Source organism: Streptomyces sp. NPDC049687 (assembly GCF_044465285.1).
Classification (GTDB): Bacteria; Actinomycetota; Actinomycetes; order Streptomycetales; family Streptomycetaceae; genus Streptomyces.
The window spans coordinates 858,461-968,780 of sequence record NZ_JBITLN010000002.1; the positions used below are offsets into that span (position 1 = coordinate 858,461).

Genomic DNA, 110,320 nt, shown 5'->3' on the forward strand with positions numbered 1-110,320 from the left:
GGCGGCCTCGACTAGACCTCTTTCACCGTCCCCCTCCCCGTAAGACTCTCAAGGAGCTGCACCCATGCGCATCGGAATCCTCGGCCTCGGCCGCATCGGCGCCTTCCACGCCGAGACCCTCTCCGGACTCGACGCCGTCGAGTCGCTCGTCGTGACGGACCCGTTCGCGGAAGCCGCCAAGTCCGCCGCCGAGCGGTTCGGGGCCGAGGTCGTGGACTCGCCCGAGGCCCTGCTGGCGGCCGGGGTGGACGGCATCGTCGTCGCGGCCGCGACCGACGCCCATCCCGCGCTGATCCTGGCCGGTGTGGAGGCCGGCGTGCCCGTCTTCTGCGAGAAGCCCGTCGCCAAGACCATGCGCGAGGGCGTGCAGGTCCTCGAGGCCGTCCGGGGCAGGGACGTGCCGATCCAGATCGGCTACAACCGCCGCTTCGACGCCGGGTTCGTCGCCGCCCGGGCCGCCGTGCACTCCGGTGAGCTGGGCAAGCTGCACACCGTCCGCTCCACCACCCTGGACCCGGCGCCGCCGCCGGCCGCGTACGTCGCCGCCTCCGGGGGTATCTTCCGCGACTGTTCGGTCCACGACTTCGACATCATCCGCTGGGTGACGGGCCGCGAGGTGACCGAGGTGTACGCGGTCGGCGGCAACCGGGGCGCCGACTACATCAAGGAGGCGGGCGACGCCGACACCACCGGCGCGCTCCTCACCCTCGACGACGGCACCATCGCCGTGATCTCCAACTCACGCCACAACGCGCGTGGTTACGACGTCCGTATGGAGATCCACGGCTTCCAGGACTCCATCGCCGTGGGCCTGGAGGACAAGCTGCCGCTGCGCTCGGTGGAGCCAGGCGTCACCTTCCCCTCCGGCACCCCGCACGACTTCTTCATGGACCGCTTCACGGCCGCCTACCGGGCCGAACTCACCGCGTTCACCGAGGTCGTGGCCGGCACCCGGCCCTCGCCCTGCACGATCGAGGACGCCCTGGAGGCGGGCTGGATCGCGGAGGCCTGCACGCTCTCGCTGCACGAGCACCGGCCGGTGACCATCGCGGAGGTGCGGGCCTCCTGAGGCGGCTCGCGGTCCTGTGAGGGCGGTCCCCGGCGGGGGCCGCCCTCACAGGCAGTAGCGGACCAGCCAGTCGTCCGGGTCGTACGCGTCACGCGCCGGGTCCCGCGGGGTGGCCGGCCGCTCCTCCACCGTGTCCTCCTGGCGCACCCGCTCGGGCAGTGTCCCGAACCTGGCCCGGCGCCGGGCCTCCGCGCTGCCTGCCTGTTCCTGCTCCTGCATCTCACCCTCCCCGTCCACGACTCCACACACCGTGCACCTTCTCCAACGTCCTGACCTCGCCGCGGGTTCCGCCGGCGGGCCGAAGGCACGGCCGGGAGGGACGATCTCGGTGATGGCGTCGCCGAACGGGGTGCCCGGTCCCTGGTTCTTGCGGTGTTGAGGCCGGTGTCCGGCGCCGGGGACGGGGGTCGGCGAAGTGACGAGCCGCTGTTTCCGCGGGGCGGGGCTGGTCATCCCGTGCCCGTCCGGCAGGACGCCCGTGGCCACCGTACGCACCGGCGCGCCGCCGCCTGTTCGGCGACGGCGCGACGGGTCCGGTCGGGGAGCGCGGTCAGGCCCCGCAGGAGCGCAGGAACTTGCGGGTCCGCACCGCGATGGGCAGCGGCTTGTCCGGCTCGCACGGGTACATGTCCTGCTCGACGATCGCGAACAGTTCCACGCCCAGCTTCTGTGCCTCGACCAGCACCGGCTCCAGTTCCGGTACGCCGGACGGCGGTTCGCACATCACCCCGCGCCGGACCGCCGGACCGAAGGGCACCTCGTTCTTCACCACGTCGGCGAGGATCTCCGGGTCGACCTGCTTGAGGTGCAGGTAGCCGATGCGTTCGCCGTAGGTCTCGATCAGCTTGACGCTGTCGCCGCCGCAGTAGGCGTAGTGACCGGTGTCCAGGCAGAGGTTGACCAGCTCGGTGTCGGTGGAGTCCAGGAAGCGCTCGACGTGCTGCTCGGTGTCGATGTGGGTGTCGGCGTGCGGATGGACGACGATGTCGAGGCCGTACGTCTCCTTCACCTCGTGCCCGAGGCGTTCCATGCCCTTGGTGAGGTGGGCCCACTGTTCCGCCGTCAGCTCCGGCGGCTCGAGGATCTCCGCGGTCTTGTCGTCGCGCCAGAAGGACGGGATGACGACCAGGTGCCGGGCACCCATCGCCTGGGTGAGCGCGGCGACCTGGCTCACGTGCTCCCAGGTCGGCTCCCAGACGGACGGGCCGCGGTGCAGACCGGTGAAGACCGTGCCCGCGGAGACCTTCAGGTTCCGCCGGTCCACCTCGTCGGTGAGACGGGCCGGGTCGGTCGGCAGATAGCCGTACGGGCCCAGCTCGATCCAGGAGTAGCCGGCCTCGGCGACCTCGTCCAGGAACCGTTCCCACGGCACCTGCCGGGGGTCGTCGGGGAACCAGACGCCCCAGGAGTCCGGGGCGGAGCCGACCCGGATGCGGTCCAGCGGCGCGGTCATCTCAGGACTTCCCTTCGCCGGCCGCCACGGGGGCGGTGAGGTCCGCCTCCTCGGGGAGTTCCTCGACGTCGACGCCCCGGACCTGGGCCAGTTCGTGCTTGAGCGCGGCGAGTTCGGCACCGCCGGCCATGTGGTTGGTGAGTTCCTCGAGGCTGACCTGCTCGCGGGAGGCGGAGAGTTCGAGGGTGCCCAGGCGCAGGACGCTGAAGTGGTCGCCGACCATGTAGGCGTGGTGGGGGTTGTGGGTGATGAAGATGACGCCGAGGCCGCGGTCGCGGGCGGCGGCGATGTACTTCAGCACGACACCGGACTGCTTGACACCGAGGGCGGCCGTGGGCTCGTCCAGGATCAGCACGCGGGCGCCGAAGTAGACGGCGCGGGCGATGGCCACGCACTGGCGCTGGCCGCCGGAGAGGGTGCCGATGGGCTGTTCCAGGTCGTCGAGGACGATGCCCATGTTGCGCAGTTCCTCGTCGGCGGTCTTCTTCATCCGGTCGATGTCGAGGCGGCGCACGGGCCAGGGGCCCCTGGTCATCTCGGAGCCGAGGAAGAAGTTGCGCCACACCGGCATCAGCGGGACGGTGGCCAGGTCCTGGTAGACGGTGGCGATACCGCGGTCCAGGGCCTCGCGGGGGGTGGAGAAGCGCACCGGGTTGTCGTCGACGAGGAACTCGCCCTCGGTGTGCTGGTGCAGCCCGGAGACGATCTTGATGAGCGTCGACTTGCCGGCGCCGTTGTCGCCGAGGACGCAGGTCACCTTGCCCGGGTGCACCTTCAGGTCCACGCCGTGCAGGGCGCGGATGTTGCCGTAGGACTTGCCCGCGTTGCGGAGTTCGACGATCGCCCCGTCCCCGTTCTCGGGGGCGGTGTCCGCGATGATGGCCCCGTGGGTGCCGGTTCCGTTGGTGGATGTCATGGGGTCACCTCCGGGTCGCCGTACGGCTGACCCACAGATTGATCAGGACGGCGCCGAGGAGCATCACGCCGAGGAAGGCCTTGAACCAGTCGGGGTTCCAGCCGGCGTAGACGATGCCCTGCTGCACCATGCCGAACATGAACGCGCCGAAGACCGGACCGATCGCGGAGCCGGCCCCGCCGGTCAGCAGACAGCCGCCGATGACGGCCGCGGAGATGTAGATCAGCTCCTGGCCGACGCCCTCGCCCGACTGCACGGTGTTGAAGGTGAACAGCTGGTGCATGCCGACGAACCAGGCGCCGAAGCCGACCAGCATGAACAGCGAGATCTTCGTGAAGGTCACGGGCACGCCGACGGCCCGTGCGCTCTCCTTGTTGCCGCCCACGGCGAAGATCCAGTTGCCGTACCTGGTCCGCAGCAGGATCCAGGTGGCCAGGGCCGCGAAGGCCAGCCAGTAGAAGATCGTGATCTTCACCTGGACGCCGCCGATGTCGAAGGACGAGGCGAAGATCTTCTTCGCCTGGCCGAAGCCGTCCATGTCGCTGATGTCGTCCGTGGCCACGTTGGTGGTGACCAGCTTGGTGACCGCGAGGTTGACGCCCTGCAGCATCAGGAAGGTGCCCAGCGTGATCAGGAAGCTGGGCAGCCCGGTTTTGACGACCATCCAGCCGTTGAAGAAGCCGATCCCCAGCGACACCAGGAGCGCGACGACCACACCCACCCAGACGTTCATGGTGAGTTGGTAGCTGAGCATGCTCGCGGTGAGCGCCGAGGTGATCACCGCGACACCGGCGGACAGGTCGAACTCGCCGCCGATCATCAGCAGGGCCACGGGCAGCGCCATGATCCCGATGGTGGACGACTGGTAGAGGATGTTCGCCATCGAACTGGCCTCGCGCACCGGCGGGGCCGCGGCGAGGAAGAACACGTACACGGCGACGGCGCCGAGGAAGACACCCACCTCGGGGCGGGCCAACAGGCGCAGGGCCAGCGGGCGTTGAGCGGTCCGGCCGTCGGTCTGATGGGGGCCGGGGGCCGGCGGTGTCTTCACCGCCGGCTCGGCGTGCTGGGTCATGCTCATCACCGGGTTCCCTTGGCGGCGAACGCGGCGACCGCGTCGACGTTGGTCTTGTCGACGAAGGCCGGTCCGGTCAGCACCGGCTGCTCACCGCCACCCATGTAGTTGCCGTTGTTCTTGTAGAGCCACAGGGAGTCGATCGCCAGGTAGCCCTGGAGGTAGGGCTGCTGGTCGACGGCGAACTGGATCGTGCCCTTGCTGATGGCTCCGGTCAGGTCCTTGTTCAGGTCGAAGGTGGCGATCTTCGCCTTGCTGCCGGCGTCGGACACCGACTGAACGGCGGTCAGGGCGAAGGGCGCTCCGAGCGTGACCACGTAGTCGATGGACTTGTCCTGGCTGAGCTTGGCGGTGATCGTCGACTTCACCGACGGCATGTCCGTGCCGTTGACGTACAGGGTCTCCGTCGTGCCCGAGAAGGTCTTCTTCACACCGGCACAGCGCTGGGTGAGGCCGATGTTGCCCTGCTCCTGGATGACACAGACGGCCTTCTTGGCTCCGGCGTCGTTCAGCCGCTTGCCGAGCGCCTCACCGGCGACGGTCTCGTCCTGACCGAAGAACTCCATCAGGCCGAGGTTCTTCCATTCGCTCACACCGGAGTTGAGGCCGACCACGGGTATGTTCGCGGACTTCGCCTTGGCCACGACGTCCTTGAGGGCGTCCGGCTTGGCGAGGGTGATCGCGATGCCGTCGACCTTCTGGTCGATCGCGTTCTGGACCAGCGTGGCCTGGTTGCCCGCGTTCGGGTCGGCGGAGTAGACGAGCTTGACGTTGTCCTTGGCCGCGGCGGCCTCGGCACCCTTGCGGACGATGTCCCAGAAGGTGTCACCGGGCGACTGGTGGGTCACCAGCGCCACCGTCATCTGCGGGGTGCTCGCCTTGCCCGCGGAGGCGCCGCCGGCGCTCTCCTCGGCCTTCTTGCCGCCGGAGCTGCTGGAGCAGCCTGCGAGGGTCAGGGCCACCGCCGCGGCCATGGCCACGACCGGGGCGATTCTGCGGGAGCGGGGCGAAGAGCTGTCCATCTTTCCTGCACCTCACTGTGCGACGGGGGAAACGACGGGGAAGGGGGGGCGATCTCGAGGATCCGGGGCCCGTTACTGCTCAGGGTGGGGCCATGGGGCCGGGTCCGCGACTGTTCGGTTTGTGCGGACTCGGCTCATGCGCTGCTGGGACGGGATCCAATCCCTTGGCGCGCCCCCTGTCAATACTTTGTTAAGACATCATTTCACGAACAGGTCCGAATGTAAGAACAAACCATTGACAGCGGAGGCCACTGGGACCTACACCTGGGAGACGCCAGGCCCCCCGACCACCGTGAGGAGTGTCGCGCATGGCCGAGTCAGCCCAGCCCCTGGACCTGATCACGATGGGTCGCACCGGGGTCGATCTCTACCCCTCGAACGCGGGTGTACCCCTCGCACGCGTGGATGAGTTGGGGAGGTTCTCCGACGGTGCCGCCGCGGGCGTGGCGGTCGCCGCCGCTCGTCTGGGCCGCTCCGCCGCCGTGGTGACCCGAACGGAGGACCTGGACTTCTTCGCGATCCGCGCGGCCCGGGTCTTCTGGTTCACCGGCAGCGGGCTGAGCGGGGAACCCGACCGCTCGGCCACCCTCGCCGCCCTCAAGGCGCGCGGCCGGGCGGCCGTCACGGTGTTCGGCCTGGACTGGCAGCCCACGCTCTGGCCCCAGCCCGAGGGGGCCCGGCCCTACTACGCCGAGGTGCTGCGCCACGCGACGGTCGCCGTCGGCACCCCGGACGACTGCGCGCTCGCCATGGGCGTACGCGAACCCCGGGCCTGCGCCCAGGAGCTGCTCGCCGCCGGGGCGGAGCTCGCGGTCGTCGCGCCGGGGGACGGGGATGTTCTCGCCGTACACCGCGACGGCACCAGCGCCGTGCTGCCGGGTGGGGCGGGAGAGGCGTTCGGCGGGCGACTCGTGCACGGGCTGCTGTCGGGCTGGGAACTGGAACGGACGATCCGCTACGCGGCCGACACAGGAGGTGCCCCCGATGGCGAAGACCGGTGAGCGCACCCGGACGGCCACCGGTTCGGCGCTGGACGCGCTGCACTTCGCGCTCGACCGTTCGAGCCCGGTGCCGCTCTACTACCAGCTGGCCCAGCAGCTGGAGTCGGCGATCGAGCACGGGTCGCTCGCCCCGGGAAACCTCCTCGGCAACGAGATCGACCTGTCGACCCGCCTCGGGCTGTCCCGCCCCACGGTCCGCCAGGCGATCCAGTCACTGGTCGACAAGGGCCTGCTGGTGCGCCGCCGCGGAGTCGGCACGCAGGTCGTGCACAGCCAGGTGAAGCGGCCGCTGGAGCTCAGCAGCCTCTACGACGACCTGGAGGCGGCCGGACAGGGACCCACCACCCACGTCCTGCGCAACGAACGCGTCCCCGCGACCGCGGACGTGGCGGCCGCCCTGGGGATCGCCGAGGGTGCCGAGGTCACGCTCCTGGAGCGGTTGCGCTCGGCGCACGGCCAACCGGTGGCGTTCCTGAGCAACCACCTGCCCCCGGCCCTGCTGGACCTCGACACCGAGCGGCTGGAGGCGACCGGCCTGTACCACCTGATGCGCACGAGCGGCATCATCCTGCACAGCGCACGCCAGACCATCGGCGCCCGCTCGGCCACCGCCGAGGAGGCCGCGCTCCTCGCGGAGCAGGAGGGCGCGGCCCTGCTGACCATGCAGCGCACGGCGTACGACGACACCGGGCGGCCGGTCGAGTACGGGACGCACATCTACCGCGCGTCCCGGTACGCGTTCGACTTCCAGCTGCTGGTCAGGGCGTAGGCACTAACGGGGGGCCATCCGCAGGGCGCCGTCCATGCGGATGGTCTCGCCGTTGAGGTAGTCGTGGTCGACGATCATCAGGGCGAGCTCGGCGTACTCCTCCGGCCGGGCGAGCCGGTGCGGGAAGGGCACGCCCGCCGCGAGGCCGGCGCGGAACTCCTCGGACACGGTGGCCAGCATCGGCGTCTCCACGATGCCCGGGGCGATGGTGCACACCCGGATGCCGTACTGCGCCAGGTCACGGGCGGCGGGCAGGGTCAGGCCCACGACACCGCCCTTGGAGGAGGAGTAGGCGGCCTGGCCGATCTGGCCGTCGTACGCGGCGATCGACGCGGTGTTGACGATCACGCCCCGCTGGCCGTGCTCGTCGGCCTCGGTCTGGGCGATGGCCTCGGAGGCGAGTGCCAGCACGTTGAAGGTGCCGATCAGGTTGACCTGGATGATCTTCGCGTACAGGCCGAGGTCGTGGACGCCCTTCTTGCCGAGGATCCGCGCGGACGGGCCGATGCCGGCGCAGTTGACGACCGTGCGCAGCGGGACGCCGGAACCCGCGGCGGTGGCGACGGCGGCGCGGACCTGCTCGGGGTCGGTGACATCGGTGGGGACGTAGGTGACGCCGTCGACCTCGGGCGCCTTGTCGACGCCGTCCTTGAGGTCGAGGGCGAAGACCTTCGCGCCGCGGTCGGCGAGGGCCTTCGCGGTGGCCGCGCCGAGGCCGGACGCCCCGCCGGTGACGAGGGCGGCGGTGTGGGCGAGCTGCATCATCACTCCTTGCCGAGGGCGGTGAGCACACCGCCCTCGTTCCGGTCCAGCGCACGCGAGATGATCATGCGCTGGATCTGGTTGGTTCCTTCGAAGATCTGCATGACCTTGGCCTCGCGCATGTAGCGCTCGACGGGGAAGTCGCGGGTGTACCCGTAGCCGCCGAGGACCTGCACGGCGTCCGTGGTCACCTTCATGGCGTTGTCCGTGGCCACCAGTTTGGCGATCGACGCCTCCCGGGTGAAGGGCAGACCAAGGTCCTTCAGCCGCGCGGCGGACAGCGCGGTGGCCCTCGCCGACTCGATCGCGGCGCCCATGTCGGCCAGGACGAACGCCAGCCCCTGGTGCTCGATGATCGGCTTGCCGAAGGTCTCCCGCTCACGGGCGTAGCGCACCGCGTGGTCGAGGGCGCCCTGGGCGAGACCGGTGGCGACGGCGGCGATGCCGAGACGGCCGCAGTCGAGGGAGGCGAGCGCGATCTTCAGCCCCTGCCCCTCCTCCCCGATCCGCCGCTCGACGGGCACCCGCACGTCGTCCAGACGCATGGTGGCCGTGGCCGAGCCGGTCAGCCCCATCTTCCGCTCCGGCGGGTCGGCGCTGAGCCCCGGGGTGTCCGCCGGGACCAGGAAGCAGGAGATGCCGTGACTGCGGTCCTCGGAGGTGCGGGCCATGACCGTGTAGAAGTCGGCGTACCCGCCGTGGGTGGTCCAGGCCTTGGCGCCGTTCAGCACGTACGTGTCGCCGTCGCGGACCGCGCGGGTCAGCATGGCGGCCGGGTCGGAGCCGGCGTGCGGCTCGGACAGGCAGTACGCGCCGAGCAGCTCACCGCCGAGCATGTCCGGCAGCCACCTGCGCCGCTGCTCCTCGGTGCCGAAGCGGGCCAGCGGGAAGCAGGACAGGGCGTGCACGGAGATGCCGACGGCGACGCTCGACCAGACCGCGGCGACCTCCTCCAGCACCTGGAGGTAGACCTCGTACGGCTGCCCCGCCCCGCCGTACTCCTCGGGGAACGGCAGGCCGAGCAGGCCGCTGCGGCCGAGGGTGCGGAAGGCGTCCCGGGGGAACGCCCCGTCCGCCTCCGCCTCGGCGACCCGGGGTGCGAGTTCCTTGGCTGCGAGGGTGCGCGTGAGCTGGATGAGCTCCACGGCCTCCTCGGTCGGCAGGGCGCGAGTGGCAGGCATGGTGACCTCCACGTAGGAGTACTGGGAATGATACTGAGGTGCGTACGAACGTATCATTCACAGTACGGCAAGAAGGTGTGACGTGGCACTCCCAGCGGCCTGGACGTCAGCGAGGAATCAGGACGAGACGGCGTGCACGATCAGCGAGGCGAGCTGCTCGTACGCCTCCGCGTCGGTCAGCCCGGTGCGCGCCTTCAGTTCGCCCTGCTGGATCTGGCGCATGGTCGCGGCGGCGACCTCACCGACGAACGCGGTGTGCACGTCCCGGAAGGCGCCGCCGGAGACCCCCTCGGCGATCAGCTGCCGCACCCGCTCCGCGGCCATCCGCGTGTTGGCCTCGTACACCTCGCGGGCGGGCGGGAAGTCCGCCACGTCGTCGAGGAACCGGCGCGAGAGCGGGCGCAGCTGTTCGGCCACGGTGGTGAGGTACACCCGGACGCGGTCCGAGGGGTCCACGGTCTGCGCCACCCGCTTCTCGACGGCCTCCGTCGCCCCGCGGAAGTAGTGCTTGGCCGCCTCGACGACCAGCCCCTGCTTGCTGCGGGCGAGTTGGTAGAGCGTGGTCTTCGAGCAGCGCAGCCGCTCGGCGAGGTCGTCGAGCGTGAGGTCCGAGAACCCCTCCGCCGTGAGCAGCGCGACGAGTCGTTCCAGCAGGTCCGCCTGTCGGGCGGTACGGCGGGTGGCGGGCATGATCCCAGCGTAGCCTTCCCGGTTACTCCCGGGTCATCAGTGGGTGGAGTCCGGCCGGGCCCGCTGGTCCTCCGTCAGCTCCGCGTCCACGGCCGCCAGGATGTCCTCGTGGCGGGCAGTTCGACCGTGCCCTGGGCGACCGGTTCCCCCGCCGCGACGGTCTCGCGCTTGCGGACAACGGTCCGGAAAACGATCGAGAGCCCTGCCCCACCGAAGTGAAGCAGGGCTCCGACCTGCGACTATGAATGAACTTCCAGTCGGGACGACAGGATTTGAACCTGCGACCCCTTGACCCCCAGTCAAGTGCGCTACCAAGCTGCGCCACGTCCCGGTGCCTGACCGCCGCGGAGTTCCGCGTGATCGCGCGAACAGCACTTTACCCCACGCCGGGCGCCGCACCGAAGGGGACCCCGGCGCGGGACAATCGCCGTATGGAGCGTTTCGACAGCACGGGCAGGCCAGGGAGCGGCGGCGGCGCGGGCGGCGGTGGATCCGTCGGGGCGCGGGACCGGGACCGCGAGGGGCGGGCGCGCAGTGCCCGGCCCCGGGACGGGCTGGGACGGCCGCTGCCCTACGGGGCGGCCGGGGTGGAGCGGCAGCCGGAGGGGGTCGTACGGACTCCGGAGGAGACCGTCGCCGAGGCGCAGGCACTGCTGGCCGCCGGGAAGCCGTTCCATGCGCACGAGGTCTTCGAGGACGCCTGGAAGACCGGTCCCGCAGCGGAGCGCGCCCTGTGGCGCGGGCTCGCCCAGCTGGCGGTGGGCCTCACGCACGCGGCCCGGGGCAACCTGACGGGCGGCCCGCGGCTGCTGCGGCGCGGTGCCGGGGCCGTTCAGGAGTGGGCGGCGCGCGAGGGGCGGGCGCGTCCGTACGGCATGGATCTCGCCGGACTGGCCGACTGGGCGCGCGGGCTGGCGCACGAGGTGGAGCAAAGCGGCACGGCCGTGGACGCGGAAGGGCACGCGCCCCGGCTCCGCTGACACCCGCCCCGGTCACTGTCAGTGGCGTACGGCAGACTCGGGGCGTGCGAAAGATTCATGTCATCGGTATCGGCGCGGGCGACCCCGACCAGCTCACCCTGCAGGCCGTGCGGGCGCTGCGGAGCACGGACGTGTTCTTCGTCCTGGACAAGGGCGAGGTGAAGAGCGACCTGACCCGGTTGCGCCGGGACATGCTGGAGACGCACATACCGCAGGGTGGCTACCGGGTGGTCGAGGCGCGCGATCCGGAGCGCGACCGCCGGGCCGGCGGCGCGGCCTACTCCCCCGCGGTCGGCGACTGGCGCAGCGCCCGCGCGGACATCTACGAGCAACTGATCACCGAGGAGCTCGGCGAGGACGAGAGCGGCGCGTTCCTCGTCTGGGGCGATCCGGCGCTGTACGACAGCACGCTGGGGATTCTGGAGGAGGTGCTGGCGCGGGGCGCCGTGGCCTTCGAGCACGACGTCATTCCCGGGATCAGCAGTGTCTCGGCACTCGTCGCCCGGCACCGCACGGGCCTGAACCGGGTGGCGCGGCCGGTGCAGATCACCACCGGGCGGCGGCTCGCCGAGGGCTTCCCGGAGGGGGTGGACGACGTGGTGGTGATGCTGGACGCCCACCAGACGTTCCGGCGGTACGCCGACGACGACGTCGACATCTACTGGGGCGCCTACATAGGCACCCCGGACGAGATCCTCGTCTCCGGTCCGATCGCCGAGGCCGGCCCCCGCATCGAGCGGCTGCGCGCCGAGGCGCGCGAGCGCAAGGGCTGGATCATGGACACGTACCTGCTCCGCCGCAACCCCGAGGAGCGGTAGCCCCGGGACCGGAGGATTCCACGCCCCGCGGCACCCCGTACCCCAGCTCTCGGTCACGAGCTCACGGTCACGGCAGCCCGAACCCCAACCATCGCAACACCCCCGCCACATCCGCCTCCACCGTGACGTCCGCCGGCAGCGGAGGCCGGCGTACGAGCACGACGGGCAGGCCCAGTTCCCGGGCGGCCGCCAGTTTCGCGGAGGTGGCAACTCCCCCGCTGTCCTTGGTCACCACCAGGTCGAGGCGGTGCTCGCGCAGCAGTGCCAGCTCGTCGGCGAGGGTGAAGGGACCGCGCGCCGGCAGCAGACGGACGTCCGGCGGCATCGGCGGCGCGGGCGGCTCCACGGACCGTACGACGAAGTGGACTCCCTCCACGTGCGCGAAGGCGGCCAGGCCCAGACGGCCTGTCGTCAGGAACACCCGCCGGCCGAGGCCCGGCAGCAGGTCCGCCGCCGCCTCCAGTGACGCGACCGCGTGCCAGCGGTCCCCCGCCCCCGGCAGCCAGCCCGGCCGGCGCAGCACCACCAACGGCAGCCCGGTGGCCGTCGCGGCGTCGGCCGCGTTCGCGGTGATGCCCGCGGCGAACGGATGAGTGGCGTCGACCAGGGCGTCCACGGCCTGCTCGCGCAGCCAGTCGGCGAGCCCCGGCGCCCCGCCGAACCCGCCGATCCGTACGTCTCCTTCGAGCGCCCCCGGCCGCGACACGTGCCCCGCGAGCGAGGAGGTCACCCGGACGCCGGGCCGGGCCGCCAGGGCGGCGGCCAGTTCACGCGCCTCGGTGGTGCCACCGAGCACGAGGACGTGCCGGCTCATACGGACTTCCCCCTGGAACCGTCGTGCCGGCTTCCGCGCACCGCCCTGCCCGCCATGCCCGCCAGTCTAGGCACCCCCATGATCACCCCGGCGGGCGGCCGACGTCGGCGCTATCGTCCCCGTATGGACGCAGTGCGTGCCCTGCTCATCGACATCGACGGGGTCCTCACCGTCTCCTGGAAGCCGCTGCCGGGCACCGTCGAGGCGCTGCGGGCGGTCCGGGAGGCGGGGCTGGGAGTCGCCCTGGTGACCAACACGACCTCGCGGACCCGCGCCTCGATCGCCGGGATCCTGGCCGACGGAGGGTTCCCGGTGACCGCCGACGACATCCTCACCGCTCCCGCCGTGACCGCCGCGCATCTCGCCGAGCACTACCCGGGGGCGAGGTGCGCGCTGCTGAACAGCGGGGACATCGCGGAGGACCTGGCCGGTGTCACGCTCGCCGAGGACGACGTGGAGGTGGTGGTCGTGGGCGGCGCGGGCCCCGAGTTCGGGTACGCCGCGCTGGACCGGGCCTTCGGGCACCTCCAGCGGGGGGCGCGGCTGGTGGCGATGCACCGGAACCTGTACTGGCGTACGGACGACGGGCTGCGGCTGGACTCCGGCGCGTTCGTGACGGGGCTGGAAGCGGCCGCGCGGGTGGAGGCGGAGGTCACCGGGAAGCCGTCGCCGGCGTTCTTCGCGGCGGCCCTCGCGCGGCTCGGCGTCGGCGCGGAGGAGGCGCTGATGGTGGGCGACGACATCGAGTCCGACGTCCTGGCGGCCCAGCGGGCCGGGATCACCGGGGTGCTGGTGAGGACGGGGAAGTACCTGCCGGAGACGCACCGGACGGCGACCGGCACCCCGGACCACGTCATCGACTCCTTCGCCGACCTTCCGAACCTCCTGGGACTCTCCGAGGACTAACGGAACAGCAGTTGCAGGCCGCCCACCACCGTCGCCGCGATGACCAGCTGCTCGAACAGCCGCTGGTTGATGCGGTGCACCGCCCATCTGCCGAGCAGCGCGCCGGGGAGGACGAGCACGGCGAGGGCCGCGTCAAGGAGCAGCGAGCGGCCGTCGATGAGGCCGAGGCCGACGCTGAACGGGATCTTCGAGAGGTTGACGATGAGGAAGAAGAAGGCGGATGTCCCCAGGAAGCCGAGTTTGCGGAAGCCCGCCGAGAGCAGGTACATCGACATCACCGGGCCGCCGGCGTTGGCGACCATCGTGGTGAAGCCGCCGAGGACGCCGTAGGAGCGGGCCTTGACGCGGCCCGCGCGGGTGACGACGGCGTCGGGGTCGTCGGCCGCCTCTCCCGTGCGGCGCCGCCACACCGTGATGCCCGCCATCAGCAGCAGGATCGCGCCGATCGACGTACGCACGGACCCGTCGTCGGCCCACATCAGGAAGACGGTGCCGAGCACCACCCCGGCCGCGACCGCCGGGAACAGCCGCCACAGGGTGGGCCAGTGGGCGTGCCGACGGTAGGTGAGGACGGCGAAGACGTCCCCGACGATCAGCAGCGGCAGCAGCACGCCGGTGGAGGCGCGGGCGGGCAGGACCGCGGCGAAGATCGCGAGGCTGACCGTGTTGGCTCCGCTGACGGCCGTCTTGGAGAAGCCGACCAGGAGGGCCGCCAGGGCGAGGGCGGCGAACTCCCAGCCGGTGAGGTGCCACAGTGTCATCGTGTTCATGCCGGGCACAGATGCTATGCGCACCTACCCGGCGGCGTAAGGAGCGTCTCGCCTGGTGGCCGCTGGCCGGCGAGCGCCCGCGCCGCGGGCGTCGTGGCCGGCGCGGACCGTGGCCGTCCGGGGCGTGCGGGGCGTGCGCCGGTCCGTCCGCCCCCTCGCGCTGAACACGGCGTTGGGTCCGACGGAGAGGAACCACCGGACCCAAGGCCACACCGCCGGACGGCGAGGTCCCGTTCAGCGGGTCACCGGCACTGCCGGACGACACGTCGAGTCGGCATGCGCCGATGCGCCCTCGGTCAGGTGGTGGTGGTCGTGCAGGCGTTGGCCTGGAGTGCGGCAGCGGTGGTGAGCACCGCGTTCAACGCCAGACCGACCTGGGTCTGGTTGATCGGGAAGGTCGTCAGCGCGGTGGTCAGGGCCAGCAGGTTCTGCTTCAGCTGGAGAGCGAGAGTCACACAGATCGGGGGTACCGTGGGCCCGGTCGGGAGACACATCTGAGCCTGGAGCTGCGCGACCGTGGCCTGGGCGGCGGTGATGGACGTCTGGGCCGTGACGACGTCGGGCGTGGTGGCGGCCAGCGCCGTCTGGGCGGCCTGCAGCTGGGTGGAGAGCTGTGCGCTCAGTTCGGCACAGGTCAGCGCCTTGGACTCCCGGACGACGGACTTGGCGATCTGCGGGGTCGTGGCCGCTGCGGCTTCCGGGGCGACGGCCACGGCCAGGGAAGCCAGGACCGCAGCCGACGCGACAGCGGACCCGAGGCTCTTGAGAGATGGCATTCCGCGCCTTTCTTCGTGTGCGAATGAGGAAGGTGGTGGGGATGTCCCCGTGTCCAAAAGGCCCCGAAGGATCATCGGCGGCAACTCCAGCCGTCCTGTGCGCTCCTCGCCGACGGAACTGCCAGGAGGCCATCGCCACAGGAAAGTCCCAGCTCAGAGGCGTATGCGACAGGCGGTGGGAACAGGAGTGCGCACTTACTGTGAACGAGTGGTCCACAGGGGCGGAAGGGGGAGCCGAAGCACTGCTCCGTTCAGGAGGATGGACCTGGGCCCGGCCTCCTGGGGAAGATCCTCGAAACCTTGCATCGACGCAGCTGGAGGAGCCATGGCCGAGCACGTCCTCGCCGGTACGCGAGGCGCGATCGCGGCCCGCGAGTGGTCGAACGGAGCGGCTCGTTACGTCGCCCTCGTGGTGCACGGCTACGGCGAGCACGCGGGCCGCTACGAGGAACTGGCGGGCGTGCTCACCGGGCACGGCGCCGCGGTGTTCGCTCCCGACCACATGGGGCACGGCAGGTCGGCCGGTGAGCGGGTGCGGATCGAGGACTTCGAGGACGTGGTCACCGATGTGCACGCCGTGGCGGAGCTCGCCCGGGCGGCGCACCCGGCCCTCCCGCTGGTCATGATCGGGCACTCGACGGGTGGTCTGATCGCGGCCCGGTACGCCCAGCGGTACGGCCACGCTCTCGCCGCGCTCGTGCTGTCCGGGCCGGTCATCGGCGTCTGGGAGCTGCCGGGACGGCTGCTGGCGTACGACGAGATCCCCGACGTCCCCGTCAGCCCCGCCGCCCTTTCCCGCGACCCGGCGGTCGGGACGGCGTACGCGGCGGATCCCCTGGTCTGGCACGGGCCGATGAAACGGCCGACGCTGGAGGCGTTCGTACGGACCCTGGAGACGGTCGCCCGGGGCGGGAACGTCGGCCCGCTGCCGCTGCTGTGGCTGCACGGCGACGACGACCGGCTGGTCCCGCTGCCCGGCAGCCGGGTCGGAGTCGAGCGGCTCAGCGGGGGTGTGCTGACCGAGCGGCGCTACGCCGGGGCGCGGCACGAGGTGTTCAACGAGACGAACAGGGCGGAGGTCTTCGCGGATGTGACGCACTTCCTGGACCGGGTGCTCAGCCGCTGACAATCGACCGTTTGCACCGGTCGGCCCTGGGCACCCGCGCCGTCATGGAGTGGTTGCGCAGTGCCGCCTGCGTGGGCGAGGACCCCGAACTGTTCTTCCCCGTGGGCACGACCGGACCGGCCCTGCGGGACGTCGCGGACGCGAAGCGCGTCTGCGCCCGCTGCCCGGTGACAACCGACTGCCTGGCCTTCGCGCTCGGCAGCGGCCAGACCTCGGGCGTGTGGGGCGGAACGGGGGAGGGGGAACGCGCGGAACTGCTCCGTACCGCCAGACAGGACCCCACGAGGAGGAGCACGGTATGACCGTCGTGAAGAGCCCGCTTCCGGAACCGGCCCGCCAGGTCACCTTCGACGCGTTGCAGAACACCCTGGTGGATCTTCTCGGGCTCTCCCTGGTCGGGAAGCAGGCGCACTGGAACATCGTGGGCCCGCGGTTCCGTTCCATCCACCTCCAGCTCGACGAGGTGGTCTCGACGGCCCGTTCGTACGCCGACACGGTCGCCGAGCGCGCCGCCGCGCTCGGTCTGCCGCCGGACGGACGGCCGGAGACGATCGCCTCGGCGTTCACGCTGCCCGGTCCGAAGGACGGCTGGCTGAAGGACGAGGAGGTCGTCCAGGTGGTCGCCGAGGCGCTGGGCACGGCGATCGGCCGGCTGCGCGAGCGGATCACGGCGACCGCCGAGCCGGACCCGGTCACCCAGGACCTGCTGATCGGCATCACCGCCGAGCTGGAGAAGCAGCGGTGGATGTTCGAGGCGGAGAACTGGCCGCGCGACAACTGATCTCCGACGACCCGTCAGGAAAGGGGCACACCATGACCGACGCCCTCGAACTCGACGCGCTGTGGGAGGACTTCCACCGCGTGGTGAACATGACATCGCAGGAGCTGGCCGCCTGGCTGCGGGTGCGGGACGCCGACGAGAACGCGGAGCCGCTGCCCGAGGAGGCGGGGACCCCGACCGGGCAGCACGTCCTGGCGATCCTGCAGAAACGGCGCACCGACCTGACCGACGACGACATCCAGGTGATGTACCGGGTCGTCGACACGGTCACCGCGCAGGCCGACCTGGAGAACGAGCCCGAGGCCGAGGACACCGGCCGTCGGCACCGGCTGATGACGATCGGCCACGACCCGCTCAAGCCCTGAGCGCACCGAGCCGCGACAGAGCGGCCGACACCAGCGTCCGCACCCCCGGCACCAGTACCGAAGGGTCCGGCGCGAACAACGGGCTGTGGTTTCCCGGTACGTGGGCGAACTTCTCCGCCGGCTCCTCCCCCGGCGCCGCCTCCCACACGGCGGCCGGGGTCGAGGTCACGTACCAGTAGTCGTACGGCACCCCCGCGGGCGCGAGGAGCGAGAAGTCCTCGCTGCCCATCACCTGCCCGAAGTCGAACACCGTGTGCTCACCGAAGAGTTCGCGGTGCACGGCGGCGATCTCGTCGTCCAGGACAGGGTCGTTGACGGTGCTCGGGCACCCGGCGACGACCGTGACCCCGGGCGGCACCGGGCAGCCCGCGGCGGCGCACTCCCCCTCGACCACACGCCGGATCGCGGTGAGGACGCGCTCGCGCACCCGGGTGTCCCGGGTGCGCACGTTCAGCGAGAGCCGTGCCTCGGCGGGGATGATGTTGGACTGTGTGCCGGCGTGGAACCGCCCCACCGTCAGCACCGCCCACTCGCCCGCCGCGACCTCCCGGGAGACGACTGTCTGCAGCCGGGTGACGATGTACGCGGCCGTGACGACCGGGTCGACCGTCGACTCCGGCCGCGAACCGTGCCCGCCCACGCCGTGCACGACGACGTCGATGTCGTCGGAGGCGGACAGGGTCAGCCCGGGGGTGTGCGGGAAGAACCCGGCGAGCCCCGGCGCGACATGCTGCCCGAACAGCACGTCGGGGCGCGGAAAGCGCTCGTGGACGCCGTCCGCGACCATCGCGGCCGCACCGCCGCCGAACTCCTCGGCGGGCTGCCCGACCACGACGAGCGTCCCGGACCAGGTGTCGCGGGCTGCTGCCAGCATGCCGGCGGCGGCCGCGAGCCAGGTGACGTGCAGGTCGTGGCCGCAGGCGTGCATCACACCGTCGACGGTGGAGGTGTACGGCAGGCCGGTCGCCTCGGGTACGGGCAGCGCGTCCATGTCGCCGCGCAGCCACACCACGGGCCCGTCGCCGTTGGCGAGTACCCCGACCACGCCGGTGCGGGCGACGCCCTCCGTCACCTCGTACCCGGCGGCCCGCAGCCGCCCGGCGAGCTTCGCCGCGGTGCGGTGCTCCCGGAAGGAGAGCTCGGGGTGGCGGTGCAGATCCCGGTAGAAGTCCTCCAGGTCACCCGGCTTCAGGTCCGAGGTGATCTCCCGGGTGAGGCGGGCGACGACGGCCGGTTCGGTCACATACGGAGGGTACGGTGTGGTCGGCCGAACGGTCGAGGAACCGCGGCCCGGCGCTCGCGCCGCACACCGTCACGGGCACACGCAGCCCGGGAACCGAGCCTCAGAGGCCCAGCACGCGGGCGATGGTGCGCAGCACTCCGTTGTCGTTGTTGGAGGGGGCGAGGTGGCGGGCCCGGCGGACGACCTCCGGGTGGGCGTTGGCCATGGCGAACGACCAGTCGGCGGCGTCCAGCATCTCCAGGTCGTTGAGGTAGTCGCCGAACACCATGGTCTGCGCGGGCGTGATGCCCAGCTCCCGCTGGAGCCGGCGCAGGGCGGCGCCCTTGCTGGCGGTGCGGTTCATGACGTCGACCCAGTGCTCGCCGGAGACCACGACCTGATGGGTGTCCGCGAAGGGCGCGAGCGCCGGGATGGTGGTCTTCTCGGCCGAGCCGAAGTCGAAGAGGGCGACCTTGATGACGTCGTCGTCGACGGCGGTGAGGTCCTCGACGACCGCGCACCGCAGGTAGTACCTCTCCACCTCGGCCAGGAAGGCCTCGTCGGCCCGCTCGACGTACGCGGACCGCTTTCCGCAGACGACGGCGCCGAGGTCGACCCCGCCGGCCGCGCACCGCCGTACGGCCTCGACCACCCGCGCGACGACGCCCGGCTCCAGCGGATCGGAACTCAGTTCCCGCCCGTCGCGCACCACATGACTGCCGTTCTCCGCGATGAACACCATCCCGTCGGCGACCTCGGCGAACTCCGCCGCCAGCGTCGCGTACTGACGTCCGCTCGCCGGACTGAACAGCACCCCGCGCTCCCGCAGCCGCGCCAGCGTCTCCCACAGCCCCTCGGGGATCCGCTTGTCGTCGTCGAGCAGCGTGCCGTCCATGTCGGTGACGACCAGCCGGATGTCGGCAGGGCCGGCCGGGAGCTCGGCAGCGGTCAGTTCGGGGGCGTGCGAGTAGGGCATGTCTGCTTCCTGTACGGGGGCGGCCGGAAATTCACCCTACCGGGGGACCTTCCGAATCCCGGGACAGCGTTGATCATCCGGCGGCAGAATGACGGACGGACGGTACGGCGCGAGAAAGGGCGAACGACGTGGGCGGCACACGGCTGGACACCAGCGTGGCGCACAACGCGCGGGTGTGGAACTACTGGATCGGCGGCAAGGACAACTACGAGGTCGACCAGCAGGTCGGCGAGCACGTCGCCGGGATGTTCCCGCTCATCCGGGACATCGCCCGCGCGGACCGCTGGTTCCTGGGGCGGGCGGTACGGTTCCTGGCCGAGGAGCGCGGGGTGCGGCAGTTCCTGGACATCGGCACCGGCCTGCCGACGGCCGACAACACCCACGAGATAGCCCAGCGTGCGGCGCCGGACTCGCGGATCGTGTACGTCGACAACGACCCGATCGTGCTGGCGCACGCCCGCACCCTGCTGACCGGGACCTCCGAGGGCGCCACCGACTACATCGACGCCGATGTCCACGACCCCGCCGCGATCCTCGAACGGGCCGCGGGGACGCTGGACTTCACCCGTCCGGTCGCGGTGATGATGCTGGGCATCCTGAACTTCGTCCTGGACGTGGAGGCGGCCCGGGACATCGTCCGGAACATCATGGCCGAGGTCCCCTCGGGCAGCTACCTGGTCCTGACCCACCCGACCCACGACCCCGAGGTGGGCGGCGAGGGCCAGATCCCGGCGATGAAGTTCTGGAACGAGAACGCCACCCCGCCGATCACCGCCCGCGCCGGCACGGAGATCGCCGCGTTCTTCGACGGCCTCCACCTGCTGGAGCCGGGCCTGGTGTCCTGCTCCCGCTGGCGCGCCGACGACGACGCGGCCGCGGTGGTGCCGCAGTACGGCGCGGTGGCCGTGAAACCCTGAGCGACACAGCCGGACACACCCGCGGAGGACGTATGACCACCCTTGCCGACCCCGTCCCGGGCGGACGTCCCGGAGACGTCGAGCGGGCGTCCGCGCTGAGCGGGGAGCTGTCCGGCAGGGGCGTGCACGGGATCGTCCTGTCCTACGTCGACACCGCGGGCGTCGGCCGGGTGAAGACGATCCCCACGGCCGGGCTGGCGCAGGCCGCGGCCTGGGGCGTCGGGATGTCCCCGGTGTTCGACACGTTCCTGGCGAACGACCACATCGTCACCACCGCCGTCCTGGGCTCCCCGGACGGCGATCTGCGCCTCTACCCCGACCTGGACCGGCTGGTCGTGCTCGCCGGGCAGCCGGGGTGGGCGTGGGCACCGGTCGACCGCGTCACCCAGGACGGCGAACGGCACCCGGGCTGCTCCCGCACCTTCCTGCGCCGGATCCTCACCGACGCGGCCCACGACCACGGCCTCGCCTTCAAGGCGGGCATCGAGATCGAGTGGGCCGTCGGCCTGGACTCCGCGCCCGCCGGGGAGTTCGTCCCGGCGACCACGGGACCGGCGTACGGGGCCACCCGGCAGGTCGAGCTGAGCGAGTACACCGCCGACCTGCTGGCGGCGTGCGCCGCACAGGGCGTGGACGTCGACCAGATCCATCCCGAGTACGCGCCGGGCCAGTTCGAGATCTCGGTGGGCGCCCTCGACCCGGTGGCGGCCGCCGACCGCAGCGTCCTCGTCCGGCAGACCATCCGCGCGGTGGCCCGCCGTCACGGCCTTCGGGTCTCCTTCTCCCCCGCCGTCGCGGCGGAGGGCGTCGGCAACGGCGGGCACGTCCACCTCTCCGCCTGGCGCGACGGAACGAACCTCCACTCCGGCGGCGACCGGCGGCACGGCATGACCGCCGACGCGGAGTCCTTCACCGCGGGTGTCCTGGCCCGGCTGCCGGCCCTGACGGCGGTGACCGCGCCCAGCCCGGCCAGCTATCTGCGGCTCAAACCCTCCCAGTGGGCGGGGGTGTTCACGGCCTGGGGCCTGGAGACCCGCGAGTCGGCGGTCCGTGTGGTGCGGGGCACGGCGGGCCGGCGCGCCGAGCAGGCGAACCTGGAGGTCAAGCCGGTCGACCTGGCCGCCAACCCGTATCTCCTCCTCGGCTGTCTGATCGCCGCCGGACTGGACGGGATCACCCGTTCCGCCGCCCTCCCCGAGGAGATCACCGGCAACCCGGCCCACCTGGACGCCGAGGAGGCGGCGGCGAAAGACGTCCACCGGCTGCCGACCTCCCTCGCCGAGGCCGTCGCGAGGTTCCGCGAGGACGAGGTGCTGCGGACCGCACTGGGGCCGGTCCTCGCCGACGCGGTGACCGCCGTACGGCACGGCGAGAGCGACGCCGTGGACGGGCTGGACGACGCGCAGGTCGCCGCCGCCTACCGCTGGAGGTACTGAGATGGGCGCCGGGCCGGTCCACGAGGCGCTCGACGCGCTGGAGTTGGTGGACCACCACTGCCACGGGGTCGTCACCGGCCCGCTGGACCGGCCGGGCTTCGAGGCGCTGCTCACCGAGGGCGACCGCTGGCCCGGCGTCTCCCCCTTCGACACACCGGTCGGCGTGGCCGTACGGCGTCACTGCGCGCCCCTGCTCGACCTGGACCGGCACGCTCCGGCCGACGTCTATCTGGCCCGGCGTGCCGTTCTGGGCCCGCGGGAGGTGAACCGGCGGTTTCTCGCGGCCGCCCGCACGGGCGTGCTCTGCGTCGACACCGGCTTCGCCCCGCACCGCAGCACCACGCCGGCCGAACTCGCCGAGGCGGCGGGCGCCGTCGCCCACGAGGTCGTACGGCTGGAGGCGGTGGCCGAGTCCGTGGCCGCGCGGGGTGTCGAGGCGGGCGGGTACGCCGACGCGTTCCGGGCGGCCGCCCTGGACGCGGTGCGGCGGCCGGGGGTCGTCGCGGTGAAGTCGGTGGCGGCCTACCGCACCGGCTTCGACCTGGACCCGGCCCGCCCCCCGGACGGGGACGTCACCCGCGCGGCCCGGCGCTGGCTGGCGCGCGGCGGACGGCTCGACGAGCCGGTCCTCGTACGCCACCTGCTGTGGACCGCCGTCGACCTCGGCCTCCCGCTCCAACTGCACACCGGCTTCGGCGACAACGACATCCGGCTGCACCGCGTGGACCCCACCCACCTCACGGACTGGCTGCACCTGGTCTCCGGCACGATCCCGGTGCTGCTCCTGCACTGCTGGCCCTACCAGCGACAGGCCGCCTATCTGGCCGCCGTGTTCGAGCAGGTGTACCTGGACGTGGGGCTCACCCTGCACCACGTCGGGCCGGTCAGGGCGCGGGCGGTCCTGGAGGAAGCGTTGGAGATCACACCGTTCCGCAAACTGCTGTACAGCTCCGACGCCTACGGTGTGTCCGAGTTCCATTGGCTCGGCGCGCTGGCGTTCCGCCGGGGTCTGGGAGACCTGCTCCAGGACCGGGTGGACGCCGACGAACTGAGCCTGCCCGACGCGCTGCGCCTGGCACGCTGGGCCGGAGCGGACAACGCCCGCCGGGTCTACCGGCTTCCCGACGGACACTGAAAGTATGATCAAGCAATGTCAGACTTGACCGATACCACGCCCGGTTGGCTGAGCGCCGACGAGCTCGAGATGGCCCGCGCCCGGATGCCGATCCTGTACGTCGAGGCTGTGCCCGTACGCGTCGACGACAGCGGCGAGGTCACCAGCATCGGCCTGTTGCTGCGCATAGGACCGGACGGCAACGTCAGCCGGACCCTGGTCTCCGGCCGGGTCCTGCACCACGAACGCGTCCGCGACGCCCTGCTGCGCCACCTGGAGAAGGACCTCGGCCCGGTGGCCCTGCCGCGCGTCCCGGCCTCGCTCCAGCCGTTCACGGTGGCCGAGTACTTCCCGACGCAGGGCATCACCCCGTATCACGACCCCCGTCAGCACGCGGTGTCGCTGGCCTACATCGTGCCGGTGACCGGTGACTGCCGTCCCCGGCAGGACGCCCTGGACCTGGTGTGGTTCGACCCGCAGGAGGCGGCCTCGCCGGCGGTGCAGAGCGAGATGCCGGGCGGCCACGGCTTCCTGCTCCGGCAGGCCCTGGCCCACGTCGGCCTCTCGGCCTCCTGACCGGGATGGCTCCCGCGCTCCACGGTCGGCGTGCGCTGGTCGGCGCCGCGCTCAGCCGTCCCTGCACACTCGTGGTGTGCAGGGGCTGCTGCTGCGGCAACCCCCGTAAGCACCCCCGCTACGACCACGCCTGGCAGCTGGACCGCCTACTGGCGGCCGCCGCCGACTCGCGGGGCGCCTTCCAGGTCCGTACGACGGACTGCCTCGGCCCCTGCGACCAGGCGAACGTCGTCGTCGTGCAGCCCTCCACCGCCGGACGCCGGGCCGGCGGCCGGGCCACCTGGGTCGGCTTCGCGACGGACGACGACTGCACCGAGGAGATCCTGGCGTGGGCGACGGCGGGCGGCCCGGGTCTCGCCGCACCGCCGGCGACGCTGGAGATGCAGTTCATCAAGCCTCCGAGGGACGCGCGGGTCCGCAGCCGCCGCTGACAACTGCCCTTCTTCAGCGGCGGATTGGGCCGACGGATCTTGATGACCTAGGTTGGCCCGATGGGGGCGACCACAGAACAGAGGATCGAAGGACGTACCGGTGGCGCGGCCCGGTCCTCGCTGATGATGGCGCTGGGCACGGTGGTGTCCCGGGCGACCGGACTGATCCGGCAGGTGCTCCAGGGCGCGGCGCTGGGCACCGGCCTGCTGGCCACCACGTACAACACGGCGAACACCGTGCCGACCAGCCTGTACACGCTGCTGATCGGCGGCGCGCTGAACTCGGTGCTGGTGCCGCAGCTGGTGCGGGCCCGGGCCACCCATCCGGACGGCGGCCGGGCCTACGAACAGCGGCTGGTCACCCTGGTGGTGTCCGTGCTGGCCGTGGGCACCGCGCTGGCGGTGTGGGCGGCCCCGCAGATCGTCAGCGTCTACCTGCGCGACACCCCCGGGCAGCACGAGGCCTACGAACTCACCGTCGTCTTCGCCCGTTTCCTGCTCCCGCAGATCTTCTTCTACGGCCTGTTCAACATGTACGGCCAAGTCCTCAACGCCCGCGAGAGGTTCGGCGCGATGATGTGGACGCCGGTGCTCAACAACGTCGTCCTGCTGGGCATGTTCGGCGCCTACCTGAGTCTGTTGACCGTGCCCGAGCGGGTGGCGGACATCACCGGCGCCCAGGTGCGGCTGCTCGGCATCGGCACGACGGCGGGGATCGCCGTGCAGGCGCTCGCCCTCATCCCGTTCGCGCGGGCGGCGGGGTTCCGCCTGCGGCCACGCTTCGACTGGCGCGGCTCGGGCCTGGGCTCCGGTGTGCACGCCGCGAAGTGGACCCTGCTGTTCGTGCTGACGAACCTCGTCGCCCTGACCGTCGTCACCAACTACGCCAACGCGGCCGACCAGGCGCTCCCGGACGCCGGCGCGGGCTACACGGCGTACACGTACGCGCAGACGATCTGGATGCTGCCGCAGTCGGTGGTCACGGTCTCCCTGGTGACCGCGTTGCTGCCACGGATGAGCCGGGCGGTGGCGGAGGGCCGGATCGCCGATCTGCGCGCGGATCTGTCCCGGGGACTGCGGGTGAGCGGGGTCGTCATCGTGCCCGCCGCCTTCCTGTTCCTGGCGCTCGGCCCCCGGATCGCCACGCTGCTGTTCGCGCACGGGGCGGCGGACGCGGCCTCCGCTCAGCCGCTCGGACACATGCTGCAGGCCTTCGGCCTCGGCCTGATCCCGTTCTCGGCGCAGTACCTGCTGCTGCGCGGCTTCCACGCCTTCGGGGACACCCGGACGCCGTTCTTCCTGGCGGTGTGGATCGCGGCGGTGAACATCACCCTGGCCACCGCCTGCCATCTGCTGCTCCCCGTCCGCTGGGCGGTCACCGGTATGGCCGGCGCCTACACCGTGTCCTGTCTGGCCGGACTCGCCCTCACCGCCCGGCTCGTGCGCAGGCGGGTCGGCGGCCGTCTCGACGACGGCGCCCTGCGCCGGACGTACACGAGGCTGATGTGCGCGGCGGCCGTGGCGGCGGCCGCCGGCTGGGCGGCCGACCGAGCCTGCGGCGAGGCGCTGGGCGGCGGGACGCTCCCCACCGCGGCAGCGGTCACGGCCGGCACCCTCACCCTGGGGCTGGTCCACCTGGGCGTGGCCCGTCTGCTGAAAGTGGAGGAGCTGCGGGAGCTGCGCCGCCTGCGGTGACCCTCACCGGGCGATCTGTTCCGCCAGGGCGGCGCGGGCCCGGGCCACCCGGGAGCGGACCGTCCCGACCGGGCAGTGACTCACCCGGGCCGCCTCCTCGTAGGGCAGCCCCAGCAGTTGTGTCAGCACGAATGCCTCGCGCCGGTCGGCGGGCAGTGCGGCCAGCAGGTCGAGCAGGACGACGCCGTCGTCGAAGCCGGGCAGCCCGCGCGGCTGCGCGAGTTCGACGGCCGGCCGCCAGTCCGGCAGGTCCGCGAGACGCGGACGGGTCGCGGCGGACCGATGGCTGTCCATCACCGCCCGACGCGCGATCGACAACAGCCACACCCGTGCCGGGCACCGCCCCTCGAACCGGTGCAGACTGCCCAGCGCCCGCAGGAACGTGTCCTGCGCCAGATCGTCCACCGCCTGCGGATCGGCGCACAGATGGGCCACGAACCGCCGCACGTCCCGGTCCAGGGCCCGCACGAACCGCTCGACGGCGTCGGCGTCACCGCCGCGGGCGGCCAGGGCGAGGGCGGTGGTGGTCTCGTCGGCGTGGGCACGCCGGGCGCGCTGGGCGGCGGGGCGGTGCGCCGCGTGTTTGGGTGCCTTGGCGGGTGTCCTGGAGCTCTGGTGCTTGGCGGTCTTCTCGCGCGGGGGCGTCTGGGCAGGGGGCATCGCGGTGGGTCCTTCTCGGGTCGGGTGTGAACAGCCGTACGGTTCCGGCCGTCGTCGGGCGACGGCGGTCCGTGCGGGCGGTCCCCGGGAAGTGATCGCGTGGACGAGCCGGAGCGGGCGTGGTGTCCGCCGCGTGCGGACCCGGAGCCGGGCGCGGGGCGGTGCGGCCGGCGCGGGCCGGTCCCCCGGCCGTCTCAACGGGGCCGTCAGCCACCCGGCCACCGCCCGCAGGACGCGGAACACGGCCCGCTCGCCGTGCGCCAGCCACAGCCCGCACAGCAGCGCGGCCGGCAGATGGGCGGCGATCATGCCGGCGGAGGGCACCCCGGCCGGGGCGGGGCCCATGTGGTCCATGCCGTCCATGCCGTCCATGCCGTCCATGCCGACGGTGGCGGCCGGGACGACGGAGAACGCCGTGTGCAGGGCCGCCTGGGCGGCGACGGCGACGGCCGTCACCAGCGGGGTGCCGCGCTCCCGCCCCGTCAGGCACCAGCCCCCGCCCGCCGTGCCGACGGCTCCGGCGCCCGCCGCCCACCAGGACAGGGGTTCGCCGGACATCATGGCGTGGCCCAGGGCGGCGAGCAGCACACAGACGGCCGCGAACACAGCGGCCCTCAGCATGCGCGCACAGCGCCCCGGGATCATGGCGCCCCATCCTGGCAGCGGGACTGCCGGCACCGGCGGGGGTTGGGCGAACCCACAGCTCCTCGGGGGCTGCTCACAGGCTGCTCGACGCGGTCCCGGGCGCACCGGGCCCCGGCGGCACGGCGGGCCGGGAGAAGACGGGCCGCAGGACGAGAAAAGGGTCTCCGCAGGCTCTCGCCTGCGAAGACCCTTCGCACCGTCGGGACGACAGGATTTGAACCTGCGACCCCTTGACCCCCAGTCAAGTGCGCTACCAAGCTGCGCCACGTCCCGGTGCCTGTCTGACCTGGGGTTTCCCCTGGCCGAACGCGCATGGAAACAATACCGCACTCGGGTCGGTGGTCGCGCACCCGTTTCCGGCCGTCACCCGCCGTGCGGCACTCCCAGCTCGGGATACGCCTCCAGCAGGCGGGTGGGGGCCGCCTGCCGCCAGGAGTCGGCGAGGATGTCGCGCAGCTCGTCCTCGTCCTCGACGGCGGCCAGGCGGGCCCGTACCCAGGCGAACTGTGCCTCGTGCTCGGCGATCCAGAACTTGCCCGGTTCGGCGAGGACCAGTTCGTCGCGCTCCTCCTTGGGGCAGCGCACGGCGATGGACGTCTCGTCCTCGGGCAGCGTGGCGAACATCTTCCCCGCGACCCGGAAGGTGGGCATGCTCCAGGCGATCTTCTCCGTGGTGTCCGGCAGGGAGAGGGCGATACGGCGTACGTCTTCGGCGTCGGGCATGCTTCGCACGGTAGCCGCTGCCACCGACAGTCACCCCGAGGCGACCTGTTTGTAGTACAGGGTGGTCGGGCGCAGGACGCCGGCCGGGTCCGCCGCGTAGCCGGGGATCACGCCGGCCCTGGTCCAGCCGGCGGTGCGGTAGAGGTGCTCCGCGGGGCTGTCGGTCTCGGTGTCGAGGTGGAGCAGGGTGACCCCGGCGGCGACGGCGGCCTGCTCGGCGGTGGTGAGGAGGGTGCGGCCGAGGCCCTTGCCGCGGGTGTCCCGGTGGACCATCAGCTTGACGAGTTCGGCGCGGTGGCGGCTGTTGGGCTTGTCGGGGAAGGCCAGACCGACGGTTCCGACGACGCGGTCGCCGTCCTGGGCCGCCCAGACGGCGAGCTGCCCCGCGGCGACCGCTGCTGCCCGGCCCCGCCACCAGGCGACGGCCTCGGGCCGGTCGAGGGGCGCGAGGAAGCCGACGGAAGCGCCGCCGTCCACGGTGTCGATCAGGAGGTCGGCCAACTGGTCCAGACGGTCGAGGAGTCCGGGCGCGTCGAGTCGGGTCGTCGTCATGGCAGCACCACCGCCAGCACGTACCGCGCCTCCATGCCGCCCAGGCACCGGAACCGGGTCCGCCCCCACACCCGCAGCCTGAGGCAGTCGCCGGTGCCGAGGCGGTGCTCGACCTCCTGGGCCGTCACGCCGAGCGCGCCCTCGAGGACCCAGACGTGCTGCTCCAGACCGGGCACGGGCGGGCGGTCGTAGGCGATGTCGGAACCCACGGCGAGCCTGCCCTCGACCAGTTCGCCGCGCAGTGCGGGGTGCGGCGGGGACACCGAGCGCCGGACGAATCCGGAGGTCCTGTCCTCCCAGACGGGCTGCTCGGCGGCGCGCAGGAGCGGCGCCGGCTCCTCCTCGACCTCGCTGAGCAGGCGGGACATGGTCCGCCCGTAGACATGGCAGAGGCGGTTGAGCAGTGCGGCCGTGGGGCTGATCTCCGCGCGTTCGGCCCGGGAGAGGGTCGAGCGACTGATCCCGCTGCGTTCGGCCAGGTCCCCGAGGGACCAGCCGCGTTCGGCCCGCAGTTCGGCGAGCCTCAGGCCCAGGCGGGTGTCCACCGACTCCGCGGCATGCTCCTGTTTCACATCCGGGAGCTTATCCCACATATGAAACGGCAGTGTGAACGCGAGCTCACATCCGCGCCGCCTCCCGCAGCGCGTCCAGCACCGGCTGGATCAAGGGGTGCTCCTCCGCGCCCCGCCGTACGGCCGCGAAGACCCGGCGGGTCGGGGCCGTGCCGTCCGTCGGGCGGACGACCACGCCGGTGAGGTCCATGCCGCGCAGGGCCGAGCGCGGGACGAGTGCCACGCCCGCGTCGGCGGAGGCGAGGGCGACCACCGCACGGAAGTCGTCCGAGGAGTGCTCGAGCCGGGGCTGGAATCCGGCGTTCTCGCAGGCCAGGACGACCACGTCATGGCAGGGATTGCCGGGATAGGGGCCGATCCACGGGTCCTTGGCCAGCTCCGCGAGGGGTACCTCGGGGGCGTCGGCGAGACGGTGGGTGACCGGGACGACCGCGTCGAAGGGCTCGGCGTACAGCGGGACGTGCGCGAGGCGCGGGTCGTCGGCGGCGGGGGCGCCACGGTACTCGACGGCCACGGCGACATCGACCTGCCGGTCGAGGACCATCGGCAGACTGGCGTCCCCCTCGGCGTCCTGGACGCGGATCCTGATCCCGGGCGCGGTACGGGCGAGCCGGGCCACCGCGGGCGCGACGACCAGGGCGATCCCGGTCGCGAAGGCGGCGACGGTGACCGTGCCGGCCGCCCCGGAGCTGTAGGCGGCCAGTTCGGCCTCCGCCCGCTCCAACTGGGCGAGGACCGCGTGGGTGTGGCTGAGCAGGATCTCACCGGCCGCGGTGAGCCGTACGCCCTTGGCGCCGCGTTCCACCAGGCGGTGGCCGGTCTCCTGCTCCAGGGCGGTCAGCTGCTGGGAGACGGCGGACGGGGTGAGGTACAGCGCGGCGGCCGCCGCCGTCACGGTGCGGTGGTCGGCCACCGCACGGAGAATGTGGAGCCGCCGCGCTTCGATCATGGGATCGATTATCGCAATGTGTCAGGGCCGCTCGGCCCCTCGGTCCTCCTGGCCCCTCAGCCCTGCCCGCCCTCCAGTTCCGCCCGCGCCGCGACGAAGGCGTCGACCGCGCGGTTGACGTCGTCCGTGGAGTGCGCGGCGGACAGCTGGACGCGGATACGGGCCTGGCCCTGCGGGACGACCGGGTAGGAGAAGCCGATCACGTACACGCCCCGTTCCAGGAGCAGCTCGGCCAGGCGGCCGGCCTTCGCCGCGTCGCCGATCATGACGGGCGCGATGGCGTGGTCGCCGGGGAGGACATCGAAGCCCTCCTCGGTCATCCGGCGGCGGAACAGCGCGGTGTTCTCCGCGAGCCGGACGCGCAGGTCGTCGGCCGACTCCAGCAGGTCGAGGACCTTCAGGGAGGCGGCCGCGATCACCGGGGCCAGCGTGTTGGAGAAGAGGTACGGGCGGGAGCGCTGGCGCAGCAGGGCGACGATCTCGGCGCGGGCGGCGACATAGCCGCCGGAGGCCCCGCCGAGCGCCTTGCCCAGCGTGCCGGTGACGATGTCGACGCGGTCCATGACGCCGTGCAGTTCGGGGGTGCCCCGGCCGCCGGGGCCGACGAAGCCGACCGCGTGCGAGTCGTCGACCATGACCATCGCGTCGTAGCGGTCGGCGAGGTCGCAGATCTCGCGCAGGGGGGCCACATAGCCGTCCATGGAGAAGACGCCGTCGGTGACGACCAGGCGGCGGCGCGCGTCGGACGCCTCCTTCAACTGCCGCTCCAGGTCCTCCAGATCGCGGTTGGCGTACCGGAAGCGGCGGGCCTTGGACAGCCGGATGCCGTCGATGATCGAGGCGTGGTTGAGGGCGTCGGAGATCACCGCGTCCTCGGGGCCGAGCAGCGTCTCGAAGACACCGCCGTTGGCGTCGAAGCAGGAGGAGTACAGGATCGTGTCCTCCTGGCCGAGGAACGCCGAAAGCCGCGCCTCCAGTTCCTTGTGCACCTCCTGCGTACCGCAGATGAAGCGCACGGACGCCATGCCGTAGCCCCAGCGGTCCAGGGCGGCGTGGGCGGCGGCGACGACCTCGGGATGGTCGGCGAGGCCGAGGTAGTTGTTGGCGCAGAAGTTGAGGACCTCGCCGGGCCGCCCGCCCGCGGTGACGGCGACGGTCGCGGACTGCGGGGTGCCGATGACCCGCTCGGGCTTGTGCAGACCGGCGGCACGGATCTCGTCGAGGGTGGCGCGCAGGTCGTCGCGCACGGAGTCGAACATCAGGGAACTCCTAAGGAATGCAGGTGACTTACGCGGTCCAGTCGAGGATGACCTTGCCGCCGCGGCCGCTCGCCGCGTCGGCGAACGCCGCCTCGTACTCGCGGTAGCCGTACCGGCCGGTGATCACGGGGGCGAGGTCGAGGCCGCCCTCCAGCAGGACCGACATCGCGTACCAGGTCTCGAACATCTCCCGGCCGTAGATGCCCTTGATCGTGATCATCGAGGTGACGATCCGGGCCCAGTCGACCGGGAACTCCTGGGACGGCAGGCCGAGCATGGCGATCCGGCCGCCGTGGGTCATGTTGGCGATCATGTCGCGCATCGCCTCGGGCCGGCCGGACATCTCCAGACCGATGTCGAAGCCCTCACGCAGCCCCAACTCCCGCTGTCCGTCGGCGATCCGGGTCTCCGACACGTTCAGGGCCAGGCTCGCGCCGATCTTGCGGGCCAGCTCCAGGCGTTCCTCGCTCACGTCGGTGATCACGACGTTGCGGGCGCCGGCGTGCCGGGCGACGGCCGCCGCCATGAGCCCGATCGGACCGGCACCCGTGATCAGCACGTCCTCGCCGACCAGCGGGAAGGACAGCGCGGTGTGCACGGCGTTGCCGAACGGGTCGAAGATCGCGGCCACGTCGAGGTCCACCGGCACCCGGTGCACCCACACGTTGGACGCGGGCAGGACGACGTACTCCGCGAAGGCGCCGTCGCGGCCGACCCCGAGGCCGACCGTGGCCCGGCACAGATGGCGGCGCCCGGCGAGGCAGTTGCGGCACTTCCCGCACACGAGGTGTCCCTCGCCGCTGACCCGGTCACCGATGCCGATGTCGGTGACGTCCCGGCCGGTCCCGACGACCTCGCCGACGAACTCGTGCCCGATCACCAGCGGGGTGTCGATCGTCTGCCGCGCCCAGCCGTCCCAGGCCCGGATGTGCAGATCGGTGCCGCAGATTCCGGTGCGCAGCACCTTGATCAGTACGTCGCCGGGTCCGACGGCGGGCTCCGGGACGTCCGCGAGCCACAGCCCGGGCTCAGCCTTCTCCTTGACCAGCGCCTTCAAGCTGCGGCTCCTGTCCTGAGTTCCCGGGCGCGGGCAGGCCGAAGGGCCCGCCGCCGGGAAGGGTGTGGATTCGTCCAGCAATCTGCCGCATCCCACCCGCCCCGGTCCATCGAGCTTTTCTTAAGCGGAGCAACAGCTTTCCTTCACACCCCGCCCCGGCCGTGCCGACACGCCCGGCGCTACGGCGGTGTCTGCCCCTCCAGCCGTACGACGAGGTCGGCGGCCGTCGCCTTGATGGTCTCCAGGCCGGACCTGCCCCAGGGCCGGGGGACGAGGTCGGCCACGCACACCGTGCCCAGGACCATGCCGGTGCTGTCGATCAGCGGGGCGCCGAGATAGGAGCGGATGCCGAACTCGTCGACGACCGGGTTGCCCGCGAAGCGCGGGTAGTCGCCGACGTCCTCCAGGACCAGCGCCTTGCGCCGGACGACGACGTGCGGGCAGTAGCCGTACTCACGGGGCAGCCACCGGCCCACCTCGGGCTTCCCGCCGCGGGCCGCCCGGCCCCCCTCCGGGGTGTGCAGTCCGGCGAAGAACTGCCGTTCCTCCTCGAGGAAGGTGACCATGGCGTACGGCGCGCCGGCCAGCTCGGCGAGGCGGTCCGCGAAGGCGTCCAGGGCGGGCTCCGGCCGTTCGCCGAGGCCGAGCCGGCGCAGCCTGCGGGTGCGGGCCGGCGCTTCCTTGTCCTCCGGGGTGAGCAGCAGACGACCGGCCGGGCGGGGCGGGTCGTAGCTCATGGCCGTGCTCCGTCACTGGGGACGTCGGGGACCTCGTAGGTCATGTGCGGCTCCGTGGCATGGGGTGCGGGGGTCACATGGTGGCGCCGCGGCTCGGCTCGGGTGCCGCCGGTGCGTGGGCGATGAGGTGCCGGACCAGGGTGAGCAGGGTCTGGACACCGGAGGCGGAGATACGGGCGTCGCAGCGCACGATGGGGATCTCCGGGTTCAGGTCGATGGCGGCGCGCACCTCCTCGGGGTCGTAGCGGTGGGCGCCGTCGAACTCGTTGACGGCGACGATGAACCCCAGTCCGCGCTCCTCGAAGAAGTCGACGGCCGCGAAGCACTCCTCCAGACGGCGGGTGTCGGCGAGGACGACCGCGCCGAGGGCGCCCTCGGACAGCTCGTCCCACATGAACCAGAACCGCTCCTGTCCGGGCGTGCCGAACAGGTACAGCACATGCTGTGCGTCCAGGGAGATCCGGCCGAAGTCCATGGCGACGGTCGTCTCGACCTTGTTCTCGATGCCGTCGAGGTTGTCGGTCGCGGCGCCGGCCGTGGTGAGCAGCTCCTCGGTACTGAGCGGCGCGATCTCGCTCACCGCGCCGACGAAGGTCGTCTTGCCGACCCCGAACCCGCCCGCGACCAGGATCTTCAGCGCGGTCGGAAAGGGGTCGGGACGGTCGTCGTCGTTCGCGTCGGGCGAGTCGTGCTGGTCGTACCCGTCGCTCTCAGAGCTGTCGTCGTAGTCCATCGAGCACTGCCTCCAGTAGGGCCCGGTCGGTGGGGTTGTGGTGGAACTCGGGGGGCTTGGTGGTCAGGGCCCCGCAGTCGACGAGGTCCGAGAGCAGCACCTTGGTGACCACCGCCGGGAGCTTCAGGTGGGCGGCCACCTCGGCGACCGGGACGGGGGCCCGGCACAGGTCGAGGGCCTGCGCGTGCTCGGGCCCGAGGTAACCGAGGGGTGTCGCCCCGGTGGCCATCACCTGCGACATGAGGTCGAGGGCGACGGTGGGCCGGGTGCGCCCGTTGCTGACCGTGAACGGGCGCACCAGCCGTCCGGCCGCGTCGTCGAGCCAGGGCCCGTCGCCGGCCGACGCCACGCTCAAGGCCCCATCACCGACGGTTCGACGGCGTGCTGCCGGGGCGCGGTCGTCAGATACGGCCGCACGCTCTTCACGAGCATCGCCATCTCGTACCCGAGGACGGCGGCGTCGGCCTCGCGGCCGGCGAGCACGGCGAGACAGGTCCCCGAGCCGGCGGTGGTGACGAACAGCAGCGTCGAGGCGAGTTCGACGACGACCTGCCGCACGTCCCCGCCGTCCCCGAAGCGGACCCCCGCGCTGCGGCCGAGGGAGTACAGGCCGGAGGCCAGGGCGGCCATGTGGTCGGCGCTGTCGGGGTCGAGTCCGTGGACCGACTTCACCAGCCCGTCGCAGGAGAGCAGCACGGCGCTCGTGGTGTGCGGTACGCGCTGGACGAGGCCGCTCATCAGCCAGTCGAGATCGGAAACATGGGCTGTCGTCGGCGCTTCGCTCGGCATGGTGGATCGACTCCTTGGGGTACGAAGGTCAGCGGGAGCGCTGGGGGTGGGGATGCCGCTCATCCTGCGGGCGCGCTCCCGTCGTGCCGGGGGGCGGGATGGTCGGGACCGGAACCGTGACCGGACGCCGGGCGGGCCGGGTCGTCCCGCACGCCGTACGCCTGGGGGGAGGCGGAAGCGTGCGCGGACGGCACCTCGGGTATCCGGGACGTGGGCACCGGGGGTGCGGGCGGGGACGCCGGGTCGGGCGAAGAGGGGTCCGGGGAGTCCGACGCCGTACGCCTGGTCGGCTCGAAGGCGTCGGTCGCCGGGTAGGAGCTGCGCTCCAGGGTCTCCCACTCGGGGATCGGGGCGGACTCCGCCAGGACCTCTGCCTCCAGGCTCTGCTGGGCCTCGGCGAGGCCGATGCCCCGCTGGAAGGCGGCCATCAGACCGGGGTCGTGGCCGACGGGCTGCTCGGCGTCCGGGCGCGGGGCGGGGCCGCCGCGCAGCTGGGGCACGATGTGCTCCTGGGCGCGACGGCGGGGCAGCCGGGGTTTGCCCATGGTCCCGCGGACGGCACCCGCACGCGGGACGGGCGCGATGCCCTGGTTCTCCTCCACGACGACCCGGTCGGCCGGCCGGATCCCGGGTACCGCCTCGGCGGGATTGGCCCGATCGTGACGCACCCCCCGGACGGGCAACGGCGCGGGCGCCCGCCCGTTCCCCCGGGCCCCGTCCACCGATGGCGGCCCGGCCGACGCCTCCGACGACGACTGCCCGGCCGACGAGGCGTGCCCGGCCGACGGCTGCCCGGGCGGAGCGCTCGTACCGTTCGTGCCCCGTCCCTGCGACGACGGCGGGCGACCGGTGTCGGCGGGGCTCCGCTCTGGGGAGGGGACCGGTCCGCGGGGGCCGTCGGGGGTGTTCCGGGCCTGGGCCGGATTCGATCGGCGCGCGGGGCTCTGCGACCCGGTCGACGTCGGCGGACGGCCGCTGCGGTCGGTGGCCCGGGCCTGCGGTGGCAGCGGTGGGCGGGTCCCGGCCGTGCCGTCCGGTGGGAGGCCGGTCGGGGGCTGCGGCGGTGGGGGGGTGGGCGGCCGGCCGCTGCCGGCGAGGGGGTCCTGGCGCTGTGCCACGGCCTGGGCGGCGCCGCCCAGCAGGGCCTGCGGGACGACGAGCACGGCCTGGACACCGCCGTAGATGTTGGACTGCAGGCGGACCCGGATGCCGTGTCGGCGGGCGAGCTGGGAGACGACGAACAGGCCGATGCGGCCGTCGGCCAGCAGGCGGCCGACGTTGACCTGGTCGGGGTCGGCGAGCAGCGCGTTCATCCGGGCCTGTTCGTCGACCGGCATGCCGAGACCGCGGTCCTCGACCTCCACGGCCAGCCCGGAGGTGACGAGGTTGGCACGCAGCAGCACCTGGGTGTGCGGGGCCGAGTACACCGTGGCGTTCTCGACCAGTTCGGCCAGCAGGTGGATGACGTCGGCGACGGCGTGGCCGCGCAGTTCGCCGTCGACGGGCGGGACCAGCTTGACCCGGGAGTACTGCTCGACCTCGGCGATGGCGGAACGCAGCACCTCCGTCATGGAGACGGGGTGGCTCCACTGCCGCCGCGAGACGGCCCCGCCGAGCACGGCGAGGTTCTCCGCGTGGCGGCGGATCCGGGTGGCGAGGTGGTCGATGTGGAAGAGGCCCTTGAGTAGTTCGGGGTCCTCGATCTCGTTCTCCAGCTCGTCGAGGATCGAGATCTCGCGGTGCACGAGGGACTGAAGCCGCCGCGCGAGGTTGACGAAGACCTCGAGCTTCTGCTCGCTGCCGACCTGACTGGACAGCCGGGAGGCCTGGACGACGGCGGTGACGGCACCGTCGTGCGCGCGGGCGAGGTCGGCGGCGAGCAGCTCGAAGTCGTCGGCGTCGTCGGGCGGCCCGCCGTGCGACGCGCGCTGGGACGGGACCTCGCCGCGGCGCAGCGACTCGATCAGCGCGCGCAGGTCGGCCTCGCCGCGCGCGCTGTTGCGGCGCAGCGCGGCGATGCGGTCGCTGACCGAGCGGGCGACGCGCTCGGCGGCGACGGCCGCGACGAGGATGCCGACGCCGGTGACCCCCACCGCGCCCGCCAGTACGGCCCACAGGACGGGACCGGGCCGGGTACCGGTGGAGCGCACGGTGAACAGCACGACCGCGCAGGCGCTGAGGGCGACCGCCGTCGGTGGCAGTACGGCGAGCCGCAGCAACTGGGGCCGTATGTGTGTCTCGGCCGAGGCGGGTGCGGTGCGGGCTGCCGGCCGCCCGTGCCGCCCGCCCTCACGGCGGTCTGCGCGTGCGGCCGGTGCGCGGAGGTGAGACATCGGCGTCCTCGTACTGGGGTCCGTGGCCTGGCCTGGTGGTCGGTCGGGAGAGCCGAGGAATTCGACCTCACGCTCGCCCGACGGACACTCACAGTAGTCGCCAACCTGTCAGGTGCGGAGGGCGGTTGACAAACTCCCCCGGCGAGCGTCCCGCTCTGGTATGAGCCTTCGTACGACAGCCCGATAAGCCCGCGACCGACGGGTTACGGGCGGGAAAGAAACCGATCAGACCTGTTCAGAGGTGACCCCACACGAACGGCGAGGGCCGGGAAGCCTTTCGCTCCCCGACCCTCGCCGCGAACGCCGCCGCACCCCGCGTCAGCTCGCCGGGACCGTCTCCGGGGCCTCGCCGTCCTCGACGGCACCCTGCGGGACATCACTCTCCGTATCAGCCTTGGCCTTCGCTACCACCTCGACCAGGGGCCGCCAGCCACCGGCCGGGGCGAGGGCCACGCCGCGCCACCACGGCTCGGCCGGGACGCTCTCCCCGCCGGGCTCGAAGGGCTCGCCCGCACGCGGCAGGGCGATCCGCGCCCCTGCGGCGCGGGAGGCGGCCAGCGTGCCCTCGCCCGGGTCGGTCCAGGCGTGCGTGGCGAGGTTGAAGGTGGCCCAGTGGATCGGCAGCAGCACGCCGCCGGGACCGCCCTGGAGGTCGAGGTGGGCCCGCACGCCCTCCTCGGGGGTCATGTGGATGTCGGGCCAGAACTCCGAGTACGCCCCGATCTGGATCATCGTCACGTCGAACGGGCCGTGGCCGGCCCCGATCTCCTCGAAGCCCTCGAAGTAGCCGGTGTCCCCGCTGTGGAAGACCCGGTGCTCCTCGCCCGCGACGACCCAGGAGGCCCACAGGGTGTGCTGGGTGTTGCGCAGACCGCGTCCGCAGAAGTGGCGGGCGGGGGTGGCGGTGAGGGTGAGTCCGCCGACCCTGGTCGCCTCGTGCCAGTCCAGCTCACGCAGCCGGTCCGCGGACACGCCCCAGTGTTCGAGGTGTGCACCGACGCCGAGCGGCACCGCGAAGAGCGTGTCCGTGCCGGCCAGCGCCTTGATCGTGGGCATGTCCAGGTGGTCGTAGTGGTCGTGCGAGATGACGACGACGTCGACCGGGCCCAGGGCGGCCAGCGGGAGCGGGACCGGATGCAGCCGCTTGGGCCCCGCGAAGGAGAACGGTGAGCAGCGCTCGCCCCAGACCGGGTCGAACAGCACGCGCTGCCCGTCGATCTCGGCGAGCACGCTGGAATGGCCCATCCAGGTCACACGCAGTCCCGTGGCCGGGGGCTTGGCGAGGTCGGCGAGGGTGGTGGCGTGCACCGGGACCGTGCCCGCGGGGGCGCGGCGGGGCCGCTGCTCCTTGTCGAAGAAGACCTTGGCGAAGTCCAGCATCGAACCCGAGGGGCGGGTGCGAGCGGGGCCGCCGGGGTTCTGGAAGACCCCGTCCTCGAAGTGGGGCGATCTGCGGATGCGCGCCAGGCGCTCACCGCTCGGATCCGCGCCGAAGGCCTCGGGCTGCAAGCCACGGAGCCCGGAGCTCAGGGAACGGAAACCGGACACGGTACCTCCAGGTGGAGTCGCTGAGGCATTCCATTATGGTCGCCCCCTACGGCAGCGCGTTGACAGCCCTCGCCCCACCTCCCGATACTGACCCACTGTTCAGTAACACGCCGTTCGAGGAGACCTCATGACCGCCGCCCCTTTGGTGTCCCTCACCTGGACGGACGACATCACCGGCCGTCAGGGCCATCTGGTCGTCGACCGGCTGGTGCGCGGTGTGTGCAGCGGGGGTCTGCGGATGCGGGCGGGCTGCACGCTGGAGGAGGTGACGGGCCTCGCGCGCGGGATGAGCCTCAAGGAGGCCCTGCACTACGACCCCCGGGCGCGCTACGTCCCCCTGGGCGGCGCCAAGGGCGGTATCGACTGCGACCCCCGGGACCCGGAGGCGTACGGCCTGCTGGTCCGCTACCTGCGGGCGGTGCGGCCGTACGTGGAGAGCTGCTGGACCACCGGCGAGGACCTGGGGCTGACCCAGGACCTGGTGGACCGGGCGGCCGCCGAGGCGGGACTCGTCTCGTCCGTGCAGGCCGTCTACCCGCTGCTCGACGACGAGACGGCGGCCCGCGCCCGGCTCGCGGACGCCTTCGAGGTGGAGGTGGACGGCATCGGCCTGGACGAGCTGGTCGGCGGCTGCGGCGTCGCCGAGTCGGTGCTGACGGCCCTGGACCGGGCGGGGGTGCCGTATGCCGGGACACGGGTCGCGCTCCAGGGGCTCGGCACCATGGGCGGCGCCACGGCCCGCTTCCTCGCGCGCGCGGGGCTGACGGTCGTGGCCGTCGCCGACGTCAAGGGCACGATCGCCAACCCCGACGGACTCGACGTGGAGGCGCTGCTCGCCGCGCGGGACGGGCACGGCACCGTGGACCGGGCGGTCCTGCGCCCCGCCGACCGCGAGCTGCCGGGCGACGCCTGGCTGTCGGTGGCGGCGGAGGTGCTGGTGCCGGCCGCCGTGTCCTACGCGATCGGGGTGGAGGAGCAGGAGCGGATCACCGCCCGCTGGATCGCCGAGGCGGCCAACATGCCGGTCCTGCCGGAGGCGGAGGCGCTGCTCCACGCGCGCGGGGTGAGCGTCCTGCCGGACGTGGTCGTCAACTCAGGGACGAACGCCTGGTGGTGGTGGACGCTGTTCGGCGACATCGGCGCGGACGCGGAGGAGGCCTTCACGTACACGCGCCGTTCGATGCGCGCCCTGGTGGAGCTGGTCCTGACGCGTGCGACGAAGGACGGCACGACTGCCCGCTCCGCCGCGCACGCGATCGCGGCGGAGCGCCTGCCGGTGATCGCGGAGCGCTTCGGCCGATACCGCTGAGGACGTCGGCGCAGGTCGAGGGCCCAGGCCCTGTGTAGGGTGAGCGCGTGGCGAGGGTCCGGTTGAACGTGGCCGAGCGGCGCGAGGAGTTGCTGCGGGCCGCCATCGAGCAGATCGAGGCGCGGGGCGTGGCGGCGGTCAGGATCGCCGACGTGGCCGCGGCGCTCGGCGTGAGCAACGCGCTGGTCCTCTACCACTTCTCGACGAAGGAGAAGCTGGTCGCCGCCGCCTTCCAGTACGCCGCCGAGGACGACCTGGCCCATCTGCGCAGGCTGCTCGGCCGCCGTTCGACGGCGCTGCGCCGCCTGCGGTCGGCGGTGCGCTGGTACGCGCCCACCGGCCAGGCCAAGGGGTGGCGGCTGTGGATCGAGGGCTGGGCGGTGTCGCTGCGCGAGCCCGCGCTGCGGGAGGTCGCCCGCGACCTCGACCGGGAGTGGAAGGCGGCCCTGGCCGCGGTGATCGCCGAGGGCGTGGCGGCAGGCGAGTTCACCTGCCCGGACCCGTCCGCCACCGCCCTGCGCCTGACCGCCCTCCTGGACGGCCTGGCCGTCCAACTGACGTCCTACGAGGGCGCGGTCTCCCGGGCCAGGGCGCAGGAGTGGGTGGACGCGGCACTGTCACGAGAACTGGAGCTCTCGACCCGTCCGGCGGCCGAGGACGAGGCCCCTCGAGGCCCGGACGGGAGTCCGGGCGCGGAGCCCCCGGGGGACGGGAACGGGTAGGAGCGGCGGGGGGCGAAGGACCCCGCCGCGCCCGAAGCCTCACGCCACCGCGGCGATCCGCATCCTGATGTCGTCCGGGGACAGCGCGCCCTTCGCCGTCACATGGTCCCCCGACGACTCCCCCCGCAGCCGCCGCCCGATCCACGGCACGAGGTACTCCCGAGCCCACTGCACGTCGTCCCTGCGCACCTCAAGCGTCCCCCGGGGCGGCAGCGGCGGCCACGCCTGCTCCGGATCCGCCGGCACCTCCAGCCCGAGCACCTGCCCGGCCCGCAGCGCCACCCGCGTGTGCCCCTCGGGAGACAGATGCAGCCGGTCGTGGTCCCAAGCCCGCCGGTCCTGCACGGACTTCAGGGACCACAGGTCGAGCACCGGACACCCGTACCGGTCCGCGACCGCCCGCACATGCCCGTTGTACGTGGCGATCTTCCCGCGCAGGTGCTTGAGCACGGGAACACCCCGGGTGTCGAAGCCGGTCGTCACCATGACCGTCCCGGCGACGGCGGTCAGCGCGGCGATCGCGCGCTCGAAGCGCTCGGCCACCTCGTCCGGGTCGGTCCCGGGCCGGATGATGTCGTTGCCGCCCGCGCAGAAGGACACCAGGTCCGGGGCGAGCTCGACGGCGCGCGGAAGCTGGTCCTCCACGATCTGGTCGAGCAGTTTCCCACGCACCGCCAGGTTGGTGTAGGTGAAGTCGCCTTCGGGGCGCCGGTCGGCGAGCAGTACCGCGAACCGGTCGGCCCAGCCGACGAACGCCCCGTCGGGGCCGGGGTCGCCGACGCCCTCGGTGAAGCTGTCCCCCACCGCCACGTACGACCCGATCACTGATCTGTTGTCACTCTTCGAATCGTCTGCCACAGCGGATCATCATTCCCCTCGAAAGTGACCTACGCGATCGTAGGAAAGGGTTGACGGACGGTGAGATAAGCCACTCCTAAAGAATGTGCCCATCAGGGAATAGGGACCAGACCCGGAAGTCACTGATCCGGAAGTGGCTCCAGGTGGTCCGGAAGGCGAAGTGCCCGCCCCGGTACGGCTCCGGGTCGGCGTAGTCGAAGACGAGCCGCCCGTTGTTCCACCACCGCACGGTGGAGCCATCGGAGACGATCCGTACGTGGTTCGGCTCGTTCGCGACGAGCAGCGGCTCGGTGTAGTCGTGGATCAACGGCCGCACGCCCGCCTGGCCGACGTAGCGGCGCAGCCGGGTGGTGGTGTTGGTGTTGGCGCCGTAACCGACGTAATAGGTCTTGAGATAGTCGTACTCGGCGAGCGCGCCGCCGCGCCGGACGGCGAAGAGGTCGTCAGGGGAGCGGACGTCTACGGCGTTCCAGAAGTTGTTGAGGTCGGAGACGCGGTCGTTGACCCCGCCCGCGGAGACGGGCGTGGCGACGTATTCGAGGACGTACGGCCCTTGGAGCGACCGCTTGAACCAGACGGTCGCCCCGGCGGGCACATCGACCTCCAGGATCCCCCGGGAGGCCGTGACGGTCCCGCCGTTCTCCAGCTCCACGACCCACTGGCGCAGGCCGCGGCGGAAGTCGTCGTGGGCGACGAGCCTGCGATGCCGGGGCGAGGCACCGGCCGCCCCGGCGGGGGCGAGGGCGGCCAGGGCGGCGCCTGCGGCGAGGGCTCCGAGTGCTCTGCGCCTGGTCGTCATGTCGATCGACTCCTTCACTCCCGCTCGTGGACAGCCTCTGCAGAAAGCGCTTGCTCCCTGATCGGGAATCACTATGTCGCTCTTCCGTCCCGTCTGTCGACGGGGCGAAGTGGCGGCATCCGGACACACCGAAGGCCGGACCCGGGGATCGGGGTCCGGCCTTCGGCCGCGTGTCAGGCGTGGGGGACGGAGGTCGTCGTCGGCGGGGTCAGCCGACGGCGACGCCGTGGGAGCGGAGGTAGGCGACCGGGTCCACGTCGGAGCCGTAGTTCGGCGTGGTGCGGATCTCGAAGTGGAGGTGCGGACCGGTCACGTTGCCGGTCGCGCCGGAGAGGCCGACCTGCTGGCCCGCGGTCACGGTCTGGCCGGCCGAGACGGAGAGCTGGGACAGGTGCGCGTACTGGGCGTAGTAGCCGTCGTTGAGCTTGATGACGACCTGGTTGCCGTACGCGCCGCCCCACCCGGCGGAGACGACCGTGCCCGCGGCGACGGCCTTGAGGGAAGTGCCGGTCGGGACGACGAAGTCGACACCGGTGTGGTAGCCGCTGGACCACATGCTGCCGGCCACGCGGTAACCGGTTCCGACGGTCGCGCCGGCCACGGGGAGCGTGTAACCGCTGGAGGTACTGGCGCCGCTCTCGGCCGCCCGGGTGGTCGCCTTCGAGGAAGAGGAAGAGGACGAGGACGACGACGCCTTCGAGTCGGAGGTCTTCGAGGACGACGAGGACGAGGACGACGAGGACGAGGTCGAGGAAGAAGAGGGCGAACCGGACGAACCGGACGAGGACTTGGCGCCGGACGCGGCCTTCCTGCCGATCGACAGCTTCAGGCCGGGGTGGATCAGCGAGGGGTCGTCTCCGACGGCCTCACGGTTGTCCGCGTACAGCTTCTGCCAGCCGCCGCCGACGTTCTGCTCGTCGGCGATCTTCGAGAGGTAGTCGCCGGCCCGGACGGTGTAGGTCTTCGCGGCGGCGGTCTTCCGGGTCACCGGAGCGGCCTCGACGGCCTTTTGCGAAACCGACTGGGAAACCGTCTGCGCGACCGGCTGGGAAACGGTCTGTGAAACGGATTCCGTGGTGGCCGCGTGAGCGCCGGTGGCGCCCATGAGGGGAAGGGCGAGAGCTGCGCCACCGGTTCCGGCGACGGCTATGGAACGGGTGAAGCGCTGGGTCTTCGGGCGGCGGTGCTTACCCTTCGCGGGCATGACGAATTCCTCTCCGGCGCCTGCGAGGTGAGCTGTCGGGTGCGGACTGGAGATGCCCGGCCGCGCCGAGGCGCGGCTTTACCCCAAGCCTGTTCCGGGACCGGAACAGGCGGTTCTACCTGTGGGTCCCCCGCTCCTGCCGTGTACGGGTGAGTGTGCGGATTCCGGACGGCGGCAGGATTGGGCGTCCGTCCGGATTGGTGTGGAACGTAAGCGACCACGACGCACGGGAACAAGCAGAGGTTGCCCCGACAACGCCTTTCTCTTGATCCGCTGTGAGAATTCCCGGTGACGCTCCGTGCATCCAGCACACGTTTTTTGGGCTAACGCCCTGGAAAAGCCCAGTGATTACGTGGACATGACGGACGACATAGGGTCACGAATATGACGCTGCTCACGTGACACCTCTCCAGGATCCCTTATTGCAGAGCGAGTTGGAACTAAGGATTCATTTCGGACAGAAACCTCAGATGCGACGCAGTCGGATAACCGTCGCATCAAGGTCGCCGCGCAGCCCGGTCCTCAGCCCATGGTGGAGCAGCACCGCCCCCCGGTGAACTTCGCCCGTTTCACGGCATTCGTACGATGCTGTCGGGTCCAGGCCGCGCAGCCGCAGCGCGGGAACGGGCTCGCCGTAGCGCTGCGCCTGGAGCCAGGCGAGGACGACGGTCTCGTCACCGCGGACGTACTGGACGGCGCTCAGGCCGCCCGTCGGGGGTCGCAGCCGGTACAGGTCGCCGTGCTGCACCAGGGGCCGGATCTCCTTGTAGAGGCCGACCCACTCACGGGCCTCGGCGAGCTCCTCCTCGGTCCACTCGGAGAGATCCCCGCCGACGCCGAGCACACCGGCCATGGCACTGACGAAGCGGAAGCGCAGCGAGCTGATCCGGCCGTTCAGCTGGGTGTTGGGGCTGTCGGTGACCCAGGCGGCCATCACGCGGGCGGGGTGGATCTGGCTGAAGCCGTGCTGGATGTCGAGCCGGTCCAGGGGGTCGGTGTTGTCGGAGGTCCACACCTGGTCGGTGCGGCTCAGGATGCCGAGGTCGATCCGTCCGCCGCCGCCGGAGCAGGACTCGAAGGCGACACCCGGGTGGGCCGCCCGCAGCCGGTCCAGGAGGGCGTACAGGGCTCGCACGTGGTCGACCCAGAGGCGCTGCGGGTAGGGGTCGTCCGGCCAGCCGGCGTCGGTGAAGCAGCGGTTGAAGTCCCACTTCACGTAGTCGATGGGGGCGCTGGAGAGGAGGCCGTCGAGCTGCTGCCAGAGGTACTCCTGGACGTCCTCGCGCGCGAGGTTCAACATCAGCTGATTGCGGAACTCCGTCCGCTTTCGTCCCGGTTGGTACTGAACCCAGTCGGGGTGGGCCCGGTACAGCTCGCTGTCCGGGTTGACCATCTCGGGCTCGACCCAGATGCCGAACTGCATGCCCAGCGCGTGCACGTAGTCCGCGAGGGGCTTCAGGCCCTTCGGGAAGCGGTCCGGGTTGGGCCGCCAGTCGCCGAGCCCGGCGTGGTCTCCGGTGCGGGCCCCGAACCAGCCGTCGTCGACGACGAACAGCTCGACGCCGATCGCGGCGGCACGCCGGGCCAGGGTCGCCTGCTGCTCCTCGGAGATGTCGAAGAAGGTGGCCTCCCAGGAGTTGAAGAGCACCGGCCGGTCCTGCCCGGCGTCCGGGACGATGTGGGCGAGCTGGTAGGAGTGCCAGGTCCGGCTGGCGCCACCGTGGCCGCCGTCGCTCCACAGGCCTGCGAAGAGGGGTGTGGTGAAGGACTCCCCCGCCGCCAGGCGCAACAGGCCCGAGTCGTCGTAGCCGGCGCCGCCGGTGATCTGCACGCGCGCGTCCGGGAGTTGGGCGACGGCGATGCGCCAGGAGCCGGACCAGCCGAGGGCACAGCTGTAGACCTCGCCGCGCTCCTCGGTGGCGTCGGTGTCGAGGGCGACCCAGGGCAGATGCTGGTGGCCGGTGTGGCCGCGGCGGCTGCCGATGACCTTCTCGCCGTAGGTGAGGGGGGCCTGCACCAGCCGCGACTCGGCGGCCCAGCGGCCGTGCAGCTGGGACAGCCGCCAGCCGTCCCGCTCGGGCAGCGTCCAGGTGGCGGAGTCGGCGCGCAGCAGTTCCACCGGCTCCTCGCCCTCGTTGAGGAGCGTCGTCCAGCGTTCTACGACATCGCCCCGCATCCGGTAGTGCAGCGTGATCGCCAGTCCCCCGTCCCGGAAGCGCAGGCGCAGCCCGGCGCCCTCGGGGTCTCCGGCGTCGTCGGTCTCGTACGCCTCGAAGACCCACTCGGTGCCCCGGCGCTCGGGGGTGCGCACGGACAGGGCGGGCCGGACGAAGCGGGGGCCGCCCTCCGCCGGGTACTCCTCGTGGCCGTCCAGCGGGGCCTCGAAGGACGCGCGGCCCTGGCGCGGGAAGGCGGCCAGGGCCTCGGCGTCGGCGAGCGCGATCCTCGGCCCCCAGTGCAGATGGATCAGCTCGTCGGCCTCGGTGAGGTGGAGGGCGTAGCTGCTCGTCGGCCCCGAAAGGAGCCAGGTGCGGTCGCCCGCGGCGATCTCGGGCTTCACGGTCTCGGGCATCAAACCCCCACTGATTCGAACAGGTGCGATCAAGCCCCAACATCATCGGATGCGCGCGCCCTGCCCGGCAACGTCTGTGGAGAAACCGTTCACCTGGGGAGACGAGAGGACTCGTCCCCCTGTGGACAACCAGTTGCCCAAGGAAGCCATGTCGTATCGTCGAGGAGGTCCCGTCGGCCACCACGAGCCGCGCCGGCGGTGCCCGACCCGGGAGGGAGCCCCGTGACGCAGCAGATCCCGTCGACCGAGCCCGAGCTGGCCGGTGTGCGCAATTTCCGTGACGTGGGCGGTCTGCCGACCGTCGACGGGCGGCGGGTGCGGCACGGTGTGCTGTTCCGCAGCGGCCATCTCGCGCACGCGACCGACGAGGACGCCGCGTTCCTGTCCTCCCTGGGTCTGCACACGATCTTCGACTTCCGCAACGCGGCCGACCACAAGCTGGAGGGCCCGGACGTCGAGCTGCCGGGCGTGCGCAATGTGAACATGCCGCTGTCGGACCCGGCGGACGGCGCCGAGTTCTGGCGGATGGTCCGTGACGGCGACATCGAGCAGCTGCGCCGGACACTCGGCGACGGCAAGGCCGTCGGCCGGATGATCGCCTCCTACCGCAAGATCATCACCCAGCGCACGGCCGAGCATTCGCGGGTGCTGCACGCGCTCGCCGAGGACAGCGTCCCGGCCCTGATGCACTGCGCGGCCGGCAAGGACCGCGCCGGCCTGTCCATCGCGGTGACACTGCTCGCCCTCGGCGTGCGGCAGGAGGCGATCCTCGCGGACTACCTGGAGTCCAACGCCAAGCACCGCCGCTACAAGGTCCGCCGGGGCGGCTCGCCGGAGACCGCCTACACCCCCGAGGTGATGGAGTTGCTCAGCCCCCTCTTCGACGCCCGCGAGGAGTACCTCATGACGGCGATGGAGACCATCGAGGAGACCTGGGGCGACGTGGACACCTACCTGGAACGGGGCCTCGGGCTCGCGCCCGAGACCAGGGAGCGGCTGCGGGAGCGGCTGCTCGACTGAGACGGCCCCCGGAGGTTGCTACTGGTTCGCCCCCACCTCGAACAGCAGCCAGATGAACGCCGCGAGGACGTGCCCCACCGCGATGTAGATGATCAGCCGGATCCAGAGGCTGCGCGGGAACCGTTCCTCGATGTCGCTCATGGCATCTCTCCAGGGGTGGGGCCCAGACACAGCGTGGCCGTCGGGCTCTGCAGCAGGGTGTGGACGAAGAGCAGATCGACCCCGTCGGGGTCCTGCGCGGCGAGGCGGTGCGGGGTCAGCGAGTCGAAGTGCGCGCTGTCACCGGGCCCGAGCAGATGGGCGGTGTCCCCGAGGCGCAGCCGGAGCCGCCCCCGCAGGACGTGCAGCCACTCCTCCCCCGGGTGCACCCGCACGATGTCGCCCTGGGAGCCGTAGGGGACATGCACGCGCAGGGCCTGCATGCCGCGCCCGGACGCGCCGGCCTGCCAGTACGTCCAGCCGCCCGCGTGGGTCGGTTCCATGTCGGCGGCGCGGACTACGGCGTCCCGGTCGGCGACCGTCTCGCCCAGCAGCTCGGAGACCGTCGTACCGTAGACACGCGCGAGTGCGAGCAGCATCGGCAGGGAGGGCTGGCGCTGCCCGGTCTCCAGACGGGAGAGGTGGGCGGGCGACAGCCCGGCGGCACGGGCGGCGGCCTCCAGGGTGAGGGCGGCCCGGCGGCGCAGGGACCGCAACTGCGGGGCGACGACCGGAAGGTCCTCGGGCTCGGACTGCGACTGGGGCGAACTCATGCGTTCATTCAGCCGGGCTTTTGCCTCAGGGGCAAATTTCTTGCCTCAGAGGCAAAAGCCCGGCCTCAGACGCTCACCGGTTGGCCACCGCCTGCTTGATCAGCGTCTTGCCGAAGTCCCACATCAGGCCGCCCCCGTTGTGGGCGTCGTCCATCACCTCGGTGAAGGCGTCGACGAACCGGTCCACGTCCTGCTCATCGATGACCAGCGGCGGAATGAGCTTGATCACCTCCAGGTGGTCCCCGGAGACCTGGGTGAGGATCCGGTGCCGTTGGAGGAGCGGGACGACCACCATCTGGGCGAAGAGCCCCTTGCGCGCGGTCTGCAGCATGGCCCACCGGCTGCGCAGCCCCAGTGACTTGGGCCTGCCGAACTCGATGCCGATCATCAGGCCCCGGCCGCGCACGTCGGCCAGCAGTTCGTACGTGTCGACGAGCGCGGCCAGCCGGGACTGCAGGCGGTCGCCCGTGAGGCGCGCGTTGGCGACGATCTGCTCGTTCTCCATCACCGACAGCACCGCCAGACCGGCCGCCATGGCCTGGGCGTTGGAGCCGAAGCTCGCCGAGTGGACCAGGACGCGGTCGATCGACGAGAAGACCTTCTTGAAGATCCAGTCCTTGCCGAGCGTGGCACCCACCGGGACGTATCCGCCGGAGAGCGCCTTGGCCACACAGACCAGGTCCGGCTCCACGCCGTCCTCGTGCTGGTAGGCGTAGAAGTCGCCGGTCCTGCCGAGGCCGGTCTGCACCTCGTCGGCGATGAGCAGCGCCTTGTGCCGGTGCAGCAGCTCCTGAGCGGCGCGCAGGTAGCCGGGCGGGGCCTCGTGCACGCCCTTGCCCTGGATCGGCTCGACGATCAGGGCGGCCACGTCGCCCTTCCTCACCTCCCTTGCCAGTGCGTCGAGATCGCCGAGCGGTACGGCCGTGTCGGGCAGCAGCGGGGCGAAGCCGTCACGGAAGCCGTCCTCGCCGTTGACCGAGAGGGAGCCGGTGGTGAGGCCGTGGAAGGCGTGGTCGCAGTAGAGGATCCGGGGCCTGCCGGTGGCCCGGCGGGCGAACTTCAGCGCGGTCTCGACGGCCTCGGTGCCGCTGTTGCCGAAGAACACCCGGTCCAGGTGCGGGCTGTGGGCGAGCAGCCGCTCGGCCAGCAGTCCGGGCAGCGGCTGGCAGTCGAAGCGGGTGAGGTCGGCGAGGGAGGCGTCGAGGACGTCGTGCAGCGCCTTGCGGACGACGGGGTGGTGGCGGCCCAGGCCCATCACCCCGAACCCGGCGAGCATGTCCAGGTAGTCGTTGCCGTCCGCGTCCCAGAAGTGGGCGCCCTCGGCCCTCTCGTAGACCTTGTCGAAGCCGATGGTGTGCAGCATGCGCGGGAGCTGGTGGTTGAGGTACCTGGTGTGCAGCTCATAGCGCTCGGCTCCGCGCTCGGCCAGGAGGGCGCCGAGGTCGAACTCCTTGGTCATGCGTCCTTCTCCTTGACTGGGCCACCGGCTTCCTTGACGGCCAGGCTCGCACCGATCCGTCCGGCGATCTCCACCGGCGTCAGGCCGATGTCGGCGAGCACCTCGCCGCGCTTGGCGTGCGCGAGGAACTGTTCCGGGATCCCGAACCGCCGTACGGGTACGTCGACTTCGGCGTCGCCCAGGGCCAGGGCCACCGCCGAACCCACCCCGGCGGCACGGCTGTTGTCCTCGACGACGGCCACCAGCCGGTGTTCGGCGGCGAGACCCGGCAGGGCCGGGTCGACGGGTTTGACCCAACGGGGGTCGACGACCGTGCAGTTGATCCCGCGGGCCGTCAGCAGCTCGGCGGCCTGCAGACACACCGGTGCCATGACACCGACGGCCACCAGCAGCACGTCCGCCCCGTCGGTGCGGTGCAGCACGTCCATGCCGCCCACCGTGCCGACCGCCGGGATCTCCGGCCCGACCGACTCCTTCGGGAAACGGACCAGGGTCGGCGCGTCGTCCACCGCGACCGCCTCCCGCAGCTGGGCGCGCAGCTGGTCGGCGTCGCGCGGCGCGGCGATCCTGAGCCCCGGGACCACCTGGAGGACGGACATGTCCCACATGCCGTTGTGGGACGCCCCGTCCACGCCGGTGACACCGGCCCGGTCCAGCACGAACGTCACCCCGCACCGGTGCAGCGCCACGTCCATCAGCAACTGGTCGAAGGCCCGGTTGAGGAAGGTGGCGTAGACGGCGACGACAGGATGCAGCCCTCCGGTCGCCAGGCCCGCCGCGCTGACGGCCGCGTGCTGCTCGGCGATGCCGACGTCCCACACGCGGTCCGGGAAGCGCTCGGCGAACGGGCCGAGCCCCACGGGATGCAGCATGGCCGCCGTGATCGCCACGACGTCGTCGCGTTCCTCGCCGATGCGCGCGATCTCGTCGCCGAAGACGGACGTCCAGGACGGCCCGCTCGAGGGCACCAGCGGGGCGCAGGTGAGCGGGTCCATCACCCCGACGGTGTGGAAGTGGTCCTCCTCGTGCGCGAGGGCCGGCTCGTAGCCGCGCCCCTTCTCGGTCAGACAGTGCACCAGCACCGGGCCGTGGAACCGCTTGGCGCGCCGCAGCGCCGACTCGACGGCCTTGATGTCGTGCCCGTCGATCGGTCCGACGTACTTCAGCCCGAGGTCCTCGAACATGCCCTGCGGGGCGAAGGCGTCCTTGAAGCCCTTCTTCGCGCCGTGCAGCGACTCGTAGACGGTGTGCCCGACGAGGGGGGTCCGCAGCAGTACGTCCTTCCCCCAGGCCAGGACCTTCTCGTAGCCGTCGGTGGTGCGCAGTGTCGCCAGGTGGTTGGCGAGCCCGCCTATGGTCGGCGCGTACGAGCGCTCGTTGTCGTTGACGACGATGATGAGCGGCCGGTCCTTGGCGGCCGCGATGTTGTTCAGCGCCTCCCAGGCCATCCCGCCGGTGAGCGCGCCGTCGCCGATGACCGCGACGACATGGCCCTTCTCGCCCTGCACCTGACGGGCCTTGGCGAGTCCGTCGGCCCAGCCGAGGGCGGTGGAGGCATGGCTGTTCTCGATGACGTCGTGCTCGGACTCCTCACGCGACGGGTAGCCCGACAGGCCGCCCTTGCCGCGCAGCTTGGAGAAGTCCTGACGTCCCGTCAGAAGCTTGTGCACGTAGCTCTGGTGACCGGTGTCCCACAGGATGCGGTCGACCGGTGACTCGAAGACCCGGTGGAGGGCGACGGTGAGTTCCACCACCCCCAGATTGGGCCCGAGGTGTCCGCCGGTTCTGGCGACCGCGTGCACCAGGAAGTCCCTGATCTCCTCGGTCAGTTCGCCGAGTTCGGGCTCGGACAGCGCCTTAAGGTCGCGTGGTTGCCGGATGTTCTCCAGGATCGTCACGATCGGGCCCCCTTCGGTCCGTGCTGTTCAGCTCACGGTGACGGCCGGCTCCCCCGCCGCGACGCCGTCCTGCTCCATCTGCTCGGCGATCTTCATCGCCTCCTCGATGAGCGTCTCCACGATCTTCGACTCGGGGACGGTCTTGATGACCTCGCCCCTGACGAAGATCTGCCCCTTGCCGTTGCCGGAGGCGACGCCGAGGTCGGCCTCCCGCGCCTCACCGGGTCCGTTCACCACGCACCCCATGACGGCGACCCGCAACGGGACCTCCATGCCGGTGAGGCCCGCCGTGACCTCCTCGGCCAGCTTGTAGACGTCGACCTGGGCCCGCCCGCACGACGGGCAGGAGACGATCTCCAGGCCGCGCTGCCTGAGGTTCAGGGACTCCAGGATCTGGTTGCCGACCTTGACCTCTTCGACGGGCGGGGCGCTCAGCGAGACGCGGATGGTGTCGCCGATGCCCTGGGAGAGCAGGGCACCGAAGGCCACCGCGGACTTGATCGTGCCCTGGAACGCCGGGCCCGCCTCCGTGACGCCGAGGTGGAGGGGGTAGTCGCACTGGGCGGCCAGCTGGCGGTAGGCCTCGATCATCACGACCGGGTCGTTGTGCTTGACCGAGATCTTGATGTCGCGGAAGTCGTGCTCCTCGAAGAGCGACGCCTCCCACAGCGCCGACTCGACCAGCGCCTCCGGGGTCGCCCTGCCGTACTTGAGGAGCAGACGGCGGTCCAGCGAACCGGCGTTGACCCCGATGCGGATCGGGGTGCCGTGGTCCTTCGCGGCCTTCGCGATCTCCTTGACCTTGTCGTCGAACTGCTTGATGTTGCCGGGATTGACGCGGACGGCCGCGCAGCCCGCCTCGATCGCGGCGAACACGTACTTCGGCTGGAAGTGGATGTCCGCGATCACCGGGATCTGCGACTTGCGGGCGATCGTCGACAGGGCGTCGGCGTCGTCCTGCGTGGGACAGGCGACCCGGACGATCTGGCAGCCGGACGCGGTCAGTTCGGCGATCTGCTGGAGGGTGGCGCCGATGTCCGACGTACGCGTCGTCGTCATCGACTGCACCGACACCGGGGCCCCGCCCCCGACCGCCACCGGCCCGACGTGGATCTGCCGCGACACACGCCGCTCGGCGATCGGACGGGCCGGCACCTCGGGGACGCCCAAGGGGATGGCGGTCATGACGTCACTCCCGGTTTCCGGAGACCGTCTCGCGCATGGCGCGCAGGGACTCCTTCAGCGAGCCCATGGTGGCGAGGACGGCGGTGGGCTCGTAGCCGCAGTGCGCCATGCAGTTGGCGCAGCGCGGGTCCTTGCCGCGTCCGTACTTGTCCCAGTCGGTCTTCTCGATCAGCTCCCGGTACGTCGGCACGTACCCGTCGCTCATCAGGTAGCAGGGACGCTGCCAGCCGAAGAGCGAGTAGTTCGGGATCGCCCACGCCGTGCACGGGAAGTCGACCTTGCCCTCCAGGAAGTCCAGGAAGAGCGGCGAGTGGTTGAGCCGCCAGCGGCGCCGGTTGCCGCCGGAGAAGGCCTTCTTGAACAGCTCGCGGGTCTGTTCCACGCCCAGGAAGTGCTCCTGGTCGGGCGCCTTCTCGTAGGCGTAGGCGGGCGAGATCATCATCTCGTCGACGTGGAGGTCGTCGTTGAGGAAGTTGAGGACCTCGACGACGGTCTGCGGGGTGTCGGTGTTGAAGAACGTCGAGTTGGTGGTGACCCGGAAGCCGCGCCGCTTGGCCTCCTTGATCGCCGCCACCGCCTCGTCGAACACGCCCTCCTTCGCCACCGACTCGTCGTGCCGCTCCCGCAGCCCGTCGATGTGCACGGCGAAGGCGAAGTAGGGGGACGGCTTGAACATGTCCATCTTCTTGCGCAGCAGCATGGCGTTGGTGCAGAGGAAGACGTACTTCCTCTTCGCCACCAACTGCCGCACGATCTCGTCGATCTGAGGGTGCATCAACGGCTCACCGCCCGCGATGGACACCATCGGCGCACCGGACTCCAGCACCGCGCCCACGGCCTGGGCGACCGGCATGCGCTGCTTGAGCACCCCGGCCGGATGCTGGATCTTTCCGCAGCCCTCGCACTTCAGATTGCAGGCGAAGAGGGGTTCCAGCTCGACGATCAGCGGGAACTTGTCCCGCTTGCGGATCTTCTGTTCGGCCAGGTATGTAGCGACCTTGATGGACTGGCGCAGCGGCATGGCCATTCGGCTCACCTCCGGGGGAGCAGCACATTACGGTGCCATTCGAAGAATGCAGGCAGGACGGAACGAAGGACACGGAAAGCCGATATTCCACCGCGCACCGTGCCGATCCGGACGAGTTCATGTTCTGGAGCGTCCACGACCACCCGGACGGCCGCAACCGGGCGCCCGTCCGCGCGCACGGCGCTCAGGAGCGTCGCCGCCGACTCCATGTCGACGGCGATCGCGCCGGTCGCCAGCAGATCGGCGCGTTCATGACCGCGTACGACGTGGTCGGAGCCGGTGAGGGGTCCGGTGTGGACGGTGCGCCCGGGCAGGGTGCGGCCGAGTTCCTTGACGAGCAGCTCGGTGCCGACACAGGGGACGGTGCCGCGCGGGTCGCGGGTCTCCTCGGCGACGACCAGGTCGCCGGGGTGCATGCCGGGGGCGAGCCCGGCGCAGAAGCCCGTGGCCAGCACGGCGGCACCCCCGAGCACCGGGTCGGCGAGGACCCGGGTGACGGAGCGCTCGGCCGCCTTCGGTCCCATGCCCGTGCGCAGGACGGTGACGGGCCCGTCGGCCCCGCTGCGGTCGCCCATGCGCAGGGCGAGGTGCTCGATGCCCAGCGCGCAGGCGATCAGCAGCGGGGCCCGGACGGGCTGCGTGCTCATTCAGCTCCCCTCGGCCTCTGCGGAAGTCGCCGCACCGGAAACCGGCTGGGGCTTCTTGCTGAACGGCTCCCCGTGGACGTACCGGCCGAGCGCGGTGAGCGGGAAGACCTGCCGGTAGAGGTGGTAGTTGATGGAGAAGTCCCAGGGGAAGCCGGTGCCGGTGAAGTACGGCTCGTCCCAGGAGCCGTCCTCCCGCTGGGTCTCGGCGAGCCAGGCGACGCCCCGTTCGACGGCCTTGGAGTCCTTCTCCCCCGCCGCGAGGAGCGCCATCAGCGCCCAGGCCGTCTGGGAGGCGGTCGAGGCGCCGCGGCCGCTCCAGCGGGCCGCGTCGTGGTAGGAGCGCAGGTCCTCGCCCCAGCCGCCGTCGTCGTTCTGGACCCGCTCCAGCCAGGCGACCGCCCTGCGGACGGCGGGGTGCTGGGTGGGCAGGCCGGCCGCGGTCAGTGCGGGGACCACCGACCCGGTGCCGTAGATGTAGTTGACCCCCCAGCGGCCGAACCACGAGCCGTCCGGCTCCTGTTCGGCGAGCAGCCACTCGATGCCGCGCCGGGTGCGCGGGTCGTGGGAGAGACCCTCGACGGCGAGCATCTCGACGACGTGCGCGGTGACGTCGGCCGACGGCGGGTCGATGACCTCGCCGAAGTCGCAGAACGGGAGCTGGTTGGGGAACGGGCTGGTGTTGTCGACGTCGAAGGCGCCCCAGGCGCCGTTCCTCGACTGCATCCCGAGGTTCCAGCGCACCCCACGCCCGATCGCCTTCTCCACCCGCTGAGGGTCGTGGTGCCGGACCCGGCGCAGCGCGAGGACGACTTCGGCGGTGTCGTCGATGTCGGGATAGTTGTCGTTGTGGAACTCGAACGCCCAGCCGCCCGGGGGCAGCTGGGGCCTGCGCACGGACCAGTCGCCGGGCCGTACGACCTGCTCGCCGAGCATCCAGTCGGCGGCCTTGACGAGTTGGGGATGGTCGGCCGGGAGTCCCGCGTCGGCCAGGGCGATGGTGGCCAGGCAGGTGTCCCACACCGGGGACTGGCAGGCCTCGATCATCCGGGCGCCGTCCTCGCGCCACACGGCGTAACGATCCAGGGACTTCAGTCCCTCGCGCATCACGGGGTGCTCGAGGTCGTAGCCGAGCAGATACAGGGCGATCACCGAGTACACGGCCGGGGGCTGGATGCCGCCCCAGCAGCCGTCGTTCTCCTGGCGCTCGATGATCCAGCGGGCGGCGGAGTTCATGGCGGACCTGCGCAGTCTGCGCACCGCCACCCTGCGGTAGCCGCGGACGACCTTGTCGAGCCGCTGGAAGAGCCCGTCCCAACTGTTCACCGGGGCGAGGGGCCTGGGCGGGTTGGGGTCGGCCGGGTCGGTGTGCAGCTCGTCGAGCGGGAAGGGCGCGGGGCGGACCGGGCGCTTGGCCGAGACGACGGTGAGCGGGACGATCGTCTGCCGGGCCCAGCAGCCGAAGTTGTAGATGCTGAGCGGGAACCACTTGGGGAAGTACAGCAGTTCCGGCGGGAGTTCGGGCAGGTCCTCCCACTTCCACCAGCCGAAGAGAGCCAGCCAGATCCGGGTGAAGACCCGGGCGGCGGCGATGCCTCCGTGGTCTCGGACCCACTCCGAGGCCCTGGCCATGTGGGGCGCGTCGGGGGCGTCGCCGGCCAGGCGGAGGGCGACGTACGCCTCGATGGTGGTGGAGAGTTCGGGCGGGCCGCCGTAGAAGGTGGCCCAGGTGCCGTCGTCGCGCTGTTCGCCGCGGATGAAGAGGGCGGCCGCCTGGGTGGTGGCCTCGTCACGGATGCCCAGGAACTGGCGGAGCAGCAGGTCCTCGGCGTCCATCGTGACGTTCGTCTCGAGGTCGCCCTTCCACCAGCCCTCGACGTCCTGCCGGGCGAGCAGGAAGTCGGTGGCGCGCCGCACCGCGCGCACGGCGGCTTCTTGTACCCCGGCCGCCACGGGGGTGGTGATGTCGGTTTCGCTGGCCGCGGCAGCACGGGGCGGCAGGGCCCCGGGGCTTCCGTCGGTCGTCGCTGTCATGGCTTCCCCTTCGTGCAGTCGTGTGAAGTCGTGCTGCTGTGGGAACGCCGTCGGCCGGTGCCTGTCTCGCCTCGCTGCACCGGCCGGCGACTACGCGAGGACTATTCGACCAATAGTGATCATCTCTTTCGTACGACGACGAAGTCGGCGAGCGCCGTGAACCGGTCCCGCACCTGCTCGGGCATGTCGACGGCGTTCAGGGCTTCGATGGCGACGGTGTGCTGACGACGTGCCTCCTCGGCGGTCCACTCGCGGCCGCCGGCCTCCTCGATGAGGGCCGCGCGGGCCGCGAACTCCTCCTCGGAGAAGGTGGCGAACTCGCTGCTCTTGGCGTCGGCGGCGAGCATCTCGCCGAGCCGCTCGGAGGCCGGGCCGCCCGCCGCGAGCGCGGCCACGACCGGCAGGGACTTCTTGCGCTGGCGCAGGTCGCTCCAGGTCTGCTTGCCGGTGGAGACCGGATCGCCCCAGATGCCGAGAAGGTCGTCGACGGCCTGGAATGCCAGGCCGAGGTGGTAGCCGTACTTCTCCAGGCGATCGGCGCTGCGCTCGTCGGCGCCGCCGAGCACGGCGCCGATGGAGCTGGCGCAGGCCAGCAGGGCGCCGGTCTTGTTGCCCTCCATCTCCAGGCACTCCTCGACGCTGACGCGGTCGCGGTGCTCGTAGGAGATGTCCTGGGCCTGACCGTCGATCAGGGCGCGGGTGGCGGAGGTCAGCCGGCGGGTGGCGCGGCCGGCCTCGGCCGTGCCGAGTTCGAGGAGGATCTCGTTGGCGAGGGCGAACAGGGCGTCGCCGACCAGGATGGCCTGGGCGGGACCGTGCACCTTCCAGACGGTGTCGCGGTGGCGGCGCTGCTCGTCGCCGTCCATCAGGTCGTCGTGCAGGAGGGAGAAGTTGTGGACCAGTTCGACGGCGACCGCGCCGGGCACGCCGGTCTCGGGCGCGGCGCCGGTGACCTCGGCGGAGAGCACCGCGAGCGCGGGGCGCACGGCCTTGCCGCCGTCGCCGTCGGTCGGGTTGCCCTGAGCGTCGATCCAGCCGAAGTGGTAGGCGGCGACCGTGTCCATGGGCGGCGCGAGTCGGTCGACGGCCGCCCGGAGCACCGGTGTGGCCAGGGTGCGGCCGCGCTCCAGGAGCGCGGTCACGTCCACCGCGGTCCTGCGAGCGGCCGGCGAGGCCGGGGGCACAGTGGGCACAGTTTCTCCTCTTGTTGCGGTACCGGAGGGGGTGCGGGGGTGTGCCGAGCCGTGCTGATCGACCTTCACCGGATCCCACCTCGCAGGGAAGCGCCGGCTCCCTCCGGTTTTCGGCCGGGGGTCCGGGGTTTGCCCCCCGGGAAGATGCAGTAGGCCGCCTCCTCGAACGCGAAGAGGTGGGTTGGTCGGGGCCGGCCCAGGGCGCTCAGCGCGGCGTCCGCCGCACTCACGCCGCTGCGGACCGCACTCTCCATGGTCGCGGGCCACCCTGTGGCGGTCCACGCTCCGGCCAGGTACAGGCCGGGGGCTTTGGTGCGGGCGCCGGGACGCAGGCGCCCGACGCCGGGGGAGGGAGCGAACGTCGCCGTGCGCTCCCGGGTCACGAAGAAGTCCCGCACCTCGGCGCCGCGCGTCCCCGGCAGCAGCCTTGCCAGCTCGGGGAGGTAGCGCTCGCGCAGGACGGCGACGGGCTCGTCGATCTCGTCCCGCGCCGCCGACTGCGACAGGGCGAGGTACTGGCCCGTGCGCAGTCCGGAGGCCTCGGTGCGGTCGAAGACCCACTGCACGGGGGTGCCGAGCGCCGCGAAGAACGGCACGCCCAGCACCTTGCGGTCGTAGACGACATGGATGTTGAGGATCGGCGCGGTGCCGATCTCCAGGAGCCGTTCCGGGGCGTCGAGCGCCCCGGCCGGCAACAGGTCGTACGTCTCGCGCTGCGGTACGGCGAGGACGACGGCGTCCGCGGTGAGCGTCTCGCCGGGAACCTGAACGCTCCAGGTCCCGTTCCCGTCCTGAGAGAGGGAGGTGACGCGTGAACGGACCTCGATGCGTACGCCGGCGGAGTCGAGCGCCTTGCGGGCCAGCCGGTCGTGCAGGTCGCCCAGCGGGACGCGCGCCCAGCCGATGTCGGCCGCGCCCGGCTCCGACAGCAGACCGGTCTTGAACACCATCGCGGCGAGGCCCAGCGAGGAGTCGCCCGCGACCGCGTTGAGGGTGGCGACCCCCACCAGATCCCACAGGGCCTCGACGGCGCGTGCCGACTGACCGTGAGCGGTCAGCCAGCTGCCGAAGTCCTCTGCGTCCAGGGCCGGATCGGCGAGGTCGAGTCCTTTGAGCGCGAGCGCGGCCCGGCCCACTCCGGCGCGTTCGGCGAGCGAGAGATGCGGGTATGTGGCGAGGCTGCGCCCCAGGTGCAGGGGTACGGGCAGCGCGTCGCGCCGCAGTCTGCCGAGGCGCCGCCCCTCGGGCCTCGCGGCATCGACGACGGGCACGTCGAGACGCTCCTGCAGCGGTGCCAGCGCCGTGCCGTCGATCCGGTCGAGGAACCATCGGTAGGCGGTGCAGCAGCGCAGGTACACGTGCTGGCCGTTGTCCACGGTGAGGTCGCCGCGCCGGAAGGAGAAGGCCAGGCCGCCCAGGCGGGGCCGGCCCTCCAGCAGCGTCACGCGGACACCCGCGTCGGCGAGCGCGAGCGCGGCGGTGACGCCGGCGAGCCCGCCGCCCACGACGACGGCGTGCCGCCCGGAGATCCCGGAGCCCTCCGAGAGCCGCTCGTCGCTCATGGTGCACCCTCCCCTGCGGACCCGCCGTGGTGCTTGAACTCTGCACGGCGGACCGTCGCAGTCAGGGACGCCGCGCCGCACCGGAGGGTTGCGTGCCGCTTTTCCATGGTTCCCGCGGCTTCTCCGGGGAAATCACCTCTGACCGCTTTGTCGTCGGCCGTCTCCATCAGGTGTGCCTCCTGACGGTCTGCCGCGAGACATGCCGGGCGTCCAGTCCCGACAGACCGCGCACGGCGACGTACGCCTTCTCCCGGCCGGGCAGCGAGACGCGGCCGCGCAGGACGGCCTGCGGATCGCGTTCGATACGGTCGAGGAGACGGCGGTAGATGCCGGCCATGGCGGCGACACAGGCACCGCTGCGCCGGTCGAGCATGGGCAGCAGCCGGTAGCCCTCGGCGAACAGGGCGCGAGCCCGGCGCACCTCGAAGTGCACGAGTCCCGCGAAGTCGGAGCCCTCGGGCGGCGCCGCCCCGTCGAATCCGGCCGAGCAGCCGAACTTGGCGAGGTCGTCGGCGGGCAGATAGGTGCGGCCGCCCGTCGCGTCCTCGCGGACGTCCCGGAGGATGTTCGTCAGCTGGAGCGCGAGCCCGAGCGTGTCGGCGTACTCCGGCGCGCGCTCGGCGCCGCGCGCCCCCGGTTCCGTGCCGAACACGCCGAGCGAGAGGCGTCCGATGGCGCCCGCCACACAGCGGCAGTACGCCTTCAGGTCGTCCCAGGTCTCGTAGGTCTCGCCGCGTACGTCCATCAGGACGCCGTCGATCAGTTCGTCCAGGCCGCCGAGCGGGACCGGGAAGGCGCGGGCGGTATGGGCGAGGGCGACCGCGACGGGGTCGGTGTCGTCCTCGTCGACCTCGCCGGAGCGGACCCGGGTGAGCAGCGCGCGGGTGTCCTCGAGCCGGGCGGTCTTGACGTCGTCGGCCAGGGCGCCGTCCCCGATGTCGTCGACCCGGCGCGAGAACGCGTAGAGCGCCGACATGGCCCGGCGTTTGTGCGTGGGCAGCAGCCGGATGCCGTAGGCGAAGTTACGGGCCTGCTGTCCGGTGACGGCCTCGCAGTAGCTGTAGGCGGCGAGTACCGGTGCGGACACGTGCGGTGACGACTCCACGGTCCGGATCACCCCTCTCCTCGCAGGGTCACGCCCACCTCGCGCAGCAACTGGAGCTTGCCGGGCTTGGGCGGGCCGGGAAGTACGTCGTATTCGGCGGCGGCGATCGCGCGGATCGCCGCCCTTCCCCCCGCCACGAACCCCGCGAGCAGCAGCCTCAGCCTGCCGTGGACGCTACCCACCAGGGGGGCGCCTTCAGTCAGGAGATCGCGGGCGCGCTGCGCTTCGTACGCAACCAGTGCGCGCACGGAGGCGCCGGCGGTTTTCGTGGCGAGATCCGCCTCCTGGACGTGAAAGCGCTTCATGTCCGCGGCGGGCAGATAGACGCGGTCGCGCCCGAGGTCCTCGGTCACGTCCTGGAGGTGTTCGACGATCTGCAGGGCGGTGCAGATCGCGTCGGAGCGGCGGATCCGCTCGGGGGTCGAGGTGCCGGTGACGGCGAGGACGAGGCGGCCGACGGGGTTGGCGGACAGCTCGCAGTAGGCGCGGAGGTCGTCGTAGGTCTCGTAGCGCCCCACGAGCTGGTCCTGGCGGTTGGCGGCGATCAGGTCGAGAAACGGCTCGGCGGTGAGGCCGCGGCGGCGGACGGTGGGCCGGAGCCGGCGCAGCAGGGGGTGACGGGGCTCGCCGTCACCCCCGGCGAAGACGCGGCGGAGGTCGGCTTCGAAGGCCTCGAGGAGGATCAGCCGGTCCTCGGCCTCGGTGGCCGAAACGCCGAGCAGGCGGGCGTCGGCGCCGCCCGGGGCGAGGTCGCCGTCGCCGATGTCGTCGACGAGACGCGCGAAGCCGTAGACGGCCATCAGGTCCTCGCGCCAGGCCCTGGGCAGGAAGAAGGGAGCCACCGGGAAGTTCTCGTCCGCGGCCTTGGCGAGGGTGCCGCGCTGCGGGTCGCCGGTGAGCGGCGCGGTCGGGGCCGTCACCGTTCGCGGCCCGGGGCAGGGACGGCACGTGCTGCGTTGAGCTGGGGAGTTTCCGTAGCCATTGCCGTCACATCTCCCGTTCTACACCGCCGACCCAAGACACACTATTTCGGACACGCCGCCCAGCCGTCCGCGCGGCTGCCCGGCCGAGGGTGTCGCGCATTATCGCCCCACTTGACGCCTTTCGGGATCCGGTACAGCTTACGTTGTACAACGCAGCGTGGATCGCCGGGGTGTCCTGCACATCACAACAACACACCGATTGGTGGCAAGATTCCTAAGACCGGCCGAAGTTGACGTTTCCTTTGCAGACGCGGGGCCCCACCGGACAGTTCCGGCAGGGCCCGAGGCGGGACGCCCTACTTGCCGGTGAACTTCTCGTACTCCTTGAGGACCTCTTCGGTCGGGCCGTCCAGGCGGAGTTCGCCGCGCTCCAGCCACAGGACGCGGTCACAGGTGTCCCGGATCGACTTGTTGCTGTGACTGACCAGGAACACCGTGCCCGCGTGTTCGCGCAGTTCCCGGATGCGTTGCTCGGAGCGCACCCGGAACTTCGCGTCGCCGGTCGCCAGGGCCTCGTCGATCATCAGGACGTCGTGGTCCTTGGCGGCGGCGATGGAGAACCGCAGCCGGGCCTGCATACCGGAGGAGTAGGTGCGCATCGGCAGGGTGATGAAGTCGCCCTTCTCGTTGATGCCGGAGAAGTCGACGATCTCCTGGTAGCGCTCCTTGATCTGCTCCCGGGACATGCCCATGGCCAGACCGCCGAGGATGACGTTGCGCTCGCCGGTGAGGTCGTTCATCAGGGCCGCGTTGACGCCGAGCAGCGAGGGCTGGCCGTCGGTGTAGACCTTGCCGCTCTCCGGCGGCAGCAGACCGGCGATGGCGCGCAGCAGGGTCGACTTGCCGGAGCCGTTGGAGCCGATCAGGCCGATGGCCTCGCCCCGGTAGGCGACGAAGGAGACCCCGCGCACCGCGTGCACCTTGCGCACCCCGCGCTCCTCGCCGCGCTTGAGGATGCGGCTGAGGGCGGCGGTGGCACTGCCCTTGCCGGTCTTGGCGCCGTTGACGCGGTAGACGATGTGGACCTCGTCGGCGATGACGGTGGGGATGCGCTCGCGCTCTCCCGGTACCCGGTCAGCCACGGCCATACCTCTCCTCCGCCTTCCAGAAGTACAGGAAGCCGCCGACCGCGAGCAGCAGGGCCCAGCCGCCGGCGACGGCCCACACGTGGTCGGGGAGGTTCTCGGCGCCGTACTCGTCGATGAGCGCGAAGCGCATCAGGTCCATGTAGATGGCGGCCGGGTTCCACTGCAGGACGTTCGACACCCACTCCGGCTTGTCCGCGAGGAAGACCGGGATGGAGAACATCACGCCGGACGCGTACATCCAGGTCCGCATCACGAACGGCATCAGCTGCGCGAGGTCCGGGGTCTTCGCACCGGCCCGGGCGAAGATCAGCGCCAGGCCGGAGTTGAAGCCGAACTGCAGGATCAGCACCGGCACGATCAGCGCCCAGGAGGCGTCCGGGTAGCTGCCGAAGCCGATCACCACGACGAACATCACGAGCATCGAGTACAGCAGCTGCTGGAGCTGCTGCAGCGCGAAGGAGATCGGCAGCGAGGCCCGCGGGAAGTGCAGGGCGCGCACCAGGCCGAGGTTGCCGGAGATCGCCCGGACGCCGCTCATCACGGAGCTCTGCGTGAAGGTGAACACGAAGACGCCCGTGACCAGGAAGGGGATGTACACGTCCTTGGACATCCCGCGGCTGGCGTTGAGCAGCACGCCGAAGATCATGAAGTACACGAACGCGTTCAGCAGCGGCGTGGCCACCTGCCACAGCTGGCCGAGCTTGGCCTGGCTGTACTGCGCGGTCAGCTTCGCCCGGGAGAACGCCAGGATGAAGTGCCGGCGTCCCCAGAGCTGGCGGACGTACTCCCGCACCGGGGGCCGGGCGCCGCTCACGGCCAGCCCGTACTTGGCGGCCAGCTGTGCGGCCGTGAGGCCCTCGTCGGGCGACGGAGGCGCGCTCACCGCGACTCCGCCGTCATGCGTTGTCTCACTCACAAGTAGGAAACTTTCGTCTTCGCGATGCGCAGCCTTGAGGGGGCTGGCATGAGCCGGGGGGCTCTCGGCAAGACCCGGGAGCCCTCTGGGACGAGCTTGTCAGATGACCGGGGGACGGCCCAGTCGGGTCAGCCGCCACACCGTACGCCACTTCATGGGCCTGCGGGGCCCGCACGGTGTGGTCCAGCCTTCCCGGAAGCCGCCGATCCAGGCCTTCAGCGCGGACCGCGAGGGGCGGCGCGCCAGCGTCAGCAGCAACCAGACCCCGAGGTAGACGGGGACCAGGACGGCGGGCAGGTTGCGGCGGGCCAGCCAGACCCGGTTGCGGGCGACCATCCGGTGGTAGACCGCGTGCCGGGAGGGCGCGGTCGTGGGGTGGTACAGCACCATGTCGGACCGGTAGTCGATCATCCAGCCCGCGTCGAGGGCCCGCCATGCCAGGTCGGTCTCCTCGTGGGCGTAGAAGAACTCGTCCGGCAGTCCGCCCACCTCTGCGAAGACCTTCGTACGGACGGCGTTGGCGCCGCCGAGGAAGGTGGTGACCCGGGAGGAGCGCATCGGGTCGGAGGCCCGCAGCCGGGGGACGTGCCGGCGCTGGGTGACGCCGGTGTCCGGGTCGGCGATGCGGAAGCTGACGATGCCCAGCCTCGGGTCGGCCTCGAAGGCCCGGCGGCACAGCTCGGCGGTGTCGTGGTGGGCCAGCAGGCCGTCGTCGTCGAGGAACAGCAGGATGTCGACGTCGCGGCCGCTGGGGCCGAAGGCCTCGATGCCGACGTTGCGGCCGCCGGGGATGCCGAGGTTCTCGGGCAGCTCGACCGTCCTGACGCCCTCGGGGACGTCCGGGACGGGCGAGCCGTTGCCGACCACGACGACCTCGACGGGGTCGCCGTCCTGCTTGGCGACCGAGTCGATCAGGGCCCTGAGCTCGTCGGGGCGGTTGCCCATGGTGATGACGACCGCGCCGACCTTGGCGGGGGCGCTCACTTCAGCCTGCTCGACGCGAGGATGGACACCAGGTGCAGCAGGGTCTGCAGGAGCGCGATGCCGGCGAGTACGGCGACGCCGAGCCGCGAGAAGAAGAGGTCGCCGCGCACCTGGTCGGCGATCGCGAGGACCAGGATCAGCAGGGACGCCTCGATGCCGAGGATCAGCCGGTGGAACTTCAGCGCCGAGGCGGCCCGCCGGGCGAGCGCCATGCCGGAGGAGCGCGGCTCGGACGCCGCCTCCTTGACCGGCGGCAGCCCGCCCTGGTGACGGGCGACTCCGACGAGGTCGGTCTCGGCCTTGATCAGGATCGCGCCGAGCGCGGCGAGCGTGCCGAGGAACGCCCACAGCCAGTCGATACGGCCGCTGCCCCACGGGTCGGCGGCCCGCAGCCCGAACCCGACGAGCACGGCGGCGTCGGTGAGATACGCGCCGACCCGGTCGAGGTAGACACCGCCGAGCGAGTACTGCTTCTTCCAGCGGGCGATCTCGCCGTCGACGCAGTCCAGCAGCAGGTACATCTGGACGCAGACCACACCGAGCACGGCGCCCGGGATCCCCGGCACCAGGAGTGCCGGGGCCGCGAGGACACCGAAGACTGTCATCAGGTACGTGAGCTGGTTGGGCGTGACCCTGGTGTTGACCAGGTAGCGGTCGACCCGCAGGGACACCTCACGCATGTAGAGGCGTCCCATCCAGTGCTCACCGCTGCGCCGGTCCTTCACCCCCGGGGGGTGGACGACCGGTCTGAGTTCAGCTACCGATGGCCTTGACATAGTCGGCGTAGATGTCCTTGATCTGTTCGGTCTTGAGGTCGAGGTGTTCGAGGATGGTGTAGCGGCCGGGCCGGGTCTCGGGGGCGAACTCCACGGCGCGGACGAACTCGTCGACCGTGAAGCCGATCTCCTCCGGCAGCACCGGCAGCCCGTGTCTGCGCAGTACCTCGGCCATGTAGGCCGACTCCTCGTGGGCACCGCGCAGGTACATCGCGAAGGCGGCACCGAGGCCGCACTGCTCGCCGTGGGCGGCGGCGCGCTTGGGGAAGAGCAGGTCGAAGGCGTGGTTGATCTCGTGGCAGGAGCCCGAGGCGGGGCGCGAGTCACCGGAGATGGACATCGCGATGCCCGTGAGGACCAGCGCCTCGGCGAGCACCTGCAGGAAGGCGTTGTCCCCGATGCCGCCGGGGTGCCGGAGCACCGCCTCGCCGGCCTGGCGGGCCATGGCCGCGGCGAGGCCGTCGATCTTCTCGCCCTTGACGCGGTTGGCCAGTTCCCAGTCCGCGATCGAGTTGATGTTGGAGATCGCGTCGCCGATGCCCGCGCGCACGAAGCGCGCCGGCGCCTCCCGGATCACGTCCAGGTCGATGACGGCCGCGATCGGGTTCGGCACGCCGTAGGAGCCGCGGCCCGCGTCGTTGTCGAGGGTCGCGACCGGCGAGCACAGGCCGTCGTGCGCCAGGTTCGTCGGTACGGCGACCAGGGGCAGGCCCACCCGGGCCGCGGCGAACTTGGCGCAGTCGATGATCTTGCCGCCGCCGAGGCCCACAACCGCGTCGTAGTGGCCGGCCTTTATGTCACCGGCCAGCCGGACCGCGTCGTCGAGAGTGCCGCCGCCGACCTCGTACCAGGTGGCACCGGGCAGCGTCGGGGCGATCCGCTCGCGCAGCCGGGCGCCGGAGCCGCCGCTGACGGCGACGGCGAGACGGCCCGAGGTCGAGATGCGCTCGTCGGCGAGTACACCCGCCAGATCGTCGAGGGCACCCGGGCGGATGTCCACGACCAGCGGCGAGGGGATGAGCCGGGTCAGTACTGGCACGCGATCTCCCGTCCGCGGGCGAGGTCGTCGTGGTTGTCGATCTCCACCCACTCGACGTCGCCGATCGGCGCGACGTCGATCCGGAAGCCGCGGTTGACCAGCTCCTGGTAGCCGTGCTCGTAGAACTGCTGCGGGTCGGTCTCCCAGACGGTCTTCAGCGCGTCGGCCAGGTCGGCGGCGGCGTCGCCCTCGATGAGGGTGACGCCGATGTACTCGCCGGTGGCCTCGGCGGGGTCCATCAGCTTGGTGATCTTCTGGACGCCCTTGTCGGGGTCGACGACGACCTTCATCTCCTCGTCCGCGAGGGACTTCACGGTGTCGAGGGCGAGGATGATCCTCTTGCCCTCGCCGCGGGCGGCGAGCAGCGTCTTCTCCACGGAGACCGGGTGCACGGTGTCGCCGTTGGCGAGGATCACGCCGTCCTTGAGGGCGTCACGGCCGCACCACAGGGAGTAAGCGTTGTTCCACTCCTCGGCCTTGTCGTTGTCGATGAGGGTGAGCCTGAGTCCGTACTTCGCCTCCAGGGCCTCCTTGCGCGCGTACACGGCCTCCTTGCGGTAGCCGACGATGACCGCGACCTCGGTCAGGCCGATCTCGGCGAAGTTGCCGAGCGTCAGGTCCAGGACCGTGGGTTCGCCCTCTATACCCGCGGGCCCCACCGGCACCAGCGCCTTGGGCAGGCTGTCGGTGTAGGGGCGCAGACGCCGTCCGGCGCCGGCCGCCAGCACGAGGCCGATCATGCGGGTTCTCCTTCATCGTGTACGGCGGGCGCCCCTGAGGACACCCAGAAGCGGATGCTCTCGACGAGCCCCACCAGGGCGACGGCCACGGCGAGCACCGTGAGCGCGACCGTGAACTGCGTGCCGGTGAGCAGGGCGGCCAGCACCGCGACGAGCAGCGTCCGCCCCTCCTGCCCCCCGATGGCGCGCACCAGCCAGGCCGGCGGCGCTCCGGCGTTGCCGCGGATGCGGTACACCGTGTCGTAGTGATGGTAGGCGACGGCGGCCACCAGCCCGAAAGCCGCAGGAAGGGCCCCGTTCACCTCGGTTTTCGCCGCGAGGATCAGGACGGTGAGGTATTCGCCGGCGCGGAAGAACGGGGGGACGAGCCAGTCGAGGGCGCCCTTGAGGGGCTTCACGAGGGCTTCGGAGGACAGCAGGACGTAGACCGCGGCGCACAGGACGACCGACCAGCCCGGTCCCTCGAACCAGGCCGCGAGGACCAGGAGGACGCTGCCCGCGAGGGCCCAGGGGAGGGCCGGGACACGGGACTTGGCCGGCAGGACGCGGGCGAGGAGCTCGGCGAGCGGGCCGTTGTCCGCGAGGTCCGCCAGCGCCCGCGCCGCCCGGTCGGTGCGCTGTGCCCTGCGCGTCACCGAGCGCAGCACCCGGCCCGCGGTGGTGTACGTCGCCGCGAAGGCGCAGCCGATGAGCAGCGCGTAGAAGGTGATTCTGGGAGTCGTGGCGGCCGTCAGGACGGCGATCATGGCCCATCGTTCGCCGATGGGCAGGACTATCATCCGCCGCACCCAGACCGTCCAGCCGACGCTGTCCAGCCTGCCGGAGAGGGCGGCGGTGGGGCTGGTGTTGGCGGTGGCGTCGTGGTTGGCCTCGTTGAAGGAGAAGTCGACGACGTGCCGGCAGGTCTGCAGGACCATCGCGCCGAGGGCGAGGGCCCACACGTCGTCGCCGCCCCGGGCCGCCCCGAGGGCGAGGCCGGCGTAGTAGGCGTACTCCTTGGCCCGGTCGAAGGTGGCGTCCAGCCAGGCGCCGAGCGTGGAGTACTGCAGGGAGTAGCGGGCGAGCTGGCCGTCGGTGCAGTCCAGCACGAAGGACGCGATGAGCAGGACACCCGCCGCGATGAAGCCGCCCCGGGTGCCGGTGGCCGCGCAGCCCGCCGCGACGAGCGCGGTGAGGAGGGAGGCGGTGGTGACCTGGTTCGGGGTGAGGCCGCGGCGGGCGCACCAGCGGGCGATGTAGCGCGAGTACGGGCTGATGAAGAACGTGGTGAAGAAGCCGTCGCGGGCCTTCACGGCCGACTTCAGGCGTACGGCCTCGTCGTCGACGGCGGCGAGTGCCTGCCGTGCCTCGTTGCGGGCCTGCGGGTCGGCGGGGACCTCGGCGACCAGGCTGCCCAGCTCGGGGCGGTGGACGTCCTCGCCGTCGTCGTCGAGGGCGGTGACGATGCGGTCGGCGAGGCTGTCGACGTCCTCCACGCTGGACTTCGCTCGCGCGGGGGCACCCCCATGGGCGGGGCCGCCGCTCGCGGAGTTCTCGCGGGCCAGCGCGCGGGTGAGGGCCTGGCGGCCGGCGGGCTGCGCGGTCAGCGCGCCGGGGATCGCGGCGAGCGGGAAGCGCGGGTCGGTGAGGCCGAGGCGCAGGGCGTGCCGGTGTCCCACGAAGCGGGCGTCGACGACGGCGACCCGCTCCTGGCCCGGCACCGCGGCGAGCAGCGCCTCGGTGTCGGCGGCGTCGGCGGCGAGCCGGACGTCGAAGCCGAGGGAGCGCAGGTCGCCCTCGATCGACGATCCGGGGACCGGCTGACCGGTGAGGATGGCGGTCGGCAACCGAACTCACTCCCTGGGTCCCGACGCGTCCGCGCCGGTCGTGTACACAGTGGGGCGCCCTTGGCCTGCCCCGGTCGGGGCCGGGCGGGCGGCATGTCGGCAGAGGCTATCGGATGCCGGGAAGGCCGTGTTCACCGGCCGTTCAGCTCCGGTCAACGCGGTTCGGCGGCACGGTTTGAACCGGCCTCTGCCGAGATCATCATCGGTGATCGGCGGCCCACCCCACAAACCGCGCACCTCCGGAAACGGCATCGGGGACATTGCGGGCGTCGTCGGAGGTCGGCATAGGCTGGGCGGCCATGACGTGGCTGATCACCGGCGGAGCCGGATACATTGGGGCACATGTGGCGCGGGCCATGACCGGGGCCGGGGAGCGCGTCGTCGTGCTGGACGACCTCTCGGCCGGGTTCCCGTCCCGGCTGCCGGCGGACGTCCCGCTCGTCCGCGGCTCGTCGCTGGACGCCGTCCTGCTCAAGCAGGTCCTGGCCGAGCAGGCGGTGACGGGCGTGGTGCACCTGGCCGCCCACAAGCAGGTCGCCGAGTCGGTGGCGCAGCCCACCCGCTACTACCGGGAGAACGTCGGCGGTCTGGCCACACTCCTGGAGGCGGTGGGCGAGGCCGGTGTGCGGCGTTTCGTGTTCTCCTCGTCCGCGGCCGTCTACGGCAACCCGGACGTGGACCTCATCACGGAGGACACCCCGTGCGCCCCGGTGAACCCGTACGGCGAGACCAAGCTGGCCGGGGAGTGGCTGGTGCGGGCGGCCGGGCAGGCGCACGGCATCGCGACGACCTGCCTGCGCTACTTCAACGTGGCCGGGGCGGCGTCGCCCGAACTGGCCGACACCGGGGTCTTCAACATCGTCCCGATGGTCTTCGACCGGCTGACCCGCGACGAGGCACCGCGGATCTTCGGCGACGACTATCCGACTCCGGACGGCACCTGCGTCCGTGACTACATCCATGTCGCCGACCTGGCCGAGGCGCATCTGGCGGCGGCCCGGCGGCTGTCGGCGCCGGAGGTGTCCGGGGACCTGACGGTCAACATCGGGCGCGGCGAGGGCGTCTCGGTGCGGGAACTGGTCACGCTGATCGGCGAGGTGACCGGCGACACCCGCTCCCCGGTGGTCGAGGCGCGACGCCCCGGGGACGCGCCGCGCGCGGTCGCCTCGGCCGAGCTGGCCGAGCGGGAGCTGGGGTGGACGGCCCGGCGCGGGGTGCCCGAGATGGTGGAGTCGGCCTGGCGGGGCTGGCGGCTCCACCACCGCCGGGCATAGGGCAAGGGTGTTCACCGCCCTGTTGCGGGATACCCCGCCCCGAAGGACGTCGACATGGCGGAGGTGCGGGCCCGCATGCTCGTCCTGGACGGGTGGAGAACGTGCGCAATCCGCACGCCTGGACGATCACGCCGGGAGCCGAGCGGCCACGCGCAGCACGAGGCACGGCTCTCCACCGAGCCGGTTCGCACCCCCGTGATGATGCGCACACGCGTTCAGGACGGTTCCCGTTCCGGGACGCCGGGCAAGATCACCCGCGGGGCCGGTCGCCGCGCGAGGGACCTGCGCGGCGTTCACGCGACGCGCCGGGAGGGCCGGGCGCGTACGGCAGACTGGGGACGCGAGGACCGATGCTAAGGATGGGTATGCCGATCACACCTGCCACCGCGACGCACAGCTCGTCGAACGGCACAGCGGACGCGATCTTGCTGGAACTGGTCGACGAGAACGGCGTGACGATCGGCACCGAGGAGAAGCTCGCCGCCCACCGGCCGCCGGGGCGGCTGCACCGCGCGTTCTCCGTGTTCCTCTTCGACGAACGCGGTCGGCTGCTGCTCCAGCAGCGGGCCCTCGGCAAGTACCACTCCCCCGGTGTGTGGTCCAACACCTGCTGCGGTCACCCCTACCCCGGCGAGGCGCCGTTCGCGGCGGCCGCGCGGCGCACCTTCGAGGAGCTGGGGGTGTCCCCGTCGCTGCTCGCCGAGGCCGGCACGGTCCGCTACAACCACCCGGACCCGGCGTCGGGTCTGGTCGAGCAGGAGTACAACCACCTGTTCGTCGGGCTGGTGCAGTCGCCGCTGCGGCCGGACCCCGAGGAGGTCGGCGAGACGGCCTTCGTGACGCCCGCCGACCTGGCCGAGCGGCACGCGAAGGACACCTTCTCCTCCTGGTTCATGACCGTGCTGGACGCGGCCCGGCCCGCCGTGCGGGAACTGACGGGGCCGTCGGCCGGGTGGTGACCCTCAGCCCGTCCGGACGGGCTTGAGCGGCAGGGCGGCCCAGATCACCTTGCCGCCGCCGGCGGTGTGCTCGACGTCGCAGACCCCTCCCGCCTCACGGGTGATCTCCCGTACGAGGAGCAGTCCCCGGCCGTTGGTCTCGTCGTGGTCGGCCACCAGGGCGGTCGGGCGGTAGGGGTGGTTGTCCTCCACGGCCACCCGCAGCCACTCGGCCCCGACCGCCACCTCCACCGCGAGTGTCGGTGACAGCAGCGCCGCGTGCCGGACGGCGTTGGTCACCAGCTCGGAGACGATCAGCAGGAGCCCCTGGACCAGGTCGTCCGAGACGGGCACGCCCTGGCGGTGCAGCAGGTCCCGCACCGCGTGTCGCGCCTGCGGGACCGAGGCGTCCACGGCGGGTGCGGTGAACCGCCAGACGCCTTCGTAGGGCAGCGGTGGCGGCCCCGGGTCCTCCACGGACTCGAGAGGTGCGTCCGTGCCGCCCTCTGGGCGTGGGTCGGGCCCGCGCCCGTGGTTGTCCATCGTCCGGTCGCCACCCTCGCGCTCGATTGTCACCACACGTCGAGTGTTGGTAACGAGACGCTCCCCTCCGGATGACTGAACAGAAGTCAGCGATTATCGAGCGTTTCCGACCTCTTCCGTACGACCTGGCCTTGTGGGGGAAGGTTCCTGTCGCCTCGATGCCGGGTTCGCGCGTTGTTCGGGTTGTCCTGCCCGGGGTTAGCATCCGGGCCATGGAGCCCGAACTGCTGCACGGCGTCACCGACGGGGTCGCCACCGTCGTCCTGCACCACCCGGCGAAGCGCAACGCCATGACGGCCGCGATGTGGGCCGGGCTGCCCCCGCTGCTGGACACGCTGGCCGCCGATCCCGAGGTGGGGGCGCTGGTGCTGACGGGTGCGGGCGGCACCTTCTGCGCAGGCGCCGAGATCTCCACGCTGCGGGGCTCCACCCAAGAGGCGCAGTCTCTCGCGGTGCTGGCCGAGGAGGCCGTCGCGGCGTTCCCGAAACCCACCCTGGCGGCCGTGAAGGGGCACTGCGTGGGCGGGGGCGCGCAGCTGGCGGCGGCCTGCGATCTGCGGTTCGCCGAGAAGGGCGCGCTGTTCGGGGTGACGCCGGCGAAGCTCGGCATCGTCTACCCGGCCTCCGCGACCCGCCGGCTGGTCGCGCTGGTCGGTCCGGCGACCGCCAAGTACCTGCTGTTCTCCGGTGAGTTGATCGACACCGAGCGGGCACTGCGCACGGGTCTGATCGACGAGGTGCTGCCCTCGGACGAACTCGACAAGCGGGTCGCGGAGTTCACGCGGATCCTGGTGTCGCGCTCGCGGCTGACGCAGGCCGCCGCGAAGGAGTTCGCGAACGGCCGCACCGACCGCGACGCCCACTGGGCCGCGCAGGCACGCGGCAGCGGCGACACCGCGGAGGGCGTCACCGCGTTCCTGGAGGGCAGGGAGCCGCGCTTCACCTGGCCTACGTCAGGATGAACCGGCTGCGGGCGCGCAGCGCGTCGACGAGGTGCGCTGGAGCCTTGTGCGGGGCACCGGCGTCGTAGGGCGGCTGCGGGTCGTACTCCGTGCCCAGCTGTACGGCCCGGGCGTGGTCGTCGCCGGCGATGCGGCCGAGCAGGGCGAGCCCCATGTCGATGCCCGAGGAGACGCCGGCCGCGGTGACGTACTTGCCGTCGAAGACGACCCGTTCGCCGGTGGGTTCGGCGCCGAACACCGCGAGCTGCTCCAGGGCCAGCCAGTGCGAGGTGGCACGGCGGCCCTCCAGCAGGCCCGCGGCGGCGAGCAGCAGCGATCCGGAACACACGGACGTCGTCCAGGTGCTGGTGGCGTCAGCGGTGCGCAGCCAGTCCAGGAGAGGCTCGTCGTCCATCAGGGCGCTCTGGCCGGGCCCGCCGGAGACCACCACGACGTCGGGGGCGGGGACTTCGGACAGGGCCCGGTCGGCGGTGACCGCGAGGGAGCCCGTCTCCGTGCGGACCGGTCCTCTCTCCGGGGCCACGAACACGGTCTCCGCGCCCGGCGTGCGGGAGAGGATCTCGTACGGCCCCACGACGTCGAGGGCGGTGAAGCGGTCGTAGACGACGAAGGCGATCTGCATCGGGTTCCTCTCGGGGGACTTCAGCGGACGGGGGCGGGCCGGAACCGGCGGCGGTATTCCGCCGGGGCCGTCCCGAGGGCTTTGACGAAGGCGCGGCGCATGCCCTCGGGGGTTCCGTAGCCGCTGGCGCGGGAGATCTCCTCGACGCCGTCGGCCGTGTCCTCCAGGAGCCGGCGGGCGTGCTCCAGGCGGACCCGGTCGACGTAGCGGCCGGGGGTCGTGCCGGTCTCGGTGTGGAAGGCACGGGCGAAGTGGCGGGGCGAGAGCCGGGCGCGGGCGGCGAGCGCCTCGACGCTCAGATCGGCGGCGGGGTGCTCGGTGATCCACTGCTGGACCTCCCGCAGCGGCTCCCGTCGCGCGGTCTGGACGGCCAGCTGGGCGCTGAACTGGGCCTGGTTCCCCGGCCGGCGCAGGAAGACGACCAGGTGGCGGGCGATGGCCAGCGCCGCGTCCCGCCCGAGGTCCTCCTCGACCAGGGCGAGCGCCAGGTCGATGCCGGAGGTGACGCCGGCCGAGGTGTAGACGTCGCCGTCACGGACGTAGATCGGGTCGGGGTCGACCTCGACGGCCGGATGGTCACGGGCGAGTTTGTCGCAGTACGCCCAGTGGGTCGTCGCCCGGCGGCCCTCCAGCAGGCCCGCCTCGGCGAGCAGGAGCGCCCCGGTGCATACGGAGACTAGGCGCTGCGTGCGCGGGGCGTTGTCGCGCAGCCAGCCGATGAGCGGCGGCGTGTCCGGGCGGCGGGTGCCCCGGCCGCCCGGGACGACGAGGGTGTGCGGGGCGCACGCGCTGGTGAGCGCCTCGTCCGGTACGAGGGTCAGACCGCTGGAGGTGCGCACGGGAGCTCCGTCCAGGGAGGCGGTACGGACGCGGTAGCTGCCCGGCGTGTGCTGCCCGGCGCCCGTGAAGACCTCCAGGGGGCCCGTGACGTCGAGACTCTGGACGCCGTCGAAGAGGACGACGAGGACGGTTCGCTGCGCCATGGGACCGATTCTTCGCGTCGTGCGGCCAGGGCGGCAATGACGAGTTCCCCACCTTTTCTGCCATGGCCCGGGTCGGCATGGCCGGGCCAGGGGGAGGTACTCGGATCTTGCCGGGCCGCGTCGGCCGGGCCAGACCACAGAGGGAAAACAGAGAGAAAGCAGAGAGAAAGGGGAATCTCGTGTTCCGTGCGATCGCAGACGTGCTGCGGCAGATCGGTGGCGCCATCGCCACCGTGGTGACGCTGCCCTTCCGGGCGCTGGCCCGCCTTTTCGGCGGCGCTTCGAGCTCCACCAGGAGCCGCCGGGCCTGATGACCGGCCCGATGACCGCGCCCTGATCCCCGGTTGTCGGTCCCACCTGCCACAATTGCCGCGCAACCTCAGTGGAGAAGGCGGTACGGGATCGTGACGACACCCGGGTCCATCGAAGTAGGGTCCATCGAAGGCAGGATCGCCGAGGAGCTCGGCGTACGGGAGCGGCAGGTGAAGGCCGCCGTGGAGCTGCTCGACGGCGGCTCGACGGTGCCTTTCATCGCCCGCTACCGCAAGGAAGCGACCGAGATGCTCGACGACGCGCAACTGCGCACGATCGAGGAGCGGCTGCGCTATCTGCGGGAGCTGGAGGAGCGGCGGACGGCGATCCTGGAGTCGGTGCGCGAGCAGGGCAAGCTCACCGAGGCCCTGGAGGCGCAGATCCGCGGCGCCGAGACGAAGGCGCGGCTGGAGGACATCTACCTCCCGTACAAGCCCAAGCGGCGCACCAAGGCGCAGATCGCGCGTGAGGCTGGTCTGGAGCCGCTGGCCGAGGGCCTGCTCGGCGACCCGACCGTCGATCCCCTCGCCGCCGCGTCCGCGTTCGTCGACGCCGACAAGGGTGTCGCCGATCCGCAGGCGGCGCTCGACGGCGCGCGGGCGATCCTGACCGAGCGGTTCTCGGAGGACGCCGACCTGATCGGCGAACTGCGTGAGCGGATGTGGAAGCGCGGCCGGCTGGCCGCCAAGGTGCGCGACGGCAAGGAGGAGGCGGGCGCGAAGTTCGCCGACTACTTCGACTTCGCCGAGCCGTTCACCGAACTGCCCTCGCACCGGATCCTGGCGATGCTGCGCGGCGAGAAGGAGGAGGTCCTCGACCTCGTCCTGGAGCCCGAGGAGCCCACGGAGGGGCCGTCGTCGTACGAGGGGATCGTCGCGTCGCGGTTCGGGATCGCCGACCGGGGGCGTCCGGCCGACAAGTGGCTGACGGACACGGTCCGCTGGGCCTGGCGCACCCGCCTCCTCGTCCACCTCGGCCTCGACCTGCGGCTGCGGCTGCGTACCGCCGCCGAGGACGAGGCGGTCGACGTCTTCGCCGCGAACCTGCGCGACCTGCTGCTCGCCGCGCCGGCCGGCACGCGTGCGACGCTGGGCCTGGACCCCGGCTTCCGTACGGGTGTGAAGGTCGCGGTGGTCGACGCGACCGGCAAGGTGGTGGCGACGGACGTCATCTACCCGCACGTCCCGGCCAACAAGTGGGACGAGGCGATCGCCAAGCTCGCGCGGCTCGCCAAAGAGCACGCGGTCGAACTGATCGCGATCGGCAACGGCACGGCGTCCCGCGAGACCGACAAGCTCGCCGGTGAGCTGATCACGAAGCATCCGGAGCTGAAGCTCACCAAGGTGATGGTGTCCGAGGCGGGCGCCTCCGTGTACTCGGCCTCCGCGTTCGCCTCGCAGGAACTGCCCGACATGGACGTGTCCCTGCGCGGCGCGGTGTCCATCGCACGCCGGCTCCAGGACCCGCTGGCCGAGCTCGTGAAGATCGACCCGAAGTCGATCGGCGTCGGTCAGTACCAGCACGACCTGTCCGAGGTGAAGCTGTCGCGTTCGCTGGACGCGGTGGTGGAGGACTGTGTGAACGGCGTGGGCGTGGACGTGAACACGGCCTCGGCGCCGCTGCTCTCCCGGGTCTCCGGCATCACCTCCGGACTCGCGGAGAACATCGTGGCGCACCGGGACGCCAACGGGCCGTTCACCTCCCGTACGGAGCTCAAGAAGGTGCCGCGGCTCGGACCCAAGGCATACGAGCAGTGCGCGGGCTTCCTGCGCATCCGTGGCGGCACGGACCCGCTGGACGCCTCCAGCGTGCACCCGGAGGCGTACCCGGTGGTGCGGCGCATGGTGAAGACCTCCGGCCAGGAGGTGGCCTCCCTCATCGGCAACACGGGCGTCCTGCGCTCGCTGCGGCCCACCGAGTTCGTGGACGAGACGTTCGGTCTGCCGACCGTCACCGACATCCTCAAGGAACTGGAGAAGCCCGGGCGCGACCCGCGTCCCGCCTTCAGGACGGCCACCTTCAAGGAGGGCATCGAGAAGATCTCCGACCTGGCGCCCGGGATGGTTCTGGAAGGCGTCGTGACCAACGTGGCGGCCTTCGGGGCGTTCATCGACGTCGGCGTCCACCAGGACGGCCTGGCGCATGTCTCCGCGCTGTCGAAGACGTTCGTCAAGGACCCTCGGGACGTGGTCAAGCCCGGTGACATCGTCAAGGTGAAGGTCCTCGACGTCGACATCCCGCGCAAGCGGATCTCGCTGACGCTCCGGCTGGACGACGAGGCGGCCCCCAAGGGCGGCCCCTCGGGCGAGGGCCGGCCGCAGCGGGGCGGCGGGCGTCCGCCGCAGCAGCGGCAGCAGGGCGACCGGCGCGGCGGGAACGGCGGCCAGCGCGGGGGCGGTGCCGGCGCACGGCAGGCGTCGGCACCGGCCAACAGCGCGATGGCCGACGCGCTGCGCCGGGCGGGCCTGCTCGACCCGAAGAAGGGCCGCGGCTGAGCGACGCGGGCCGGGCACCGTCGGCCCGGCCCGCTCCTACAGTGACGGTATGAGCACTTCACGTGTCCTCACCTGGAACGTCATGGCGAGCGGCGGTTACGAGACCGCGTGGACCGAGACCGGCGGGGGTGTACTGCGCGCGCGGGGGCGTGCGGTCGGGACGGTCCCGGAGCCGTACTGGGTGTCGTACGACCTCGACACCGGTCCGGGCTTCGTGACGCGGCGACTGCGGGTGACCGTCGAGACGGCCGGGCGGACCAGGACGCTCGATCTGCGGCACGACGGGCACGGCGGCTGGACGGCCGACGGGGAGCGGCTGCCCGGGTTCCGGGAGGCCGTCGACTGCGATCTGGGCCTGTGCCCCCTCACCAACACCATGCCGGTGCTCCGGCACGGGCTGCACCGGGGGCCCGGCGAGCGGCGGTTGCTGATGGCGTGGGTGTCGGTGCCGGCGCTGACCGTGCGGCCGTCGTGGCAGACGTACACGTATCTCGGGGCGGGCGAGCGGGGCGCTCGGGTCCGGTTCGTCTCAGGGACCTTCCGCAGTGAGGTCGAGTTCGACGCGGAGGGGTTCGTCGTCGACTACCCCGGGCTGGCGACCCGCCTCTCCTGAAAACCGGTTGTCGGAGATCTTGAAGTCGACAGACTGATCGTATGACCGACCGCGATCCCAAGACCGATCTCCGGACGTATCTGCGGGATGCCCGCGACGCGCTGCTCTGGAAGCTCGACGGGCTGTCCGAGTACGACGTACGCCGTCCCATGACGCCCACCGGCACCAATCTGCTGGGCCTGGTCAAGCACGTCGCGGGAGCCGAGGCGCTGTACTTCGGGGCGGCCTACGGCCGGCCGTTCGAGGGCCCACCGCTGTGGATCACCGGGGACGCCGAGCCGAACGCCGACCTGTGGGCGAGGTCCGACGAGACACGCGAGGACATCGTCGGACTCTACCGGCGGGCCTGTGCGCACGCGGACGAGACGATCGCGGCGCTGCCCCTGGACGCGGTCGGCCGCATCCCCGGGGGCGGCGAACTGACCCTGCATCACAGCCTCACCCACATGATCGCCGAAACCCAGCGGCACGCCGGGCACGCCGACATCGTGCGGGAGCTGATCGACGGAGCGGTCGGACAGCGGCCCCGCGGGCTCAACACGCCCGACCGGGACGCTTCTTGGTGGGACGCCCACCGGGAGCGTGTGGAGCGGGCCGCGCGGGACGCCGGCCAGGGCCTGTCCGGCGGATCACGCCTGCCGGGACAGGACACCTAGCGTTCCGTCACCTTGCCGTCCGCGACTTCCAGCCGTCGGGTGACCCGGACCGCGTCCAGCATGCGGCGGTCGTGGGTGACCAGGAGGAGGGTGCCCTCGTAGGCGTCGAGGGCCGACTCCAGCTGCTCGATCGCCGGGAGGTCGAGGTGGTTCGTGGGCTCGTCGAGGACGAGGAGGTTGACGCCCCGGCCCTGGAGCAGGGCGAGGGCGGCGCGGGTGCGTTCGCCGGGTGACAGGGTGGCGGCGGGGCGCAGCACATGGTCCGTCTTCAGGCCGAACTTGGCCAGCAGGGTGCGGACCTCGACCGGTTCGGTGTCGGGGACGGCCGCGCGGAACGCGTCCAGCAGCGACTCGGAGCCGTGGAACAGCTTGCGTGCCTGGTCCACCTCGCCGACCAGGACGCCCGAGCCGAGCGCCGCGTGGCCGGCGTCCAGCGGGATCCGGCCGAGGAGCGCGCCGAGCAGCGTCGACTTGCCGGCGCCGTTCGCGCCGGTGACCGCGACCCGGTCCGCCCAGTCGATCTGCAGGGTGACCGGGCCGAAGGTGCAGCCGTCGCGGCGCACCTCCGCGTCGCGAAGGGTGGCGACCACGGCGCCGGAGCGCGGGGCGGCCGCGATCTCCATGTGCAGCTCCCACTCCTTGCGGGGCTCCTCGACGACCTCCAGTCGTTCGATCATGCGCTGGGTCTGCCGGGCCTTCGCGGCCTGCTTCTCGCTGGCCTCGCTGCGGAACTTGCGGCCGATCTTGTCGTTGTCGTTGCCCGCCTTGCGGCGCGCGTTCTTCACGCCCTTGTCCATCCAGGAACGCTGGACCTGTGCACGGTCCTGGAGTGCCGCCTTCTTGTCGGCGTACTCCTCGAAGTCCTCGCGGGCGTGCCGGCGGGCCACGTCCCGCTCCTCCAGGTAGGCGTCGTAGCCACCGCCGTAGAGGTTGATCCGCTGCTGGGCGAGGTCGAGTTCGAGCACCTTGGTGACGGTGCGGGTGAGGAACTCGCGGTCGTGGCTGACGACGACGGTGCCGGCGCGCAGACCGGTCACGAAGCGTTCGAGGCGCTCCAGGCCGTCCAGGTCGAGGTCGTTGGTGGGCTCGTCGAGGAGGAAGACGTCGTAGCGGGAGAGAAGGAGGGAGGCGAGGCCCGCGCGGGCGGCCTGGCCGCCGGACAGGGACGTCATCGGCTGGTCCAGGCCGACGCCGAGACCGAGGGAGTCGGCGATCTCCTCGGCCCGCTCGTCGAGGTCGGCGCCGCCGAGGGCGAGCCAGCGCTCCAGGCTCGTCGCATACGCGTCGTCGGCGCCCGGGGCCCCGTCGACCAGGGCCTGGGTCGCCTCGTCCATGGCGTGCTGCGCCTCGGCGACGCCGGTGCGGCGGGCCAGGAACTCCCGGACGGTCTCGCCGGGGCGGCGCTCCGGCTCCTGGGGCAGGTGGCCGACCGTCGCGGTCGGCGGGGAGAGCCTCAGCTCGCCCTGCTCGGGCGCGGTGAGCCCGGCGAGCAGCTTCAGCAGGGTGGACTTGCCCGCGCCGTTGGCACCGACCAGCCCGATCACGTCACCGGGGGCGACGACGAGGTCGAGCCCGGAGAAGAGGGAGCGGTCGCCGTGCCCGGCGGCGAGGTTCTTGGCGACGAGGGTGGCAGTCATCAGATCGTAGATCTTAGTGCCGCGGTTCGCGCCCCGTCGCCGTCCCGGGTGCGGTCGGTTACCGTCCGGACGTGAACAGTCAGAGGAACGGCGAAGTCGTCGTGGTGGGCGGCGGGGTCATCGGGCTGGCGACGGCCGTCGTCCTCGCCGAGCGCGGCCGGCGGGTGCGGCTGTGGACGCGGGAGCCGGCCGAGCGGACCACCTCGGCCGTCGCGGGCGCGCTGTGGTGGCCTTACCACATCGAGCCGATGGCGTCGGCGCGGGCCTGGGCGCTGCGCTCCCTGGAGGTGTACGAGGAGCTGGCCGGGCGGCCCGAGGCGACCGGGGTGCGCCTGGTCGACGGGGCGATGGGCGGGGCCGACCTGGCGGACGTCGAGGGCTGGGCGGCGGGCCGACTGGGCGTGCTGCGCCGGGCCACCGCGCGGGAGTACGGGGCCGGGACAGCCGTATGGGCGCGGTTGCCGTTGATCGACATGGCGGTGCATCTGCCGTGGCTGCGGGAGCGGTTGCTGCGGGCGGGCGGCACGGTGGAGGAGCGGACCGTGTCCGACCTGGCGGAGGCCGATGCGCCGGTCGTGGTCAACTGCACGGGGCTGGGCGCCCGTGACCTGGTCGCGGACCCCTTGGTGCGGCCCGTGCGCGGGCAGCTGGTGGTCGTGGAGAACCCCGGTGTGCGCACCTGGACCGTCTCCACCACCCGCGAGGGGGAGATGGCCTACCTCTTCCCCCAGCCGGGGCGGCTGCTGCTGGGCGGCACGGCCGACGACGGCGCGTGGTCCCTGGAGCCGGATCCGGCAGTGGCGGAGGCGATCGTACGGCGCTGTGCCGCGCTGCGGCCGGAGGTGGCCGGGGCGCGGGTCCTGGAGCACCGGGTGGGTCTGCGGCCGGCCCGGCCGGCGGTGCGGCTGGAGCGGGAGGTACTGCCGGACGGGCGGGTGAGGGTGCACCACTACGGGCACGGTGGGGCGGGCGTGACGGTGGCCTGGGGATGCGCGGAGGAGGCGGCCCGGCTGGCCGCCCCCTTCTAGAGGGCGTGTTGCGAAAATGGTGTCGGCCTCCCGGCGACCGGACGGGACTTCCGAAACACGCCCCGGAGGACCGTCCCAAGGGATCCGGTACGTCTGGGGCGGTACGCGTACGCCGTCCAGGCGACCGGCATCCGGTGTCGCCGTCGGTGGTGCGGCCGTGGCCGCGGCGAACGCGACGGCGCCGCCGACGAACGGGAGCCGGGCCGAGGTGCGGGCGAGGTCCAGGGTGAGGGTCGGGGTGTCGGCGGGCGGGTCGATGAGGTCCTTGTCGGTACCGGCGACGATCAGCGCCACGGCGAGGCCCAGCGCCACGAAGTCGCCGGTCTGCCCGGCACGGGTGTGGATCCCGCTGTCGATCATGTAACTGTCGGCGTACGGGAGCGGCAGCTCCGGCACCCGGACGATCGTGTCCACACCCGAGCCGCCCAGGACGAGAACGTCGGTCTCACGTCTCAACTCCGGCCCTCCCCGTGGTCGTACACCCGCACCGAGATCCCCCGCCGGACCAGCCGCTCGATGATCAGCGGTTCCACCCGGGACCACTTGCCGCCGGCCAAGCCGCAGCCTATCCGTGGCATGTGCACCGACGCGTCGAGCTCGACGACCCGGTCGGCCAGCCGGCCCAGTGCCGTGTCGATCGCCTCGTAGCGCACGGGGACACCCTTGCTGCCCGTGCGGATGCCGCGCTGGCCCACCATGTTGGCGACCCAGACGTCCGGCTTCACCTGGACCAACTGCACGGCGCCCAGGCCGAAGTCGTTCGAGGCGCGTTCGCGGTGCCAGGCGCGGTACGCCGCCTCCGGCTCCGGCCAGCGGCGCGAGAGTGCCAGGACGAAGCCCTTTCCCCATCCCCCGATGTCGTTGCAGACATGGGCGATCACCTTGGTGCCCTTCACGGAGGGAACGGTGGCGTCGCCCCGGACATAAGTGATCTCCGGCATGACGCCACCGTAGGCGATGCCACTGACAGCGGCCGTGAGCTGCTACTTCGTCAGGCCGACGAGGGCCTGGTCGCCTTGGACACATGCCCTCCCAGACCGGGAGGGTGGTGGGTCAGCGGGCGTCGGTGAAGATCTCCCCCCGCTCCGCCTTCTCCACCAGCAGCGCGGGCGGGGTGAAGCGGTCGCCGTAGCGCTCGGCGAGTGCACGCGCGCGTGCCACGAATCCGGGGAGTCCGCCGTCGTAGCCGTTGATGTACTGCAGCACCCCGCCGGTCCAGCCGGGGAAGCCGATGCCGAACAGGGAGCCGATGTTGGCGTCGGCGACGGAGGTCAGGACGCCCTCCTCCAGGAGCCTGACGGTGTCGAGGGCCTCGGCGAAGAGCATGCGTTCCTGCATGTCCTCGAAGGGGATCTCGGCGCCCGCGCGCGTGAAGTGCTCGCGCAGCCCCGGCCACAGTCCGGCGCGCCGGCCGTCCTCGCCGTACTCGTAGAAGCCGGCTCCCCCGCTGCGGCCGGTGCGGCCGAACTCTTCGACCATGCGGTCGATGACGGCCTCGGCGGGGTGTCCGGGCCAGGTGCCGCCGGCCTCTTCCACGGCCCGCTTGGTCTCGTTGCGGATCTTGCGCGCGAGGGTGAGGGTCAGCTCGTCCATCAGGGACAGCACCTTGGCCGGATAGCCCGCCTGGGCGGCCGCCTGCTCCACCGAGGCGGGCTCGATGCCCTCGCCGACCATGGCGACGCCCTCGTTGATGAAGTGGCCGATCACCCGGGAGGTGAAGAAGCCGCGCGAGTCGTTGACGACGATCGGGGTCTTGTTGATCTGGCGGACCAGGTCGAAGGCGCGCGCGAGCGCCTCGTCGCCGGTGCGCTCGCCCCTGATGATCTCGACGAGCGGCATCTTGTCGACGGGCGAGAAGAAGTGCAGGCCGATGAAGTCGTCCTGTCGCTCGACGCCCTCGGCGAGGGCCGTGATGGGGAGGGTGGAGGTGTTGGAGCACAGCAGGGCGTCGGGAGCGACGATGTGCTCGATCTCCTGGAAGACCTTGTGCTTGAGGGCGGTGTCCTCGAAGACGGCCTCGATGACGGCGTCGCAGCCGGCCAGGTCCTGCGGGTCCGCGGTGGGTGTGATGCGGGCGAGCAGCGCGTCCGCCTTCTCCTGGGTCGTACGGCCGCGGGAGACCGCCTTGGCGCACAGCTTCTCGGAGTAGTCCTTGCCCTTGACGGCGGCCTCCAGGGAGACGTCCTTCAGGACGACCTCGATGCCCGCGCGGGCGCACGAGTAGGCGATGCCGGCGCCCATCATCCCGGCGCCCAGCACGGCCGCCCTGCGGACCCGGCGGGACTCGACGCCCTTGGGGCGGTTGACGCCGGAGTTGACGGCCTGGAGGTCGAAGAAGAAGGCCTGGATCATGTTCTTCGACGTCTGCCCGGCGGCCAACTCGACGAAATAGCGCGCCTCGATGACCTGGGCGGTCTCGAAGTCGACCTGGGCGCCCTCGACGGCCGCGGCGAGGATGTTGCGCGGGGCCGGGTAGGGGGCGCCGTTGGTCTGCTTGCGCAGGGTGGCCGGGAAGGCGGGCAGGTTGGCGGCGAACTTGGGGTGGGCGGGCGTGCCGCCGGGGATGCGGTAGCCCGGCCGGTCCCAGGGCTGCTGCGACTCGGGGTGGGCCTCGATGAAGGCGCGGGCCTTGGCCAGGAGTTCGTCCGGGGTGGTGGCCACCTCGTCGATCAGACCGTTCTCCAGGGCGCGCCGGGTGCTGTACTGGGTGCCCTGGAGGAGGACCTTCAGCAGGGCGTCGGCGATGCCCAGCAGGCGTACGCTGCGCACGACGCCGCCGCCTCCGGGGAGCAGCCCGAGGGTGACCTCGGGGCAGCCGAACTTCGCGCCGGGGGCGTCGAGGGCGACGCGGTGGTGGCAGGCGAGGGCGAGTTCGTAGCCGCCGCCCAGGGCCGCGCCGTTGAGGGCGGCGACGACGGGTTTGCCGAGGGTCTCGATGCGGCGGAGGTTGCGCTTCACCTCCAGGCCGCCGTCGAACAGCTCCTGGGCGCTCTCGGGGGTGACACGGATGAGTTCGCGCAGGTCGCCGCCGGCGAAGAAGGTCTTCTTGGCCGAGGTGAGGATGATGCCGCGGATGGTGTCCTTCTCGGCCTCCAGGCGGTCGGTGACCGCGGCGAGGGAGGCGCGGAAGGCCGCGTTCATGGTGTTCGCGGACTGGTCCGGGTCGTCGAGGACGAGGGTGACGAGGCCGGTGCGGTCCTGTTCCCAGCGGATGGTGGTGCTCTCGGTCATGACGGGGTCTCCGTAGAAGTCTCTGAGGTTCCGCTGGGGTGGTCAGACGCGCTCGACGACGGTGGCGATGCCCATGCCGCCGCCGACGCAGAGGGTCGCGAGGCCGTAGCGCTTGTCCTGGCGTTCGAGTTCGTCGACGAGCGAGCCGAGGATCATGGCGCCGGTTGCGCCGAGGGGGTGGCCCAGGGCGATGGCGCCGCCGTTGACGTTGACCTTGTCCAGGGACAGGCCCATGTCCTTCACGAAGCGCAGGACGACCGCCGCGAACGCCTCGTTGATCTCGACGAGGTCGATGTCGTCGATGGTCAGACCGGCCCTCCTCAGGGCCTTGCGGGTGGCGGGCGCGGGGCCGGTGAGCATGATGGTCGGCTCGGAGCCGGAGACGGCGGCGGAGACGATCCGCGCGCGGGGGGTGAGTCCGTGGCGCTCGCCGATCTCCTTGGAGCCGATCGCCACCAGGGAGGCGCCGTCGACGATGCCGGAGGAGTTGCCCGCGTGGTGCACGTGGTCGATCTTCTCCACCCAGTGGTACGTCTGCAGCGCCACCGCGTCGAAGCCGCCCAGCTCGCCGATGTCCGCGAAGGAGGGCTTCAGCCTGGCGAGGGAGTCGGCGGTGGTGCCCGGGCGCAGGTGCTCGTCGTGGTCGAGGACGACCAGACCGCTGCGGTCCTTCACCGGGACGACGGAGCGGTCGAAGCGGCCCTCCTTCCACGCCGTCGCCGCCCGTTCCTGCGACAGGGCCGCGTACTCGTCGACGTCCCGCCGCGAGAAGCCCTCGATGGTGGCGATGAGGTCGGCACCGATGCCCTGCGGCACGAAGTTGACGGACAGGTTCGTCATCGGGTCGTTGAACCAGGCACCGCCGTCCGAGGCCATCGGCACCCGGGACATCGACTCCACGCCACCGGCGAGGATCAGGTCCTCCCAGCCCGAACGGACCTTGGCGGCGGCCAGGTTGACGGCCTCCAGGCCCGAGGCGCAGAAGCGGTTCTCCTGCACGCCCGCCACCGTGTCGGGCAGTCCGGCCGCGATGGCCGCGATCCGTGCGATGTCGGAGCCCTGGTCCCCGACCGGGCCGACGACACCGAGCACGATGTCGTCGATCGCGGCCGGGTCGAGGCCCGGGAAGCGGGTGCGCAGTTCGTGGATGAGGCCGACGACGAGGTCGATGGGCTTCGTGCCGTGCAGGGCGCCGTTCGCCTTGCCGCGCCCGCGCGGGGTGCGGATCGCGTCGTACACGTACGCTTCGGTGCTCACTGGTCAAGCCTTTCGGGGAGGGTGGGCCGAACGGGTCAGTCGCCCTGGAGGGGGAGGTCGTCGACGGGGTCGCCGGAGGGGGCCTTCACGAGGTCCGTCGTCAGCCCGGGTATGTCCCAGTCGCGGGCCACCTCGCGCGTGTCGGCGCCGGGCCGCGCGGGACCGGAGCGGATCGCGGTGGGGGTGGCGGAGAAGCGGGGCGCGGGAGCCGGCTGGGTGATGCCGCCGTGGTCGGTGAACGTGCCGCGGGCGGCGAGGTGCGGGTGGTGCGGGGCCTCGCGCAGCGACAGTACGGGCGCCACGCAGGCGTCGGAGCCCTCGAAGAGCGCCGTCCACTCGTCCCGGGTGCGGGTCCTGAAGCGGGCGGCGACGGCCTCGCGCAGCTCTCCCCAGCGTGTCCAGTCCCTGCGGGCGTCGTGGAAGTCCGCGAGGCCCAGGACGGTCACGAACTCGTCGTAGAACTGCGGCTCCAGGGCGCCGACCGCCATGTACCCGCCGTCGGCGGTCTCGTAGGTGCCGTAGTACGGGCAGCCGCCGTCGAGGAGGTTGGCGGCGCGGCGGTCCTGCCAGCGGCCGGCGGCGAGCATGCCGTGGATCATCGCCGACAGATGGGCGGTGCCGTCGACGATGGCAGCGTCGACGACCTGGCCGGTGCCCGTCACGCGCGCGTGGTGGAGCGCGGCGAGGACGCCGACGACGAGGTAGAGGGAACCGCCGGCGTAATCGCCCAGCAGGTTGGCGGGGGCGGGCGGCGGTCCGTCCGGGGCGCCGATCATGCCGAGCGTGCCGGTCAGCGCGATGTAGGCGATGTCGTGTCCGGCGCGGTGGGCGAGTGGGCCCTCCTGGCCCCAGCCGGTCATCCGGCCGTAGACCAGCCGGGGGTTGCGGGCGTGGCAGTCCTCGGGGCCGACGCCGAGCCGCTCGGCGACGCCGGGCCGGTTGCCCTCGATCAGCACGTCGGCGCCGGCGGCCAGGTCGAGGACGCGCGCGGGGCCGTCCGGTGCCTTGAGGTCGACGACCACCGAGCGCTTGTTGCGGTTGGTGACGTCGTAGGCGGGATCGACGCCGAGGGAGGGACCGCCGGGGCGGTCCACGCGGACGACGTCGGCGCCGAGGTCGGCGAGGAGCATCGCGGCGAAGGGGCCGGGGCCGATCCCGGCGAGCTCCACCACGCGCACACCGGCGAGCGGGCCGTGCCCTGACGTGCGTCCCGTCGTCATCCAGCCCCCTTGCCGTGACACAACCGAAGTACCACCCGCGATGCTAAGAACGTGTTCCAATGGGCACAAGACCTGGGCGAGCAAGCGCTTAGCCACTGGGGAGCCCCAGGGGGCCCACCGCCGGCCTCCGTACTCCTCACGCTAGCCTCAGCCACCGACAGCGGCACGGGATGCGGGACCAACAGGTGGCACGAGCAGGCAAGGGGTGTCATGAGCAGGCTAAAGAGGACGGACCGTCCGTACGACATCGTGCTCTTCGGGGCGACCGGCTTCGTCGGAACGCTCACCGCGGAGTACCTCGCCGCCCATGCACCCCAGGGGCTGCGCTGGGCGATCGCCGGGCGCGGCGAGGAGAAGCTGGAGCGGCTGCGCGAGCGGCTGGGCGTGGAGGTCGGGGTGGTCCGGGCGGATGTCGCGGAGCCGGCCTCCCTGCGCGCCCTCGCGGAGCACGCGCGCGTGGTGGCCACGACGGTCGGCCCCTATGTGGAGTACGGCGAGGACCTGGTGGCCGCCTGCGCGGACACCGGTGCCGACTACCTGGATCTCAGCGGCGAACCGGAGTTCCTGGACCTGACGTACGTCCGGCACGACGCCCGCGCGCGGGAGACGGGTGCGCGGCTCGTGCACGCCGTCGGCTTCGACTCGGTCCCGCACGACCTGGGTGTGTACTTCACCGTCCGGCAGCTGCCGGAGGGCGTGCCGCTGACCGTGGACGGCTTCGTGACGGCCGACGCCGCTTTCTCGGGCGGGACGTTCGCCTCCGCGCTGGGCCAGTTCGCGCGCGGCCGGCAGGTGGCGGCCGCCGCGCGGGAGCGAGGACGGCACGAGCCGCGGCTGGTGGGCCGGCGGGCCTCGGCGCCGCTCGGCGTGCCCCGGTTCGCCCCCGAGGTCGGCGCCTGGGCACTGCCGCTGCCGACCGTGGACCCGCAGATCGTGCGCCGGTCGGCGAAGGCGCTGGAGCGCTACGGCCCGGACTTCCGCTACCGGCACTACGCGGCCGTACGGCGGCTGCCGGTCGCCCTGGGTGGGGTCGCGGCCGTCGGGACGGTCGTCGCGGCCGCTCAGCTGCCGCCCGCCCGGCGCTGGCTGTCGGACCGGCTCAGGCCCGGCGAGGGGCCCAGCGCCCAGAAGCGGGCCCGCAGCTGGTTCTCGGTCCGGTTCGTCGGCGAGGGCGGTGGCCGGCGGGTGTGCACGGAGGTCTCGGGCGGCGATCCCGGCTACGACGAGACGGCGAAGATGTTCGCCGAGGGCGCGCTGGCCCTGGCCCTCGACGACCTCCCCGCGACGGCGGGACAGGTCACGACGGCGGTCGCGATGGGCGACGCGCTGACCGAACGGCTGATCCGCGCGGGCATCCGCTTCCGGGTCGCGTCGCGTCGCTGAACCGGCCCTTCGGCCCCCGCCGCAGGGGCTCGTCCTCGCCGGGCCTCCAGGGCTCTCCACCCACAAGGCCTCACATCGGCCACTGGACGAGCGTGTAGATCATCCCGACGATCCAGCCGAGGCCCGCCAGGACGGCGAGGATCAGCGCGGCGTTCACGGCGCGCTCGACAGGCCGGTTCGGGTCGACGAGGGGCTTGGGGGCACGGTGCGTGGTCATGCGGTGCGTCGTCATGGGCACAGCCTCGCGGGCGGCGGGCGGGGCGCACATCCGTACGGATACTCAGACGACGTACTCAGAAGAGGTACTTCGGACGAGGTACACGGACGGCGTACTCGGACGGTGTACTCGACTTCCTCGGGGGCCTGCTCAGGAGACGGTTCAGGAGCGGGCCGTCGCCTCCCGAAGTGCCCCTCGGCACAGTGAGTCGGCCCTGCGGGTCGTCTCGGGGAGGCGGAACCGGGGGGTGAGCGCGAGGGTGTGGGCGCAGGCGTTCTCCACGGTGACGCGGTGGCCGACGGAGACGAAGACCGGCTTCACGCCCGCGCGGGTGCGCAGGGCCCGCCCGACCTCCTCGCCGTCCGCGAGCAGCGGCGAGGAGGATCCGCGCGGCGCGTCCGGGTCGTCGTAGGTGGCGGTGAACGGGTTCTTGGCGACGCCGATCGTGGGCAGGCCGGTGAGGACGCCGAGGTGGCAGGCGAGGCCGAAGCGGCGTGGGTGGGCGAGTCCGTAGCCGTCGCAGACGACCAGACCGGGCTCGCGAGGGAGGGCCTCGAGGGCGGCGAGCACGGTGGGGATCTCGCGGAAGGCGAGCAGGCCGGGCACGTACGGGAACGAGATCCGTCCGACGGCGGTGGCCTCGGCGACGACCTCGAGGCTCGCCGCGTCCAGCACGACGGCCGCGGCCGCGACGACGTCCCGCTCGTCGTCGTAGGCGACGTCGACCCCCGTGACGTGTCCCGTGCCGGGCCGGGGCCCCGTTTCGTCGAGCACCAGTCGGGCCCGCAGCTCGTCCTGGACGGCGCGGGCCTCTTCATCCGTCGCGGGCCAGCCCGCGGGAACGCTTACGGTCGTCATGGTGAGGACGAGCGTACGGCCCCCGCGCGCGGGCCCGCGATCAGGTCTCCCGGCGGCGGCCCGTCAGCTCTTCTTGCTGTCGAGGGCGCGCTGCAGCTGGCTCTTGTTCATGTCCGAACGGCCCTTGATGCCTCGCTGCTTGGCCTCCTCGTAGAGCTGGTCGTACGTCGGCCCCTGGGAACCCTTGCCGGAGCGCTGCCCGCCCCGCTTGCCGGACGACATGTCCTGGGTGGAGGTACGGCTGGCGGTCTTCGACTCGCCGGACCGGGCGCGTTCCTTGTTGACCGTCCGTGCGGCGATCTCCTTGGCGCGCCCGGCGCTCTCGCCCCGGTCCTGCGCGCTCTCCTTGATGTGCTCGTACTGGCGCTCCCGCTTGGGGCTGGAACCGCGTGGCATGTGCGCTCACTCCCTTCCTGTGCGCGGTCCGAGTACCCCGAAACGGTCAGTTCTCCAGGCGTGCCACACGCCCTTGTTCACCGGCGGCCCAGCAGCCCAGGCCGGGGGCGCAGTCCACGGTGTCGTAGGAGCCGGTGTCGAGGGTGCGCCAGGTGCGGCCGGCGTCGGTGGTCAGATCGGTGCCGGTGGGGCCGACGGCGAGGGCGGCGGTGCGGCTGTGCGGGAGCCAGGTCACGCCGGAGCGGTAGGCGGGCGGCGGGGTTGCGGCGCGGCGCCAGGTGCGGCCGGCGTCGCCGGTGGTGGCGGCGGACCGCGGGGAGGGCTGGTCGGCGCGGTAGTCGCCGCCGACGGCGAGACCGTGCGTGCGGTCGCGGAAGGCGAGCGCGAACACCCCGCGCGCGGGATCGCCCGCCGGGACGGGGGTGTCGGTGGCCGTCCAGGTCAGTCCCCGGTCGGAGGAGTGCAGTACACGCGCGCGTGCGGCTCCACCGGTGGCCAGCCACACGTCCCTCGGCCCGGAGGAGACCAGGCACTGACCACTGGCCGCGAAGCCCGCCTCGCCGTCCAGGGCGGCCGGCATGCCCGTGTTCGGCAGGACCTTCCAGGAGCGGCCTCCGTCACGGGTCGACAGGATGCGGAAGGTGCCGTCCACCGGGTCGCTCATGGCGAGGCCGTGGCGGCGGTCGAAGAAGGTCAGGCAGTCGTAGAAGGCCTTCGCGTCGGTGTTGCGGAAGGACTCCGTCCAGGTCGCGCCGCCGTCGTCGGTGCGGTACACGCGCGAGGCCTCGCCCTCGCCTGTCGCCAGCACCACCGCGCGGCGCGCGTCGAACGCCTCGATGTCCCGGAACTGCAGCTCGGCGGCGCCGGGCGGGGAGACGTTCCGCCAGGTCGCCCCGCCGTCGGTGGTGCGCAGGACGGTGCCCTGGGTACCGGAGACCCAGGCGGTGTGCCGGTCGACCGCGGACAGCCCGCGGAAGCGTACGGAGGGGGCGCCCGTGTCCTTGAGGGCCCAGTGCGGATCGCCGTGGGCCTGGGCCTGGGCCGGAACGGCGGTCGGCGCGGCCAGCGCCACCCCGGCGGCCACCGCGGCCGCCCATGCCCTCCCCCGTGCTGTTCTTACCGTCCTTACCGTGCGTCGCGTCTTCCCCAAGCGCCTCATGGCGGGCGAAGCTAGCCCATGGCCCCGGTGGCGTCCAGAGGCCCCCGATCTCCCCAACCGCCTTATGGCGCACGGGAGGAGAGGTGGGTCACTCGCGTGCATGAACGCGGTGACCGAGGTCACTCGGAATCGGTGTGCACGGATCGGCCGGTTCCAGCGTCTCTTCCAGTGTCCGGTCCCACCCGCCCGGAAGCCCGTCCGTCGTCAGCAAGGGAGCAAGGCGTTGTCCACCGTCATCGAGCAGCCCGTAGAGGCCCGCCTGGTCGCCGCCGCGCCTCGGATGCCGAGCATCCCCGCCATGCTCCACTACGACCGGAGCGACCCGTTCGCCGTCCGTATGACCTTCCCCGCCCCGGCGACCCTGGAGGGCGTCGACGTCTGCTGGACCTTCGCCCGCGAGCTGCTCGCCGCCGGCCTCGACGAGCCCGAGGGCCACGGCGACGTCCGCGTCCGCCCCTACGGGTACGACCGTACGGTCCTGGAGTTCCACGCCCCCGAGGGCACCGCCGTCGTGCACGTGCACTCATCGGACATCCGCCGCTTCCTGCGGGCCACGAGCGATCTGGTCCCCGCCGGTCTGGAGCACCTCCAGCTCGACCTGGACCACGACCTGGCGGAGCTGATGCGGGACGCCTGCTGACCGATCCCTCCGCCGGCCGCCTTTTTTAATCCTTTGACAGCCCCGTCGGCCCCCTTCTAGCGTCTGTGGCGGTCCTGTTGCCGTCGATTGGAGAAGGACGTTGCTCGTCTGAGGTCCTGAGACACCACGCCCCACGGGAGACGTGTGGGCGCTGCGTGCGACCTCGGCGTTCGAGCCGTCCTTGCGCAACAGGGCTCTTCGCATGCCCCGCGCTTCCCGCTCCCGCGGTGGTCGCCGCCCTCCGGTGTCTCGACACGCGTCTGTCCCTGACCGCACGCGCAACCGCGAGGCCCGCTTTGACACGATCCGTCACCTGTTCCGCCCTTTCCTTCTCCTGGCCCGACGGCAGCCCCGTCTTCGACGGCCTGGACGTCGCCTTCGGCCCCGGCCGCACCGGGCTCGTCGGCGTCAACGGCTCCGGGAAGTCCACCCTGCTGAAACTGATCGCCGGCCAGCTGGCCCCGGCCGACGGCCTCGTCCGGGTCGCGGGCGAGGTCGGCTACCTGCCGCAGAACGTCACGCTCGACACGGGACTGAGGGTCGACGAGGCCCTCGGTGTCGCCGCACAGCGCGCCGCCCTGCACGCCATCGAGGCCGGGGACACCTCGGAGGAGCACTTCGAGACCGTCGGCGACGACTGGGACGTGGAGGAGCGCGCACTGGCCGCACTCGGCGAACTCGGCCTCGGCCATGTCGACCTCGACCGCACCATCGGCGAGGTGTCGGGCGGCGAGTCCGTGCTGCTGCGGCTGGCGGCGCTGCTGCTGCGCCGCCCGGACGTCCTGCTGCTCGACGAGCCGACCAACAACCTCGACCTGTACGCGCGGCGCCGGCTGTACGCGGCCGTCGCGTCCTGGCCCGGCGTGCTGGTCGTGGTCAGCCACGACCGTGAACTGCTGGACCTCGTCGACCAGATCGCCGATCTGCGCGCCGGGGAGATCACCTGGTACGGCGGCAACTTCTCCGCCTACGAGGAGGCCCTCGCCACCGAGCAGGAGGCCGCCGAGCGCATGGTGCGGGTCGCCGAGGCCGATCTGCGCAAGCAGAAGCGCGAACTGGCCGACGCCCAGGTCAAACTGGCCCGCCGCAAACGGTACGGGCAGAAGATGTGGGAGCAGAAGCGCGAGCCGAAGATCGTCATGGGGGCGCGCAAGCGCGCGGCGCAGGAGTCCGCGGGCAAGCACCGCATCCTGCACGAGGAGAGACTCACCGAGGCGAGGGAACGACTCGACGAGGCAGTGGAGGCCGTACGGGACGACGACGAGATCCGCGTCGAGCTGCCGCACACGGCCGTCCCGCCGGGGCGTGACGTCCTCACCCTGCGGGACCTGGAGCTCGCGTACGGCGCGCGCGTGGCGGGCGGTTTCGACCTGCGCGGCCCGGAGCGGGTGGCGCTGGTCGGCCGCAACGGCGCGGGCAAGACGACCCTGCTGCGCACCATCGCCGGGGAGCTGGCCCCGGTCGCGGGCGAGGCGCACGCGCACGTACCGCTGCGATTCCTGCCGCAGCGCCTGGACGTCCTCGACGGCGAGCTGACCGTCGCCGAGAACGTGGCGCGCCTCGCGCCGGGCGCCACCAACAACCGGATCCGGGCGCGGCTGGCCCGCTTCCTGTTCCGGGGCTCCCGCGCCGACCAGAAGGCCGGGACGCTGTCCGGCGGGGAGCGCTTCCGGGCGGCCCTGGCGGCGCTGATGCTGGCCGAGCCGGCCCCGCAGCTGCTGATGCTGGACGAGCCGACGAACAACCTCGACATGGCGAGCGTGCGGCAGCTCACCACGGCTCTGGAGTCCTACGAGGGTGCCCTGATCGTGGCCAGTCACGATCTGCCGTTCCTGGAATCGGTCGGGATCACGCGCTGGCTGCTGCTGGACGGGGAGTTGAGGGAGACCAGTCTCGAGGAGGTGGCCGACCCGGCGTAGGCCGGGGGTCTCAGGAGGGGCACAGGCGGGCGACAGGGGTTTTGTCCTGGTGGACCGGCACTGCATGATGGCGGACCGGCGCCGTGTCAGGGGCGCCGGTCGGGCCTGTGGCGTGATCCGCCGGGCCGGCCCGCGCCACCGCCGATTCGGAGACCTGTCCGTGCCCAGCAAGAAGGCCCTCATCCGCCGCCCCAGCCCGCGCCTCGACGAAGGCCTGGTGACGCACGTCGAGCGGGAGAAGGTCGACGTGGACCTCGCCCTGGAGCAGTGGGAGGCGTACGCGGAGGCGCTGCGCGCGCACGGCTGGGAGACGATCGAGGTCGACCCGGCCGACGACTGCCCGGACTCCGTGTTCGTCGAGGACACGGTGGTCATGTACAAGAACGTCGCCCTGATCGCGCGCTCGGGCGCCGAGTCCCGGCGCGAGGAGACCGACGGCGTCGAGGAGGCCGTGGCCCGTCTGGGCTGCTCGGTCAACTGGATCTGGGAGCCGGGCACGCTGGACGGCGGCGATGTGCTGAAGATCGGCGACACGCTCTACGTCGGCCGGGGCGGGCGGACCAACGCCGCCGGGGTGCAGCAGGTGCGCGCCGCGTTCGAGCCGCTGGGGGCGCGGGTGGTCGCCGTACCGGTGAGCAAGGTGCTGCATCTGAAGTCGGCGGTCACGGCGCTGCCCGACGGCACGGCCGTCGGGCACATCCCCAAGGTGGACCGGCCCTCGCTGTTCCCGCGGTTCCTGTCGGTGCCCGAGGAGGCCGGATCGCACGTCGTGCTCCTGGGCGGCCCCAAGCTGCTCATGGCGGCGAGCGCGCCCCAGACGGCGGAACTCTTCGTCGATCTCGGGTTCGAGCCCGTGACGGTGGACATCAGCGAGTTCGAGAAGCTCGAGGGCTGTGTGACATGCCTCTCGGTGCGACTGCGGGACCTGTACGCCTGAGCGAGGGAACGGATCACCCTCGCAGCCCCGGGACCTGCGGTTCCCGGGGCCGTTTCGCATGTCCCGAAATGGCCGGTGGAGCACGGTTGATCAGCGGTCTTTACACCATTCTTAACCTACGGCTTCGTAACCTACGGGTTCGTAGCCTACGATCCCGTAAGTTCCGGTGCGATCCGCCGGAGTGTTCCGCTCCGCTTTTCCCGTCCCCTGGAGTACCTCGTGACGATCACCACCCCTCACCTCGGCAGCCCCGCCGTCTGGACCGACGCCAAGCTGCTGTACGCACTGGAGGAAGTGGTCGAGACCGAACTCAACCGGCATCTGAAGGTCGCCAAGGACTGGATGCCGCACGAGTACGTCCCCTGGAGCGACGCCCGCAACTTCCCCGGCCTCTTCGAGGACGGCGAGGCCTGGGACAAGGAGCAGTCCAAGGTCACCGAGATCGGCCGCATCGCGCTCGTGGTGAACCTCCTCACCGAGGACAACCTCCCCAGCTACCACCACGAGATCGCCAGCCTCTTCGGCCGGGACGGCGCCTGGGGCACCTGGGTGCACCGGTGGACCGCCGAGGAGGGCCGGCACGGCATCGTGATGCGCGACTACCTGCTCGCCTCCCGCGCGGTGGACCCGGACAAGCTGGAAGCCTTCCGCATGGCCCACATGAGCGAGGGCTTCGAGTCGGACAACCGCCACTCGATGCTGCACTCGGTCGCCTACGTCGCCTTCCAGGAGCTCGCGACCCGTATCTCGCACCGCAACACCGGCCACCAGTCCGGTGACCCGGTCTGCGACCGGATGCTGGCCCGCATCGCGACCGACGAGAACCTGCACATGGTCTTCTACCGGAACCTGCTCAAGGCCGCCTTCGAACTCGCCCCCGACCTCACCATGCAGGCCGTGCGGGACGTCGTCGTCAACTTCCGCATGCCCGGCCACGGCATGCCCGGCTTCGAGCGGTTCGCCGCCCAGATGGCGATCGGCGAGGTCTACAACATGCGCATCCACCACGACGACGTGCTCCAGCCCGTGCTGCGCCACCTGAAGGTCATGGAGATCGACGGCCTCGGCCCCGAGGGACAGCAGGCGCAGGACGAGCTGGGCCTGTTCATGGGCGGCCTGGACGCGGAGGCACTGAAGTTCGACGAGAAGCTGGCCGCCCGCAAGGCGCGGATGGCGGCGCGCGCCGGGGCGTGATCCGCGGCGTGCGGGGCGCATCGTATTGCCGGTGCGCCCTGTCGGTCGCCTGCGGCATCATGCCGCCATGCACTCCAGCGACACGGTCCAGCAGGCGGTCGGCTTCCTGCTCGGACTGACCGACGAGGACACCGCCGCCCGGATCCGGGCGCGCATCGGCCTGCCCGGGCGGGAGCACCGCGAGGCGGCCCGGTCCCGGCTGAACCGGGCGTGGAACTGGCCCGTCCTGCCGGCCTCCGTGGTGCTGTGGGTCCTGGAGCAGGACGACCCCCGGCTGAACGTCCTCGTGTGGCGCTTCGTCGGCACCGACCTCGGCCTGCGCCGGGCCCTCGCCCGCGGAGTGCCCTTCGGCCCCGGCCGCACGGACCCCGTGCCGGTGCGTTCCTCGTACGACGGCCAGGAACCCGAGATCCCCGAGAGCTACCTCCGTCACGGCCTCGTCGGCGCCCTGCGCCGGGCGGACTCCATGCCGAGCGCCCGCGCGGCCGGCTCCATGGTGCTGACCGGGGACGACTGGAGGACCGTCACCGCGGCCGACTCCGAGCGACCGCTGCCCGGCTACACGCGCTGGGTGCTGTCCGTGCGCCCGGACTGCCCGCCCGCGCTGCGCGCCCGGTTCGGCTCGCACCCCAAGTTCACGCACCGGCTGCGCCAGGCGGGCGTCCTCGAAGGCCCCGCCGAGTACGCCACGGCCCACGGCCCGGCGGTGCGTGTCCTGGAGATCCTGTCCCTGGGCCACCTGATGTTCCCGGCCCGCGTCCGCGACGCCGAGGACGCCCTGCGCCCGCTCGTACGGACCCACCTGGGCGCGCGCGAGGAGGCGTGGGCCGTGCTGGCCCAGCTGATCGGCACCTTCCACGGGACGGCACCCGAGCTGATGATGACGGCGGCGGCCATCGCGTGACCGCCGCGCGTGCCGGGCGTCGCCTGGCAGGCGGGGCCTGTCCGGCAGGCCCTGGGGGGCGGGGCGGCTGGATTCGAACCAGCGTGATCCAGTTTTGGAGACCGGTGCGGCTGCCTCTGCGCTACGACCCCGCCCTTGCCGCAGATCGTAATGCCTTGGCCCGTTGTCAGTGGGGCCTGCTACCAATGGACGTGCTGGGGGAAGCACGGCACGGGGGGACTTGACGTGGGGTACGGGGAGCAGCGGCGGCGTACGCCGGTGGTGGATCTGGCCGACCGCAGGGCGCTGGAGGCGTACCGGCCGGCGGATCCGGAGGTCGTCCGGGAGGCGCGGCGGCTGAAGGAGGCCGCGCTGCTGGACTTCGGGCTGACGGAGTCGGCGGTGGCGTCCTGGCTGTACGCGAAATGCCACCACCAGATCCCGACGACGGCGGTGGACACGGCGGCCGTGGTCGCCTCCGGCGACGGCACCTGCCTGCTGCTGTACAACCCGGACTTCGTCGTCCGACTCGGGCTGGAGGGCGTGAAGTTCGTCCTCTTCCACGAGGCGCGGCACCTGGTGCACCGGCATCTGCTGGCCGAGCCGGAGCTGCGCGAGGACCCGGTGTTCGAGCTGGCCGCCGAGGTGGCCGTCAACCATGTGGCGCTCGTCCGGCTGGGCCGCGAGGAACTTCCCCTCCTGGACGGCCGCCCGACGGGCGTCGACCCTCGGCGGGTGTACGACCTCTACGTCGAGGATCTGACGGCCCATGGGCTGGAGCCGGTGGCGTACGGGACGTTCGCCGAGACGGACATGCGGGTGTACGGCGAGCTGAAGCGGATGCGCCACCCGCCCGTCGTCGATCGGCGGCTCTGCGTGCACCTGGGGCATGGGATCCCCGCCGACCAGGAGACCGTCGACGCGGTGACGTCCTCGGCGCTGCTCAACTCCCTGCTGGCGGCCCGGCGCGGACACACCGGCGCGGAGCGGGAGCTGCTCGACCTGATCGGCCGCACCGAGGCCGACTCGGCGCGGGCCGCCCGCCTGTGGGGCAACCTGGGCGCGGGAGCGCTGCGCGGCGAGACCACGCGCACGCGTACGGTCCACTGGTGGCAGCGCTGGCTGGTCGACGTGCTCGGTTCGAGGCTGCGGGACGGCGAGCGGCTGGTGTACCCCAAGAAGCGGGGCGCGCTGCTGGCGGCGCTCGGCCAGGACCCGACGCTGGCGCGGCGCGGGCCGGTGCGGGACAAGGTGCTGGTCATCGCCTACGACACCTCGGGGTCGATGCCGGACCAGGTGATCCGCTGGCTCACCGAACTGGTCGGCCGGATCGACGGGGTGGAGGCGCACTGGCTGTCCTTCGACGCCGTCGTGATGCCGTTCGAGCCGGGCGAGCGGGTGTACGGCGGCGGCGGTACGAGCTTCCAGGTGGTCGCGGACCATGTGGAGGGGCGCACGGAGGTGAACGGCCGCCGTTTCGACGGGGATCCGGACGCGGTCGTCGTACTCACCGACGGCCACGCGCCGCCGATCACTCCCGCCGAGCCGGAGAAATGGATATGGCTGATCACCGAGCGCGGCCATGACTGGCCCGAGACGCACACCCCGGCGATGGCCTGCCATCGCGTGACCACGGGATCGCGGTAGGGCGACCCCTCGCGGCAACCGAGCACAGGACGCGGCACATGACCACGCAAGCACCCCAGCAGACCACCTCACGTCTCGAGTCCTTCATCGACGCCATGATCGACCTCGGCCAGACCGGGCAGATCTTCGGCGAGCACGGCATCGGCAAGACGTCGACGTTCTTCTCGTACCTCGGCCGCACCCGTCCGGACACCGAGCTGGTGTACGTGCCGGCCGCGAACCTGACGCCGGACGACCTGCTCGTCAACGCCCCGGTGCGCGACCCGCGCTCCGGTGAACTGGTGCTGCGCCAGCTGGTGATGAGCCAGCTGAAGCCGGGGCGGCCGTTCGTGCTGCTCATCGACGACTCGCTGCAGGCGGGCGACACCATCCAGTCGCAGCTGATGCAGATCGCCTGCGACTGGACGCTGGGCGAGCATGATCTGCGGGCCCTGGGCTGCGTCGGCGTCTTCCTCACGGACAACGAGTCGCTCACGGAGACCTCGGCCCGGCGCGGCGACCTGGCGCTGCTCGACCGGATGGTCACCCTGCGGATCACGGCGAACGACACGTCGTGGCGGCGGCATCTCGCGGCCACGTACCGCCCGTGGGATTTGCGTCCGGTGTTCGCCCTGTGGGCGTCCCTCTCCCCGGCGCTGCGCGAACTGCTGTCCCCGCGCACCCTCGACCACGTCCTGGCCAACGCGCGCGAGGGGTTCCCGCTGCGGTGGGGGCTGCCCCTGGTCGACGGCGAGCGGCTGCGGCTGGCCGAGCCGGGACCGGACGGCAGACCCGGGCAGAACCGCACGGCCGAGATCCTGGACCGTCTCGCGCAGACGCTGGGCGTGCCCAACCCGGCCACCGTCCCCGACCCGGTACGTCAGGTGGTGCGGGCGGCGCTGCGCAACCGCTGGACGGTGCTGCTGCAGGGCCCGCCCGGGTGCGGGAAGACGGAACTGGTGCGGGAGACGGTCCGGGAGGGGCTCGGCCGGGACGCCCTGTACTTCTCGCTGCCGGTGACGAACGTGGAGGACCTGTGCGCTCCGGTGCCGTCGCCGGACGGCACACTGGACAACCTGCTGGCGGCGCGGTTCACCGGGCCCGAGCCGAAGGCGATCGTGTGGGACGAGTACAACCGGCCCAAGGACAAGGCCGCGTTCGCCAAGCTGATGGAGATCACCCAGGAGTGGTCGCTGGCCGGGCGGCGGATCGAGAATCTCCGGGCCCAGATAGCCGTGCAGAACCCGCCGTACCACCTGGGCCGCAAGCTGCTGGTGTCGCGCAACAACATCGCCCAGGCGACCCGGTTCACGGCCTCCCTGGAGGTGGCGCCGGAGGACATCCCGGCCAACGAGTGGCTGCTGGAGCGGTACGGGACGGACGCCGAGACCGTCCTGGAGTGGTGGAAGCACGACATCGACGAGGAGGGCCGCGCCTGGATCACCAAGCGCACCCTGGAGCGGCTGATCAAGCTGCACCGGCGCGGGCTGCCGCTGGAGATGGCGACGGTCTACCTCGGGGACGGGGAGTACGCGCCCGTGCCGCTGACCGCCCTGATGGACCGCCTCCAGGGCCGCCAGGTCACCGGCCTGCGGGAACTCGCCCGGGACGCGGACGCGTGGGAGGCCCGGCTGCGCCGCGCCGCCGCGCAGTCCGACGAGGGCGGCAACGACAGTGACGTCGTCCACCAGATCCTCGCCAACGCCGAGTTGTCCCAGCTGCGCAGGCACCGGGCGGTGGTGGCCCGGCTGGTGGCCCATCTGCCGCCGAAGCTGCGGGCGACGTATCTGGTGGGGGCGTCGGAGAAGCAGCAGCGGTTCTGGATGGAGGTGTTCACGGGCCGGGGGCGCTGAGGGCGGCAGGCGAAGGCACTCACTCCTGCGGGCGTGCCGTGCGGTGCACGCTGCGTACGGCGGCCACGTCGGGCGGTAAGGCCGGGGGCGGGACATGGGCGCTGAGGGCGGCCAGACGGCGCTTGACGCTGGTGGCGACGCCCTGGCCGAGGACGAAGCGGGTGGCCGTGGTGGCGCGGGGCGCGTGGTCGAGGAGGCGGTGGGCCTCGCGGCTGCGCAGGCCCGTGTGGCGCAGGACCAGGTGGGCGAGGCGGTGCTCGCCGGCGGCCAGGGTCCGCGCGATGGCCTCGGCGGCCGCGAGGTCCAGCCGGTTGTCCGCCGCGCCGAGCACGCCCGCGGCCCGGACCCGGCCGAGGTCCAGCAGGGTGACCCCGGCCGCGGTGGCCACGCCCACCAGCCGGGCGGCGGCCTGCGGTCCGATGCCGTTGCTTGCGACGGACAGCCGGGTGAGCCGCCCGTACGGTGCCCGGGCCAGCGCCTGGGCGAGACGGAGGGCGCCGACGTCACCCAGTCGGGCGGCGGACACGTAGAGTTCGTCGACCGCCCCGGCGGCGATCACCGCGGCCAGCGCCTCGGCGCCCGGCTCGCCGAGCGGATTGCCGCCGACGAAGAGCCGCTCGATACGGCGTCCGTTGCCGGCGGCGGCCAGGAGCGCGTCGGCGAGGACGGCGACGCCCGCCGGGTCGAGGCCGGTCTGGACGAGGTCGAGGGTGCGCAGCGTCCGGGCGGACTCGATGAGTTCGGCCGCCGCCCGGCCTCCCTCGCCGCCCAGCGGGTTGCGTTTGAGCCAGACGCCCGTGACGACCTGCGGCGAGGCGCGCAGCTGGTCGGCGATGCGGCAGGCGCCGCCGGCGGTGATGCCGTTGCAGCCGAGGTAGAGCGTCTCGACCGGCGCGTCCGTGCCGGCCACGGCGGCGGCTCCGTCGTCACCGAGGGCGTCGGTGCCCAGCAGCAGATGGCGTACGGGCGACGGTCCGTCGGCCAGGGCGCGCGCGACCAGTGCGGCACCCCGCGCGCCCAGCCCTTGTTTGCACAGGTCCAGGCGGCCGTCCGGCAGCGCCGTCCCGGCCGCGAAGTCCAGCCGCTCCCCCGCCGTACGGCCGGCGCGCAGCCAGTCGAGCAGCGGGGCGAGATCGGCGAGGGGGCGCGGCACGACGTACGGCACCCCGGCGAAACCGGCCGGCTCCGCCACCGGGTCCTCGTTCACCACTCCGCCTCCCGGTAGTCCTTCAGGAACACGCCCGACACCGGGTCCCCGGCCTCGCCCCGCACGATCGGGTCGTACACCCGGGCCGCGCCGTCGACGATGTCGAGCGGGGTGCGGAAGCCGGCGCCCGCCATGCGGGCCTTCTTCGGCGCCGGGTTCTCGTCGGTGATCCAGCCGGTGTCGACGGCGCACATGTGGACGCCCCGGCCGGCGAGTTCGGCGGCGCTGGTGCGGGTGAGCATGTTGAGGGCCGCCTTGGCCATGTTGGTGTGCGGGTGCCCCGGCATCTTGTTGCGCACGGCGAACCGGCCCTCGACGGCGGTCACGTTGACGACGTACCGGCGCGGGTGCCGGGAGGCCAGCAGCAGTGGCAGCAGCCGGTCGCACAGCAGGGCGGGGGCGAGGGCGTTGACGAGCTGGGTCTCCAGGACCTCGGCGGGGTCGAGCGCGCCGAGCCGCGCCGACCAGGAGTTCTCCGGGGACGGGTCGGGCAGCAGACCGGCCTCGTCGGCCTCGCGCAGGGCCGCCGGCAGGGACGCGGCCCCGCCCTGGAGCATCCGCATCGGCGTGAACCCCGGAGCCCGCCGCGCCCCTTCGGGCAGCGCGTCGTACTCCCCGGCGGCCAGCAGGGCGTACGACTGAGGAGGGCGGCGTACGGTTTGTGCCGCGTTGTTGACGAGGATGTCGAGGGGCTCGCCCTCCGCGCGCAGTTCCTCGCACAGGCCGAGCACCTGGCGCGGGTCGCGCAGGTCGACGGCGAGGACCGTGAGCCGGTCCAGCCAGGTGTCGCTGCCCGGTTCGGCGCGGAAGCGGCGCACGGTGTCGTGCGGGAACCGGGAGGTGACCAGGACCTCCGCGCCGTCCCGCAGCATCATCGTGGCCAGCTGGAAGCCGATCTTCACCCGCCCGCCGGTGAGCAGGGCCCGACGGCCGCTCAGATCGGTGCTCAGCGCGCGGCGCGCGGTGTTGTCGGCGGCGCACTCCGGGCAGAGGCGGTGGTAGAAGGTGTCGACCTGTCGATACGGCGACTTGCAGACGTAGCAGGTGCGTGGCCGCCGGAAGAGGCCGCCTCCGCGGCCGGTGCCGGTGTCCGCGAGGGGTGCGTCCTCGCGCCGGTCCGGGGAGCCGGTCGCGGTCGCGGCCATCGCGGCGGCGTCCGCGGCGGACACCTCGGCGCCGCGGGCCTTGCGCCGCCGCAGCCGTCCGTCGCGCGCGAAGGACGCGGCGACCTGCTCGGCCCGCAGGCGTACGGGATCGTCGACGGGCAGGGCGCGCAACTTGCCCACCACTGTGTGGAAGGCGGCCAGATCCGTCTCGGTGACCGGTCCGGCGACCGCCGCCCCTGTGCTCTCCTCGCCCATCCGTCCCCGCCCCGTGCTCGCCGTATCGCGGTCCCGACCGGATTCGAACCGGCGTATCCACCCTGACAAGGTGGCGAGTCTGCCTCTGCTCTACGGGACCTCGCACGCATCCGGACGGCCGGATTCGAACCGGCGTACACGCCTGAGCAAGGCGGGCGCCTGCCTCTGCGCTACGTCCGGACGCGCTTCCGGATCTTAACCGCACCCCCGCGACGCGGTCTTGGCAATATCCGGGTCAGCGTGCGGTGCGCCTGATCTGGAGCCGTTCCTTCTCGGACAGGCCGCCCCAGACGCCGAAGCGCTCGTCGTTGGCCAGGGCGTAGTCGAGACAGGCGACGCGCATCTCGCACATGCCGCAGATGCGCTTGGCCTCCCGTACCGAGCTGCCGGGCTCGGGGAAGAAGAAGTCCGCCCCGGTCTGCGCGCACAGCGCCTCCCGCTGCCAGCCGAGGTCGGAGGTGGGAATCGTGTCGGTATCCATGGCGGGATCGTGCCGCGCGGCGAAAAACGTTCCATCAACGCCGGATATACGCGGCGCGCCAAGGCCTCCGGCCGTCCCGATGATGACCCGGGCCGCGCCTTGGCGCACGGCGGCGCGCGGTGTTCGCGGAAACACGGGGACCCCGAGCGGTGACCACCGGTAACCGCAAGGCCCGCACCGATGTGACCGCGAGGCTCGCGCCGGCCCGGCCGCAGGGCCCGCGGCGGCGCGTCCGCACTCCGGCGGCGATTGTCAGTGGGCGGTGCGAGACTCGGCAGTGCAGGCAACGGGACCCTTGTGAGGAGGGCGAGATGCTCACCACCCGTTTCGTCGACGGCGCTCCCAACTGGATCGACCTCGGCACGCCCGACATGGACGGCGCCACCTCCTTCTACGGCGCGCTCTTCGGCTGGGTTTTCCGGTCGGCGGGGCCCGAGGCCGGCGGCTACGGCTTCCTCCAGTTGGACGGGAGGACCGTGGCGGGCGGCATGCGGACCACGCCCGACCAGGGCCCGCCGTCCTGGACGGTGTATTTCCGGACGGCGGACGCGGACGCCACCTCCAAGGCCGCCGAACAGGCCCACGGCAGGGTGCTCTTCGCGCCCATGGACGTGATGGGGCAGGGCACGATGGCGATCGTCGCCGATCCTGCAGGCGTGCGCTTCGGTCTCTGGCAGCCGGGACGGAACAAGGGCGTGGACGTGGCGGGCGATCCCGGCTCCCTGTGCTGGGTGGAGCTGTACACCCCGGACATCGCCGCGGCGGCCGCCTTCTACCGGACGACACTCGGTCTGGAGACCTCCGCGTTCCCCTTCCCCGGCGGCACGTACACCTGTCTGAACCCCGCCGGTGCCGGCGAGGACGCCATGTTCGGCGGGGTCGTCCCGCTGGCCGACGATCCGGTGGAGGCCCGGGCGGGAGCGTACTGGCTGCCGTACTTCGAGGTCACGGACGTGGACCGGATCGTCGCCGAGACGGAGGGGCGGGGCGGCACGGTCCGGATGCCCGCGACGGACGTCGAAGGCGTCGGCCGGATGGCCAAGCTGGCCGACCCGTACGGCGCACGCTTCGCGGTGATCAGGAGCGCGCCGCAGCAGAGCTGAGGCCCGGGTCCACCTGTCAATCACGCTGAGGAGGTGCGAGTCGGGCCCTGTTTCACGATCTTCAGGACGCTCCTAGGCGGAGGCGCGCCGGACCAGGGTGGTCGGCAGAACCACCCCGGCCGGCGAGGCGTCGGTGGTGCGCGGATCGAGGCGGCGCAGCAGGAGACGGGCCATGATGCGGCCCATCTCCTCGATGTCCTGACGGACCGTCGTCAGCGGCGGGTCGGTGCCCTCCGCGACCGGCAGCATGTCGTCGAAGCCGACCACGGCGACGTCCTCGGGCACGCGCCGTCCGCGTTCGCGCAGGACCCGCAGCGCGCCGGAGGCGGTCAGGTCGTTGGCGGCGAACACGGCGTCCACGTCGGGGCAGCGGTCGAGGAGTTCCCGCATCGCCCGCTCGCCGCCGCCCGGCGTGAAGTCGCTCTCCACGACGAGCCGGGGGTCGGCGTCGCCCATGACGTCCCGGTAGCCGTCGAGCCGGTCCGCCGCGGAGGTCTGGTCGAGGGCGCCGGTGATGTGCGCGACGCGGGTGCGGCCGAGGCCGACGAGGTGGCGGACGGCCTCGCGGGCGCCGCCGCGGTTGTCGCTGTCGACGTACACCACACCGCCGCTGCCGTCGCTCCAGCCGGGGCGGCCGCCGAACACGGTGGGGACGCCGGCGCCCTGGATCAGGCCGGGGAGGGGGTCGTCGAGGTGCAGGGAGAAGACCAGGGCGCCGTCGACGTGGCCGCCGGCGAGATAGCGGGCGACGCGGGCGTGGTCGTCGCGGCCCTCGGTGAGCAGCAGCACCAACTGGTTGTCGTGGGCCGTCAGTTCCTTGCTGATGCCGCGCAGCTGGAGCGCGAAGAAGGGGTCGGCGAAGACACGGGTCTCCGGTTCGGCGATGACGACGGCCACGGCGTCGTGCCGCTTCGTCACCAGGCTGCGGGCGGCCTGGTTGGGCACGTACCCGAGCTCCGCCACGGCCTGCCGCACCCGCTTGGCCAGAGGCTCCCGGACGCCGTCCCCACCGTTGACGACCCTCGACACGGTGGCCCTGGAGACCCCGGCCCGCGCGGCCACGGCCTCCAGGGTGGGACGCTGCGCGGTCTCGGTCACGCCGGCTCCTCCTCGCTGGGTGCGGATCAGGATAGCTCCGGGGACCGGGGCCGGTGAGAGCGCTCTCGCCCCTCGCCGGCGGCGCTCAGGGCGACGCGGGTCCGTCCTCGTGTCGGGCCCGGCTCGGCTGGACCCGTTTCGGTTCGCCCGGCATCTTCGGGTACTCCGGGGGATACGGGAGGTCGCCCAGGCCGTGGTCGTGTTCGTCGCGGCGGGCGAGGTCCAGGAGGGCGTCGAGGGAGAAGGCGTGGTCGTCCATGTCGGCGTGGACGTCGCCGAGTTCGGCGTAGCGGGCGGGCATGGACGCGATGTCGAAGTCGCGGGGGTGGGCGACGCCGACCTCCTCCCAGCGCAGGGGTGCCGAGACGGGGGCGTGCGGGCGGGGGCGTACGGAGTAGGCGGAGGCGATGGTGCGGTCGCGGGCGGTCTGGTTGTAGTCGAGGAAGATGCGCTCGCCCCGCTCCTCCTTCCACCACTTGATCGTCACATGGTCCGGCATGCGCCGCTCCATCTCCCGGCCGACGGCGATCGCGGCGCGCCGGACCTGGCTGAAGGTCCAGCGGGGCCGGATGGGCACGAAGACATGCAGGCCGCGGCCGCCGGAGGTCTTGGGCCAGCCCCGCAGGCCGCCGAACTCGTCGAGGACGGCACGCAGTTCATGGGCGGCGCGGACGGCGTCGGCGTAGTCGGTGCCGGGCTGCGGGTCGAGGTCGATGCGCAGTTCGTCGGGGCGGTCGACGTCGTCGCGGCGGACGGGCCAGGGATGGAAGGTGAGCGTGCCGTACTGGGCGGCCCACAGCACGGCCGCCTCCTCGGTCGGGCACATCTCGTCGGCGCTGCGGCCGCTGGGGAAGGTGATGTGGGCGGTCGGGATCCAGTCGGGCATGTTCTTCGGGGCCCGCTTCTGGAAGAAGGACTCGCCGGTCACGCCGTCGGGGTAGCGCTCCAGGGTGGTGGGGCGGTTGCGCAGGGCGCGCAGAATGCCGGGGGCGACCGCCTGGTAGTAGCGGGCGAGGTCCAGCTTGGTGAAGCCGCGCTCCGGGAAGAAGATCTTGCCGGGGCTGGACAGCCGTACGGTCCGGCCGCCCGCTTCCAGTTCCACCGCATCGCCCATGCGAGCCACGGTAGGCGTCACACCCCTGACGCGCATGCCGGGCGGGCGACGGGATACCGGCGCAGAATCGGAGCATGGATCTGCCGGTGATGCCACCCGTGAAGCCGATGCTCGCCAAGTCGGTCGCGGCGATTCCGCCGGGCATGCAGTACGAGGCGAAGTGGGACGGGTTCCGGGCGATCGTGTTCCGCGACGGGGACGAGGTCGAGCTGGGCAGCCGTACCGGAAAGCCGCTGACCAGGTACTTTCCGGAGCTGGTGGAGGCACTGAGGGAGCGGGTGCCGGGGCGGTGCGTGCTGGACGGGGAGATCGTGATCGCGCGGGAGGGGCGGCTGGACTTCGACGCGCTCACCGAGCGCATCCACCCGGCGGAGTCGAGGGTGCGCACGCTCGCCGAGCGGACCCCGTCGTCGTTCGTGGCCTTCGACCTGCTGGCGCTCGCGGACGTCTCGCTCCTGGAGGTGCCGCTGACCGACCGGCGGGAGCTGCTGACCAGGGCGTTGCACGGCGTGACCCCGCCCGTGCACGTGGCGCCGGCGACGACCGACGTCGAGGTGGCCCGGCAGTGGTTCGAGCGGTTCGAGGGCGCGGGTCTGGACGGGGTGATCGCCAAACCGCTCGGCCTGCACTACCGCCAGGACGAGCGGGCCATGTTCAAGGTCAAGCACGAACGCACCGCCGACGTGGTGGTCGCGGGCTACCGCTTCCACAAGAGCGGGCCGGTGGTCGGCTCGCTGCTGCTGGGCCTGTACGACGACCGGGGCGCCCTCCAGCACGTCGGGGTGTCCGCCGCGTTCGCCATGAAACGGCGGGCCGAGCTGGTGGAGGAGCTGGAGCCGCTGCGGATGGCGGACGCGACGGGGCATCCGTGGGCGGCCTGGGCGGACGAGGCGGCCCACGAGAGCGCCCGGCTGCCCGGCGCGCCGAGCCGCTGGTCGGGCAAGAAGGACCTGTCCTGGGTGCCGCTCAGGCCGGAACGGGTGGCCGAGGTGGCGTACGACCACATGGAGAACGGGGCGCGTTTCCGGCACACCGCCCGCTTCCGCCGCTGGCGCCCGGACCGTGCCCCGGAGAGCTGCACCTACGCGCAGTTGGAGGAGCCGGTGCGCTACGACCTCACGGAGATCCTGGGGCCGCCCCCCGAGCAGCAGTGACTCACGGCGTCATCAGGACCTTCACCGCGCCGTCCCGCTTGCGCTGGAACATGTCGTACGCCTGCGGCGCCTCCGACAGCGGCACCCGGTGGGTGGCGAAGTCGTCGACGCCGAGGGGGTCCTCGTCGGTGAGGTACGGCAGGATGTCGTCGACCCAGCGCCGCACATTGGCCTGGCCCATGCGGATCTGGATCTGCTTGTCGAACAGGGTGAGCATCGGCATCGGGTCGGCCATGCCGCCGTAGACGCCGACCAGGGAGAGCGTGCCGCCGCGACGCACCAGCTCGATGGCGGTGTGGAGGGCGCCGAGCCGATCGACGCTGAAACGTTCCGCGAAGGGGCCGCTCAGCTTCCGAGGCAGCAGGGAGGACGCGTTCTGCACCATACGGGCGGCCGCGCTGCCGTGGGCCTCGGTGCCGACGGCGTCGATCACCGCGTCGGGCCCGCGGCCGTCCGTCTCGCCGCGGATCTCGGCGACGAGCTCCTTCTCGCTGTCGAAGCGCCTGAGGTCGTACGTCTCCACGCCGCGTGCCCGCGCCCGCCGCAGCCGCTCGCCGACCAGGTCGACGCCGAAGACGCGGCCCACGCCCCGCGCCTGGGCGACGCGGCAGGCCATGTCGCCGATGGGGCCGAGTCCGAGCACGGCGACGCTGCCGCCCTCGGGGATGTCCGCGTAGGCGACGGCCTGCCAGGCGGTGGGCAGGACGTCCGAGAGATAGACGAACCGGTCGTCGGGCGGCCCCTCGGGGACCTTGATCGGGCCGAACTGGGCCTGCGGGACGCGCAGGTACTCGGCCTGTGCGCCGGGCACCGCGCCGTACAGGCGGGTGTAGCCGAACAGGGCGGCGCCCATGCCCTCGCCGGTGACCTGGGTGGTCTCGCACTGCGTGGGCAGGGAGTTCAGGCACATCCAGCAGTTGCCGCAGGCGATCTGGAACGGCACCACGACCCGGTCGCCGACCGCCAGGTCGGGCACTCCCGCCCCGACCTCCTCGACGATCCCCATCGGCTCGTGGCCGAGGATGTCACCCGGGGTCATGAACGGGGTGAGCACCTCGTACAGGTGCAGATCGGAGCCGCACAGTCCGCTGGACGTGATGCGGATGACGGCGTCCGTGGGCTCCTGGATCGTCGGGTCGGGCACGGTCTCCACCCGGACGTCCCGCTTCCCCTGCCAGGTCACTGCCTTCATCGTGCCGCGCTCCCTCCGCCGGTCCGGTCCGTCCCGGCGGGTCCGGGGGTCCGGGTGCCGGCTGCGCCCCGGGTACCCCGATGCGTTCTCGGATAGCCACTTATGAGCTGACAAGCGCACAATCAAGACACAGAACGGGGTGGCGATGGTGGCTGCGCGACTCGCGAGACCCTCCGCGACACGGGCGACGGCGTCAAGAGCGTCGGCACCGAAGGCGGCGACGCCGAGGCCGGCGACGCCGAAGACAACGACCCCAAAGGTGCCGGCGACCAAGGCGCCGGCCAGGGTGGCGGCCAAGGTGGCGGCGGCCCTGCTGGCCGCCACCACGGCACTCGCTCTCGCGGCGGGCTGCACCACGTCGCCCGGACCTCCCGACGACCGGCGCGGCACATCACGCAGGCCGAGCGGTACGAGCCCGTCCGCCGCCGTCGGCCCGGTGCTCGCCGTGAAGATCGACAACGCGGACGCGGCCCGCCCGCAGACCGGTCTGGACGCCGCGGACCTGGTGTACGCCGAGCAGGTCGAGGGCGGGCTCAGCCGGCTGATGGCCGTGTACGCGAGCAGGCTGCCGGAGGCCGTCGGGCCGGTGCGCAGCGCCCGAGAGTCCGATCTCGACCTGTTGCGCCAGTTCGAGCGGCCGGTGCTGGCCTTCTCCGGGGCGCAGAACAAGCTGCTGCCGCTGATCGACCGGGCCCCGCTGGACGCCGTGACGCCCGGGGACGCGTCCGGCGCCTACTACCGCGGCCCGGACCGGGCCGCCCCGCACAACCTCTACCTGCACCCGGACCGGTTGCTGCGCTCCGCACCGGGTGCCGCCGCGCTGACCACCGGCTTCCACTACGGCGCCGCGCCCCCCGGCGGCAGGGCGCAGGCCGCGCGCACCGTGCGCTACCCGGCGGCCCGCTTCACCTTCACCTGGTCGGAGAGCCGGGCACGCTGGCTGCTCTCCATGGACGGCACGCCGACCGTGACGGCCGACGGGCAGCGGGTCGCCCCGGCCACGGTGGTCGTGCAGCACGTGAAGGTGCGCGCGTCGGCCTACCACGACGTCCTCGGCAACAACACGCCGTACACCGAGACGGTGGGCTCGGGGAAGGCGGAGGTGCTGCGCGACGGACGGGTCTACGACGTCAACTGGAAGCGGGCGACGGCCGAGGACGGCACGGACTTCACCACCGACGACGGCCGGCAGGTCGGTTTCGCCGAGGGCCCGGTGTGGGTGGTCTTCGCCGAGGCACCCTGACCGAGGTGGTCAGCTCTGCGCCACCAGGGGCTCCCCGGGGTTCCGCAGCCCCTCCGCCGCGTCCGACACCCGCCGGATCAGCTCGAGGAAGACCTGCTGCTCCTCGGCGGAGAGCGGGGAGAGGAACACCTGGTTCATCCTGGCCGTGCGCACGGTCAGTTTGCGGTGGGTGCGCAGCCCGTCCTCCGTGAGGCGCAGCAGGGAACGGCGGCCGTCCTGCGGGTCGCGCACCTTGTCGATCAGCCCGCGCCGGCTCAGCCGGCTGATCACCTCGGCGATGGTCGAGCGGTCCAGCCCCACCCGCTCCCCCACCGTGCGCTGATCGAGACCCGGCTCGGCGACGAGCGCGTTGAGGACCGCGAACTGCGGGGAGGTGGTCTCCTCGGACACCATCGTGTTCCACAGCAGGTAGTGCGCCTGCTGCAGCCGCCGGGCGAGGTGCCCGGGGTGGCTGGTGAGGTCCAGCGCGGCCATGTCCGCTCCTCGGCATGAGATTTCGTTGGTGTACTGACGATACCGCCCGGCCTCCCCTCCGTCTCGCGCCTCCTCATCCCGCACCCCTCGTCCGGCCTGGGGGTTGACTGCTCTCCACTCCGGTGGCAGCGTGTGGGAAACCTCGGAGAAATACTCAGTGCCCTGAGTAATTACGGCGCTGGACGCTCGGAAGAGATGGGGCTTCACGGATGGACAAGGTGGTCGCCACGGCCCTGGAGGCGGTGGCCGACGTGCCGGACGGCGCGTCGCTGGCAGTGGGTGGCTTCGGACTGAGCGGCGTGCCGAACGTCCTCATCCAGGCCCTGTACGAGCGGGGAGTCACCGGACTGTCGGTCGTCTCCAACAACTGCGGGGCGATGGAGTCGGGCCTCGCGGTCCTCCTCGCCGCCGGGCGGATCTCCCGCGTGACGGGTTCCTACATCGGCGCGAACAAGGAGTTCGCCCGCCAGTACCTGGCCGGGGAGCTCGAGGTCGAGATGATCCCGCAGGGCACCCTCGCCGAGCGGCTGCGGGCCGGCGGCGCCGGCATCCCCGCCTTCTTCACCCCCGCCGGGGTGGGCACCCAGGTCGCCGAGGGCGGACTGCCGTGGCGCTACGACGGTCGGGGCGGCGTCGCGGTGGCCTCGCCGCCGAAGGAGGTGCGGGAGTTCGACGGCGTGGAATACGTCCTGGAGCGCGGAATCCGCACCGACTTCGCGCTGGTCCGGGCCGCCAGGGGCGACCGGCACGGCAACCTGGTCTTCAACAAGTCCTCCCGCAACTTCAACCCCCTCTCCGCGATGGCCGGGAAGATCACGATCGCCGAGGTCGAGGAGCTGGTGGAGCCCGGCGGAATCGACCCGGACGCGGTGCACCTGCCGGGCGTCTTCGTGCAGCGCGTGATCGCCCTGACCCCGGAGCAGGCCTCCGACAAGAAGATCGAGCAGCGGACGGTGAGCAGCTGATGGCCTGGACACGCGAGGAGATGGCCGCCCGCGCCGCCCGCGAACTCGAGGACGGCCAGTACGTCAACCTCGGCATCGGACTGCCGACCCTCATCCCCAACTACCTCCCCGCGGACGTCGAGGTGGTGCTGGAGAGCGAGAACGGCATCCTCGGCACCGGCCCCTACCCCACCGAGGACCAGGTCGACCCGGATCTGAT

At 72.1% G+C, this 110,320-nt stretch carries 110 protein-coding genes, 5 tRNA genes, 2 pseudogenes and 1 riboswitch (2 of these 118 cut by a window edge); of the genes and pseudogenes, 41 read left to right on the plus strand and 76 right to left on the minus strand.

What is annotated here, in order from left to right; all coding sequences use genetic code 11:
* Both ACIBVL_RS08930 and ACIBVL_RS08935 read left to right on the plus strand, forming a co-directional pair.
* On the plus strand, positions 1-15 hold the end of the coding sequence (locus ACIBVL_RS08930; RefSeq protein WP_399094168.1) for an SDR family oxidoreductase. The gene continues 762 nt to the left of window position 1, outside the view; 15 of the gene's 777 nt are visible here — the last part of the coding sequence; its start codon lies beyond the left edge, outside the window; it ends in the stop codon at positions 13-15.
* Between the two features lie 49 nt (positions 16-64).
* A complete protein-coding gene (locus tag ACIBVL_RS08935; RefSeq protein ID WP_399094171.1) occupies positions 65-1,069 on the plus strand; it encodes a Gfo/Idh/MocA family oxidoreductase in 1,005 nt (334 codons plus the stop codon).
* Between the two features lie 45 nt (positions 1,070-1,114).
* On the opposite strand, the gene ACIBVL_RS08940 is transcribed toward ACIBVL_RS08935, so the two are convergent.
* The 5 genes from ACIBVL_RS08940 to ACIBVL_RS08960 form a co-directional block, all read right to left on the minus strand.
* Positions 1,115-1,288 (minus strand): hypothetical protein, encoded by a 174-nt coding sequence (locus ACIBVL_RS08940; RefSeq protein ID WP_399094174.1) that lies wholly within the window; start codon positions 1,286-1,288, stop codon positions 1,115-1,117.
* 331 nt (positions 1,289-1,619) lie between these two features.
* The gene (locus tag ACIBVL_RS08945; RefSeq protein WP_399094177.1) at positions 1,620-2,522 is read right to left on the minus strand and encodes a sugar phosphate isomerase/epimerase family protein; all 903 of its coding nucleotides are present in this window, start codon (positions 2,520-2,522) and stop codon (positions 1,620-1,622) included.
* A gap of 1 nt (position 2,523) precedes the next feature.
* Positions 2,524-3,438, minus strand: coding sequence for an ATP-binding cassette domain-containing protein (locus ACIBVL_RS08950; RefSeq protein WP_399094180.1), 915 nt, complete (start codon positions 3,436-3,438; stop codon positions 2,524-2,526).
* A gap of 4 nt (positions 3,439-3,442) precedes the next feature.
* Positions 3,443-4,519 (minus strand): ABC transporter permease, encoded by a 1,077-nt coding sequence (locus ACIBVL_RS08955; RefSeq protein ID WP_399094183.1) that lies wholly within the window; start codon positions 4,517-4,519, stop codon positions 3,443-3,445.
* Entirely contained in the window at positions 4,519-5,535 is a 1,017-nt protein-coding gene (locus ACIBVL_RS08960; RefSeq protein ID WP_399094186.1) for a sugar ABC transporter substrate-binding protein, read from the minus strand. The genes ACIBVL_RS08955 and ACIBVL_RS08960 overlap by 1 nt, the downstream gene beginning before the upstream one ends.
* Positions 5,536-5,843: 308 nt before the next feature.
* Between ACIBVL_RS08960 and ACIBVL_RS08965 the strand changes: the two genes are divergently transcribed.
* On the plus strand, positions 5,844-6,536 hold the full coding sequence (locus ACIBVL_RS08965; protein WP_399094189.1) for a PfkB family carbohydrate kinase: 693 nt from the start codon (positions 5,844-5,846) through the stop codon (positions 6,534-6,536).
* A complete protein-coding gene (locus tag ACIBVL_RS08970; RefSeq protein WP_399094192.1) occupies positions 6,520-7,305 on the plus strand; it encodes a GntR family transcriptional regulator in 786 nt (261 codons plus the stop codon). The genes ACIBVL_RS08965 and ACIBVL_RS08970 overlap by 17 nt, the downstream gene beginning before the upstream one ends.
* A 3-nt stretch (positions 7,306-7,308) precedes the next feature.
* Here the strand turns inward: ACIBVL_RS08970 and ACIBVL_RS08975 are convergent, their stop codons facing one another.
* From ACIBVL_RS08975 to ACIBVL_RS08990, 4 genes are all read right to left on the minus strand, one after another.
* Positions 7,309-8,067: an SDR family NAD(P)-dependent oxidoreductase gene (locus ACIBVL_RS08975; protein WP_399094195.1), complete on the minus strand. Its 759-nt coding sequence runs from the start codon at positions 8,065-8,067 to the stop codon at positions 7,309-7,311.
* A 2-nt stretch (positions 8,068-8,069) separates the two neighbouring features.
* A complete protein-coding gene (locus ACIBVL_RS08980; protein WP_399094198.1) occupies positions 8,070-9,248 on the minus strand; it encodes an acyl-CoA dehydrogenase family protein in 1,179 nt (392 codons plus the stop codon).
* Between the two features lie 117 nt (positions 9,249-9,365).
* A complete protein-coding gene (locus ACIBVL_RS08985; protein WP_399094201.1) occupies positions 9,366-9,938 on the minus strand; it encodes a TetR/AcrR family transcriptional regulator in 573 nt (190 codons plus the stop codon).
* Positions 9,939-10,195: 257 nt separating this feature from the next.
* Positions 10,196-10,269, minus strand: a tRNA-Pro gene (locus ACIBVL_RS08990).
* A gap of 100 nt (positions 10,270-10,369) precedes the next feature.
* Here ACIBVL_RS08990 and ACIBVL_RS08995 point away from each other — a divergent pair.
* Together ACIBVL_RS08995 and cobF are read left to right on the plus strand one after the other, a co-directional pair.
* The gene (locus ACIBVL_RS08995) at positions 10,370-10,918 is read left to right on the plus strand and encodes a DUF309 domain-containing protein (protein ID WP_399094204.1); all 549 of its coding nucleotides are present in this window, start codon (positions 10,370-10,372) and stop codon (positions 10,916-10,918) included.
* Between the two features lie 44 nt (positions 10,919-10,962).
* The gene (gene cobF, locus ACIBVL_RS09000; RefSeq protein WP_399094207.1) at positions 10,963-11,736 is read left to right on the plus strand and encodes a precorrin-6A synthase (deacetylating); all 774 of its coding nucleotides are present in this window, start codon (positions 10,963-10,965) and stop codon (positions 11,734-11,736) included.
* A gap of 67 nt (positions 11,737-11,803) precedes the next feature.
* On the opposite strand, the gene ACIBVL_RS09005 is transcribed toward cobF, so the two are convergent.
* A complete protein-coding gene (locus ACIBVL_RS09005; RefSeq protein WP_399094210.1) occupies positions 11,804-12,550 on the minus strand; it encodes a cobalt-precorrin-6A reductase in 747 nt (248 codons plus the stop codon).
* Between the two features lie 123 nt (positions 12,551-12,673).
* Between ACIBVL_RS09005 and ACIBVL_RS09010 the strand changes: the two genes are divergently transcribed.
* The gene (locus tag ACIBVL_RS09010; RefSeq protein ID WP_399094213.1) at positions 12,674-13,456 is read left to right on the plus strand and encodes an HAD-IIA family hydrolase; all 783 of its coding nucleotides are present in this window, start codon (positions 12,674-12,676) and stop codon (positions 13,454-13,456) included.
* Here ACIBVL_RS09010 and ACIBVL_RS09015 read toward each other — a convergent pair.
* Positions 13,453-14,226 carry a sulfite exporter TauE/SafE family protein gene (locus ACIBVL_RS09015; protein WP_399094216.1) on the minus strand — a complete coding sequence of 258 codons (774 nt, stop codon included), beginning with the start codon at positions 14,224-14,226 and terminating at the stop codon, positions 13,453-13,455. The two genes, ACIBVL_RS09010 and ACIBVL_RS09015, sit on opposite strands and share 4 nt — an antisense overlap.
* Positions 14,227-14,522: 296 nt before the next feature.
* Positions 14,523-15,002, minus strand: a complete 480-nt coding sequence (locus tag ACIBVL_RS09020; protein WP_399094219.1) for a hypothetical protein — start codon at positions 15,000-15,002, stop codon at positions 14,523-14,525.
* Positions 15,003-15,327: 325 nt separating this feature from the next.
* Between ACIBVL_RS09020 and ACIBVL_RS09025 the strand changes: the two genes are divergently transcribed.
* The 4 genes from ACIBVL_RS09025 to ACIBVL_RS09040 are packed head-to-tail and all read left to right on the plus strand — an operon-like array spanning position 15,328 to position 17,274.
* A complete protein-coding gene (locus tag ACIBVL_RS09025) occupies positions 15,328-16,128 on the plus strand; it encodes a lysophospholipase (RefSeq protein WP_399094222.1) in 801 nt (266 codons plus the stop codon).
* An 11-nt stretch (positions 16,129-16,139) separates the two neighbouring features.
* A complete protein-coding gene (locus tag ACIBVL_RS09030; protein WP_399094225.1) occupies positions 16,140-16,430 on the plus strand; it encodes a WhiB family transcriptional regulator in 291 nt (96 codons plus the stop codon).
* Positions 16,427-16,909: a Dps family protein gene (locus ACIBVL_RS09035; RefSeq protein ID WP_399094228.1), complete on the plus strand. Its 483-nt coding sequence runs from the start codon at positions 16,427-16,429 to the stop codon at positions 16,907-16,909. The genes ACIBVL_RS09030 and ACIBVL_RS09035 overlap by 4 nt, the downstream gene beginning before the upstream one ends.
* Positions 16,910-16,941: 32 nt before the next feature.
* Positions 16,942-17,274, plus strand: a complete 333-nt coding sequence (locus tag ACIBVL_RS09040; RefSeq protein WP_399094231.1) for a DUF3140 domain-containing protein — start codon at positions 16,942-16,944, stop codon at positions 17,272-17,274.
* Here ACIBVL_RS09040 and ACIBVL_RS09045 read toward each other — a convergent pair.
* Both ACIBVL_RS09045 and ACIBVL_RS09050 read right to left on the minus strand, forming a co-directional pair.
* Positions 17,264-18,517 (minus strand): amidohydrolase, encoded by a 1,254-nt coding sequence (locus tag ACIBVL_RS09045; protein ID WP_399094234.1) that lies wholly within the window; start codon positions 18,515-18,517, stop codon positions 17,264-17,266. The genes ACIBVL_RS09040 and ACIBVL_RS09045 overlap by 11 nt on opposite strands.
* Before the next feature lie 100 nt (positions 18,518-18,617).
* Positions 18,618-19,472: a Cof-type HAD-IIB family hydrolase gene (locus ACIBVL_RS09050; protein ID WP_399094237.1), complete on the minus strand. Its 855-nt coding sequence runs from the start codon at positions 19,470-19,472 to the stop codon at positions 18,618-18,620.
* A gap of 128 nt (positions 19,473-19,600) precedes the next feature.
* Between ACIBVL_RS09050 and ACIBVL_RS09055 the strand changes: the two genes are divergently transcribed.
* The 6 genes from ACIBVL_RS09055 (at position 19,601) to murJ (ending at position 25,641) form a co-directional block, all read left to right on the plus strand.
* Complete coding sequence (locus tag ACIBVL_RS09055) at positions 19,601-20,389, plus strand: SAM-dependent methyltransferase (protein WP_399094240.1); 789 nt, start codon at positions 19,601-19,603, stop codon at positions 20,387-20,389.
* A 32-nt stretch (positions 20,390-20,421) separates the two neighbouring features.
* On the plus strand, positions 20,422-21,825 hold the full coding sequence (locus tag ACIBVL_RS09060; protein ID WP_399094243.1) for a glutamine synthetase: 1,404 nt from the start codon (positions 20,422-20,424) through the stop codon (positions 21,823-21,825).
* A 1-nt stretch (position 21,826) separates the two neighbouring features.
* Complete coding sequence (locus tag ACIBVL_RS09065) at positions 21,827-22,960, plus strand: amidohydrolase family protein (protein ID WP_399094246.1); 1,134 nt, start codon at positions 21,827-21,829, stop codon at positions 22,958-22,960.
* 15 nt (positions 22,961-22,975) lie between these two features.
* Positions 22,976-23,515, plus strand: coding sequence for an NUDIX hydrolase family protein (locus tag ACIBVL_RS09070; RefSeq protein WP_399094249.1), 540 nt, complete (start codon positions 22,976-22,978; stop codon positions 23,513-23,515).
* A gap of 5 nt (positions 23,516-23,520) precedes the next feature.
* On the plus strand, positions 23,521-23,946 hold the full coding sequence (locus ACIBVL_RS09075) for a (2Fe-2S) ferredoxin domain-containing protein (protein WP_399094252.1): 426 nt from the start codon (positions 23,521-23,523) through the stop codon (positions 23,944-23,946).
* Positions 23,947-24,072: 126 nt separating this feature from the next.
* Positions 24,073-25,641, plus strand: coding sequence for a murein biosynthesis integral membrane protein MurJ (gene murJ / locus ACIBVL_RS09080; protein WP_399094863.1), 1,569 nt, complete (start codon positions 24,073-24,075; stop codon positions 25,639-25,641).
* Between the two features lie 3 nt (positions 25,642-25,644).
* On the opposite strand, the gene ACIBVL_RS09085 is transcribed toward murJ, so the two are convergent.
* From ACIBVL_RS09085 to ACIBVL_RS09150, 14 genes are all read right to left on the minus strand, one after another.
* A complete protein-coding gene (locus ACIBVL_RS09085; RefSeq protein WP_399094255.1) occupies positions 25,645-26,922 on the minus strand; it encodes a sigma-70 family RNA polymerase sigma factor in 1,278 nt (425 codons plus the stop codon).
* Between the two features lie 223 nt (positions 26,923-27,145).
* Positions 27,146-27,219: transfer RNA gene (locus ACIBVL_RS09090), tRNA-Pro, on the minus strand.
* Positions 27,220-27,309: 90 nt separating this feature from the next.
* Positions 27,310-27,669 carry an MmcQ/YjbR family DNA-binding protein gene (locus tag ACIBVL_RS09095; RefSeq protein ID WP_399094258.1) on the minus strand — a complete coding sequence of 120 codons (360 nt, stop codon included), beginning with the start codon at positions 27,667-27,669 and terminating at the stop codon, positions 27,310-27,312.
* 30 nt (positions 27,670-27,699) lie between these two features.
* A complete protein-coding gene (locus ACIBVL_RS09100) occupies positions 27,700-28,221 on the minus strand; it encodes a GNAT family N-acetyltransferase (RefSeq protein WP_399094261.1) in 522 nt (173 codons plus the stop codon).
* A complete protein-coding gene (locus ACIBVL_RS09105) occupies positions 28,218-28,814 on the minus strand; it encodes a helix-turn-helix domain-containing protein (RefSeq protein ID WP_399094264.1) in 597 nt (198 codons plus the stop codon). The genes ACIBVL_RS09100 and ACIBVL_RS09105 overlap by 4 nt, the downstream gene beginning before the upstream one ends.
* Positions 28,815-28,839: 25 nt before the next feature.
* Positions 28,840-29,742 carry a LysR family transcriptional regulator gene (locus ACIBVL_RS09110; RefSeq protein WP_399094267.1) on the minus strand — a complete coding sequence of 301 codons (903 nt, stop codon included), beginning with the start codon at positions 29,740-29,742 and terminating at the stop codon, positions 28,840-28,842.
* Positions 29,743-29,798: 56 nt separating this feature from the next.
* Complete coding sequence (locus tag ACIBVL_RS09115; RefSeq protein WP_399094271.1) at positions 29,799-31,001, minus strand: glycine C-acetyltransferase; 1,203 nt, start codon at positions 30,999-31,001, stop codon at positions 29,799-29,801.
* Between the two features lie 28 nt (positions 31,002-31,029).
* Positions 31,030-32,058 (minus strand): L-threonine 3-dehydrogenase, encoded by a 1,029-nt coding sequence (gene tdh, locus ACIBVL_RS09120; RefSeq protein ID WP_399094274.1) that lies wholly within the window; start codon positions 32,056-32,058, stop codon positions 31,030-31,032.
* Between the two features lie 179 nt (positions 32,059-32,237).
* A complete protein-coding gene (locus ACIBVL_RS09125; RefSeq protein ID WP_399094277.1) occupies positions 32,238-32,795 on the minus strand; it encodes a GAF domain-containing protein in 558 nt (185 codons plus the stop codon).
* A 73-nt stretch (positions 32,796-32,868) separates the two neighbouring features.
* Positions 32,869-33,528: a GTP-binding protein gene (locus tag ACIBVL_RS09130; RefSeq protein WP_399094280.1), complete on the minus strand. Its 660-nt coding sequence runs from the start codon at positions 33,526-33,528 to the stop codon at positions 32,869-32,871.
* Complete coding sequence (locus ACIBVL_RS09135) at positions 33,506-33,877, minus strand: DUF742 domain-containing protein (RefSeq protein ID WP_399094866.1); 372 nt, start codon at positions 33,875-33,877, stop codon at positions 33,506-33,508. Before ACIBVL_RS09135 ends, ACIBVL_RS09130 begins: the two co-directional genes overlap by 23 nt.
* 2 nt (positions 33,878-33,879) lie before the next feature.
* Complete coding sequence (locus ACIBVL_RS09140) at positions 33,880-34,317, minus strand: roadblock/LC7 domain-containing protein (RefSeq protein ID WP_399094284.1); 438 nt, start codon at positions 34,315-34,317, stop codon at positions 33,880-33,882.
* 59 nt (positions 34,318-34,376) lie between these two features.
* The gene (locus tag ACIBVL_RS09145) at positions 34,377-36,650 is read right to left on the minus strand and encodes an ATP-binding protein (protein WP_399094287.1); all 2,274 of its coding nucleotides are present in this window, start codon (positions 36,648-36,650) and stop codon (positions 34,377-34,379) included.
* A gap of 318 nt (positions 36,651-36,968) precedes the next feature.
* Positions 36,969-38,198, minus strand: coding sequence for an MBL fold metallo-hydrolase (locus tag ACIBVL_RS09150; protein WP_399094290.1), 1,230 nt, complete (start codon positions 38,196-38,198; stop codon positions 36,969-36,971).
* Between the two features lie 127 nt (positions 38,199-38,325).
* Here ACIBVL_RS09150 and ACIBVL_RS09155 point away from each other — a divergent pair, with 127 nt between their 5' ends.
* Both ACIBVL_RS09155 and ACIBVL_RS09160 read left to right on the plus strand, forming a co-directional pair.
* On the plus strand, positions 38,326-39,507 hold the full coding sequence (locus ACIBVL_RS09155; protein ID WP_399094293.1) for a Glu/Leu/Phe/Val dehydrogenase dimerization domain-containing protein: 1,182 nt from the start codon (positions 38,326-38,328) through the stop codon (positions 39,505-39,507).
* 47 nt (positions 39,508-39,554) lie between these two features.
* On the plus strand, positions 39,555-40,229 hold the full coding sequence (locus ACIBVL_RS09160; protein ID WP_399094296.1) for a TetR/AcrR family transcriptional regulator: 675 nt from the start codon (positions 39,555-39,557) through the stop codon (positions 40,227-40,229).
* Positions 40,230-40,268: 39 nt separating this feature from the next.
* Here ACIBVL_RS09160 and ACIBVL_RS09165 read toward each other — a convergent pair whose 3' ends face one another.
* From ACIBVL_RS09165 to ACIBVL_RS09185, 5 genes and pseudogenes are all read right to left on the minus strand, one after another.
* The gene (locus tag ACIBVL_RS09165; protein WP_399094299.1) at positions 40,269-41,054 is read right to left on the minus strand and encodes an SGNH/GDSL hydrolase family protein; all 786 of its coding nucleotides are present in this window, start codon (positions 41,052-41,054) and stop codon (positions 40,269-40,271) included.
* Between the two features lie 109 nt (positions 41,055-41,163).
* Positions 41,164-41,886: a DUF6250 domain-containing protein gene (locus ACIBVL_RS09170; RefSeq protein ID WP_399094302.1), complete on the minus strand. Its 723-nt coding sequence runs from the start codon at positions 41,884-41,886 to the stop codon at positions 41,164-41,166.
* A 208-nt stretch (positions 41,887-42,094) separates the two neighbouring features.
* Positions 42,095-42,442, minus strand: a complete 348-nt coding sequence (locus tag ACIBVL_RS09175; protein WP_399094869.1) for a M23 family metallopeptidase — start codon at positions 42,440-42,442, stop codon at positions 42,095-42,097.
* 318 nt (positions 42,443-42,760) lie between these two features.
* Positions 42,761-43,090: pseudogene (locus ACIBVL_RS09180) on the minus strand (peptidase); the annotation flags it as partial.
* A gap of 4 nt (positions 43,091-43,094) precedes the next feature.
* Positions 43,095-43,252: riboswitch (cyclic di-AMP (ydaO/yuaA leader) on the minus strand.
* A gap of 304 nt (positions 43,253-43,556) precedes the next feature.
* Entirely contained in the window at positions 43,557-45,662 is a 2,106-nt protein-coding gene (locus tag ACIBVL_RS09185) for an alpha-galactosidase (RefSeq protein WP_399094305.1), read from the minus strand.
* Positions 45,663-45,884: 222 nt separating this feature from the next.
* On the opposite strand from ACIBVL_RS09185, the gene ACIBVL_RS09190 reads away from it, so the two are divergent.
* Complete coding sequence (locus ACIBVL_RS09190; RefSeq protein ID WP_399094308.1) at positions 45,885-46,682, plus strand: tyrosine-protein phosphatase; 798 nt, start codon at positions 45,885-45,887, stop codon at positions 46,680-46,682.
* Between the two features lie 18 nt (positions 46,683-46,700).
* Here the strand turns inward: ACIBVL_RS09190 and ACIBVL_RS09195 are convergent, their stop codons facing one another.
* The 20 genes from ACIBVL_RS09195 to ACIBVL_RS09290 form a co-directional block, all read right to left on the minus strand.
* Complete coding sequence (locus tag ACIBVL_RS09195) at positions 46,701-46,823, minus strand: DUF6126 family protein (protein WP_399094311.1); 123 nt, start codon at positions 46,821-46,823, stop codon at positions 46,701-46,703.
* The gene (locus ACIBVL_RS09200) at positions 46,820-47,434 is read right to left on the minus strand and encodes a helix-turn-helix domain-containing protein (protein ID WP_399094314.1); all 615 of its coding nucleotides are present in this window, start codon (positions 47,432-47,434) and stop codon (positions 46,820-46,822) included. The genes ACIBVL_RS09195 and ACIBVL_RS09200 overlap by 4 nt, the downstream gene beginning before the upstream one ends.
* A 73-nt stretch (positions 47,435-47,507) precedes the next feature.
* Positions 47,508-48,893, minus strand: coding sequence for an aspartate aminotransferase family protein (locus ACIBVL_RS09205; protein ID WP_399094317.1), 1,386 nt, complete (start codon positions 48,891-48,893; stop codon positions 47,508-47,510).
* The gene (dxs, locus tag ACIBVL_RS09210; RefSeq protein WP_399094320.1) at positions 48,890-50,791 is read right to left on the minus strand and encodes a 1-deoxy-D-xylulose-5-phosphate synthase; all 1,902 of its coding nucleotides are present in this window, start codon (positions 50,789-50,791) and stop codon (positions 48,890-48,892) included. The genes ACIBVL_RS09205 and dxs overlap by 4 nt, the downstream gene beginning before the upstream one ends.
* A 27-nt stretch (positions 50,792-50,818) precedes the next feature.
* Positions 50,819-51,976, minus strand: a complete 1,158-nt coding sequence (gene ispG / locus ACIBVL_RS09215) for a flavodoxin-dependent (E)-4-hydroxy-3-methylbut-2-enyl-diphosphate synthase (protein ID WP_399094323.1) — start codon at positions 51,974-51,976, stop codon at positions 50,819-50,821.
* A gap of 4 nt (positions 51,977-51,980) precedes the next feature.
* A complete protein-coding gene (hpnH, locus tag ACIBVL_RS09220) occupies positions 51,981-53,003 on the minus strand; it encodes an adenosyl-hopene transferase HpnH (protein WP_399094326.1) in 1,023 nt (340 codons plus the stop codon).
* Between the two features lie 5 nt (positions 53,004-53,008).
* A complete protein-coding gene (locus ACIBVL_RS09225) occupies positions 53,009-53,650 on the minus strand; it encodes a 1-hydroxy-2-methyl-2-butenyl 4-diphosphate reductase (protein ID WP_399094330.1) in 642 nt (213 codons plus the stop codon).
* Positions 53,651-55,681 carry a squalene--hopene cyclase gene (gene shc / locus ACIBVL_RS09230; RefSeq protein ID WP_399094333.1) on the minus strand — a complete coding sequence of 677 codons (2,031 nt, stop codon included), beginning with the start codon at positions 55,679-55,681 and terminating at the stop codon, positions 53,651-53,653.
* 119 nt (positions 55,682-55,800) lie between these two features.
* Entirely contained in the window at positions 55,801-56,865 is a 1,065-nt protein-coding gene (locus ACIBVL_RS09235; RefSeq protein ID WP_399094872.1) for a polyprenyl synthetase family protein, read from the minus strand.
* Positions 56,866-56,939: 74 nt separating this feature from the next.
* Positions 56,940-58,436, minus strand: a complete 1,497-nt coding sequence (gene hpnE, locus ACIBVL_RS09240) for a hydroxysqualene dehydroxylase HpnE (protein WP_399094336.1) — start codon at positions 58,434-58,436, stop codon at positions 56,940-56,942.
* Positions 58,433-58,603 (minus strand): DUF6380 family protein, encoded by a 171-nt coding sequence (locus ACIBVL_RS09245; protein ID WP_399094339.1) that lies wholly within the window; start codon positions 58,601-58,603, stop codon positions 58,433-58,435. Before ACIBVL_RS09245 ends, hpnE begins: the two co-directional genes overlap by 4 nt.
* Positions 58,603-59,553, minus strand: coding sequence for a presqualene diphosphate synthase HpnD (gene hpnD / locus ACIBVL_RS09250; protein ID WP_399094342.1), 951 nt, complete (start codon positions 59,551-59,553; stop codon positions 58,603-58,605). The genes ACIBVL_RS09245 and hpnD overlap by 1 nt, the downstream gene beginning before the upstream one ends.
* A complete protein-coding gene (gene hpnC, locus ACIBVL_RS09255; RefSeq protein WP_399094345.1) occupies positions 59,550-60,461 on the minus strand; it encodes a squalene synthase HpnC in 912 nt (303 codons plus the stop codon). Before hpnC ends, hpnD begins: the two co-directional genes overlap by 4 nt.
* Positions 60,462-60,820: 359 nt before the next feature.
* Positions 60,821-61,612, minus strand: coding sequence for an ABC transporter ATP-binding protein (locus ACIBVL_RS09260; protein WP_399094348.1), 792 nt, complete (start codon positions 61,610-61,612; stop codon positions 60,821-60,823).
* The gene (locus ACIBVL_RS09265; RefSeq protein ID WP_399094351.1) at positions 61,599-62,528 is read right to left on the minus strand and encodes an ABC transporter permease; all 930 of its coding nucleotides are present in this window, start codon (positions 62,526-62,528) and stop codon (positions 61,599-61,601) included. Before ACIBVL_RS09265 ends, ACIBVL_RS09260 begins: the two co-directional genes overlap by 14 nt.
* 99 nt (positions 62,529-62,627) lie before the next feature.
* Positions 62,628-63,512, minus strand: a complete 885-nt coding sequence (locus tag ACIBVL_RS09270; RefSeq protein WP_399094355.1) for a glycosyltransferase family 2 protein — start codon at positions 63,510-63,512, stop codon at positions 62,628-62,630.
* Positions 63,509-64,288, minus strand: a complete 780-nt coding sequence (locus ACIBVL_RS09275) for a CDP-alcohol phosphatidyltransferase family protein (protein ID WP_399094358.1) — start codon at positions 64,286-64,288, stop codon at positions 63,509-63,511. The genes ACIBVL_RS09270 and ACIBVL_RS09275 overlap by 4 nt, the downstream gene beginning before the upstream one ends.
* Positions 64,266-65,327 (minus strand): iron-containing alcohol dehydrogenase family protein, encoded by a 1,062-nt coding sequence (locus tag ACIBVL_RS09280; RefSeq protein ID WP_399094361.1) that lies wholly within the window; start codon positions 65,325-65,327, stop codon positions 64,266-64,268. The genes ACIBVL_RS09275 and ACIBVL_RS09280 overlap by 23 nt, the downstream gene beginning before the upstream one ends.
* A complete protein-coding gene (locus ACIBVL_RS09285; RefSeq protein WP_399094364.1) occupies positions 65,315-66,067 on the minus strand; it encodes a sugar phosphate nucleotidyltransferase in 753 nt (250 codons plus the stop codon). The genes ACIBVL_RS09280 and ACIBVL_RS09285 overlap by 13 nt, the downstream gene beginning before the upstream one ends.
* On the minus strand, positions 66,064-67,893 hold the full coding sequence (locus ACIBVL_RS09290; RefSeq protein WP_399094367.1) for a DUF5941 domain-containing protein: 1,830 nt from the start codon (positions 67,891-67,893) through the stop codon (positions 66,064-66,066). Before ACIBVL_RS09290 ends, ACIBVL_RS09285 begins: the two co-directional genes overlap by 4 nt.
* 299 nt (positions 67,894-68,192) lie before the next feature.
* On the opposite strand from ACIBVL_RS09290, the gene galE reads away from it, so the two are divergent.
* Together galE and idi are read left to right on the plus strand one after the other, a co-directional pair.
* Entirely contained in the window at positions 68,193-69,167 is a 975-nt protein-coding gene (gene galE / locus ACIBVL_RS09295) for a UDP-glucose 4-epimerase GalE (RefSeq protein WP_399094370.1), read from the plus strand.
* Between the two features lie 365 nt (positions 69,168-69,532).
* The gene (gene idi / locus ACIBVL_RS09300; protein ID WP_399094373.1) at positions 69,533-70,126 is read left to right on the plus strand and encodes an isopentenyl-diphosphate Delta-isomerase; all 594 of its coding nucleotides are present in this window, start codon (positions 69,533-69,535) and stop codon (positions 70,124-70,126) included.
* A gap of 3 nt (positions 70,127-70,129) precedes the next feature.
* Here the strand turns inward: idi and ACIBVL_RS09305 are convergent, their stop codons facing one another.
* Complete coding sequence (locus ACIBVL_RS09305; protein WP_399094875.1) at positions 70,130-70,648, minus strand: ATP-binding protein; 519 nt, start codon at positions 70,646-70,648, stop codon at positions 70,130-70,132.
* A gap of 212 nt (positions 70,649-70,860) precedes the next feature.
* Between ACIBVL_RS09305 and ACIBVL_RS09310 the strand changes: the two genes are divergently transcribed.
* Positions 70,861-71,610: an enoyl-CoA hydratase/isomerase family protein gene (locus tag ACIBVL_RS09310; RefSeq protein WP_399094376.1), complete on the plus strand. Its 750-nt coding sequence runs from the start codon at positions 70,861-70,863 to the stop codon at positions 71,608-71,610.
* Here ACIBVL_RS09310 and ACIBVL_RS09315 read toward each other — a convergent pair.
* On the minus strand, positions 71,597-72,232 hold the full coding sequence (locus ACIBVL_RS09315) for a DJ-1/PfpI family protein (RefSeq protein WP_399094379.1): 636 nt from the start codon (positions 72,230-72,232) through the stop codon (positions 71,597-71,599). The genes ACIBVL_RS09310 and ACIBVL_RS09315 overlap by 14 nt on opposite strands.
* 20 nt (positions 72,233-72,252) lie before the next feature.
* The gene (locus ACIBVL_RS09320; protein ID WP_399094382.1) at positions 72,253-73,215 is read right to left on the minus strand and encodes a GlxA family transcriptional regulator; all 963 of its coding nucleotides are present in this window, start codon (positions 73,213-73,215) and stop codon (positions 72,253-72,255) included.
* A 179-nt stretch (positions 73,216-73,394) separates the two neighbouring features.
* Here ACIBVL_RS09320 and ACIBVL_RS09325 point away from each other — a divergent pair, with 179 nt between their 5' ends.
* The 4 genes from ACIBVL_RS09325 to ACIBVL_RS09340 all read left to right on the plus strand — a co-directional run bounded on the left by ACIBVL_RS09325 (position 73,395) and on the right by ACIBVL_RS09340 (position 77,291).
* Complete coding sequence (locus ACIBVL_RS09325; protein WP_252100478.1) at positions 73,395-73,526, plus strand: LPFR motif small protein; 132 nt, start codon at positions 73,395-73,397, stop codon at positions 73,524-73,526.
* A gap of 93 nt (positions 73,527-73,619) precedes the next feature.
* The gene (locus ACIBVL_RS09330; RefSeq protein WP_399094387.1) at positions 73,620-76,022 is read left to right on the plus strand and encodes a Tex family protein; all 2,403 of its coding nucleotides are present in this window, start codon (positions 73,620-73,622) and stop codon (positions 76,020-76,022) included.
* Positions 76,023-76,071: 49 nt separating this feature from the next.
* Entirely contained in the window at positions 76,072-76,635 is a 564-nt protein-coding gene (locus tag ACIBVL_RS09335; protein ID WP_399094390.1) for a putative glycolipid-binding domain-containing protein, read from the plus strand.
* A 41-nt stretch (positions 76,636-76,676) separates the two neighbouring features.
* Positions 76,677-77,291 (plus strand): DinB family protein, encoded by a 615-nt coding sequence (locus tag ACIBVL_RS09340; protein ID WP_399094393.1) that lies wholly within the window; start codon positions 76,677-76,679, stop codon positions 77,289-77,291.
* Here the strand turns inward: ACIBVL_RS09340 and ACIBVL_RS09345 are convergent.
* Entirely contained in the window at positions 77,288-78,928 is a 1,641-nt protein-coding gene (locus tag ACIBVL_RS09345) for an ABC-F family ATP-binding cassette domain-containing protein (protein WP_399094396.1), read from the minus strand. The two genes, ACIBVL_RS09340 and ACIBVL_RS09345, sit on opposite strands and share 4 nt — an antisense overlap.
* 71 nt (positions 78,929-78,999) lie before the next feature.
* On the opposite strand from ACIBVL_RS09345, the gene ACIBVL_RS09350 reads away from it, so the two are divergent.
* A complete protein-coding gene (locus tag ACIBVL_RS09350; RefSeq protein ID WP_399094399.1) occupies positions 79,000-79,956 on the plus strand; it encodes an FAD-dependent oxidoreductase in 957 nt (318 codons plus the stop codon).
* A gap of 297 nt (positions 79,957-80,253) precedes the next feature.
* Here ACIBVL_RS09350 and ACIBVL_RS09355 read toward each other — a convergent pair.
* The 5 genes and pseudogenes from ACIBVL_RS09355 to ACIBVL_RS09375 form a co-directional block, all read right to left on the minus strand.
* Positions 80,254-80,412: pseudogene (locus ACIBVL_RS09355) on the minus strand (adenosine kinase); the annotation flags it as partial.
* The gene (locus ACIBVL_RS09360; RefSeq protein WP_399094402.1) at positions 80,409-80,897 is read right to left on the minus strand and encodes a macro domain-containing protein; all 489 of its coding nucleotides are present in this window, start codon (positions 80,895-80,897) and stop codon (positions 80,409-80,411) included. The pseudogene ACIBVL_RS09355 and the gene ACIBVL_RS09360, both read right to left, overlap by 4 nt.
* Before the next feature lie 112 nt (positions 80,898-81,009).
* On the minus strand, positions 81,010-83,187 hold the full coding sequence (locus ACIBVL_RS09365; RefSeq protein WP_399094405.1) for a 3-hydroxyacyl-CoA dehydrogenase NAD-binding domain-containing protein: 2,178 nt from the start codon (positions 83,185-83,187) through the stop codon (positions 81,010-81,012).
* Between the two features lie 42 nt (positions 83,188-83,229).
* Positions 83,230-84,444 (minus strand): acetyl-CoA C-acetyltransferase, encoded by a 1,215-nt coding sequence (locus ACIBVL_RS09370; RefSeq protein WP_399094408.1) that lies wholly within the window; start codon positions 84,442-84,444, stop codon positions 83,230-83,232.
* A gap of 35 nt (positions 84,445-84,479) precedes the next feature.
* Positions 84,480-85,664: a CaiB/BaiF CoA transferase family protein gene (locus tag ACIBVL_RS09375; RefSeq protein WP_399094411.1), complete on the minus strand. Its 1,185-nt coding sequence runs from the start codon at positions 85,662-85,664 to the stop codon at positions 84,480-84,482.
* A gap of 210 nt (positions 85,665-85,874) precedes the next feature.
* On the opposite strand from ACIBVL_RS09375, the gene ACIBVL_RS09380 reads away from it, so the two are divergent.
* A complete protein-coding gene (locus ACIBVL_RS09380; RefSeq protein WP_399094414.1) occupies positions 85,875-87,047 on the plus strand; it encodes a saccharopine dehydrogenase family protein in 1,173 nt (390 codons plus the stop codon).
* 70 nt (positions 87,048-87,117) lie between these two features.
* On the opposite strand, the gene mmpA is transcribed toward ACIBVL_RS09380, so the two are convergent.
* The 4 genes from mmpA to ACIBVL_RS09400 form a co-directional block, all read right to left on the minus strand.
* Positions 87,118-87,264, minus strand: a complete 147-nt coding sequence (gene mmpA, locus ACIBVL_RS09385) for a morphogenic membrane protein MmpA (protein WP_399094878.1) — start codon at positions 87,262-87,264, stop codon at positions 87,118-87,120.
* A 162-nt stretch (positions 87,265-87,426) separates the two neighbouring features.
* Positions 87,427-88,122 (minus strand): endonuclease V, encoded by a 696-nt coding sequence (locus tag ACIBVL_RS09390; RefSeq protein ID WP_399094417.1) that lies wholly within the window; start codon positions 88,120-88,122, stop codon positions 87,427-87,429.
* 63 nt (positions 88,123-88,185) lie between these two features.
* Positions 88,186-88,518, minus strand: coding sequence for a plasmid stabilization protein (locus ACIBVL_RS09395; protein WP_399094420.1), 333 nt, complete (start codon positions 88,516-88,518; stop codon positions 88,186-88,188).
* Between the two features lie 46 nt (positions 88,519-88,564).
* On the minus strand, positions 88,565-89,677 hold the full coding sequence (locus ACIBVL_RS09400) for a WD40/YVTN/BNR-like repeat-containing protein (protein WP_399094423.1): 1,113 nt from the start codon (positions 89,675-89,677) through the stop codon (positions 88,565-88,567).
* A gap of 223 nt (positions 89,678-89,900) precedes the next feature.
* Here ACIBVL_RS09400 and ACIBVL_RS09405 point away from each other — a divergent pair, with 223 nt between their 5' ends.
* The 5 genes from ACIBVL_RS09405 to ACIBVL_RS09425 all read left to right on the plus strand — a co-directional run bounded on the left by ACIBVL_RS09405 (position 89,901) and on the right by ACIBVL_RS09425 (position 95,271).
* Entirely contained in the window at positions 89,901-90,317 is a 417-nt protein-coding gene (locus ACIBVL_RS09405; RefSeq protein WP_399094426.1) for an SsgA family sporulation/cell division regulator, read from the plus strand.
* 296 nt (positions 90,318-90,613) lie between these two features.
* A complete protein-coding gene (locus ACIBVL_RS09410) occupies positions 90,614-92,236 on the plus strand; it encodes an ABC-F family ATP-binding cassette domain-containing protein (RefSeq protein WP_399094429.1) in 1,623 nt (540 codons plus the stop codon).
* Positions 92,237-92,396: 160 nt separating this feature from the next.
* Positions 92,397-93,173: a dimethylargininase gene (ddaH, locus tag ACIBVL_RS09415; protein ID WP_399094432.1), complete on the plus strand. Its 777-nt coding sequence runs from the start codon at positions 92,397-92,399 to the stop codon at positions 93,171-93,173.
* A gap of 219 nt (positions 93,174-93,392) precedes the next feature.
* Positions 93,393-94,367 (plus strand): acyl-ACP desaturase, encoded by a 975-nt coding sequence (locus ACIBVL_RS09420; RefSeq protein ID WP_399094435.1) that lies wholly within the window; start codon positions 93,393-93,395, stop codon positions 94,365-94,367.
* A gap of 67 nt (positions 94,368-94,434) precedes the next feature.
* A complete protein-coding gene (locus tag ACIBVL_RS09425) occupies positions 94,435-95,271 on the plus strand; it encodes a hypothetical protein (protein ID WP_399094438.1) in 837 nt (278 codons plus the stop codon).
* 52 nt (positions 95,272-95,323) lie between these two features.
* On the opposite strand, the gene ACIBVL_RS09430 is transcribed toward ACIBVL_RS09425, so the two are convergent.
* Positions 95,324-95,406, minus strand: a tRNA-Trp gene (locus ACIBVL_RS09430).
* Between the two features lie 90 nt (positions 95,407-95,496).
* Here ACIBVL_RS09430 and ACIBVL_RS09435 point away from each other — a divergent pair.
* Together ACIBVL_RS09435 and ACIBVL_RS09440 are read left to right on the plus strand one after the other, a co-directional pair.
* Positions 95,497-96,897: a hypothetical protein gene (locus tag ACIBVL_RS09435; RefSeq protein WP_399094441.1), complete on the plus strand. Its 1,401-nt coding sequence runs from the start codon at positions 95,497-95,499 to the stop codon at positions 96,895-96,897.
* A gap of 38 nt (positions 96,898-96,935) precedes the next feature.
* Positions 96,936-98,729 carry an AAA family ATPase gene (locus ACIBVL_RS09440; protein ID WP_399094444.1) on the plus strand — a complete coding sequence of 598 codons (1,794 nt, stop codon included), beginning with the start codon at positions 96,936-96,938 and terminating at the stop codon, positions 98,727-98,729.
* 19 nt (positions 98,730-98,748) lie between these two features.
* On the opposite strand, the gene ACIBVL_RS09445 is transcribed toward ACIBVL_RS09440, so the two are convergent.
* From ACIBVL_RS09445 to ACIBVL_RS09465, 5 genes are all read right to left on the minus strand, one after another.
* Positions 98,749-99,936: a ribonuclease inhibitor gene (locus tag ACIBVL_RS09445; RefSeq protein ID WP_399094447.1), complete on the minus strand. Its 1,188-nt coding sequence runs from the start codon at positions 99,934-99,936 to the stop codon at positions 98,749-98,751.
* Positions 99,933-101,297: an SDR family NAD(P)-dependent oxidoreductase gene (locus ACIBVL_RS09450; RefSeq protein WP_399094450.1), complete on the minus strand. Its 1,365-nt coding sequence runs from the start codon at positions 101,295-101,297 to the stop codon at positions 99,933-99,935. The genes ACIBVL_RS09445 and ACIBVL_RS09450 overlap by 4 nt, the downstream gene beginning before the upstream one ends.
* A 28-nt stretch (positions 101,298-101,325) precedes the next feature.
* Positions 101,326-101,397: transfer RNA gene (locus tag ACIBVL_RS09455), tRNA-Asp, on the minus strand.
* Between the two features lie 9 nt (positions 101,398-101,406).
* Positions 101,407-101,477: transfer RNA gene (locus tag ACIBVL_RS09460), tRNA-Ser, on the minus strand.
* Between the two features lie 55 nt (positions 101,478-101,532).
* Positions 101,533-101,778, minus strand: a complete 246-nt coding sequence (locus ACIBVL_RS09465) for a WhiB family transcriptional regulator (RefSeq protein ID WP_399094453.1) — start codon at positions 101,776-101,778, stop codon at positions 101,533-101,535.
* A 311-nt stretch (positions 101,779-102,089) separates the two neighbouring features.
* Between ACIBVL_RS09465 and ACIBVL_RS09470 the strand changes: the two genes are divergently transcribed.
* A complete protein-coding gene (locus ACIBVL_RS09470) occupies positions 102,090-102,881 on the plus strand; it encodes a VOC family protein (RefSeq protein ID WP_399094456.1) in 792 nt (263 codons plus the stop codon).
* Positions 102,882-102,953: 72 nt separating this feature from the next.
* On the opposite strand, the gene ACIBVL_RS09475 is transcribed toward ACIBVL_RS09470, so the two are convergent.
* Together ACIBVL_RS09475 and ligD are read right to left on the minus strand one after the other, a co-directional pair.
* Entirely contained in the window at positions 102,954-103,979 is a 1,026-nt protein-coding gene (locus ACIBVL_RS09475; RefSeq protein WP_399094459.1) for a LacI family DNA-binding transcriptional regulator, read from the minus strand.
* An 85-nt stretch (positions 103,980-104,064) separates the two neighbouring features.
* Positions 104,065-105,093, minus strand: a complete 1,029-nt coding sequence (gene ligD, locus ACIBVL_RS09480; protein WP_399094462.1) for a non-homologous end-joining DNA ligase — start codon at positions 105,091-105,093, stop codon at positions 104,065-104,067.
* 74 nt (positions 105,094-105,167) lie between these two features.
* On the opposite strand from ligD, the gene ACIBVL_RS09485 reads away from it, so the two are divergent.
* The gene (locus ACIBVL_RS09485; RefSeq protein ID WP_399094465.1) at positions 105,168-106,247 is read left to right on the plus strand and encodes an ATP-dependent DNA ligase; all 1,080 of its coding nucleotides are present in this window, start codon (positions 105,168-105,170) and stop codon (positions 106,245-106,247) included.
* 1 nt (position 106,248) lies between these two features.
* On the opposite strand, the gene ACIBVL_RS09490 is transcribed toward ACIBVL_RS09485, so the two are convergent.
* Positions 106,249-107,439 (minus strand): zinc-dependent alcohol dehydrogenase, encoded by a 1,191-nt coding sequence (locus tag ACIBVL_RS09490; RefSeq protein WP_399094468.1) that lies wholly within the window; start codon positions 107,437-107,439, stop codon positions 106,249-106,251.
* A gap of 259 nt (positions 107,440-107,698) precedes the next feature.
* Between ACIBVL_RS09490 and ACIBVL_RS09495 the strand changes: the two genes are divergently transcribed.
* Positions 107,699-108,682, plus strand: coding sequence for a DUF3048 domain-containing protein (locus ACIBVL_RS09495; RefSeq protein WP_399094471.1), 984 nt, complete (start codon positions 107,699-107,701; stop codon positions 108,680-108,682).
* A 9-nt stretch (positions 108,683-108,691) separates the two neighbouring features.
* Here ACIBVL_RS09495 and ACIBVL_RS09500 read toward each other — a convergent pair whose 3' ends face one another.
* The gene (locus tag ACIBVL_RS09500) at positions 108,692-109,156 is read right to left on the minus strand and encodes a MarR family winged helix-turn-helix transcriptional regulator (protein ID WP_399094474.1); all 465 of its coding nucleotides are present in this window, start codon (positions 109,154-109,156) and stop codon (positions 108,692-108,694) included.
* A 209-nt stretch (positions 109,157-109,365) separates the two neighbouring features.
* Here ACIBVL_RS09500 and ACIBVL_RS09505 point away from each other — a divergent pair, with 209 nt between their 5' ends.
* Both ACIBVL_RS09505 and ACIBVL_RS09510 read left to right on the plus strand, forming a co-directional pair.
* Complete coding sequence (locus tag ACIBVL_RS09505) at positions 109,366-110,121, plus strand: CoA transferase subunit A (protein WP_399094477.1); 756 nt, start codon at positions 109,366-109,368, stop codon at positions 110,119-110,121.
* On the plus strand, positions 110,121-110,320 hold the beginning of the coding sequence (locus ACIBVL_RS09510; RefSeq protein WP_399094480.1) for a CoA transferase subunit B. The gene runs 448 nt beyond the window's last position; the window shows 200 of its 648 coding nt (coding positions 1-200); it begins with the start codon at positions 110,121-110,123; the stop codon falls past the right edge of the window. Before ACIBVL_RS09505 ends, ACIBVL_RS09510 begins: the two co-directional genes overlap by 1 nt.

Bases quoted from the DNA above. Each gene is read 5' to 3' on its own strand.
- ACIBVL_RS08935 (WP_399094171.1), top strand. From the start codon at position 65: ATGCGCATCGGAATCCTCGGCCTCGGCCGCATCGGCGCCTTCCACGCC.
- ACIBVL_RS08940 (WP_399094174.1), bottom strand. From the start codon at position 1,288: ATGCAGGAGCAGGAACAGGCAGGCAGCGCGGAGGCCCGGCGCCGGGCC.
- ACIBVL_RS08945 (WP_399094177.1), bottom strand. From the start codon at position 2,522: ATGACCGCGCCGCTGGACCGCATCCGGGTCGGCTCCGCCCCGGACTCC.
- ACIBVL_RS08950 (WP_399094180.1), bottom strand. From the start codon at position 3,438: ATGACATCCACCAACGGAACCGGCACCCACGGGGCCATCATCGCGGAC.
- ACIBVL_RS08955 (WP_399094183.1), bottom strand. From the start codon at position 4,519: ATGAGCATGACCCAGCACGCCGAGCCGGCGGTGAAGACACCGCCGGCC.
- ACIBVL_RS08960 (WP_399094186.1), bottom strand. From the start codon at position 5,535: ATGGACAGCTCTTCGCCCCGCTCCCGCAGAATCGCCCCGGTCGTGGCC.
- ACIBVL_RS08965 (WP_399094189.1), top strand. From the start codon at position 5,844: ATGGCCGAGTCAGCCCAGCCCCTGGACCTGATCACGATGGGTCGCACC.
- ACIBVL_RS08970 (WP_399094192.1), top strand. From the start codon at position 6,520: ATGGCGAAGACCGGTGAGCGCACCCGGACGGCCACCGGTTCGGCGCTG.
- ACIBVL_RS08975 (WP_399094195.1), bottom strand. From the start codon at position 8,067: ATGCAGCTCGCCCACACCGCCGCCCTCGTCACCGGCGGGGCGTCCGGC.
- ACIBVL_RS08980 (WP_399094198.1), bottom strand. From the start codon at position 9,248: ATGCCTGCCACTCGCGCCCTGCCGACCGAGGAGGCCGTGGAGCTCATC.
- ACIBVL_RS08985 (WP_399094201.1), bottom strand. From the start codon at position 9,938: ATGCCCGCCACCCGCCGTACCGCCCGACAGGCGGACCTGCTGGAACGA.
- ACIBVL_RS08995 (WP_399094204.1), top strand. From the start codon at position 10,370: ATGGAGCGTTTCGACAGCACGGGCAGGCCAGGGAGCGGCGGCGGCGCG.
- ACIBVL_RS09005 (WP_399094210.1), bottom strand. From the start codon at position 12,550: ATGAGCCGGCACGTCCTCGTGCTCGGTGGCACCACCGAGGCGCGTGAA.
- ACIBVL_RS09010 (WP_399094213.1), top strand. From the start codon at position 12,674: ATGGACGCAGTGCGTGCCCTGCTCATCGACATCGACGGGGTCCTCACC.
- ACIBVL_RS09015 (WP_399094216.1), bottom strand. From the start codon at position 14,226: ATGAACACGATGACACTGTGGCACCTCACCGGCTGGGAGTTCGCCGCC.
- ACIBVL_RS09020 (WP_399094219.1), bottom strand. From the start codon at position 15,002: ATGCCATCTCTCAAGAGCCTCGGGTCCGCTGTCGCGTCGGCTGCGGTC.
- ACIBVL_RS09025 (WP_399094222.1), top strand. From the start codon at position 15,328: ATGGCCGAGCACGTCCTCGCCGGTACGCGAGGCGCGATCGCGGCCCGC.
- ACIBVL_RS09035 (WP_399094228.1), top strand. From the start codon at position 16,427: ATGACCGTCGTGAAGAGCCCGCTTCCGGAACCGGCCCGCCAGGTCACC.
- ACIBVL_RS09040 (WP_399094231.1), top strand. From the start codon at position 16,942: ATGACCGACGCCCTCGAACTCGACGCGCTGTGGGAGGACTTCCACCGC.
- ACIBVL_RS09050 (WP_399094237.1), bottom strand. From the start codon at position 19,472: ATGCCCTACTCGCACGCCCCCGAACTGACCGCTGCCGAGCTCCCGGCC.
- ACIBVL_RS09060 (WP_399094243.1), top strand. From the start codon at position 20,422: ATGACCACCCTTGCCGACCCCGTCCCGGGCGGACGTCCCGGAGACGTC.
- ACIBVL_RS09065 (WP_399094246.1), top strand. From the start codon at position 21,827: ATGGGCGCCGGGCCGGTCCACGAGGCGCTCGACGCGCTGGAGTTGGTG.
- ACIBVL_RS09070 (WP_399094249.1), top strand. From the start codon at position 22,976: ATGTCAGACTTGACCGATACCACGCCCGGTTGGCTGAGCGCCGACGAG.
- ACIBVL_RS09075 (WP_399094252.1), top strand. From the start codon at position 23,521: ATGGCTCCCGCGCTCCACGGTCGGCGTGCGCTGGTCGGCGCCGCGCTC.
- murJ (WP_399094863.1), top strand. From the start codon at position 24,073: ATGGCGCTGGGCACGGTGGTGTCCCGGGCGACCGGACTGATCCGGCAG.
- ACIBVL_RS09085 (WP_399094255.1), bottom strand. From the start codon at position 26,922: ATGCTGAGGGCCGCTGTGTTCGCGGCCGTCTGTGTGCTGCTCGCCGCC.
- ACIBVL_RS09095 (WP_399094258.1), bottom strand. From the start codon at position 27,669: ATGCCCGACGCCGAAGACGTACGCCGTATCGCCCTCTCCCTGCCGGAC.
- ACIBVL_RS09100 (WP_399094261.1), bottom strand. From the start codon at position 28,221: ATGACGACGACCCGACTCGACGCGCCCGGACTCCTCGACCGTCTGGAC.
- ACIBVL_RS09105 (WP_399094264.1), bottom strand. From the start codon at position 28,814: ATGTGGGATAAGCTCCCGGATGTGAAACAGGAGCATGCCGCGGAGTCG.
- ACIBVL_RS09110 (WP_399094267.1), bottom strand. From the start codon at position 29,742: ATGATCGAAGCGCGGCGGCTCCACATTCTCCGTGCGGTGGCCGACCAC.
- ACIBVL_RS09115 (WP_399094271.1), bottom strand. From the start codon at position 31,001: ATGTTCGACTCCGTGCGCGACGACCTGCGCGCCACCCTCGACGAGATC.
- ACIBVL_RS09125 (WP_399094277.1), bottom strand. From the start codon at position 32,795: ATGAGCTACGACCCGCCCCGCCCGGCCGGTCGTCTGCTGCTCACCCCG.
- ACIBVL_RS09130 (WP_399094280.1), bottom strand. From the start codon at position 33,528: ATGGACTACGACGACAGCTCTGAGAGCGACGGGTACGACCAGCACGAC.
- ACIBVL_RS09140 (WP_399094284.1), bottom strand. From the start codon at position 34,317: ATGCCGAGCGAAGCGCCGACGACAGCCCATGTTTCCGATCTCGACTGG.
- ACIBVL_RS09145 (WP_399094287.1), bottom strand. From the start codon at position 36,650: ATGTCTCACCTCCGCGCACCGGCCGCACGCGCAGACCGCCGTGAGGGC.
- ACIBVL_RS09155 (WP_399094293.1), top strand. From the start codon at position 38,326: ATGACCGCCGCCCCTTTGGTGTCCCTCACCTGGACGGACGACATCACC.
- ACIBVL_RS09170 (WP_399094302.1), bottom strand. From the start codon at position 41,886: ATGACGACCAGGCGCAGAGCACTCGGAGCCCTCGCCGCAGGCGCCGCC.
- ACIBVL_RS09175 (WP_399094869.1), bottom strand. From the start codon at position 42,442: ATGTGGTCCAGCGGCTACCACACCGGTGTCGACTTCGTCGTCCCGACC.
- ACIBVL_RS09185 (WP_399094305.1), bottom strand. From the start codon at position 45,662: ATGCCCGAGACCGTGAAGCCCGAGATCGCCGCGGGCGACCGCACCTGG.
- ACIBVL_RS09195 (WP_399094311.1), bottom strand. From the start codon at position 46,823: ATGAGCGACATCGAGGAACGGTTCCCGCGCAGCCTCTGGATCCGGCTG.
- ACIBVL_RS09200 (WP_399094314.1), bottom strand. From the start codon at position 47,434: ATGAGTTCGCCCCAGTCGCAGTCCGAGCCCGAGGACCTTCCGGTCGTC.
- ACIBVL_RS09205 (WP_399094317.1), bottom strand. From the start codon at position 48,893: ATGACCAAGGAGTTCGACCTCGGCGCCCTCCTGGCCGAGCGCGGAGCC.
- ispG (WP_399094323.1), bottom strand. From the start codon at position 51,976: ATGACCGCCATCCCCTTGGGCGTCCCCGAGGTGCCGGCCCGTCCGATC.
- hpnH (WP_399094326.1), bottom strand. From the start codon at position 53,003: ATGGCCATGCCGCTGCGCCAGTCCATCAAGGTCGCTACATACCTGGCC.
- ACIBVL_RS09225 (WP_399094330.1), bottom strand. From the start codon at position 53,650: ATGAGCACGCAGCCCGTCCGGGCCCCGCTGCTGATCGCCTGCGCGCTG.
- shc (WP_399094333.1), bottom strand. From the start codon at position 55,681: ATGACAGCGACGACCGACGGAAGCCCCGGGGCCCTGCCGCCCCGTGCT.
- hpnE (WP_399094336.1), bottom strand. From the start codon at position 58,436: ATGAGCGACGAGCGGCTCTCGGAGGGCTCCGGGATCTCCGGGCGGCAC.
- ACIBVL_RS09245 (WP_399094339.1), bottom strand. From the start codon at position 58,603: ATGGAGACGGCCGACGACAAAGCGGTCAGAGGTGATTTCCCCGGAGAA.
- ACIBVL_RS09260 (WP_399094348.1), bottom strand. From the start codon at position 61,612: ATGGCCGTGGCTGACCGGGTACCGGGAGAGCGCGAGCGCATCCCCACC.
- ACIBVL_RS09275 (WP_399094358.1), bottom strand. From the start codon at position 64,288: ATGTCAAGGCCATCGGTAGCTGAACTCAGACCGGTCGTCCACCCCCCG.
- ACIBVL_RS09285 (WP_399094364.1), bottom strand. From the start codon at position 66,067: ATGATCGGCCTCGTGCTGGCGGCCGGCGCCGGACGGCGTCTGCGCCCC.
- galE (WP_399094370.1), top strand. From the start codon at position 68,193: ATGACGTGGCTGATCACCGGCGGAGCCGGATACATTGGGGCACATGTG.
- idi (WP_399094373.1), top strand. From the start codon at position 69,533: ATGCCGATCACACCTGCCACCGCGACGCACAGCTCGTCGAACGGCACA.
- ACIBVL_RS09305 (WP_399094875.1), bottom strand. From the start codon at position 70,648: ATGGACAACCACGGGCGCGGGCCCGACCCACGCCCAGAGGGCGGCACG.
- ACIBVL_RS09310 (WP_399094376.1), top strand. From the start codon at position 70,861: ATGGAGCCCGAACTGCTGCACGGCGTCACCGACGGGGTCGCCACCGTC.
- ACIBVL_RS09315 (WP_399094379.1), bottom strand. From the start codon at position 72,232: ATGCAGATCGCCTTCGTCGTCTACGACCGCTTCACCGCCCTCGACGTC.
- ACIBVL_RS09320 (WP_399094382.1), bottom strand. From the start codon at position 73,215: ATGGCGCAGCGAACCGTCCTCGTCGTCCTCTTCGACGGCGTCCAGAGT.
- ACIBVL_RS09335 (WP_399094390.1), top strand. From the start codon at position 76,072: ATGAGCACTTCACGTGTCCTCACCTGGAACGTCATGGCGAGCGGCGGT.
- ACIBVL_RS09340 (WP_399094393.1), top strand. From the start codon at position 76,677: ATGACCGACCGCGATCCCAAGACCGATCTCCGGACGTATCTGCGGGAT.
- ACIBVL_RS09345 (WP_399094396.1), bottom strand. From the start codon at position 78,928: ATGACTGCCACCCTCGTCGCCAAGAACCTCGCCGCCGGGCACGGCGAC.
- ACIBVL_RS09360 (WP_399094402.1), bottom strand. From the start codon at position 80,897: ATGCCGGAGATCACTTATGTCCGGGGCGACGCCACCGTTCCCTCCGTG.
- ACIBVL_RS09365 (WP_399094405.1), bottom strand. From the start codon at position 83,187: ATGACCGAGAGCACCACCATCCGCTGGGAACAGGACCGCACCGGCCTC.
- ACIBVL_RS09375 (WP_399094411.1), bottom strand. From the start codon at position 85,664: ATGACGACGGGACGCACGTCAGGGCACGGCCCGCTCGCCGGTGTGCGC.
- ACIBVL_RS09380 (WP_399094414.1), top strand. From the start codon at position 85,875: ATGAGCAGGCTAAAGAGGACGGACCGTCCGTACGACATCGTGCTCTTC.
- mmpA (WP_399094878.1), bottom strand. From the start codon at position 87,264: ATGACCACGCACCGTGCCCCCAAGCCCCTCGTCGACCCGAACCGGCCT.
- ACIBVL_RS09390 (WP_399094417.1), bottom strand. From the start codon at position 88,122: ATGACGACCGTAAGCGTTCCCGCGGGCTGGCCCGCGACGGATGAAGAG.
- ACIBVL_RS09395 (WP_399094420.1), bottom strand. From the start codon at position 88,518: ATGCCACGCGGTTCCAGCCCCAAGCGGGAGCGCCAGTACGAGCACATC.
- ACIBVL_RS09400 (WP_399094423.1), bottom strand. From the start codon at position 89,677: ATGAGGCGCTTGGGGAAGACGCGACGCACGGTAAGGACGGTAAGAACA.
- ACIBVL_RS09425 (WP_399094438.1), top strand. From the start codon at position 94,435: ATGCACTCCAGCGACACGGTCCAGCAGGCGGTCGGCTTCCTGCTCGGA.
- ACIBVL_RS09440 (WP_399094444.1), top strand. From the start codon at position 96,936: ATGACCACGCAAGCACCCCAGCAGACCACCTCACGTCTCGAGTCCTTC.
- ACIBVL_RS09450 (WP_399094450.1), bottom strand. From the start codon at position 101,297: ATGGGCGAGGAGAGCACAGGGGCGGCGGTCGCCGGACCGGTCACCGAG.
- ACIBVL_RS09465 (WP_399094453.1), bottom strand. From the start codon at position 101,778: ATGGATACCGACACGATTCCCACCTCCGACCTCGGCTGGCAGCGGGAG.
- ACIBVL_RS09470 (WP_399094456.1), top strand. From the start codon at position 102,090: ATGCTCACCACCCGTTTCGTCGACGGCGCTCCCAACTGGATCGACCTC.
- ligD (WP_399094462.1), bottom strand. From the start codon at position 105,093: ATGGGCGATGCGGTGGAACTGGAAGCGGGCGGCCGGACCGTACGGCTG.
- ACIBVL_RS09485 (WP_399094465.1), top strand. From the start codon at position 105,168: ATGGATCTGCCGGTGATGCCACCCGTGAAGCCGATGCTCGCCAAGTCG.
- ACIBVL_RS09490 (WP_399094468.1), bottom strand. From the start codon at position 107,439: ATGAAGGCAGTGACCTGGCAGGGGAAGCGGGACGTCCGGGTGGAGACC.
- ACIBVL_RS09500 (WP_399094474.1), bottom strand. From the start codon at position 109,156: ATGGCCGCGCTGGACCTCACCAGCCACCCCGGGCACCTCGCCCGGCGG.
- ACIBVL_RS09505 (WP_399094477.1), top strand. From the start codon at position 109,366: ATGGACAAGGTGGTCGCCACGGCCCTGGAGGCGGTGGCCGACGTGCCG.